Origin of the sequence: Sulfitobacter sp. F26204, assembly GCF_026410305.1 — a bacterium.
Taxonomy (GTDB): domain Bacteria; phylum Pseudomonadota; class Alphaproteobacteria; order Rhodobacterales; family Rhodobacteraceae; genus Sulfitobacter.
Genome location: NZ_JAPMLQ010000002.1, coordinates 111,411 through 222,559 on the forward strand (window position 1 = coordinate 111,411; position 111,149 = coordinate 222,559).

119 protein-coding genes (1 of these 119 only partly in view) are annotated in these 111,149 nt (G+C 56.4%); 65 read left to right on the forward strand and 54 right to left on the reverse strand.

What is annotated here, in order from left to right; genetic code table 11:
* Positions 1-359, forward strand: the 3' portion of a protein-coding gene (locus tag OS190_RS04400; protein WP_267157455.1) for a hypothetical protein. 247 nt of this gene lie to the left of the window's left edge; the window shows 359 of its 606 coding nt (coding positions 248-606); the start codon falls outside the window, past its left edge; it ends in the stop codon at positions 357-359.
* Positions 360-372: 13 nt separating this feature from the next.
* On the opposite strand, the gene OS190_RS04405 is transcribed toward OS190_RS04400, so the two are convergent.
* The gene (locus tag OS190_RS04405; RefSeq protein WP_267157456.1) at positions 373-699 is read right to left on the reverse strand and encodes an AzlD domain-containing protein; all 327 of its coding nucleotides are present in this window, start codon (positions 697-699) and stop codon (positions 373-375) included.
* Positions 696-1,415, reverse strand: a complete 720-nt coding sequence (locus tag OS190_RS04410) for an AzlC family ABC transporter permease (RefSeq protein WP_267157457.1) — start codon at positions 1,413-1,415, stop codon at positions 696-698. Before OS190_RS04410 ends, OS190_RS04405 begins: the two co-directional genes overlap by 4 nt.
* A gap of 46 nt (positions 1,416-1,461) precedes the next feature.
* Here OS190_RS04410 and OS190_RS04415 point away from each other — a divergent pair, with 46 nt between their 5' ends.
* From OS190_RS04415 to OS190_RS04430, 4 genes are read left to right on the forward strand one after another with little or no spacing between them, the layout of a single operon-like run.
* Complete coding sequence (locus OS190_RS04415) at positions 1,462-2,349, forward strand: formate dehydrogenase accessory sulfurtransferase FdhD (protein WP_267158293.1); 888 nt, start codon at positions 1,462-1,464, stop codon at positions 2,347-2,349.
* A complete protein-coding gene (gene mobA / locus OS190_RS04420; protein WP_267157458.1) occupies positions 2,346-2,948 on the forward strand; it encodes a molybdenum cofactor guanylyltransferase MobA in 603 nt (200 codons plus the stop codon). The genes OS190_RS04415 and mobA overlap by 4 nt, the downstream gene beginning before the upstream one ends.
* Positions 2,945-3,436, forward strand: coding sequence for a molybdopterin-guanine dinucleotide biosynthesis protein B (gene mobB, locus OS190_RS04425; protein WP_267157459.1), 492 nt, complete (start codon positions 2,945-2,947; stop codon positions 3,434-3,436). Before mobA ends, mobB begins: the two co-directional genes overlap by 4 nt.
* Complete coding sequence (locus OS190_RS04430) at positions 3,433-5,493, forward strand: molybdenum cofactor synthesis domain-containing protein (RefSeq protein ID WP_267157460.1); 2,061 nt, start codon at positions 3,433-3,435, stop codon at positions 5,491-5,493. Before mobB ends, OS190_RS04430 begins: the two co-directional genes overlap by 4 nt.
* A 3-nt stretch (positions 5,494-5,496) precedes the next feature.
* On the opposite strand, the gene OS190_RS04435 is transcribed toward OS190_RS04430, so the two are convergent.
* From OS190_RS04435 to OS190_RS04445, 3 genes are all read right to left on the reverse strand, one after another.
* On the reverse strand, positions 5,497-6,573 hold the full coding sequence (locus tag OS190_RS04435; protein ID WP_267157461.1) for a hypothetical protein: 1,077 nt from the start codon (positions 6,571-6,573) through the stop codon (positions 5,497-5,499).
* Positions 6,574-6,599: 26 nt separating this feature from the next.
* Entirely contained in the window at positions 6,600-7,070 is a 471-nt protein-coding gene (gene greA / locus OS190_RS04440) for a transcription elongation factor GreA (protein WP_267157462.1), read from the reverse strand.
* A gap of 139 nt (positions 7,071-7,209) precedes the next feature.
* Positions 7,210-7,590 (reverse strand): VOC family protein, encoded by a 381-nt coding sequence (locus tag OS190_RS04445; RefSeq protein WP_267157463.1) that lies wholly within the window; start codon positions 7,588-7,590, stop codon positions 7,210-7,212.
* A gap of 88 nt (positions 7,591-7,678) precedes the next feature.
* Between OS190_RS04445 and soxR the strand changes: the two genes are divergently transcribed.
* From soxR to OS190_RS04465, 4 genes are all read left to right on the forward strand, one after another.
* Positions 7,679-8,134 carry a redox-sensitive transcriptional activator SoxR gene (gene soxR / locus OS190_RS04450; RefSeq protein WP_267157464.1) on the forward strand — a complete coding sequence of 152 codons (456 nt, stop codon included), beginning with the start codon at positions 7,679-7,681 and terminating at the stop codon, positions 8,132-8,134.
* A gap of 151 nt (positions 8,135-8,285) precedes the next feature.
* Positions 8,286-9,932 carry an electron transfer flavoprotein-ubiquinone oxidoreductase gene (locus OS190_RS04455; protein WP_267157465.1) on the forward strand — a complete coding sequence of 549 codons (1,647 nt, stop codon included), beginning with the start codon at positions 8,286-8,288 and terminating at the stop codon, positions 9,930-9,932.
* Positions 9,933-10,088: 156 nt separating this feature from the next.
* Positions 10,089-11,804 (forward strand): tetratricopeptide repeat protein, encoded by a 1,716-nt coding sequence (locus tag OS190_RS04460; protein ID WP_267157466.1) that lies wholly within the window; start codon positions 10,089-10,091, stop codon positions 11,802-11,804.
* Positions 11,794-12,600, forward strand: coding sequence for a 4-(cytidine 5'-diphospho)-2-C-methyl-D-erythritol kinase (locus OS190_RS04465; protein WP_267157467.1), 807 nt, complete (start codon positions 11,794-11,796; stop codon positions 12,598-12,600). Before OS190_RS04460 ends, OS190_RS04465 begins: the two co-directional genes overlap by 11 nt.
* On the opposite strand, the gene OS190_RS04470 is transcribed toward OS190_RS04465, so the two are convergent.
* Positions 12,593-13,591: a polyprenyl synthetase family protein gene (locus OS190_RS04470; RefSeq protein WP_267157468.1), complete on the reverse strand. Its 999-nt coding sequence runs from the start codon at positions 13,589-13,591 to the stop codon at positions 12,593-12,595. The genes OS190_RS04465 and OS190_RS04470 overlap by 8 nt on opposite strands.
* 69 nt (positions 13,592-13,660) lie before the next feature.
* Between OS190_RS04470 and OS190_RS04475 the strand changes: the two genes are divergently transcribed.
* The 3 genes from OS190_RS04475 (at position 13,661) to OS190_RS04485 (ending at position 14,899) form a co-directional block, all read left to right on the forward strand.
* Positions 13,661-13,876 (forward strand): putative signal transducing protein, encoded by a 216-nt coding sequence (locus tag OS190_RS04475; protein WP_267158294.1) that lies wholly within the window; start codon positions 13,661-13,663, stop codon positions 13,874-13,876.
* Positions 13,877-13,896: 20 nt separating this feature from the next.
* Positions 13,897-14,625 (forward strand): tRNA1(Val) (adenine(37)-N6)-methyltransferase, encoded by a 729-nt coding sequence (locus tag OS190_RS04480; RefSeq protein ID WP_267157469.1) that lies wholly within the window; start codon positions 13,897-13,899, stop codon positions 14,623-14,625.
* A 109-nt stretch (positions 14,626-14,734) separates the two neighbouring features.
* Complete coding sequence (locus OS190_RS04485) at positions 14,735-14,899, forward strand: YdcH family protein (RefSeq protein WP_267157470.1); 165 nt, start codon at positions 14,735-14,737, stop codon at positions 14,897-14,899.
* Between the two features lie 34 nt (positions 14,900-14,933).
* On the opposite strand, the gene yddG is transcribed toward OS190_RS04485, so the two are convergent.
* The 5 genes from yddG to OS190_RS04510 all read right to left on the reverse strand — a co-directional run bounded on the left by yddG (position 14,934) and on the right by OS190_RS04510 (position 19,439).
* Entirely contained in the window at positions 14,934-15,794 is an 861-nt protein-coding gene (yddG, locus tag OS190_RS04490; protein ID WP_267157471.1) for an aromatic amino acid exporter YddG, read from the reverse strand.
* Positions 15,795-16,111: 317 nt separating this feature from the next.
* Positions 16,112-16,255, reverse strand: coding sequence for a hypothetical protein (locus OS190_RS04495; RefSeq protein WP_267157472.1), 144 nt, complete (start codon positions 16,253-16,255; stop codon positions 16,112-16,114).
* A 179-nt stretch (positions 16,256-16,434) separates the two neighbouring features.
* Positions 16,435-17,157, reverse strand: coding sequence for an acetoacetyl-CoA reductase (phbB, locus tag OS190_RS04500; RefSeq protein WP_267157473.1), 723 nt, complete (start codon positions 17,155-17,157; stop codon positions 16,435-16,437).
* A 74-nt stretch (positions 17,158-17,231) separates the two neighbouring features.
* On the reverse strand, positions 17,232-18,407 hold the full coding sequence (locus OS190_RS04505) for an acetyl-CoA C-acetyltransferase (RefSeq protein ID WP_267157474.1): 1,176 nt from the start codon (positions 18,405-18,407) through the stop codon (positions 17,232-17,234).
* Positions 18,408-18,599: 192 nt separating this feature from the next.
* The gene (locus OS190_RS04510; RefSeq protein WP_267157475.1) at positions 18,600-19,439 is read right to left on the reverse strand and encodes an EAL domain-containing protein; all 840 of its coding nucleotides are present in this window, start codon (positions 19,437-19,439) and stop codon (positions 18,600-18,602) included.
* A gap of 116 nt (positions 19,440-19,555) precedes the next feature.
* On the opposite strand from OS190_RS04510, the gene OS190_RS04515 reads away from it, so the two are divergent.
* A complete protein-coding gene (locus OS190_RS04515; RefSeq protein ID WP_267157476.1) occupies positions 19,556-20,131 on the forward strand; it encodes a DNA-3-methyladenine glycosylase I in 576 nt (191 codons plus the stop codon).
* 15 nt (positions 20,132-20,146) lie between these two features.
* Here the strand turns inward: OS190_RS04515 and OS190_RS04520 are convergent, their stop codons facing one another.
* Positions 20,147-20,572, reverse strand: coding sequence for a YbaN family protein (locus tag OS190_RS04520; protein ID WP_267157477.1), 426 nt, complete (start codon positions 20,570-20,572; stop codon positions 20,147-20,149).
* A gap of 252 nt (positions 20,573-20,824) precedes the next feature.
* Here OS190_RS04520 and rpsD point away from each other — a divergent pair, with 252 nt between their 5' ends.
* The 4 genes from rpsD (at position 20,825) to OS190_RS04540 (ending at position 24,374) form a co-directional block, all read left to right on the forward strand.
* Positions 20,825-21,445, forward strand: a complete 621-nt coding sequence (gene rpsD, locus OS190_RS04525; RefSeq protein WP_267157478.1) for a 30S ribosomal protein S4 — start codon at positions 20,825-20,827, stop codon at positions 21,443-21,445.
* Positions 21,446-21,572: 127 nt separating this feature from the next.
* A complete protein-coding gene (gene hisC, locus OS190_RS04530) occupies positions 21,573-22,673 on the forward strand; it encodes a histidinol-phosphate transaminase (RefSeq protein ID WP_267157479.1) in 1,101 nt (366 codons plus the stop codon).
* A complete protein-coding gene (locus OS190_RS04535; protein WP_267157480.1) occupies positions 22,657-23,580 on the forward strand; it encodes a prephenate/arogenate dehydrogenase family protein in 924 nt (307 codons plus the stop codon). The genes hisC and OS190_RS04535 overlap by 17 nt, the downstream gene beginning before the upstream one ends.
* A complete protein-coding gene (locus OS190_RS04540) occupies positions 23,580-24,374 on the forward strand; it encodes an extensin-like domain-containing protein (RefSeq protein ID WP_416237380.1) in 795 nt (264 codons plus the stop codon). The genes OS190_RS04535 and OS190_RS04540 overlap by 1 nt, the downstream gene beginning before the upstream one ends.
* On the opposite strand, the gene OS190_RS04545 is transcribed toward OS190_RS04540, so the two are convergent.
* Positions 24,375-25,355, reverse strand: a complete 981-nt coding sequence (locus tag OS190_RS04545) for a DUF2125 domain-containing protein (RefSeq protein WP_267157482.1) — start codon at positions 25,353-25,355, stop codon at positions 24,375-24,377.
* Between the two features lie 88 nt (positions 25,356-25,443).
* Here OS190_RS04545 and OS190_RS04550 point away from each other — a divergent pair, with 88 nt between their 5' ends.
* From OS190_RS04550 to OS190_RS04560, 3 genes are all read left to right on the forward strand, one after another.
* Positions 25,444-25,974, forward strand: coding sequence for a gamma-glutamylcyclotransferase (locus OS190_RS04550; protein WP_267157483.1), 531 nt, complete (start codon positions 25,444-25,446; stop codon positions 25,972-25,974).
* A 75-nt stretch (positions 25,975-26,049) separates the two neighbouring features.
* A complete protein-coding gene (locus OS190_RS04555; protein ID WP_267157484.1) occupies positions 26,050-27,264 on the forward strand; it encodes a biopolymer transporter ExbB in 1,215 nt (404 codons plus the stop codon).
* Positions 27,265-29,358, forward strand: a complete 2,094-nt coding sequence (locus OS190_RS04560; RefSeq protein ID WP_267157485.1) for a peptidoglycan -binding protein — start codon at positions 27,265-27,267, stop codon at positions 29,356-29,358.
* Positions 29,359-29,370: 12 nt separating this feature from the next.
* On the opposite strand, the gene OS190_RS04565 is transcribed toward OS190_RS04560, so the two are convergent.
* From OS190_RS04565 to gloB, 3 genes are all read right to left on the reverse strand, one after another.
* Entirely contained in the window at positions 29,371-30,342 is a 972-nt protein-coding gene (locus OS190_RS04565) for a peptidoglycan DD-metalloendopeptidase family protein (protein ID WP_267157486.1), read from the reverse strand.
* Complete coding sequence (clpA, locus tag OS190_RS04570) at positions 30,339-32,660, reverse strand: ATP-dependent Clp protease ATP-binding subunit ClpA (protein WP_267157487.1); 2,322 nt, start codon at positions 32,658-32,660, stop codon at positions 30,339-30,341. The genes OS190_RS04565 and clpA overlap by 4 nt, the downstream gene beginning before the upstream one ends.
* Positions 32,661-32,833: 173 nt before the next feature.
* Complete coding sequence (gene gloB / locus OS190_RS04575) at positions 32,834-33,601, reverse strand: hydroxyacylglutathione hydrolase (protein WP_267157488.1); 768 nt, start codon at positions 33,599-33,601, stop codon at positions 32,834-32,836.
* Between the two features lie 60 nt (positions 33,602-33,661).
* On the opposite strand from gloB, the gene OS190_RS04580 reads away from it, so the two are divergent.
* Entirely contained in the window at positions 33,662-34,411 is a 750-nt protein-coding gene (locus OS190_RS04580) for a methyltransferase domain-containing protein (RefSeq protein WP_267157489.1), read from the forward strand.
* Positions 34,412-34,437: 26 nt separating this feature from the next.
* Here OS190_RS04580 and OS190_RS04585 read toward each other — a convergent pair whose 3' ends face one another.
* Positions 34,438-34,896 carry a tRNA (cytidine(34)-2'-O)-methyltransferase gene (locus OS190_RS04585; protein ID WP_416237371.1) on the reverse strand — a complete coding sequence of 153 codons (459 nt, stop codon included), beginning with the start codon at positions 34,894-34,896 and terminating at the stop codon, positions 34,438-34,440.
* A gap of 220 nt (positions 34,897-35,116) precedes the next feature.
* Positions 35,117-36,361, reverse strand: a complete 1,245-nt coding sequence (locus tag OS190_RS04590) for a hypothetical protein (protein WP_267157491.1) — start codon at positions 36,359-36,361, stop codon at positions 35,117-35,119.
* A gap of 362 nt (positions 36,362-36,723) precedes the next feature.
* On the opposite strand from OS190_RS04590, the gene OS190_RS04595 reads away from it, so the two are divergent.
* The 8 genes from OS190_RS04595 (at position 36,724) to OS190_RS04630 (ending at position 43,702) form a co-directional block, all read left to right on the forward strand.
* Positions 36,724-37,284: a F0F1 ATP synthase subunit delta gene (locus OS190_RS04595; RefSeq protein WP_267157492.1), complete on the forward strand. Its 561-nt coding sequence runs from the start codon at positions 36,724-36,726 to the stop codon at positions 37,282-37,284.
* Positions 37,285-38,823 (forward strand): F0F1 ATP synthase subunit alpha, encoded by a 1,539-nt coding sequence (gene atpA / locus OS190_RS04600; RefSeq protein ID WP_267157493.1) that lies wholly within the window; start codon positions 37,285-37,287, stop codon positions 38,821-38,823.
* A gap of 14 nt (positions 38,824-38,837) precedes the next feature.
* The gene (locus OS190_RS04605) at positions 38,838-39,716 is read left to right on the forward strand and encodes a F0F1 ATP synthase subunit gamma (RefSeq protein WP_267157494.1); all 879 of its coding nucleotides are present in this window, start codon (positions 38,838-38,840) and stop codon (positions 39,714-39,716) included.
* Between the two features lie 19 nt (positions 39,717-39,735).
* Positions 39,736-41,160, forward strand: coding sequence for a F0F1 ATP synthase subunit beta (gene atpD / locus OS190_RS04610; protein ID WP_267157495.1), 1,425 nt, complete (start codon positions 39,736-39,738; stop codon positions 41,158-41,160).
* A 14-nt stretch (positions 41,161-41,174) separates the two neighbouring features.
* Positions 41,175-41,603 carry a F0F1 ATP synthase subunit epsilon gene (locus OS190_RS04615; RefSeq protein WP_267157496.1) on the forward strand — a complete coding sequence of 143 codons (429 nt, stop codon included), beginning with the start codon at positions 41,175-41,177 and terminating at the stop codon, positions 41,601-41,603.
* A gap of 194 nt (positions 41,604-41,797) precedes the next feature.
* Positions 41,798-42,790, forward strand: coding sequence for an NAD(P)H-dependent flavin oxidoreductase (locus OS190_RS04620; protein WP_267157497.1), 993 nt, complete (start codon positions 41,798-41,800; stop codon positions 42,788-42,790).
* Between the two features lie 121 nt (positions 42,791-42,911).
* Positions 42,912-43,271 (forward strand): hypothetical protein, encoded by a 360-nt coding sequence (locus OS190_RS04625; RefSeq protein ID WP_267157498.1) that lies wholly within the window; start codon positions 42,912-42,914, stop codon positions 43,269-43,271.
* Positions 43,272-43,351: 80 nt separating this feature from the next.
* Positions 43,352-43,702, forward strand: coding sequence for an H-type lectin domain-containing protein (locus tag OS190_RS04630; protein ID WP_267157499.1), 351 nt, complete (start codon positions 43,352-43,354; stop codon positions 43,700-43,702).
* A 3-nt stretch (positions 43,703-43,705) separates the two neighbouring features.
* On the opposite strand, the gene OS190_RS04635 is transcribed toward OS190_RS04630, so the two are convergent.
* Positions 43,706-44,725, reverse strand: a complete 1,020-nt coding sequence (locus OS190_RS04635; RefSeq protein ID WP_267157500.1) for a ribose-phosphate pyrophosphokinase — start codon at positions 44,723-44,725, stop codon at positions 43,706-43,708.
* Between the two features lie 92 nt (positions 44,726-44,817).
* Between OS190_RS04635 and OS190_RS04640 the strand changes: the two genes are divergently transcribed.
* Both OS190_RS04640 and OS190_RS04645 read left to right on the forward strand, forming a co-directional pair.
* A complete protein-coding gene (locus tag OS190_RS04640; RefSeq protein ID WP_267157501.1) occupies positions 44,818-45,414 on the forward strand; it encodes a 2-hydroxychromene-2-carboxylate isomerase in 597 nt (198 codons plus the stop codon).
* 29 nt (positions 45,415-45,443) lie between these two features.
* A complete protein-coding gene (locus OS190_RS04645) occupies positions 45,444-46,214 on the forward strand; it encodes an alpha/beta fold hydrolase (protein WP_267157502.1) in 771 nt (256 codons plus the stop codon).
* 95 nt (positions 46,215-46,309) lie between these two features.
* Here the strand turns inward: OS190_RS04645 and OS190_RS04650 are convergent, their stop codons facing one another.
* From OS190_RS04650 to OS190_RS04680, 7 genes are all read right to left on the reverse strand, one after another.
* Positions 46,310-47,344, reverse strand: a complete 1,035-nt coding sequence (locus OS190_RS04650) for a threonine aldolase family protein (protein ID WP_267157503.1) — start codon at positions 47,342-47,344, stop codon at positions 46,310-46,312.
* Complete coding sequence (locus OS190_RS04655) at positions 47,344-47,814, reverse strand: YcgN family cysteine cluster protein (RefSeq protein ID WP_267157504.1); 471 nt, start codon at positions 47,812-47,814, stop codon at positions 47,344-47,346. The genes OS190_RS04650 and OS190_RS04655 overlap by 1 nt, the downstream gene beginning before the upstream one ends.
* The gene (locus OS190_RS04660) at positions 47,811-48,743 is read right to left on the reverse strand and encodes a bifunctional riboflavin kinase/FAD synthetase (RefSeq protein WP_267157505.1); all 933 of its coding nucleotides are present in this window, start codon (positions 48,741-48,743) and stop codon (positions 47,811-47,813) included. Before OS190_RS04660 ends, OS190_RS04655 begins: the two co-directional genes overlap by 4 nt.
* Positions 48,744-48,799: 56 nt before the next feature.
* On the reverse strand, positions 48,800-49,243 hold the full coding sequence (locus OS190_RS04665; RefSeq protein ID WP_267158295.1) for a MaoC family dehydratase: 444 nt from the start codon (positions 49,241-49,243) through the stop codon (positions 48,800-48,802).
* Positions 49,244-49,330: 87 nt separating this feature from the next.
* The gene (locus tag OS190_RS04670) at positions 49,331-50,203 is read right to left on the reverse strand and encodes a TIGR01459 family HAD-type hydrolase (protein ID WP_267157506.1); all 873 of its coding nucleotides are present in this window, start codon (positions 50,201-50,203) and stop codon (positions 49,331-49,333) included.
* Between the two features lie 101 nt (positions 50,204-50,304).
* Entirely contained in the window at positions 50,305-51,225 is a 921-nt protein-coding gene (locus tag OS190_RS04675; RefSeq protein WP_267157507.1) for a manganese-dependent inorganic pyrophosphatase, read from the reverse strand.
* Between the two features lie 62 nt (positions 51,226-51,287).
* A complete protein-coding gene (locus tag OS190_RS04680) occupies positions 51,288-51,653 on the reverse strand; it encodes an MmcQ/YjbR family DNA-binding protein (protein ID WP_267157508.1) in 366 nt (121 codons plus the stop codon).
* Between the two features lie 53 nt (positions 51,654-51,706).
* On the opposite strand from OS190_RS04680, the gene OS190_RS04685 reads away from it, so the two are divergent.
* From OS190_RS04685 to OS190_RS04710, 6 genes are all read left to right on the forward strand, one after another.
* Complete coding sequence (locus tag OS190_RS04685) at positions 51,707-52,387, forward strand: DUF2161 domain-containing phosphodiesterase (protein ID WP_267157509.1); 681 nt, start codon at positions 51,707-51,709, stop codon at positions 52,385-52,387.
* Positions 52,388-52,723: 336 nt separating this feature from the next.
* On the forward strand, positions 52,724-53,011 hold the full coding sequence (gene groES / locus OS190_RS04690) for a co-chaperone GroES (RefSeq protein WP_267157510.1): 288 nt from the start codon (positions 52,724-52,726) through the stop codon (positions 53,009-53,011).
* Between the two features lie 71 nt (positions 53,012-53,082).
* On the forward strand, positions 53,083-54,732 hold the full coding sequence (gene groL / locus OS190_RS04695; protein ID WP_267157511.1) for a chaperonin GroEL: 1,650 nt from the start codon (positions 53,083-53,085) through the stop codon (positions 54,730-54,732).
* Positions 54,733-54,903: 171 nt separating this feature from the next.
* Positions 54,904-55,638 (forward strand): sensor histidine kinase, encoded by a 735-nt coding sequence (locus OS190_RS04700; protein ID WP_267157512.1) that lies wholly within the window; start codon positions 54,904-54,906, stop codon positions 55,636-55,638.
* Positions 55,639-55,743: 105 nt separating this feature from the next.
* Positions 55,744-56,409: a response regulator gene (locus OS190_RS04705; protein WP_267157513.1), complete on the forward strand. Its 666-nt coding sequence runs from the start codon at positions 55,744-55,746 to the stop codon at positions 56,407-56,409.
* 77 nt (positions 56,410-56,486) lie between these two features.
* Positions 56,487-57,335, forward strand: coding sequence for a DMT family transporter (locus tag OS190_RS04710; RefSeq protein ID WP_267157514.1), 849 nt, complete (start codon positions 56,487-56,489; stop codon positions 57,333-57,335).
* Here the strand turns inward: OS190_RS04710 and OS190_RS04715 are convergent.
* Entirely contained in the window at positions 57,301-57,753 is a 453-nt protein-coding gene (locus OS190_RS04715; protein ID WP_267157515.1) for an NUDIX domain-containing protein, read from the reverse strand. The two genes, OS190_RS04710 and OS190_RS04715, sit on opposite strands and share 35 nt — an antisense overlap.
* Before the next feature lie 70 nt (positions 57,754-57,823).
* On the opposite strand from OS190_RS04715, the gene OS190_RS04720 reads away from it, so the two are divergent.
* Both OS190_RS04720 and OS190_RS04725 read left to right on the forward strand, forming a co-directional pair.
* Entirely contained in the window at positions 57,824-58,615 is a 792-nt protein-coding gene (locus OS190_RS04720; RefSeq protein ID WP_267157516.1) for an alpha/beta hydrolase, read from the forward strand.
* Positions 58,602-59,744, forward strand: coding sequence for an alpha-D-ribose 1-methylphosphonate 5-triphosphate diphosphatase (locus tag OS190_RS04725; RefSeq protein ID WP_267157517.1), 1,143 nt, complete (start codon positions 58,602-58,604; stop codon positions 59,742-59,744). The genes OS190_RS04720 and OS190_RS04725 overlap by 14 nt, the downstream gene beginning before the upstream one ends.
* On the opposite strand, the gene OS190_RS04730 is transcribed toward OS190_RS04725, so the two are convergent.
* The 3 genes from OS190_RS04730 to OS190_RS04740 form a co-directional block, all read right to left on the reverse strand.
* Entirely contained in the window at positions 59,734-60,801 is a 1,068-nt protein-coding gene (locus tag OS190_RS04730; protein WP_267157518.1) for a 5-(carboxyamino)imidazole ribonucleotide synthase, read from the reverse strand. The two genes, OS190_RS04725 and OS190_RS04730, sit on opposite strands and share 11 nt — an antisense overlap.
* A complete protein-coding gene (purE, locus tag OS190_RS04735) occupies positions 60,794-61,282 on the reverse strand; it encodes a 5-(carboxyamino)imidazole ribonucleotide mutase (RefSeq protein WP_267157519.1) in 489 nt (162 codons plus the stop codon). Before purE ends, OS190_RS04730 begins: the two co-directional genes overlap by 8 nt.
* Positions 61,283-61,369: 87 nt before the next feature.
* Positions 61,370-61,594: a YdcH family protein gene (locus tag OS190_RS04740; protein ID WP_267157520.1), complete on the reverse strand. Its 225-nt coding sequence runs from the start codon at positions 61,592-61,594 to the stop codon at positions 61,370-61,372.
* 159 nt (positions 61,595-61,753) lie between these two features.
* On the opposite strand from OS190_RS04740, the gene OS190_RS04745 reads away from it, so the two are divergent.
* The 3 genes from OS190_RS04745 to OS190_RS04755 all read left to right on the forward strand — a co-directional run bounded on the left by OS190_RS04745 (position 61,754) and on the right by OS190_RS04755 (position 63,346).
* A complete protein-coding gene (locus OS190_RS04745; protein ID WP_267157521.1) occupies positions 61,754-62,167 on the forward strand; it encodes an Hsp20 family protein in 414 nt (137 codons plus the stop codon).
* 4 nt (positions 62,168-62,171) lie between these two features.
* Positions 62,172-62,390, forward strand: a complete 219-nt coding sequence (locus tag OS190_RS04750) for a DUF1150 family protein (protein WP_267157522.1) — start codon at positions 62,172-62,174, stop codon at positions 62,388-62,390.
* An 80-nt stretch (positions 62,391-62,470) separates the two neighbouring features.
* Positions 62,471-63,346 carry a PhzF family phenazine biosynthesis protein gene (locus tag OS190_RS04755; RefSeq protein ID WP_267157523.1) on the forward strand — a complete coding sequence of 292 codons (876 nt, stop codon included), beginning with the start codon at positions 62,471-62,473 and terminating at the stop codon, positions 63,344-63,346.
* 60 nt (positions 63,347-63,406) lie between these two features.
* Here the strand turns inward: OS190_RS04755 and OS190_RS04760 are convergent, their stop codons facing one another.
* The 3 genes from OS190_RS04760 to trxB all read right to left on the reverse strand — a co-directional run bounded on the left by OS190_RS04760 (position 63,407) and on the right by trxB (position 67,981).
* Positions 63,407-65,122: a bifunctional sulfate adenylyltransferase/adenylylsulfate kinase gene (locus tag OS190_RS04760; protein WP_267157524.1), complete on the reverse strand. Its 1,716-nt coding sequence runs from the start codon at positions 65,120-65,122 to the stop codon at positions 63,407-63,409.
* A 130-nt stretch (positions 65,123-65,252) separates the two neighbouring features.
* Positions 65,253-66,944 carry an adenylate/guanylate cyclase domain-containing protein gene (locus tag OS190_RS04765; protein ID WP_267157525.1) on the reverse strand — a complete coding sequence of 564 codons (1,692 nt, stop codon included), beginning with the start codon at positions 66,942-66,944 and terminating at the stop codon, positions 65,253-65,255.
* A gap of 68 nt (positions 66,945-67,012) precedes the next feature.
* Positions 67,013-67,981: a thioredoxin-disulfide reductase gene (gene trxB, locus OS190_RS04770; protein WP_267157526.1), complete on the reverse strand. Its 969-nt coding sequence runs from the start codon at positions 67,979-67,981 to the stop codon at positions 67,013-67,015.
* A 212-nt stretch (positions 67,982-68,193) separates the two neighbouring features.
* On the opposite strand from trxB, the gene OS190_RS04775 reads away from it, so the two are divergent.
* Positions 68,194-68,694 carry an Lrp/AsnC family transcriptional regulator gene (locus OS190_RS04775; RefSeq protein WP_267157527.1) on the forward strand — a complete coding sequence of 167 codons (501 nt, stop codon included), beginning with the start codon at positions 68,194-68,196 and terminating at the stop codon, positions 68,692-68,694.
* 48 nt (positions 68,695-68,742) lie between these two features.
* On the opposite strand, the gene OS190_RS04780 is transcribed toward OS190_RS04775, so the two are convergent.
* From OS190_RS04780 to lgt, 5 genes are all read right to left on the reverse strand, one after another.
* A complete protein-coding gene (locus OS190_RS04780; RefSeq protein WP_267157528.1) occupies positions 68,743-69,528 on the reverse strand; it encodes a Hint domain-containing protein in 786 nt (261 codons plus the stop codon).
* A 361-nt stretch (positions 69,529-69,889) separates the two neighbouring features.
* Positions 69,890-70,033 carry a hypothetical protein gene (locus tag OS190_RS04785; protein WP_267157529.1) on the reverse strand — a complete coding sequence of 48 codons (144 nt, stop codon included), beginning with the start codon at positions 70,031-70,033 and terminating at the stop codon, positions 69,890-69,892.
* Between the two features lie 285 nt (positions 70,034-70,318).
* A complete protein-coding gene (gene pgeF, locus OS190_RS04790; RefSeq protein WP_267157530.1) occupies positions 70,319-71,074 on the reverse strand; it encodes a peptidoglycan editing factor PgeF in 756 nt (251 codons plus the stop codon).
* On the reverse strand, positions 71,071-72,132 hold the full coding sequence (locus OS190_RS04795; RefSeq protein WP_267157531.1) for a class I SAM-dependent methyltransferase: 1,062 nt from the start codon (positions 72,130-72,132) through the stop codon (positions 71,071-71,073). Before OS190_RS04795 ends, pgeF begins: the two co-directional genes overlap by 4 nt.
* Positions 72,129-73,013 carry a prolipoprotein diacylglyceryl transferase gene (gene lgt / locus OS190_RS04800; protein WP_267157532.1) on the reverse strand — a complete coding sequence of 295 codons (885 nt, stop codon included), beginning with the start codon at positions 73,011-73,013 and terminating at the stop codon, positions 72,129-72,131. The genes OS190_RS04795 and lgt overlap by 4 nt, the downstream gene beginning before the upstream one ends.
* Positions 73,014-73,106: 93 nt before the next feature.
* On the opposite strand from lgt, the gene OS190_RS04805 reads away from it, so the two are divergent.
* The 4 genes from OS190_RS04805 (at position 73,107) to OS190_RS04820 (ending at position 75,368) form a co-directional block, all read left to right on the forward strand.
* Entirely contained in the window at positions 73,107-73,352 is a 246-nt protein-coding gene (locus OS190_RS04805; protein WP_267157533.1) for an accessory factor UbiK family protein, read from the forward strand.
* Positions 73,353-73,678: 326 nt separating this feature from the next.
* Positions 73,679-74,179 carry a type III secretion system chaperone family protein gene (locus tag OS190_RS04810; protein WP_267157534.1) on the forward strand — a complete coding sequence of 167 codons (501 nt, stop codon included), beginning with the start codon at positions 73,679-73,681 and terminating at the stop codon, positions 74,177-74,179.
* Positions 74,180-74,209: 30 nt separating this feature from the next.
* Positions 74,210-75,025, forward strand: a complete 816-nt coding sequence (proC, locus tag OS190_RS04815; protein ID WP_267158296.1) for a pyrroline-5-carboxylate reductase — start codon at positions 74,210-74,212, stop codon at positions 75,023-75,025.
* Positions 75,018-75,368 carry a tRNA-binding protein gene (locus OS190_RS04820; protein WP_267157535.1) on the forward strand — a complete coding sequence of 117 codons (351 nt, stop codon included), beginning with the start codon at positions 75,018-75,020 and terminating at the stop codon, positions 75,366-75,368. The genes proC and OS190_RS04820 overlap by 8 nt, the downstream gene beginning before the upstream one ends.
* Positions 75,369-75,371: 3 nt before the next feature.
* Here OS190_RS04820 and OS190_RS04825 read toward each other — a convergent pair whose 3' ends face one another.
* Entirely contained in the window at positions 75,372-75,920 is a 549-nt protein-coding gene (locus OS190_RS04825) for a PAAR-like domain-containing protein (RefSeq protein WP_267157536.1), read from the reverse strand.
* A 92-nt stretch (positions 75,921-76,012) separates the two neighbouring features.
* Positions 76,013-76,597 (reverse strand): thymidine kinase, encoded by a 585-nt coding sequence (locus tag OS190_RS04830; RefSeq protein ID WP_267157537.1) that lies wholly within the window; start codon positions 76,595-76,597, stop codon positions 76,013-76,015.
* Positions 76,598-76,879: 282 nt separating this feature from the next.
* Between OS190_RS04830 and OS190_RS04835 the strand changes: the two genes are divergently transcribed.
* Positions 76,880-77,338 (forward strand): hypothetical protein, encoded by a 459-nt coding sequence (locus tag OS190_RS04835; RefSeq protein ID WP_267157538.1) that lies wholly within the window; start codon positions 76,880-76,882, stop codon positions 77,336-77,338.
* 19 nt (positions 77,339-77,357) lie between these two features.
* The gene (gene arsH, locus OS190_RS04840) at positions 77,358-78,050 is read left to right on the forward strand and encodes an arsenical resistance protein ArsH (RefSeq protein WP_416237381.1); all 693 of its coding nucleotides are present in this window, start codon (positions 77,358-77,360) and stop codon (positions 78,048-78,050) included.
* Here the strand turns inward: arsH and OS190_RS04845 are convergent, their stop codons facing one another.
* From OS190_RS04845 to OS190_RS04855, 3 genes are all read right to left on the reverse strand, one after another.
* A complete protein-coding gene (locus OS190_RS04845; protein ID WP_267157540.1) occupies positions 78,051-79,175 on the reverse strand; it encodes a beta-ketoacyl-ACP synthase III in 1,125 nt (374 codons plus the stop codon).
* A 322-nt stretch (positions 79,176-79,497) separates the two neighbouring features.
* On the reverse strand, positions 79,498-82,857 hold the full coding sequence (gene carB, locus OS190_RS04850) for a carbamoyl-phosphate synthase large subunit (RefSeq protein ID WP_267157541.1): 3,360 nt from the start codon (positions 82,855-82,857) through the stop codon (positions 79,498-79,500).
* A gap of 123 nt (positions 82,858-82,980) precedes the next feature.
* Positions 82,981-83,745 carry an alpha/beta fold hydrolase gene (locus OS190_RS04855; RefSeq protein WP_267157542.1) on the reverse strand — a complete coding sequence of 255 codons (765 nt, stop codon included), beginning with the start codon at positions 83,743-83,745 and terminating at the stop codon, positions 82,981-82,983.
* A gap of 52 nt (positions 83,746-83,797) precedes the next feature.
* Between OS190_RS04855 and OS190_RS04860 the strand changes: the two genes are divergently transcribed.
* Both OS190_RS04860 and OS190_RS04865 read left to right on the forward strand, forming a co-directional pair.
* Positions 83,798-84,172: a hypothetical protein gene (locus tag OS190_RS04860; RefSeq protein WP_267157543.1), complete on the forward strand. Its 375-nt coding sequence runs from the start codon at positions 83,798-83,800 to the stop codon at positions 84,170-84,172.
* A gap of 12 nt (positions 84,173-84,184) precedes the next feature.
* Entirely contained in the window at positions 84,185-84,553 is a 369-nt protein-coding gene (locus OS190_RS04865; protein ID WP_267157544.1) for a VOC family protein, read from the forward strand.
* Positions 84,554-84,566: 13 nt separating this feature from the next.
* Here OS190_RS04865 and OS190_RS04870 read toward each other — a convergent pair whose 3' ends face one another.
* Positions 84,567-84,968 (reverse strand): (R)-mandelonitrile lyase, encoded by a 402-nt coding sequence (locus tag OS190_RS04870; RefSeq protein ID WP_267157545.1) that lies wholly within the window; start codon positions 84,966-84,968, stop codon positions 84,567-84,569.
* 74 nt (positions 84,969-85,042) lie between these two features.
* Here OS190_RS04870 and OS190_RS04875 point away from each other — a divergent pair, with 74 nt between their 5' ends.
* Positions 85,043-85,819 carry an SDR family NAD(P)-dependent oxidoreductase gene (locus OS190_RS04875; protein ID WP_267157546.1) on the forward strand — a complete coding sequence of 259 codons (777 nt, stop codon included), beginning with the start codon at positions 85,043-85,045 and terminating at the stop codon, positions 85,817-85,819.
* Between the two features lie 119 nt (positions 85,820-85,938).
* Positions 85,939-86,745: a crotonase/enoyl-CoA hydratase family protein gene (locus tag OS190_RS04880; protein ID WP_267157547.1), complete on the forward strand. Its 807-nt coding sequence runs from the start codon at positions 85,939-85,941 to the stop codon at positions 86,743-86,745.
* Positions 86,746-86,866: 121 nt separating this feature from the next.
* On the opposite strand, the gene glyA is transcribed toward OS190_RS04880, so the two are convergent.
* A complete protein-coding gene (gene glyA / locus OS190_RS04885; protein WP_267157548.1) occupies positions 86,867-88,144 on the reverse strand; it encodes a serine hydroxymethyltransferase in 1,278 nt (425 codons plus the stop codon).
* Between the two features lie 182 nt (positions 88,145-88,326).
* Here glyA and OS190_RS04890 point away from each other — a divergent pair, with 182 nt between their 5' ends.
* Complete coding sequence (locus OS190_RS04890) at positions 88,327-89,082, forward strand: NAD kinase (RefSeq protein WP_267157549.1); 756 nt, start codon at positions 88,327-88,329, stop codon at positions 89,080-89,082.
* 17 nt (positions 89,083-89,099) lie between these two features.
* Here the strand turns inward: OS190_RS04890 and OS190_RS04895 are convergent, their stop codons facing one another.
* A complete protein-coding gene (locus OS190_RS04895) occupies positions 89,100-90,989 on the reverse strand; it encodes a propionyl-CoA synthetase (protein ID WP_267157550.1) in 1,890 nt (629 codons plus the stop codon).
* Between the two features lie 211 nt (positions 90,990-91,200).
* Between OS190_RS04895 and OS190_RS04900 the strand changes: the two genes are divergently transcribed.
* On the forward strand, positions 91,201-91,971 hold the full coding sequence (locus OS190_RS04900; protein ID WP_267157551.1) for a MipA/OmpV family protein: 771 nt from the start codon (positions 91,201-91,203) through the stop codon (positions 91,969-91,971).
* A 16-nt stretch (positions 91,972-91,987) separates the two neighbouring features.
* Here OS190_RS04900 and OS190_RS04905 read toward each other — a convergent pair whose 3' ends face one another.
* Complete coding sequence (locus OS190_RS04905) at positions 91,988-94,261, reverse strand: NADP-dependent malic enzyme (RefSeq protein WP_267157552.1); 2,274 nt, start codon at positions 94,259-94,261, stop codon at positions 91,988-91,990.
* Between the two features lie 210 nt (positions 94,262-94,471).
* Here OS190_RS04905 and OS190_RS04910 point away from each other — a divergent pair, with 210 nt between their 5' ends.
* The 5 genes from OS190_RS04910 to OS190_RS04930 all read left to right on the forward strand — a co-directional run bounded on the left by OS190_RS04910 (position 94,472) and on the right by OS190_RS04930 (position 99,617).
* The gene (locus OS190_RS04910) at positions 94,472-94,867 is read left to right on the forward strand and encodes a cytidine deaminase (protein ID WP_267157553.1); all 396 of its coding nucleotides are present in this window, start codon (positions 94,472-94,474) and stop codon (positions 94,865-94,867) included.
* Between the two features lie 3 nt (positions 94,868-94,870).
* Positions 94,871-96,175, forward strand: a complete 1,305-nt coding sequence (locus OS190_RS04915) for a thymidine phosphorylase (RefSeq protein ID WP_267157554.1) — start codon at positions 94,871-94,873, stop codon at positions 96,173-96,175.
* Complete coding sequence (locus OS190_RS04920; RefSeq protein ID WP_267157555.1) at positions 96,175-97,380, forward strand: phosphopentomutase; 1,206 nt, start codon at positions 96,175-96,177, stop codon at positions 97,378-97,380. Before OS190_RS04915 ends, OS190_RS04920 begins: the two co-directional genes overlap by 1 nt.
* Before the next feature lie 78 nt (positions 97,381-97,458).
* Positions 97,459-98,100: a uracil phosphoribosyltransferase gene (gene upp / locus OS190_RS04925; protein WP_267157556.1), complete on the forward strand. Its 642-nt coding sequence runs from the start codon at positions 97,459-97,461 to the stop codon at positions 98,098-98,100.
* Positions 98,101-98,192: 92 nt separating this feature from the next.
* The gene (locus OS190_RS04930; protein ID WP_267157557.1) at positions 98,193-99,617 is read left to right on the forward strand and encodes an SPOR domain-containing protein; all 1,425 of its coding nucleotides are present in this window, start codon (positions 98,193-98,195) and stop codon (positions 99,615-99,617) included.
* A gap of 6 nt (positions 99,618-99,623) precedes the next feature.
* Here the strand turns inward: OS190_RS04930 and OS190_RS04935 are convergent, their stop codons facing one another.
* From OS190_RS04935 to OS190_RS04945, 3 genes are all read right to left on the reverse strand, one after another.
* Entirely contained in the window at positions 99,624-100,343 is a 720-nt protein-coding gene (locus OS190_RS04935) for an SGNH/GDSL hydrolase family protein (protein ID WP_267157558.1), read from the reverse strand.
* A gap of 3 nt (positions 100,344-100,346) precedes the next feature.
* On the reverse strand, positions 100,347-101,360 hold the full coding sequence (locus tag OS190_RS04940; protein ID WP_267157559.1) for a hypothetical protein: 1,014 nt from the start codon (positions 101,358-101,360) through the stop codon (positions 100,347-100,349).
* Between the two features lie 215 nt (positions 101,361-101,575).
* Positions 101,576-103,213 (reverse strand): long-chain-fatty-acid--CoA ligase, encoded by a 1,638-nt coding sequence (locus OS190_RS04945; protein ID WP_267157560.1) that lies wholly within the window; start codon positions 103,211-103,213, stop codon positions 101,576-101,578.
* A gap of 96 nt (positions 103,214-103,309) precedes the next feature.
* On the opposite strand from OS190_RS04945, the gene OS190_RS04950 reads away from it, so the two are divergent.
* The 5 genes from OS190_RS04950 (at position 103,310) to OS190_RS04970 (ending at position 106,296) form a co-directional block, all read left to right on the forward strand.
* Positions 103,310-104,221 (forward strand): DMT family transporter, encoded by a 912-nt coding sequence (locus OS190_RS04950; RefSeq protein ID WP_267157561.1) that lies wholly within the window; start codon positions 103,310-103,312, stop codon positions 104,219-104,221.
* A complete protein-coding gene (locus OS190_RS04955; RefSeq protein ID WP_267157562.1) occupies positions 104,218-104,865 on the forward strand; it encodes a sulfotransferase family 2 domain-containing protein in 648 nt (215 codons plus the stop codon). The genes OS190_RS04950 and OS190_RS04955 overlap by 4 nt, the downstream gene beginning before the upstream one ends.
* Before the next feature lie 34 nt (positions 104,866-104,899).
* Positions 104,900-105,754 (forward strand): Hint domain-containing protein, encoded by an 855-nt coding sequence (locus tag OS190_RS04960; protein ID WP_267157563.1) that lies wholly within the window; start codon positions 104,900-104,902, stop codon positions 105,752-105,754.
* Between the two features lie 139 nt (positions 105,755-105,893).
* The gene (locus OS190_RS04965; protein ID WP_267158332.1) at positions 105,894-106,088 is read left to right on the forward strand and encodes a hypothetical protein; all 195 of its coding nucleotides are present in this window, start codon (positions 105,894-105,896) and stop codon (positions 106,086-106,088) included.
* On the forward strand, positions 106,078-106,296 hold the full coding sequence (locus OS190_RS04970; protein ID WP_267157564.1) for a DUF6500 family protein: 219 nt from the start codon (positions 106,078-106,080) through the stop codon (positions 106,294-106,296). The genes OS190_RS04965 and OS190_RS04970 overlap by 11 nt, the downstream gene beginning before the upstream one ends.
* Positions 106,297-106,685: 389 nt before the next feature.
* On the opposite strand, the gene OS190_RS04975 is transcribed toward OS190_RS04970, so the two are convergent.
* Genes OS190_RS04975 through OS190_RS04990 form a run of 4 tightly spaced genes read right to left on the reverse strand, consistent with a single transcriptional unit; the run spans position 106,686 to position 111,096 of the window.
* Positions 106,686-108,887, reverse strand: coding sequence for a 3-hydroxyacyl-CoA dehydrogenase NAD-binding domain-containing protein (locus OS190_RS04975; RefSeq protein ID WP_267157565.1), 2,202 nt, complete (start codon positions 108,885-108,887; stop codon positions 106,686-106,688).
* 21 nt (positions 108,888-108,908) lie between these two features.
* Positions 108,909-109,205 carry an acetyl-CoA acetyltransferase gene (locus tag OS190_RS04980; protein WP_267157566.1) on the reverse strand — a complete coding sequence of 99 codons (297 nt, stop codon included), beginning with the start codon at positions 109,203-109,205 and terminating at the stop codon, positions 108,909-108,911.
* Positions 109,205-110,416, reverse strand: a complete 1,212-nt coding sequence (locus OS190_RS04985) for an acetyl-CoA C-acetyltransferase (RefSeq protein WP_267157567.1) — start codon at positions 110,414-110,416, stop codon at positions 109,205-109,207. Before OS190_RS04985 ends, OS190_RS04980 begins: the two co-directional genes overlap by 1 nt.
* Before the next feature lie 41 nt (positions 110,417-110,457).
* Positions 110,458-111,096, reverse strand: a complete 639-nt coding sequence (locus OS190_RS04990) for a glutathione S-transferase family protein (RefSeq protein ID WP_267157568.1) — start codon at positions 111,094-111,096, stop codon at positions 110,458-110,460.
* Between the last annotated feature and the right edge of the window lie 53 nt (positions 111,097-111,149).

The window sequence follows — 111,149 nt, forward strand, 5'->3', positions numbered from 1 at the left end:
TGGAACGTGGTGACGTTCTTTATGGTATCACCCCGGGTTGGTTGCAGGCTTACAAATCGGCCCATGCCCGCTCGACCTTTCATGTGGTGTCACAGGAAATTCCGGTGACCGCAGTGCAAGCGGAACAGGCATTGCGTCTGGTTCAGGCGAACGGTTCCGTGCCCGGTGCCTTTTGTACGAATGCAACCACGGCCATTCTGTCGCAGATCAATGGGTTTCCTCCCATCAGCAGCACGTTTTATCCGACCAAGCTGATGGCGCAGATTGAAGCCCTGCCAAATGTGACCACGACCAAATTATTTGAAGATGATCCTGACGATCTGAAGGGTGCGGTGCGCGATTTGGCCAAAACCCAATAGGCCGGTTGAAAAGCTATCCCAGCAGATAAAGCATCCCGTATAGGGTGACCGCCCCGGCACCCATCGCGGCCAGCACGTTCTTGGTCATCACCCCCATCGTCAGCGCTACCGCAGCAGCGGCAAGGCGTGCGGGGTCAGGATCGCCGCCAGTCGCAGTTGGCCACAACACCTTGGGTGCGACCAGTGCAGGCAGGACCGCCACGGCCGTATAGCGCAAATGTCGTATCAGCCATGCCGGCATGGCTCTGTCGCCGACAAAGCCAGTAAAGGAAAACCGCAACAGAAAACTGCCTACGGCGAGCCCGATAATGACGATCCAAAGGCTGGTTTTGTCGATCATGCCGTGCCCGTCCGACCTTGTTCCAATTGCTTTTCAAGGGCGGCACCGGCCAACATTCCCGCAAGCCCGCCGATCATGATCCCCAGGGAATATGGAACACCCGCCGCCAGTAAGCTGACGACAACTGCAACAAGGGCGGCGACAACATGTGGCAGGGTGCGAAACATCGGCGCAATCATGGCCAGGAAAGTAATGGGAATTGCGAAATCCAGTGCCCAACTGTCAGGTACTTTCGTGCCCAGCACGGCTCCCACAACCGTAAAGATGTACCACAGGGGGGCCACAGGCGTGACCGCACCCAGGAAATAAGCAACCTTTTGGGAAACGGTCATTTCCGGGCGCTTTTCAAATTCCGCAATCGCCACAACATAGGATTGATCAACGGTCAAATAGGCCGCCAGCGCCCGCTGCCACAGGGGGGCGGATCCGATATGGGGGGTAAGGGATGCGGAATACATTGCCATGCGCAGGTTGACTGCCAAGGCCGACGCGAGAATGATTGCAGTTGGCGCTTCTTCTTGCAGCAATTGAATGGCGGTCAATTGCGCGGCACCCGCGATCACCGCAAATGAAAAAATCAGTGAATCCAGAACGCTAAGACCTGCTTCGGTTGCAAGAAGGCCAAACAGGGACGCAAACGGAACGATCACCAGAACAAACGGTGCCCCGGCGGCAATGCCTTTGACATAGGCGGACTTGACGGTGGTAATGGTCATGCGTAGCCCCTAGGTTAATTCCATGCGTAGCGTCAACCAGTGAGGGATTCAATTGGCTCAAGATTCTGATGCATTTAATTATCTGATCGCACCGGATCCGACCGCCCCCCGTTTGACACGTGCCGTAGGTGGCACGGACCAGAAAGGGGCAAAAACCACCATTCGCGTTGTCGAAGAACGACCTCTGACGATCTTTCTGAATGCGCAGGAAATCGTGACCGTGATGACCATCGGGGACTATCCCGAATATCTGGCGTTGGGATTTTTGCGCAATCAGGGCATGTTGCAGGATGGCGAGGACATCAGCGGTGTCGATTATGATGATGAGCTTGAAACCGTCGTCGTGCGCACCGCGCGGGCAACAAACTATGAAGCCAAGATGCAGCGCAAGACACGCACCAGCGGATGCGCGGTTGGCACGGTATTTGGCGACATGATGGAGGGGTTGGAAGATCTGTGCTTGCCACAGACGCCGGTGCGTACCTCTTGGCTGTATTCCCTGTCCTCAACGATCAACCGTACGCCATCGCTCTATTTGGAAGCAGGGGCGATTCACGGTACGGTTCTATGCTCGGGCAACCAGCCACTGGTTTATATGGAAGATGTTGGACGCCATAATGCAGTCGACAAGATAGCGGGCTGGATGCTGTCAGAAAAGATCGAGGCCGAGGACAAGATCTTATATACAACCGGCCGTCTTACATCCGAGATGGTGATCAAGACGGCGATGATGGGGATCCCGGTGCTTGTGTCACGTTCCGGGTTTACGGCATGGGGAGTTGAAATCGCACAGGCGGTCGGCCTGACCCTGATTGGTCGGATGAAAGGCAGACGTTTCGTTTGCCTGAGCGGTGAGGAACGGTTGATCCGCGATGCGGACCCTGCTGCCATCGCCGAAGAACCCAGGCGCGTTGGGCGCAAGGCTGCGCGATGAGGCAGCCGGTTGGTGTAATCCTTGCCGGTGGGCAGGCAACCCGTATGGGCGGCGGTGACAAGGGGCTGCTGTTTTTGGGGGGGCAAACACTGCTGCGCCGTGTGATTGACCGGCTTGAACCACAGGTTGCGGGACTTGCGCTGAATGCCAATGGGGATCCGGCGCGATTTGCGCCATTCGGATTGCCGGTGCTGGCTGATCCGATCGACGGATTTGCCGGACCGCTGGCCGGGGTTCTCGCCGGTATGGACTGGGCAGCCGCCCAGGGGGCTGAAACGCTGGTCACGGCGGCGGCGGACACGCCTTTCTTTCCCTGTGATCTGGTACCACAGCTTTTGCTGAACGGCGAAAGCATGACCCATCCTCTGGTGTTAGCCGCCACACCAGATGTCAAACGTGGACGCGCCCGTCATCCGACTTTCGGCCTGTGGCCTGTTGCATTGCGCGAAGACCTGCGCGCGGCGCTTAACGATGGATTGCGCAAGGTCGTTCAATGGAGCGAAAGACACGGCGGACGCGAGGCGTTTTTCCCTCAGGAAGAGGCCTTTTTTAACATCAACCGGCCCGAAGATCTGACACTTGCCGAGGCGATGTTATGAAACTTTACGGCATCGTTGGTTGGAAAAATGCCGGCAAGACCGGCCTGATGGAACGGCTGGTGACCGACATCACGGGGCGTGGCTTAAGCGTTTCCACGGTGAAGCACGCACATCATTCATTTGACGTGGATCACCCCGGCAAGGATAGTTTTCGCCACCGTCAGGCAGGCGCAACCGAGGTGATGCTGGCCTCGCGGAACCGATTTGCCTTGATGCACGAATTGCGTGACGCGGCAGAGCCGATCTTGCCAGATCTGTTGTCGCGCCTCAGCGCCGTTGATCTGGTTTTGATCGAAGGCTACAAACGCGACCCCCATCCCAAGATCGAGGCGCATCGCACCGTCACCGGAAATGCGCTGATCGCACCGGATGATCCGACAATTCGCGCTGTAGCAAGCGATGCATTGCTTGAACTTGAGCGACCGGTATTTGATTTGAACGACACTGTTGGAATTGCTGATTTCATTCTGGCCGAGGTTGGATTGTGACACTGTTTGACACCATCGTCATGGTGGATTGGTCCAGTGGCAATGATACCGGTCCGAGCCCGCGCAAGGATGCAATCTGGGTAGGTGTCAGCCGGAACGGACAGACAGAAGAGCCGGTCTATTTACGTAACCGCCAATTGGCCGAAAAATGGCTGGTTTCGCTTCTCACCCAGGAACAATCCAGTGGGCGGCGGGTCCTGGTGGGGTTTGATTTTCCCTTTGGGTATCCGGCAGGCTTTGCCAAGGCCCTGACTGGGTCATCAGATCCTTTGATGATTTGGGACTGGTTTGAAGAACGTATTGTCGATACGCCCAAAGGCAACAACCGATTTGATCTGGCGGGAAAGGTGAACTTGGGGCTGGGCGACGGCAAGGGCCCGTTCTGGTTCAATGGGTTGCGGCGCGAAATAGTGGGTTTGCCGCGAACAAAGACAGGATACGTAAATCCGTTTCCCGACAGACGAAAGGCCGAAGAACTGGCCAAGGGAACGTTTACCTGTTGGCAAATGGGCGGCGCTGGCGCGGTGGCTGGGCAGGTCATGTCTGGGTTACCGGTTCTGGCGCGGCTGAGGCGGCAATTCGACGTTGCGGTTTGGCCGTTTCAAACTTTGGACAAGGCCGTCACCTTTGTCGAGATCTGGCCTTCGTTGACTGTTGGTCCCGCGCCCGACGGATGGATCAAGGATGCCTGGCAGGTCACTGAAACTACCAAACAGATTGCCGCGCTCAGTTCGGATCGCTTGGCGGTGATGCTTGCAGTTGATGCTCCCGAAGAGGGTTGGATTTTCGGGTTGGGCTTTGAAGCTGAACTGACAGCGCCCCCCTTGCGAAATGATTGTTTTGCCCTTCCGCAAGGGGTGCATTGGACACCTGTGAACGAGGCTTTGACCTTGTTGCAGGAGCGTCTGACACCGGTTGCAAAGATTGAGACCGCGCGGGCGGAAACAGGTTTAGGGCGTATTGCCGCTGCGGCGATTGTCGCCAATCGTGCAAATCCGCCGCTGCCCAATACCGCCGTTGATGGGTATGGGTTTGCGGGTGGGCGAGGTCGCGGTGCGCATAGCCTGCCACTGCTACGGGGTCGGGCCGCGGCAGGTGATGCCCCCGGTGTGGTGCCGGACGGTCATGCCATTCGTGTTCTGACGGGTGCCGCGCTGCCGGAAGGTGTAGATACCGTGGTGTTGCAGGAAGACGTGGTTCACGTGGCGGGTGAAATACGTTTCTCGGGCCCGGTCAAGACAGGCGCGAATACGCGTCAGGCGGGCGAGGATGTCATTCAGGGTCAAACCATTGTCGAGCCGGGGCGGCGCCTTACCGCCGCTGATCTCGCAATCATGGCAGCAACGGGGCTGCGCGATATTGAACTGCGCAAACCGCTGAAAGTTGGCATCCTGTCGACGGGTGACGAATTGGTCGATGCCGGTGAAGATGCCGTTGCAGGGCAAATCTATGATGCAAACCGCCCGATGTTGGCGGCGCTCGTCACTGCCTTTGGACACGAACCGGTGGATTTGGGCAGGGTACCGGATGACCGTGGGGTGTTACGCCGACGACTGAATGCAGCATGCGCATCTGTCGATGCATTTTTGACCAGTGGCGGCGCATCGGCAGGGGATGAAGACCATGTTTCCGCTCTTTTGCAGGAAGTGGGCGCTTTGTCTCTATGGCGCATCGCGATCAAACCGGGCCGACCCTTGGCCTTGGGTATCTGGCAAGGTGTACCGGTTTTCGGATTGCCAGGAAATCCGGTAGCTGCGATGATTTGTACATTGATCTTTGCGCGGCCCGCGATGGAGATCCTCGCCGGAGGAAGATGGTCAGAGCCACAGGGCTTCCAGGTTCCGGCCGGCTTTTCCAAGTCCAAGAAAGCAGGACGCCGCGAATACCTGCGGGCGCGCATGCGAGATGGCAAGGTAGAGGTCTTTGCCTCAGAAGGATCGGGCCGTATCAGCGGGCTGGCCTGGGCAGAGGGTCTGGTGGAATTGCCTGAACCTGCCGGCGACATCAAAATCGGGGATCTGGTGCGGTATATTCCCTACAGGAGCTTTGGGCTGTGACCCTCAGTCAAAGGTCCCGGCACATCGACCCAGCAACATGAACGCCCGTGAGGTGCGCGTGTCGGCCATCGCCGAAATCTCGCCGTCCGACGCGTTCTTCTCAAACTCGGCAAAGGTCTTGTCAAAGCGGCGCAGGAAATGATGCGCTGCATCGCGAAAAATCGGGTCCTGTTTCATACGGGCGTTGGTCAATGCAAGGGAAGATCGGTCGCGGATGCCGCCAAGCGGTGCAATCGCACGGCCACGGGTTCCCTGGGCAAAATGGCGCCATACCTCGGGGCGGGCGCGATCAGGGCGCAGATCATCCATGTAGATCCCGTCCTGGCTCATCAGGGTCAGAACATCCTGCGCAGCCTGCACCAGTTGCGAGGTCGAACGATCCTTGAGGGCACGGCGCAGCGCGGCAAAGCCGACTTCGTCTTCTGCGGTCTCGGGGAAATTCAGGGCGCGGATGAAATCTTCGTTTGATAACAAGGGGGCCATATCAATCGCCTGGGTGCCCAATTCCAAAGCCGCCTGATCGTCTGTGCCGATGATTTCAGGTTTGACCACAGGTCGCGCCGTTTCGTCGCGGCGCGATTGAAACGTGGCCAGGGCAGTTTCGGTCTTGCGTGCGGCGGCGGCAATTTCGTCCAATTTGCGGGCCACCGATGGTTCGGTGCGCATGTGGTTGCCTTGTTGTTGAGACAGATATGCTTGGCGAATCGCATCAATAGCCGATTGCAAACGCTGGCTTTCCTCACGCATCACCCGGCTGGCCTTTGCCGCTGTTGCCGCTACCCAGATCATCGCGACGGGCATGAAAACCGCCAACATTGTCATCAGGAAACGCAGGCTTTGCGCCCCGTCTTCCGATGTGCCTTCTTCGCGCAGGACCAGAAAAAAGAATGCTGCGCCCAACAGCCATACACCGCTAAGGATCAGTGCAATGATCTCGATCGAGGTGATCGTTTCCGGGCGCGGCTTATCATAGATTCCCAAGGAGGTAGGCCGTGCAGAGACGCCCGTTACCTTGACGGTGGCAGCTTGTTGCGGCTCTTGGCTGGGATCGTTTGCGCCGCTTTGTGTTGTGTCAGTCATCCGCGCATTCCTGTGCAGGTCCTCGATCAGGCATAGACGATCTTGAGCACCTCATAAGATTTGACGCCACCTGGTGTGCGAACCTCGACGCTGTCGCCCTCTTCCTTGCCGATTAAGGCACGAGCAATGGGTGATTTGATATTCAGCAATCCTTCTTCGATCTTGGCCTCGTATTCACCAACGATCTGATAGGTTTTTTCCTCGTCAGTGTCTTCGTCCACCAATGTCACCCGCGCACCAAACTTGATCGCGCCTGACAGTTTCGCTGGATCAATTACATCCGCCAGCGAAATCGCCCCTTCCAATTCTTTGACACGGCCTTCGATAAAGGACTGTTTTTCCTTGGCGGAATGGTATTCAGCATTTTCGGACAGGTCGCCATGTTCGCGCGCTTCGGCAATTGCCTTGATAATGGCAGGGCGCTCGACGGTTTTCAGCTGTTTTAGCTCCGTCTCTAGGGCGGTGTGCCCTGCGCGGGTCATTGGAATCTTTTCCATGGGCGTTTGTCCACGTCATGAGGGCCGCACACCATCCCTAGGGGGTGAGCGGCCGTTAAAAGGTCAGGTCGCACAGTACCTGACCCAAACTGATGTGGAATTGCAAGGCCCATCCGACGAGATAGGCGGCTGCTTGTGGTTAGTCGTATTGCACGACTTCGTATTCAATACCGTCGCCATCGTGAAAATAGAACCGCCGACCCGGTTCGTAATCACCGTGATTGCTGGTCTTGAAACCATGTGCTTTGATGGCGGCTTCGGTCTTGTCCAGGTCGTCCACAACAACGGCAAGGTGGTTGAGGCCACCAACCACATCATAGCTGGATGCACCCGAGGTGGTTGCCTTGTTCGGACTGTAGATTGCCAGGTAACGATCTTTGTCACCGACATGAATTGTGTAACCACCGTTTATCGCGGCACCTTCCCAACGGATGTGCCAGTCAAACAGTTTTGTCATCCAAGCAGCGGTTGCATGGGGGTCAGAGACAGTAAAATTCGCATGCTCAAGTGTCGCAGTCATCAGAGTGTTTCCTTTTCATTTCGGTCTTTCGCATATCCTGTCTAATTGTTAAACTTAACTTTAGGTCAAGGTATTTCTGAGGATATTCATGGCGCGATATGACGGACTTTCGATCGGGGCCTTGGCCAAGCGTACGGGCTTGGCGGTTTCGGCCATCCGGTACTATGAGGCACAGGGTCTGATTAGACCGTGGCGTAACGCAGGCGGGCAACGGCGGTTTGAACGCGCGGATTTGCGCAGGCTCAGTTTTGTGATGATCGCGCAACAATTCGGTTTCACACTGCCGCAGATCAAGGAACAGTTGGACCAGTTGCCCGGGGGCGCTGCACCCACGCGCGCAGATTGGGCCAAGATCAGCGAAGGTTTCCGCGACGTGCTTGATGCACGGATCGATGCAATGACCAAGATGCGCGACAATCTTGATGGCTGTATTGGCTGCGGCTGCCTGAGCCTTGAGGCCTGTGCACTTTACAATCCCACCGACAAGGCGGCGAAAAAAGGGGCGGGGCCGCGCTATCTTATGGGGGACACGCCGGCCGACTAGGAGGCGTTCCAGGCAAATACATTGAAGAAATCACGCCAATTCTGGCTGGAAAGGTGCCCCGAAGCCGATTTTACGCATCGTCCGGATTGCATTGAAACCTTGCGTGGTTTAGCCAAATCCAAACCGTTTTAGCCCAAAGGATTGCCCAGCTATGGCCGAGATTGAACGCGAAGCAATGGAATATGATGTTGTCATCGTCGGTGCGGGGCCCGCAGGCCTGTCTGCGGCGATCCGCCTCAAGCAGCTTGATGCGGACTGCAACGTGGTGGTTCTTGAGAAGGGCTCGGAGGTCGGTGCCCACATCCTGTCCGGGGCGGTACTGGACCCTTGCGGCATTGACGCCCTGATCCCTGATTGGAAAGCCAAAGGGGCACCGATCAAGGTAGAGGTCAAAGAGGATAACTTTTATATGTTGGGGGAGGCCGGTCGGGTTCGTGTTCCCAATTTCCCGATGCCGCCACTGATGAACAATCACGGCAACTACATTGTGTCGATGGGCAATGTCTGTCGCTGGATGGCAGAACAGGCCGAAGAACTGGGCGTTGAAATATTCCCCGGCATGGCGTGTTCTGAACTTGTCTATGGTGACAAGGGCGAGGTCAAAGGAGTTGTTGCAGGTGAATTTGGCAAGAATCCGGATGGCACCCAAGGCGACGGCTATGAGCCGGGCATGGAATTGCATGGGAAATATGTATTTCTGTCCGAGGGTGTGCGTGGATCATTGTCCAAACAGGTAATTGACAAATACGACCTGGCCAAAGGCAAGGAAGTCCAGAAATACGGCCTGGGCATGAAAGAAATTTGGGAAATCGACCCGTCCAAGCACAAAGAAGGTACAGTAACCCATACGATGGGATGGCCTCTCGAGAAAAAGGCAGGTGGTGGCTCCTTTATCTACCATCTTGAAAACAATCAGGTCTATGTGGGCTTTGTGGTCCACCTGGGCTATAAGAACCCGCATCTCTTTCCCTATATGGAATTCCAGCAGTTCAAACATCACCCCATGGTTGCCGAACTGTTGAAAGGGGGCAAACGCGTGGCCTATGGCGCGCGGGCGATCACCGAAGGCGGTTATCAATCAATGCCCAAGATGGTGGCACCCGGTGTGGCGCTGCTGGGTTGTTCCGTTGGGATGGTGAACCTGCCGCGCATCAAAGGCAATCACAATGCAATGCTGTCTGGCAAAGCAGCGGCGGAAGCGGCCTATGCCGCCATTCAAGCAGGCCGTTCCGGCGATGAGTTGCCTGAGTACGAGGCAGAGGTGCGCGACGGTGCCATTGGCAAGGATTTGAAAAAGGTACGTAATGTCAAACCTTTGTGGTCAAAATACGGGCTGACTGCTTCCCTCGCGATTGGCGGTTTTGACATGTGGTGCAACACCCTTGGTTTTTCGTTGCTGGGCACCATGGGCCACGGTAAATCGGATGCCGAAGCGACTGAGCCTGCGGCAAATCACAAAATGATCGAATATCCGAAACCCGACGGTAAATTGTCATTCGACCGTCTGACCAATGTTGCGTTTTCCTTTACAAACCACGAAGAGAACCAACCGGCGCATCTTACGTTGAAGGACACATCGGTGCCGGTCGATGTGAATCTCCCCAAATTTGCAGGCCCGTCGGCACGCTATTGCCCTGCAGGCGTTTACGAATTTGTGGGTGAGGGTGCAGACACGAAGTTCCAGATTAACTTTCAGAACTGCGTGCATTGCAAAACCTGCGACATCAAGGACCCGACCCAGAACATTGTCTGGACAACACCTCAGGGTGGCGACGGACCGAACTATCCGAATATGTGAAAACGACCGATCACATTCACTGATGGGAAGGCGGGGGTATTCCCCGCCTTTTTTATGGGTGTTTCCGCTCACAGATCTGTCATGTGGTGCCCCCACCATTGCGCTTGATTTCAGACCTGATAGCCTTTGGCCCAAATCAAATGAGGCAGTTGAAACATGTTCAAGAATGTCCTTACCGGCACTGCGGCCCTGATCTTGAGCGTCGCATGTATTCCTCAGGCCAACGCTCAATCCGTCGCAGGTGCCTATCTCGCCGGCCGCAACGCTGCCGTGCGCTCCGACTATAGTGCCGCAGCACGCTACTATGCCGAAGCGTTGAGCCGCGACAGCACGAACATCGAACTTATGGAAAGCACCGTGCTCGCCTATTTATCTTTGGGGCAGATCGAGAAAGCGGTGCCTTTGGCCCGTGTGCTGGAGCAAAAGAACGAAACCTCCCAAGTCGCCCGCATGGTGATCACGGCGGACCTGGCGCAAAACGAAAACTACAAGGCCTTACTGGCGCGAGAAAGCGATAGCGAGGGCATCGGCCCATGGGTGGATGGTCTGGTAAAAGCCTGGGCACATATGGGAGAGGGTGATGTCACCTCGGCCTTGTCTGCCTTTGATGCCTTGAGCAAAGAAGCAGGGATGCAAGGCTTTGTCATGTACCACAAAGCTCTGGCGCTTGCCTCTGTCGGCGATTTTGAAGGTGCCGAAGCGATCTTTGGTGCCGCGGCAGCGGGTGCAGCAGGACAGACCAGACGCGGTGTCATGGCGCATGCCGTGGTACTTGCGCAGCTTGAGCGACACGAGGAAGCGTTGACTGTGCTGCGAACGAGCTTTGGTGAGTCGACAGACCCCGAGCTGGATCAAATGATTGCGGCGCTGGAGGCGAAAACAGCTTTGCCCTTCGAACTTGTCCGCGATGCCAAGTCCGGCATTGCCGAGGTGTTCTTTACTTTCGCTGCTGTGTTGAAAAGCGAAACTGCGGGCGATTACTATGTCTTGCTCTATTCCCGCGTCGCGCGGTACTTGCGACCGTCACATGTGGATGCGCTGCTGTTGACAGCGGGGTTGCTGGAAAACCTTGGCCAGAACCAGTTGGCGATCGAGGAATACAAGGCCGTCCCGGCCGATGATCCTGCATTCCATGTTGCTGAGTTGGGGCGCGCCGATGCCTTGCGTCGTTCGGGCAAAGAAGATCAGGCGATTGAGGTTCTTGAACAATTGACGCGCAGTCATGGCGATCTTCCCGTCGTTTATTCTACTCTGGGCGATGTATTGCGGGGACAGGGCGATTTCCCTGCAGCCATTGCTGCATATGACAAAGCGATCGACAAGGTCGGCCAAACAGCCCGGCTGCGATGGGTGCTCTTTTATTCGCGTGGCATCGCGCACGAGCGTTCGGGGGATGAAGCGGCATCAGAAGCCGATTTCCGCGCCGCTCTGGCGATCAACCCCGAACAGCCACAGGTGTTGAATTATCTGGGCTATTCGATGGTGGAACAGAACCGCAATCTTGATGAAGCTCTGGACATGATAGAGCGCGCCGTCGCCGCATCCCCTGAATCAGGTTATATCGTCGATTCACTGGGCTGGGTTCTGTACCGTCTGAACCGGTACGACGAAGCTGTTGAGCACATGGAACGTGCCGTCGAATTGTTACCTGTTGACCCGGTGGTGAATGATCATCTGGGCGATGTCTATTGGGCCGTGGGACGGCATCGCGAGGCTGAATTCCAATGGAGCCGCGCATTGTCTTTCATCGACAAAGAAGACACGGACGGCGAAGCCGAGCCAAAGCGTATTCGACGCAAACTGGAAGTCGGGCTGGACGGTGTTTTGGTCGAAGAAGGCGCACCCCCTTTGAAAGCCAGCAATGACATCTGAGGTCTTTGCACCGGCCAAGGTAAATCTGACCCTGCATGTGACAGGCCAACGCCAGGATGGGTATCATCTAATCGATTCCATTGTGGCTTTTGCAGATGTCGGGGATCGCTTGTGGATTACGCCCGCACCGAAAACCTCAATTAAAGTGACCGGACCCTTTGCACAGGGTGTGCCTGTGGATGCAGGCAATCTGGTTTGGGCGGCGATGCAACTGGCGGGTAAAACGGCGCACATCGCAATTGAGAAAAACCTGCCGCATGGTGGTGGCATCGGTGGTGGCTCCTCTGACGCGGCGGCCATCCTGCGTCACTACGGCGTGAGGGAGAGGGCCGCATCACTGGGAGCGGATGTGCCGGTTTGCCTCGCCGCGTCAGCACAACGCATGCGTGGCATCGGAAATGATCTGTGTCTCATGTCTTCCTTGCCACCGGTCTATGCGGTTTTGGTCAATCCGGGGATTCATGTCGCTACAGCTGATGTTTTCAAGGCACTGCAGATCAGGGACAATCCACCGATGCCTCAGGATATACCTGCTTTTGAGACAAGCGTTGGTTTTATCGAATGGTTAAGACAGCAACGAAATGACCTGAAACCGGCGGCAATTGTGATCGCGCCCGAAATCGCCGGGGTTTTGGCGCAAATGGAGCAATGTCGCCAGATCGCGCTTGCCCGCATGTCAGGGTCGGGCTCAACCTGCTTTGGTTTATGCCAATCCAGAGAGGACGCAGTTGCTTCGGAAATACTTCTTGCGGAACGTCATCCCGATTGGTGGATACGTGCTTGTCGGCTTAGTTGATGCGGCTCACGACATAATCTGCAAGATCCAGCAGCATATCTTTGACCTCATGCGCCGGTAACGGTGCGAGGGCCCCTTTGGCCTTGTCAGCCCAGGTCAATGCATCTGCTTGGGTTGCTGCCAAGGCACCATGTTTGTTCATTAACATCAAAGCATGATCAAGGTCGTTCGTTTCCTGCCGTCCCTTTTCAATGGTGCGCTCCCAAAACGCACGTTCTTCGGCGTCCGCTTTTGCCACCGCCTTGATCATCGGCAGGGTCAGTTTGCGTTCTCGAAAATCATCGCCGACATTCTTGCCGGTTGCACCGGTTTGCCCTTGAAAATCCAACAGGTCATCGACGATCTGAAAGGCGATCCCCAAGGCATCGCCATAGTCGAACAGGGCTTGCACCTGCGCGTCTGGTGCATCGGCGATTACACCGCCTACCTCGGTCGCAGCCGAAAATAATGCTGCTGTCTTGCCGCGCACCACTTGCAGATAGGTGTTTTCATCCGTAGCCAGATTTTGCGCAGCAGTAAGTTGTAATACCTCTCCTTCCGCGATCGTTGCGGCGGCATTTGACAAAATTCTCATCACCCGCATGGATCCCGGTTCGGTCATCAACTGGAAAGAACGCGCAAACAGATAGTCCCCCACCAGCACCGAAGATTGGTTGTCCCAAAGCAGGTTGGCGGTGGGTCGCCCGCGCCGTTGTGCACTTTCGTCCACAACATCATCATGTAACAGGGTTGCCGTATGAATAAATTCAACCGTTGCAGCCAGATGGATATGATAGGGACCGGCATAGCCACACAAACGGGCCGCCGCCAACGTAAGCATCGGACGCAGACGTTTTCCGCCCGCCTCAACAAGATGTGCGGTCACTTCGGGGATGCGCGGTGCGTGTTTGGATGCCATCCGCTCGCGGATAAGTGACCCGACTTGCGCCAAATCATCTCTCAAATAGGCTGCAATCCGGTCATGCGGTTTCGCAATTGTATCAGTGTTCATCACGAGGATCCCATTTATCACCCCTCAATGAGGCTCGACAATCTGGCCGAACTGGCCCACACCTTTGATATGAAGGAACTTTTACGCACATCAGACATGACCGTCATCGCCTTTGCCCAAGCTCTTCTTCGGGGGGAGGATATAGCCTGCTTCGAGATGGACGTAAACATGAGCGTCCTCGAAGGCGGCATCGGAATTTTCCCACGTCGACTGATGGTGCATCCTGATGATCATGCAGCGGCACAAAAGGTTCTGCTGGACAACGATATTCCTCTGGGCTTGTGAGTGGTTCAGTCGATCCCACTGTGACCAAAGACGCCTTTCTCGGCGGCAAAGTGCATTTGTATCAGCCCCGGCACGGCTACCGGGCTGGCGTGGATGCGGTTCTTTTAAGCGCCTGCGTTCACGCGAAAAACGGCCAACGCGTGCTGGAATTGGGGTGCGGTGCCGGGGCTGCGATTCTTTGTCTTGGGGCCCGTATTCCAGGTCTGCGTCTGACAGGTGTCGAGCGAGATCCAACCTATGCGGCACTTGCCACCCGCAACGGAGGCAATGCGCTGGAGGTGATCGAGGCGGACTTATCTGCATTGCCGTTTTCCTTGCGTCAAAAACAATTCGACCATGTTTTGGCGAATCCGCCTTATTACGATCGCGAGGCCTCTGTCTCGTCTGGAAACGCGGCTCGTGAGGCGGCGCATGGGGCGCAAACGCCCCTGGCAATCTGGGTCAAAACCGCCGCGAAACGATTGGCTCCCAAGGGATACGCTCATTTCATCCATCTTGCAGAGCGACTGCCCGACATCCTTGCCGCCCTTCCCAACGGAATGGGCAGCGTCGAGGTCTTGCCGCTGGCCGCACGGGCGGGGCGGGCACCAGACAGAATCATCCTGAAGGCGCGTAAAAACGGCCGTGCTGCATTTAAGTTACATGCCCCTTTGATTCTGCACCAAGGCGATCGCCACACGCATGACGCAGATAGTTACGTTCCATTAGTGAAATCAATCCTGCGCGACGGGGCTGCGCTGCAGTTTTGAGTAATGTTAAGCGCTTCTTTACCGAAGACCGCGGTTTGCTGCGCGGCGGCGTGACAGAGTTGCCAAACTGTGATTCACTAAAGTCCTAAATCCATCAATGGAGGAATATATGTCTCTTAATGCACATCTGGAAACCCTCAAGCGCAAACATCAGGAAATGAGTGATGCGGTCGAACTAGCCCAGCGCGCACCGGGAATCGATGATCTGGAGGTTGCTACGATGAAAAAAGAGAAACTGAGGTTGAAAGAGGAAATCACACGACTCTCGAGCTGAGTTAATTCCTGACCCGGTCTGGTTCAGGTCGCGTCTATTTGAGACTTGCGCGTGCGGCAACCAATGCCCCACCCGCAATCAACAGCGCCGCCCAAAGTAACGTGTAACTTGGGGCGGCCACCCCCACCAGAACCAGAACAAGTGTTGACAAAAGAGGGGCCGCATAAGAGCTGGTGCCCAGAAGCTGGATGTCACCTTGTTTCACACCAATATCCCAAACAAAGAATGCCAATCCCACAGGGCCGAGCCCCAACCCAAGGATCGACGCCCAGCCTAGATAGGTAGCGGGCCAGACGGTCTCTTCAAATGCCAGATGCAAGGGCAGCGATAGTGCAGAGGTTGCAAGGCAGAAAATGGCGACAGTTGCTGTGGGCGCAGTACCGACCAAGCGGGACAAGACGGAATACCCCGACCAGGTGAGCGCGCAAAGAAATGCAAGCGCGTAACCCATCACGTAGGCAAAGGAAAAACCGTTGTCATTGCCCATGATGATCAATCCGGCACCTGTAAAACCGATTGCTGCGCCGATCAGGTGACCAACCTTCAGGCGCTCTCCTGGAAGCAAGCCGGAAAATATCACGATCAAAAGGGGCCATAAATAGGCGATTAACCCTGCCTGCGCAGGTGGTGCCAGTCGCAGTGCCGAAAAATAGAGCGCGTGATAGCCAAACAACCCTAATGTGCCAAACACATAAACCTTGAACGGAACAGTACGAAGGGCAGGCAAGGTGCCGGTTCCGGCTGCCCAGATCAGCCCGACTGTCCCGCCCATTGCAAAGCACAAGGTGTTCAGCAACAGCGGCGGAACCGGGGCGGAGCCAACCGTAAAAAGCGCCAGAAAGGCCCAGAGCAGCACAGCAACAAAACCAATAGCGGTCGCACGGTGGCGTGTCATAGGGCCTCTCCAATATGGTCATCGCTTCTGAGATATGAGCGGTTTTCTTGTTGTCCCACAGGCTGCGGTGTTTGGATGCACTAATCTGAGGCCGTTTTTCGGACCATTCGTGACATAAAAATCGAAACCGTGCAGCGATTTTTAGCGTGGCGTCTTTTAGCGAGGCGTCTTATGGGGTCATCAACGGCCTCTCCACCATATCCATGTTCATAAAAGCGGTGTCCCAACAGGACACCGATTCCCGCAGACACCGCATGATCTACCTTATACATCCGTAGACCTGTAGGAATTAGCAGGGTCATCCCAGCGTGAGTTGATCAATTTGTCCAATCGGACGGCAGGGCCAGAAAACCGATGGATTGGTCGTGATGATAACCGCTTGAGCCAGATTTTCCGGTATCAACTATCCAGCGGCCAGTTAGGGCCGCATCACCCTTGCCATCTGTCTTTTTAAATGGCACGGAAATACCCCTTGTCTGGGACATTACGATATCAGATCGCGACGTTGCTGTTGGCCGGCGCAAGGTCCGCCCGCTACCATGACGCTGCATCAGCAGGTCGATTTCAGGGTGGTCTTGAATTAATTCAAAAAAATCAAAGGGCGGCCCGGTAGGCCGCCCTTTGTCAAACAGTCAGTGCTTTATGAGAAATACTGAGCGCCGTTTGCCGAAATTGTCGAACCGTTGATAAAGCCAGCATCATCCGACACCAGAAACTTGACGGCACGGGCGATCTCTTCCGGTTCGCCCAAACGACCTGCAGGAATCTGTGCGATGATGCTTTCGCGCACTTTTTCCGGGACGGCCATGACCATGTCGGTGCCGATGTATCCAGGGCAAATCGCATTGGCCGTGATATTGGCGCGTGCGCCTTCCTGGGCGAGCGATTTCACAATGCCCAGATCACCGGCTTTTGTTGCGGCATAGTTAACCTGAGCGAATTGTCCTTTTTGACCATTGATCGATGAGATCACCACAATACGGCCAAACTTGCGTTCGCGCATGCCCGGCCAGATCGGGTGAATGGTGTTGAAGACGCCGGTGAGATTTGTATCGATGACTTCTTTCCATTGCTCTGGTGTCATCTTGTGGAATGGGGCGTCACGTGTGATGCCCGCATTCGCGACAACCACTTCCACCGGGCCCAGATCCGCTTCGACCTGTGCGATGCCGGCTTTGGAGGAGTCATAATCTGCGACGTTCCACTTGTAGGTTTTGATGTCAGTTTCGGCGGTAAAGGCTGCTGCTGCTTCATCATTGCCTGCATAGGTAGCGGCAACAGTATATCCTGCTGCTTTGAGTTCTTTGGAAATGGCTGCGCCGATGCCTCGGCTGCCTCCGGTTACAAGTGCGACGCGAGACATAAGCTTCCTCCTGTAGGCAATGTTATTGCGATTCTAAACGTGGGTACGCAATTATATTGCGCACCCAGTCTGTTTTAGGGCCGCTCGAGGCACATGGCAACACCCATACCGCCACCGATGCAAAGAGTTGCCAGACCTTTTTTCGCTCCGCGACGCTTCATTTCGAACAAAAGGGTGTTCAGAATGCGGGCACCGGAAGCCCCGATTGGATGCCCGATGGCGATGGCACCACCGTTGACGTTCACGATTGCCGGATCCCAGCCCATATCCTTGTTTACTGCGCATGCCTGCGCGGCAAAGGCTTCGTTGGCTTCGACCAGATCAAGGTCTTCTGCTTTCCACCCGGCTTTTTCCAGGGCTTTGCGCGAAGCATAGATCGGACCAACCCCCATGATAGACGGGTCAAGGCCGGCAGTTGCATAGGATGCAATACGTGCCAGCGGCTCGATCCCGCGCTTTTCGGCTTCTTCTGCAGACATCAAAAGGGCACCGGCTGCGCCATCGTTCAGGCCGGATGCGTTTGCTGCCGTTACCGATCCGTCTTTGGTAAAGGCAGGGCGCAGTTTCTGCATGGCTTCCATTGTTGCGCCGTGACGAATGTATTCATCGGAATCGACGATCGTATCTCCCTTGCGGCCCGACACGGTGAAAGCGGTGATTTCGTCCACGAATTTACCGGCCTTTTGTGCGGCTTCCGCCTTGTTCTGGGATGCGACGGCAAACTCGTCCTGCTGCTCGCGGGTGATTTGCCATTTATCTGCTACATTCTCGGCGGTTTGACCCATGTGATAACCATTGAAAGCGTCCCACAGACCGTCCTTGATCATCGTGTCGATCAGTTTCATGTCGCCCATTTTCTGGCCGGCCCGCACGTTCTGGGCGTGGGCGGACATTGACATGTTTTCCTGACCACCAGCAGCCACGATCGACGCATCCCCAAGTTGGATATGCTGCGCGCCAAGCGCAATGGCACGCAGGCCGGAACCACACACCTGATTGATCGACCAAGCTGCGGATTCCTGTGGCAGTCCTGCGTTAATATGGGCCTGGCGGGCCGGGTTCTGGCCCTGTGCAGCCGTCAGAACCTGACCAAGAATGGTCTCGGAAACGTCTGATGCCTCTACACCAGCACGTGCAACAAGTTCTTTCAAAACAGCAGCGCCCAGATCATGGGCGGGGGTTGTGGCAAACGACCCTCCAAAGCTGCCGACAGCAGTACGTGCAGCGGATGCGATGACGACGTTGGTCATAAAGATGTATTCCTCTTTCAATTGGCAGGGGAAGTTGTTGTCGTCCGCACAGGAATGTACAGGTCGACTCCTCTGCCTTCTACAAGTGGTCATACATTATGCGCGACTTTGCAGCAACAAAGTTGGGTAAGGCCTACGCCTGATCAGAACATCAGGATTGATGCGCCTGGCCTTCGGAAATTCGCCAGCGGATTACCCTGCCCGTGCTTTGTTTGACCGCAGCCAATCGGGTTGAATGGTCGGCGCACCAAAGTGATAGCCTTGCAGGCAATCCACCCCCATCTGCGTCAAAAGCGCGGCATCAGCACTGTTTTCGACCGACTCAGCCACTGTCAGCATGTCGAACTGTTGCGCAATCGAAATCAGGGCGGCAGTGATCACACGGTTGTCGGGATTGTGCTTGACGTTGCGAATGAACTGGCCGTCAATCTTGAGGATGTCAAAAAAGAAGTCCTTGAAATATCTGATGGCAGTATAGCCCGCTCCGAAATCATCCAGGGCAAAGCACACGCCATGCGGTTGCAGTTCATCCATGAAATCAACAACCAATTCCGGCACCAGCATTGCGGAACTCTCAGTAATCTCAAGGATCAAGCGATCACCAACCGTCGCGTCCTGGCGTAGATGCCGGTGCAGCAATTTGTTCCATGCACCGTAACCGATTGAGCGGGCGGACATGTTGATTGACAGGCGCAAATTCGGATTTGCCTGCAGGGCCTGCAAACCCATGCGCAGGGCAAGCACATCAATCTCGCGCCCCAATTCGGTTGTTTCAATCGTTGGCATGAAATTGCGTGCCGGAATCACGCGGCCGGTGGCATCAAGGACCCGGATCAATCCTTCGTAAAAGCCGACCTTGGTTTGGTCACTGGCACGCATCACTGGCTGGTAAGCGAGCAAGGTCTGTTTATGGGCAATCGCTTCGCTCACCATATCCAGTGTGCTTTGATCGCGTTGCGTAACAGCATAGTTCAAGGGGTTGTCGGCACCCGCAGGAACATCAGCAAAACGGCGTTTGGAACGGCTGACCACGGCACTTCCTTCTCTGGTACAGAGGTCAACATGACGGCATAAGTGATAAGAGCGGGTTAAACTGTTGATTTGGATAAAAGTGAAATGAACCTGGGAACAGGTGCTACGGAGTGGGTATGGAACGTTGCGGCTGGGCGGGATCAGAGCAGATTTACAAGGATTATCATGACACTGAGTGGGGCGTGCCGGAATATGACAGCCGCGCCCTGTGGGAAAAGCTGATTTTGGACGGATTTCAGGCGGGGCTGAGCTGGATCACGATCCTTAAAAAACGTGACAATTTTCGCGAAGCCTTTGAAGGGTTTAATCCGAATGTGATTGCGCAATGGGGCAAAGATGACGTGCAGCGGTTGCTTGGCAATGCCGGCATCATCCGCCACCGCGGCAAGATCGAAGCGACGATCACCAACGCCCGCGCCTGGCAAAGAGTCGAACAGCGTGTGGGTTTTGACCGGTTCATGTGGGATTATGTCGGCGGTAAACCGCTTCAGAATGCATGGCCGACGCTGGCGGATGTGCCGCCCAGAACGGCCCTGTCCGAACAAATATCAAAGGACCTAAAGAAAGAGGGTTTCAAGTTTTGCGGCCCTACTATTGTCTATGCCTGGATGGAGGCCTGTGGACTCGTGAATGATCATTTGGTGACCTGCCCGCAACGCGCTGAATGCGCTCGGATGGCACGGCAAATTTGACCTTGGATAGCGTCGTTAGTTGTTGTCCTTGGTGTCGCCCGTTGGATTTGGTGTCGGATTGCTTGGGCGGCTCAGGATGTAGGTCGCGGCCCCCAGAAGGCAGATGAATTGAATAGTCAGGACGATGGTTTTGACACCCATCGTGATGCTGATCAGGAGGGCAAATATCATCATGCCCACTGCCACGATCTTGTAGCGTGGCGCGATTGCCCCGTTCTCGCGCCAATCTGAAATGATCGGGCCAAAGAACGCGTGGTTCTCCAACTTCGCCGCCAAACGGGGGGAGCTTTTGGCGAAACAGAAGGCGGCGAGAATGACCAAAGGTGTCGTTGGCAGGATCGGCAAGACGGCGCCAATGATACCCAGGGCCAGCGAAAGCCCACCAGCCATCAACCAGAGCGGCTTTCCCAGCGTGGATGCAGTGTGGCGTATTCTTTTCATTGGCTTGTTCTTTGCATAAGGCTGCGCGCAAGGGAACATGCGTTTTCGACGCAAACGCAACTGACGTGCATCGGCCAGTTTCATTTCCTTCAGTGAAGTACCTGGGGTGAATCTCCATTGACTCCGCCACAATGCCCCGTATAAGCGCGCATTCATTGGTGTTGGTGGCCCTCGCAAGAGGATGCCTGTCGGGGTTCGCCCAGAGGACAACGCCCTTTACCGCCCGCGTGGGCCACTAAAAGGAGAACAGCCGTGACAAAACGCACCGCTGCCAAGCATAAAATTGATCGCCGTATGGGCGAAAACATCTGGGGCCGTCCAAAGTCACCAGTAAACCGCCGCGATTATGGCCCTGGCCAGCATGGTCAGCGCCGCAAGGGCAAGCTTTCCGATTTCGGTATCCAGTTGCGCGCCAAGCAGAAGCTCAAGGGCTACTACGGCGACCTGACCGAAAAACAGTTCCGCCGCATCTACAGCGAAGCTGAACGTGTCAAGGGTGATACAGGTGAAAACCTGATCGGTCTGCTGGAGCGTCGCCTGGACGCGGTTGTTTATCGCGCCAAGTTCGTGGCAACTGTATTTGCCGCGCGTCAGTTCGTGAATCATGGCCATGTCAAGGTGAACGGCCGCAAGGTAAATATCCCGTCTTACCGCGTAAAGGAAGGTGACGTCATCGAAGTGCGTGACCGTTCCAAGCAGATGGTCGCCTTGCTCGAAGCCACTCAACTGGCCGAGCGTGACGTGCCTGATTATATCGACGCGGATCATTCCAAGATGACAGCAACCTTCACGCGCACACCTGCGCTGGGCGATGTCCCTTATCCAGTGATGATGGAACCCAACCTCGTCGTGGAATTCTACGCGAAGAACTAAGTTTCTTCAGAAATTCCGACCCAATCAAGGGCTGCGACGGGAAACCGCCGCAGCCTTTTGCTTTTGTGGCTGGTGGTGGTTAGGTCACGTCGCTAAAACACGGTAAAATCGAAGACAGGACGCGAAGATGACACAGATCTCCCCGCAACCGGGTATAATGGACATCACACTCTATCAAGGTGGCGCAGCAAATGTGCCAGGGCTTGAAAACGTGGTCAAACTGTCCTCGAACGAAAACCCTTTGGGGCCTTGCGACGCTGCGGCCGAGGCGTTTCGCCGCGCGTCCTATAGCCTGCACCGCTATCCGTCTTCCGATCATGCACCGCTGCGCAGGGCGATAGGCGAGGTGCTGGACCTTGACCCAGATCGTATCATCTGCGGTGCCGGATCGGATGAGATCATCGCCTTCCTCTGTCAGGCCTATGCAGGACCAGATACCGAGGTGGTCCATACCGAACACGGGTTTGGCATGTACCGGATCAACGCGCTGGCGGCAGGTGCGACACCGGTCGAAGTGAAGGAACGCGAACGCGTAACAGATGTCGATGCCTTGCTGGCCGCCTGCACCGAAAAAACCCGTCTGGTGTTCATGGCCAATCCGAACAATCCGACCGGCACGATGATTGGTACCGCAGAGGTGGCCCGTCTGGCTGCTGGACTGCCTCAGGGCGCATTGCTGGTGCTTGATGGTGCATATGCGGAATATGTCGAAGGCTATGATGGCGGAGCGGCGCTTGTCGACTCGCGTGACAATGTGGTGATGACGCGGACTTTCTCGAAAATCCACGGTCTTGGCGGATTGCGCATCGGCTGGGGCTATGGTCCGAAACATGTGATCGACGTACTGAACAGGGTCCGCGGACCTTTCAACGTGTCTCAGGCTGCGTTGAATGCCGCCGAGGCCGCGATCCGTGATACGGCATATCTTGCCCATTGCAGAGTCGAAAATGCGCGCTGGCGCGGGTGGATGGCCGATGCGCTCGCAGAAATCGGTGTGCCATCGGACGTGTCCTGTACCAATTTTGTGCTTGCCCGCTTTGCCAGTGCGCAAGAGGCAAGTGACTGCAATGATCACTTGACGGCGCAGGGGTTGTTGGTGCGCCCTGTTGGCAGTTACAAACTTCCCCAGTGCCTGCGCATAACTGTCGGGGACGAGGCAAGCTGTCGTCGTGTCGTTCATGTCATTCGCCAGTTCAAGGAGGGACCGGCAGATGACACAAATCTATGACCGCGTTGCGCTTGTTGGCCTGGGGTTGATCGCATCTTCGATGTTTTGGGCGATCAAACGTGGCGGCCTTGTCGGTGAGGTCTCCGGATATGCTCGTTCGCCAGAAACACGCAGGAAAGCTCGCGAAATTGGCCTGTGTGACCGCGTTTGCGAAACCGTAACCGAAGCAGTGAAAGACGCTGATCTGGTCATCCTGTGTGTTCCGGTAGGTGTCATGGGCGCAGTCGCCGCTGAGATTGCACCGGCGTTAAAAGCGGGCGCCACCGTCAGTGATGTGGGTTCGGTCAAGGCGGATGTCATTGCGCAGGTCGGGCATGAGTTGCCGTCAAACGTACATTTTGTGCCTGCGCACCCGCTTGCCGGTACTGAGCATTCCGGCCCGGAATCCGGCTTTGCCGAACTCTTTGATAACCGTTGGACCTTGATCGTCCCGGTTGAAGGTTCGGACCCTGCCGCCATCTCGAAACTGCGCCAGCTTTGGGAGGGTATGGGGGCCAATGTCGATGAAATGGACGCGGAACACCACGATTTGGTGTTGGCCGTGACCAGCCATGCACCCCACTTGATTGCCTATACCATGGTTGGTGTGGCCGATGACCTGCGCCGCGTTACTGACAGCGAAGTAATAAAATATTCTGCGGCGGGTTTTCGCGATTTCACCCGTATTGCCGCCTCGGATCCGACCATGTGGCGCGACGTCTTTCTGTCGAACAAGGACGCCACACTTGAGATTCTGGGGCGGTTTACCGAAGAGTTGTTTGCATTGCAAAAGGCGATACGCGACGGCGACGGTGACCACCTGCACAGCTATTTCACCCGCACGCGGGCCATTCGGCGCGGCATTATCGAGGCAGGTCAGGATACAGCAGCTGCAAACTTCGGGCGAGGTGGCGCGGCGCCGAAGTGATTCGACCACTCACATTCGCGGTCTTTCTGGCCACTGCACAGGGCGCTCTCGCGGCCGATCCCGCGGTATCCCTGCGACCGGTACCAAGGGGCGGGCAGGTGGCAGAACAACCCGTGACACTGGAACCATCTGGTGCCATCGCCCAGCCTGCTCAAAGTGCCCCGCAAAAAGCCGCTAAAAACAAGGGCGGCCTGTTCTCATCACTGCGTCCCTTGTTTCGTACTAACGCGGTCGCCCGCAGGGGTCGTGCTCAAAGGCAGTTGTTGGCCAAGGGTGCCGTTTGCGGCGATGTCGCCATCCAGGGCGAGCGTTTGGGACGCGTGACCGGAAAATTGCGCGGATGTGTGATCGAGGATGCGGTGCGTGTGCGATCGGTATCCGGCATTGGCCTGAGCCAGAAATCCGTAATGGATTGTGGCACCGCATCTGCGCTCAAGACCTGGTTGGAAGGATCGGCCAAGCCGGCCCTGGCCAAGCAGGGAGGCGGATTGCGCAGCATTCGTGTGGCCGCACATTACGCTTGCCGATCGCGCAATAATCAAAAAGGGGCCAAGCTGTCGGAGCATGGCAAGGGCCGCGCCATCGACATTTCGGCATTTCGTCTGGCAAACGGGAAAGAGATCACCGTCCTGAAAGGATGGAACGCCGGACGCTATTCCAAGGCGATGCGGCGCATGCACAAAGGCGCTTGCGGACCGTTCGGCACGGTGCTGGGACCTCATGCCAATCGTTTCCATCTGGACCATTTCCATTTTGATACAGCCCGCTACCGCTCAGGGCATTATTGCAAATAACTAACGCAAAATCAGGCGCGGGGCGGGTCCCAAGGGGATGGACTCCAGAAACATGTCTCCCTGTACAAACCTGAAATCCATGTCCAGCGTCGCCGGATCACCCCCGAGGTTGGCCATTGCATTCAACATGACCTCTGCCTGGGCCCCCATATTCTGCGAGATCAGGCCACTGCGCGTGACCAGATCAAATAGATCCCGCCAGTTTTCGACCAGAATACTGATCTGTCCGTCGGGAACGCCCTGTTCGTCAACACGAAGATTCCCTTGCAAACTCACCCGCACAGACCCCCATTCGGCCTTGGCCTGTTCAATCTGTATCTCTTGCAATCGCGGGCGGTGGGTTTCCACCGTGAAACGATCAATCGGGCGATCAAGAACGGCGGTACCCTCTGCAAGGAAAACCTCAAACCCCAATGGCCAATCAAAAGGAAGACCAAGCGCAGTGCGGATCATCCCACCGGGAACCAGATGGCTCGCATCGAGCGTAAAACGATAGGTGCGTGGCGAGTTCAGTTGCATCACATCGGCGCTGAAATACTGACCCTGCATCAGATTGCCCTGTGGCAGATCCACTGTCCATGGGCCACTGCTGGCGCTCAGTTGTTCCAATTGAAGTCTGGTGCCGGGATGCAGGCCAATGGCAGCTTGTCCTTCTGTGGTGCGCAAGGTGAATGTGATACCCTTGTTGGTAAACTGCACGGGGGATCGGGGCAGAAAAACGGTGACATCGGCAGGCCAATAGGAAGGCGCATTGATCCGCAAGCTCTGTGTCGTTCCGGCAAGGCCAGAGGACGGGTTGGCAATGGCGATACCTTCAATCTCCACCTCAAACTTTGCGGGGAAACCGCGGGTCTTGAGTGATTGAATCTCGGCTTGCCAACCTTCGGCGCGGCGGTCTTGCATCCATTGGGTTATGTTCCCGGACAGGGCATTGGCGGCCAGTAGCCACCAAGCCCCCCAGACCACGGCGAGTATCGTCATACTCAAAACCAGCTTATGCACCCTCAAGACCCCTTTATCTCATCGCTGAGATGGGGTTTACCGATGATGGGAAAAAAGGACCAGCGTGATGGCAATGTGGGTATTTGGGTATGGGTCTCTCTTGTGGAACCCCGGATTTGAAATCGCCGAAAGCGTGGTCGCGCGGTTGCCCGGATACGCGCGATCGTTCTGCATGCGTTCGATCCATCATCGCGGCACGGAACAACAACCGGGTTTGGTGCTGGCCCTTGACGAAAAACCACAACACGCATGTACGGGCATGGCCCTGCGCGTGTGTGACGGGTGCGAAGACGAAACATTGGCCTATTTGCGTGAGCGCGAGTTGATCTCTTCTGCATATATCGAGAAAATCCTCGATGTTACCCTCGCGGATGGCCGTCAGATTCAAGCCGTCGTCTATGTGATTGACGAAAACCATGATCAATATTGCGGTGGCCTGCCCTTGGAAGAACAGGCCCAGATCATCGCAAATGCGATTGGCAATCGTGGGCCGAATACTGAATATCTATATAATACGGCTGATCATTTGCGCACTGTCGGGTTACAGGATGCGGAACTGGATTGGCTGCATACCCGTGTCAAAGCGATTGCAGGATAAAACCTTGGTAAACTGTGGCGTTTTCAGTGTAATCTTTGCTCAGAGCAGACAAATCGGGTCAGGAGTAACGGCCTAATGGCGCAAATAGAGCGCACAGAAAGACCTCAGTTTTCCCAACCGGTACGTCAGATTTCCCTGATGTTGATCGTGTTGGGTCTGACAGGTTTCGGCGCGTTTCTGGCGTTGCCGTCGGTGTATCCGATATTTGCGGCCAACCCCTATTTGAATGGCGTGATCATCCTGGTGTTTTTCATCGGTGTTCTGGCCTGCTTCTACCAGGTATTCCAACTTATCGGTTCGGTGCGCTGGATCGAGAATTTTGCCTCTGACACACCGGACCCTGAAACAGTGGCCCCGCAATTGTTGGCCCCGCTTGCATCGCTTTTGCGCACGCGCGGCGCGCGGATGCAGGTTTCTGCGACCTCGACGCGCTCCATACTGGATTCCGTTTCAACACGGATCGACGAAGCCCGCGAAATCACACGATACATCGTCAATATGTTGATTTTCCTTGGCCTTTTAGGGACTTTCTATGGGCTGGCCACAACAGTTCCTGCCGTGGTCGACACAATCCGAAGCCTTGCCCCTGCCGAGGGCGAAGATGGCGTCGACGTCTTTGGTAAACTGATGACCGGTCTCGAGGCGCAATTGGGTGGCATGGGCGTGGCCTTTGGCTCATCCTTGCTTGGGCTTGCCGGTTCATTGGTTGTCGGTTTGCTTGAATTGTTCGCAGGTCACGGTCAGAACCGCTTTTATCAGGAACTTGAAGACTGGCTCAGTTCGATCACCCGCGTCGGCTTCAGCGCAGGCGAAGATGCGACCGGGGAACAGGCGGCCATGGCGGGTGTTCTTGATCATATGTCCGAACAGATGATCGAACAGATGGAAGGGTTGCGCGGGTTGTTCGCGCAATCCGAAACAGGACGGTCCGTTGTGGATGAAAAGCTCGGCAAACTTGCTGATGCAGTGGATCGTATGACCGAACGCATGGAAAAGGACGATACCGCAACTTCTGCGCTTGATCGGATCGCGGAGGGGCAGGAGCGCCTGATTACCACGCTTGAAGCCCATAGCAGCGATGGTATGGACGCAGAAAGCCGAATGCGCCTGCGCTCGATAGATGTGCAGATGTTGCGGATTCTGGAAGAAATATCTGCAGGGCGTCAGGAAACGATGGCCGAACTGCGCCAGGATATCTCCCTGTTGGCCAAGGCATTGTCCGGCCCCCGTCCCATCGTCCCCCTGCGCCGAAACCGAACCCCAGAAAATCCGGGTGGAGGGGAGCGCTAAATGGCTCTTTCCCGCCGTACAGGCACGCGGTTCCAAAGCTCGATCTGGCCTGGTTTTGTGGATGCAATGACAGGTCTGTTGCTGGTTCTGATGTTTGTCCTGACGATCTTTATGGTTGTTCAGTTTGTCCTGACAGAAAGAATTACCGGCCAGGAAACCGAGTTGAATACACTGTCCGAAGAGGTCGAGGCGCTTGCCCGCGCTCTTGGGATGGAAGAAACCGACAATGCCCGGCTTGAGGCCCGGCTGGGTGCATTGAACGCCTCTTTGCAGTCTGTTCAAAACCAGGCCTCCGAACAGGAGGCGCTGATCGCCAGATTGACCGCACAACGCGACAGTCAGGCAGCGGAAATCGAAGCAGCTACCGGCAAAATCACAGCATTTGAAGCGCAGGTCGCAGGATTGTTGGCCTCACGGGAACGCGATGCTGCAGCCATCTCGCAACTTGAGTCCCGGGAGGCAGAACTTGTCAGCGATCAAGCGGCATTGAACCTTGCACTTGCGTCAGCGCGGACGGAAATAGATGCCCAGCAAGAGGCAGCACGACTGGACGCAGCGCGGCGTGAAGCACTGAATGCGCTTGTCGAAGACTTGCGGGCTGAGAATGCGCAGATTGAAACCCAGGTTGCCACGCTTCAGGGGCAAATCGAAACAAGTGCAGAGGCGCTGAATGCGAAAGAAGCCGCACGTCTGGCCGAAGCCGCCGCAGCCGAGGCATTGCGTGCCCGTTTGGCAGATGCCGATACCGAACTGACCGCGATGACCCTGGCGCTGGAAGCGCAGCGCAAAGAAGCTGAAGAGACATTGACGCTGCTGGCCGCAGCCCGTGCCGTTCAGGGCGATCTGGACGCCGAACTTGCCAGGGCCTTGATACAACTGGAAACAGCAGAACAGGCAATGCAGAGCGGCACCATAGCGAAGAACGATCTCAGAGAGGCAAATGCAGAGATTGTGCGGCTCCAATCGGAACTACAGGCGCAACGGACAGCCGCTGAGGTGGCGGCGCAAACCGGTGCAGAGGTACAAGGTTCGCTGGTTGCTGCCCAACAGGAACTCACCCAACTGCGATCAGAACTCGCGGCTCAACGCGCCGCTGCAGAAACGGCCGCACTCACAAAATCCGAAGTCCAGGATTCGTTAGCGGGGGCACAGCAGAAATTGGCCGAACTCCGCGCAGAAGTTGCAACACAAGAAGCCGCCGTCGCTGATTTGGCCGCCGACCGCGAGACACTTCGCGCGCGTCTGGCCGCTGCTGTCGCCGCACGGCTTGCAGCCCAAACCCAGGTGGAAGACCAGAGCACGCAGGCAGACACTCAAAAGGCGCTTCTCGCCGCGGCCCGCTCTGCATTAAGCGAGGAAAAAGCCACCAGTGCAAAAGCACAACGTCAAACCGAATTGTTGAACCAGCAGGTCGCCGCTTTGCGCATGCAATTGGGAAACCTGCAATCCCTTCTGGATGAGGCAGAAGCACGTGATCTAGCCAACCAGGTTGAACTGCAATCCTTGGGGTCGGATTTGAATACCGCACTGGCACGTGTAGCGGCCGAGCAAAGCCGTCGGGCGAAACTGGAAGCGGCAGAACGGGCCCGGCTAGAGGCCGAGGCAAAGATCCTGAAAGCTGAAACCAAGGATCTTGAACAATACAGATCAGAGTTTTTTGGCCGGTTGCGCGATGTTCTGGGCAAACAGGAAGGTGTACGGATCGAAGGCGACCGTTTTGTGTTTTCCTCAGAGGTATTGTTTCCCCCCGGTGGCGCGGTTCTGTCGCTCGAAGGTCGAGGTGAAATTGCCAAGGTCGCCGACATCCTGCGCTCTGTCGCTGGGGACATCCCCGAGGGGATCGACTGGGTTATTCGGGTCGACGGGCATACCGACAATGTACCGCTCTCCGGTGTTGGAGAATTTGCCGACAATTGGGAGTTGAGCCAGGCGCGGGCGTTGTCCGTGGTCAAATATATGATCAATTTTTTGGGTATCCCGCCGGACCGGTTGGCTGCAAACGGATTTGGTCAATATCAACCGGTTGCTTTGGGGGATAGTGACGCCGCACGGGCGCAGAACCGGCGGATTGAACTGAAATTCACCGAAAAATAGCCCGAGAATAGACTATTCGATGGAAATCTCGGTTTCCTGTCTGCTGATCTCGACACCGTTGCGCAGCAAGGTCGCCGTGCCGGTATAGGTGCCTGCCGGCCAGTCCTCATGACGGCGCAGACGTTTCCCGACAGCACGAAATGCCTGTGCATGTCTGCGTTTCAACCGGCGCTCTTCGGTCAGGACCACGCCGCTGGGGCCCTTGATCTCTAACCGGACAACGTCATCCTTTTGCGTGCCAAAACTGAACCCGTAGACAACAAGCGCAGGAGCGGTCACCGACAGCGTCGTGGCCGCGGCAATGCCGGCTTTGACATCCGCATATTCCGGCAGGCTGTCGTTCAACCCGACATCGACAATGCCGCCGGGTTGGTAGGGCGGTGTTTCAGCCCAGAGACTGCTGTCGCCGGGGCTGTCACAGGTAAGCCTGCCGTCAGGATCAAAAGGATCTACCGGCTTACCCCCCTTGCGCACCGACAGATGCAGGTGCGGAAATTCCGCGCGGCCCGATAGGCCGATCTGACCCAGGATGTCGCCCGCCTTGACGCTCTGGTCGTTGCGAATGTTGATCGATCCCTGTTTCATGTGGCAATATTGGGTTTCCCACCCGCCAGGATGCACCAGCACCACGCCGTTGCCGCATTCCTTGCCTTCCATCGCGGCGGCTGTTTCCTTGCTGTATCCTGTGTCCGGCATGCCATCGCGAAAGCCACGTACGCGTCCGTCCGCAGCGGCCAGGACATTAACACCCGCTTCCATAGCCATGCGCGTGGGCAAGGCAAAATCCGTTCCTTTGTGGCCATCATAGCTAAGTGCGGCACAGTGGAAATCGCGAAAACCCTCACCGGGGTCGCGGTCCATGAATTGCTGGATATAGCAGCTGTCGCCCAGAACACAGTCAACGGGGAAGTGCAGGGTCAACCCCTCTGCCATGGCGGTGCAGGCAAAGGGGAAAGACAGGGCCAGCAGGCCCTGCCTGATCATTCGGCTGTCAAAAGCGGTGGCTTGTCACCTGACAACTGGCGCTTTTCATGATCAAGGATGGTCAGGTCAAGCTCGCCTTTCTTGACGCCAACTTTGACAACACCACCCTTGGCCAGCTTGCCGAACAAGAGTTCTTCAGCAAGCGGTTTCTTGATGTGTTCCTGAATGACACGCCCCAGGGGTCGTGCACCCATTTTGTCGTCATATCCTTTGTCAGCCAGCCACTCAGCAGCCTTCTTGGAAAGCTCAAAGGTGACGTTTCGGTCCATCAACTGCGCCTCGAGCTGTAGCACGAATTTTTCGACTACTTGCAGGATCACTTCTTTTGGCAGCGCAGCGAAAGAGATGACAGCATCCAATCGGTTACGGAATTCCGGCGTGAACGTGCGTTCGATCGCCGCTGTATCCTCGCCCGTGCGGCGGTCGCGGCCGAAACCGACGGCTTCTTTCGCCTGTTCAGAGGCCCCCGCATTGGAGGTCATGATGATCACCACATTGCGGAAGTCCACCGTGCGTCCATTGTGATCGGTCAGTTTGCCGTGGTCCATCACCTGTAGCAGGATATTGTAGACATCTGGATGGGCCTTTTCCATTTCGTCCAGCAAGAGCACACAATGCGGATGCTGATCGACACCATCGGTCAGCATGCCACCCTGGTCAAAACCAACATAGCCCGGAGGCGCACCAATCAGTCGGGAAACCGCGTGTTTTTCCATATACTCGGACATGTCAAACCGCAAAAGTTCCACACCCAGTGTATCCGCCAATTGTTTGGCGACTTCGGTCTTGCCCACACCGGTTGGCCCGGCGAACAAATAGTTGCCGATGGGTTTTTCTGGTTCGCGCAGGCCGGCGCGGGCCAGTTTGATTGCCGAAGACAATGCCTCGATCGCCTTGTCCTGGCCAAAGACCACCCGTTTCAACGATGCTTCAAGATCTTTCAGGACGACAACGTCATCCTTGCTGACAGTCTTGGGTGGGATGCGGGCGATTTTGGCTACAACGCCTTCAATCTCCTTGATGCCGATTGTCTTGCGTCGTTTGGAGGCGATGACAAGATGCTGGGCAGCGCCGGCTTCATCGATCACGTCAATAGCAGAATCGGGCAGCTTGCGGTCGTTGATATAGCGCGCGGCCAGTTCCACAGATGTCTTGATGGCATCCGATGTGTATTTGACGGAATGGTGATCTTCGAAATAGGGCTTCAGTCCCTTGAGAATTTTCACCGCATCTTCGACCGAGGGTTCATTCACGTCGATTTTCTGGAAACGCCGCGCAAGGGCGCGGTCCTTTTCGAAATGCTGGCGGAATTCCTTGTAGGTGGTTGATCCCATGGTGCGCAGTTTGCCACCAGCGAGCGCGGGTTTCAGCAGGTTTGAGGCGTCCATAGCGCCGCCTGATGTTGCCCCGGCACCGATAACAGTGTGGATTTCGTCGATGAACAGCACTGCGTCGTCGTGGTCTTCCAATTCGGTTACAACCGCCTTGAGGCGTTCCTCAAAATCACCGCGATAGCGGGTGCCAGCCAGCAATGCGCCCATGTCGAGCGAGAAGATGGTCGTGTTCTCAAGCACCTCCGGCGTTTCACCTGCCACAATCTTGCGGGCCAGACCTTCGGCAATTGCTGTCTTGCCTACGCCGGGATCACCCACCAAAAGCGGGTTGTTCTTGCGTCTGCGGCACAGCACCTGAATGCATCTTTCGACTTCGTCGTCCCGTCCAATCAGGGGGTCGATGCCCCCCTCACGCGATTTGGCGTTCAGATCGATGCAATATTTTTCAAGCGCGGTCTCTTTCTTTTCGCCCTCGGTAACCCCCTGGGTTTCCTCTTCGTGCTCCGGTGCACCGGCGACGGGACGTGCTTCGCCATAGGCGGGGTCTTTGGCGACACCATGCGCGATGTAATTGACCGCATCATAGCGCGTCATTTCCTGTTCCTGCAGAAAATAGGCCGCGTTGCTTTCACGCTCGGCAAAGATCGCGACCAATACATTCGCGCCCGTCACTTCCGTGCGGCCCGAGGATTGTACATGGATCGCGGCGCGTTGGATCACCCGCTGGAACGCGGCTGTTGGCACGGCTTCGGACCCGTCAATGTCTGTGACAAGATTGCTAAGATCCTCGTCGACAAACTCAACCAATGTTCCGCGCAACTCGTCCACATCCACAGAACAGGCTTTCATGACCTGTGCTGCATCCGGTTCATCAATCAGCGACAAAAGCAGATGTTCCAAGGTTGCGAATTCATGTCGCCTTGCATTGGCAAGGGCCAATGCAGAATGGATCGCCTGCTCAAGTGTATTTGAGAATGAAGGCACCTGCGTGCTCCTTATCCTGTGGGCCGGTGGGGAACCTGCGGGATAACAGGGCCTCTATCCGACCATGGCCTCTTAGTATTAGAGTTTGGTTGATCGTGGCTGCTCTTCAAGCATTTTCTTGAAAAAACCGATCACAAATCTCTCATCCGTGGTATTTTGCTCATGTGAGGTTATCAAAAATCGTCTTTTCGTTTGCGGATTTCCGTGAAAACTTCTGCGTCCGAGGCGGTTTGCATCCTTAACGTCGCGCGGAGCCCCGGATCGGCAGGGCGCAGAAAAGGATTGGTATCTAGTTCGGTCCGAAGTGTTGAGGGCACCGTGGGTATCCCCTTGGCGCGGGCTTCGTCAATGTCGTTGGCCCTTGATATAAGAGCGGCGTTGCCCGGATCAACCGTCAGAGCAAATTTGGCATTGGAGGCGGTGTATTCATGACCGGAACATATCAATGTTTCGGGGGGCAGGGTCATCAGTTTTTGCATCGATGTCCACATCTGTTCCGGGGTTCCTTCAAACAGCCGCCCACAGCCTAGCGCCATAAGACTGTCAGCGGTAAAACACGCACCAGCGCCCGCAACATAAAAGGCAATATGGCCAAGAGTATGACCAGACACGTCGAAAATCTGGGCCTTTAACCCGCCCAGTGTGACGGTATCTCCCTCGGAAACTGCCAGATCCAGGTCGGGCAGCCGGTGTGCATCTGCCTTGGCTCCGACAACCTTTGCGGGATGATCGGATAACAAATCCGCCAATCCGTCGACGTGATCCCAGTGGTGATGGGTCAGCCAAACCTGAGTCAGCCTCCAACCTCTTTTTGCCAGTTCCGCCTTGATCGGGGCAGCATCGGGCACATCAATCACCGCCACTTCACCCGTATCGCCGTCGCGCAGCAAGAAGGCGTAATTGTCGGACAGGCAGGGTATGGTGACCAGATCAAAGGGCATGGCGGAATTCTCATCTGTTGCTATGTTTGGCCAGACTGACACCGTAGAGGCTGACCTGCAATGCACCTTGATGTGCAAGATCTGCGCAATTTCTATTACCGTAGCGCGCTCGGCCGTGCGGCGCAGAAAAGCCTGCGCGACAGGATGCTAGAACTTTGGCCAGAAGCAAAGGGGCAAACTGTTGTCGGTTTCGGCTTTGCCGCACCCTTGTTGCGCCCCTACCTGAAAGAGGCCAAGCGCGTGCTGACCTTGATGCCGGGGCCACAGGGGGTAATGCCCTGGCCGGCGGGACTTCCGAATACCTCCGTGCTGACCGAGGAAACGCTGTGGCCGATCGAAACCGGGCGTGTGGACAAACTTGTTCTGCTGCACGGACTTGAAACCTGCGAACGCCCTTCGGATCTGCTTGAAGAATGTTGGCGGGTTTTGGGTCCTGGTGGCAAAGCCCTGTTCATCGTGCCGAACCGCGCGGGGCTTTGGGCGCGACGCGACAAGACGCCCTTTGGATACGGCAGGCCCTATTCGCCCAGTCAATTGGACATGCAGTTGAAGAAACACCAGTTCTTGCCGGAACGGCAACTGGGCGCTTTGTTCCAGTTTCCGTCACAACATCGGATCTGGATGAAATCCGCAGGGTTGTTTGAACGGGTCGGGCGGCGTGTGCCCGCCATTGTTGCCGGCGGTGCCTTTATGGTCGAGGCGACCAAGCTGGTCTACCCGCCCAAGGCGACCCGTGTGCCGGAGCGAAAGCGGGTCAATGTGTTAAAGGGCTTGGCGGAACCCGCTGTGGGGCGGCGTTTACAACCTTGAACGCCATTCTCTTGGCCGATACACGCTCAACCGCCCAGTTGCGGTCGCATCGCCTGGTAAATGACGGCAGTGGCGACGTTTGCCAGATTGAGAGACCGGACAAGAGGGTTGCGCATCGGCAAGCTGAACACACGATCCTGCATGCCTTCCAGTATTGTCATCGGCAAGCCGGCGGATTCACAGCCGAAAACCAGATAGGCATCGGGTTTGTAGGTCGGATCGTACACTGTCTGATCACCGTGCTCTTCAAAGAAATACAGGCTGTCACGAGGAGGTTTGCGATCCTCCAGGAAATCCTCCCAGGTGTCGAATTCAGTTAGGTGCACATGTTTCCAGTAGTCGGTTCCGGCACGTCGCACCGATTTTTCATCAAGTGAAAATCCGTAAGGCTTGATCAGGATCAATTCCAGGTTCAAGGCAACACAAGTGCGCCCGATGGCACCTGTGTTGAACGGAATTTCCGGGGTGACCAATACCAGTTTCATGTGCGGATCAGACATCGGGGGATCAGGCTTTCTATGGCGCAGGCGCAATAGGGCCGCCCATGGCCCCTGTTAACCCGATCGAGGGGCATACCACAACGTCAAGCGGTCCTTTTGGAATAGCGATGGGCAGGACGGGATAGGTCGGGGAGTTGCTGCGAGCAAGCGGTCTGCGTTGCCAAACGACAGCGCAGACCATGTCCCATGGACCAGCCAGGGCCAATCAGCCGCCGAAAAACGAACCGAAGCTAAAAGGTGAAGCGAAGGCGTCGTTTTCGGAACCGTCTTCGTCATCAGGTACGACATAGCCTGCGTCGTTTGTAGGTTCACCTTCGGACGTCCAGTCTATGTTGCTGGTGATGTTTGGATTGTCATTGACGAAGTTGGTGATCAGTAGTTCATAAGCACCTTCTTCGACGCTGCCCTCGTTAAGAACAACGGAATCTTCTCCAAGGTAGATTTCAGCGACGATAATACCATCCTGGATCTGGCCATTGTCTGTCTCCTTGAAGGCATCAATCGCACTTTGCGATATAGCGGTCAGGTTCGAGGGCGTGTGGATGATGTATACGGTTTTGCTCGATGAATTGTCTCCGTCTGCGCGGTCTTCGCTTTCTTCGGTGATCATGTGCAGATTGCCCGGTATTTCTCCGTTGAACTCAAAATGCAGCGTATCAGCCGGATTGCTGAGGTCGATTTTTGAGAAATGAACGCCGATCTGGTCGAAATCAATGTTCAAGATAATGTCGGTGGACCCGCTGAACTCCTTGTTCTCAGTGATTGATGTGCGTTGGGCGCCGGCGCTGTCGGTTTCAACCACGGTATCGGATACGATTTCGCCTTCAGGCCCTTGAATATCGCTGTTCAGGCTCGCGATTACTGCTGTGGTATCTTCGCTGTAATTAATCTGAAACGTATGTTCATAGTCGAAATTAACAGCAATCGCATTGGGACCATCAGTGGGTTCAACGGTAAAGGCAGGCTCGCCCGTCGTTTCGCTATTGGCATTCTCGGTCATTACCAGCGTATCGTCGGTTTCATTGTCACCGGCATCGGTAACTGTCACAAGGTTTACCGGTTCGCGGGCTTCCATAGCCGCAATGGCGCGTTGTTCTGCCAAGACCAATGGATCACGGTATTCCTCGCCCATGGGAGGCCGGACCACTTCGGTCTCTGCCGCGGTTTCGTCTTCTTCTGCAGGTGTTTCCGCATCCGATTCTTGATCAAGGTCGCCGGTCACATTTTCTACAGGGTGCCCAGGGTCAGTTTCGCCGGCATCAACAGGGTCGTCGATCGGGGGGGGGAGATCATCGGTTGCGCTGCCGGGGGCGTTAGGGTTCCCATGGGTGATCTCATAGTCGTCCTGACCTTGATCAGCCTGATCCATATCAGTGACATCGTCATCACCACCCGCAGCCATTGCGACGAAACCGATCGACAAAAGCGACAAAAAACCTATTGCAAACATCCTGTTCGTCCTTACTTGCTCGACTTGCGCCACATCGGGGCTGTTTGAATCTAATTGATCCTTTTTGACGGGGGACTTTGGCGGCAATAGGGCGAAAGACGGCGACAGCGCGGCAAATTTCGTATTATTGTTTCACTAGAACTTGCAATCGCGCCACAATTGTCCAATGTGAAAAGGATTGTTCTGGGGGCGGTAAATTTCTTTTCAGCGGGGCGGATCGTCGCACGTTACAGTGTTGCGGCCTTTGAACCGCTCTGCTACATCGCCCCTGATTTAGACGTCTTGATCCGATTCAAGCCGCGCCAACTATCCGGTGACGCGACCTGTTCGCATATCCGGTTTGACAGATTGAGAGGATGGACGTGTCCGAAACAGCTTCGATTTCCACAGGCATCGCGCAGCGTTACGCATCTGCCGTGTTTGACCTGGCCAAAGCAGGCAAGACGGTCAAAGCCATTGAAACCGACCTTGATGCCCTATCGGGTGCCCTGAACGAAAGTGAAGACTTTCGCAATTTGATCCACTCGCCGATCTACACACGCGATGAGCAGGGCGTGGCCATCGCGGCGATCGCCAAAAAGATGAAAATTTCCAAGACAATGGCCAATACGCTGGCGCTGATGGCGTCCAAGCGCCGCCTGTTTGTCCTGCCGCAGCTGGTCAAGACCCTGCGTGAGGCCATTGCAGAAGACAAAGGCGAAGTCACCGCCGAGGTGACATCTGCCAAGGCGCTTACCAAGGCGCAGTCCGACAAGCTTGCCAAGTCGCTCACGGCGTCCACGGGCAAAACCGTAACACTTCAATCGTCTGTTGATGAATCTCTCATCGGCGGACTTATCGTCAAAGTGGGCTCCAAGATGATCGACACGTCGATTCGCGCGAAGCTCAATTCCCTCCAGAATGTAATGAAAGAGGTCGGATAAATGGGTATCCAAGCTGCAGAAATTTCTGCAATCCTAAAGGACCAGATCAAGAACTTTGGTCAAGAAGCAGAAGTCGCCGAAGTCGGCCGCGTTCTTTCCGTCGGTGACGGTATCGCGCGTGTTTACGGTCTGGACAATGTCCAGGCCGGTGAAATGGTCGAATTCCCCGGCGGTATTCAGGGGATGGCCCTGAACCTCGAATCCGACAACGTCGGTGTGGTTATCTTCGGTAACGATCGTGACATCAAAGAGGGTGACACGGTCAAGCGCACCAACTCCATCGTGGACGTGCCAATCGGTAACGGTTTGCTGGGGCGTGTTGTGGATGGTCTGGGTAATCCGATTGACGGCAAGGGCCCGATCGAAGCAACAGAGCGCGGCATCGCCGACGTCAAGGCACCAGGTATCATTCCACGGAAGTCCGTGCACGAGCCGATGGCCACAGGTCTCAAATCCGTTGACGCGATGATCCCGATTGGCCGTGGTCAACGCGAATTGATCATTGGTGACCGTCAGACCGGTAAAACGGCTGTTGCTCTGGATGCGATGCTGAACCAGGCACAGGTCAACGCCGCCGCAGAAGGTGACGAAAGCAAAAAGATGTACTGTGTGTACGTCGCGATCGGCCAGAAGCGTTCGACTGTTGCGCAGCTGGTCAAGAAACTTGAAGAAGCCGGTGCAATGGAATATTGCATCGTTGTGGCCGCCACCGCGTCCGAGCCTGCACCGATGCAGTTCCTCGCGCCCTATGCCGCAACAGCCATGGCGGAATTCTTCCGCGACAATGGCCGCCACGCTTTGATCATCTATGATGACCTTTCCAAGCAGGCCGTGTCCTATCGTCAGATGTCCCTGCTTCTGCGTCGCCCACCAGGCCGCGAAGCCTATCCCGGTGACGTTTTCTATCTTCACTCCCGTCTGCTTGAGCGTTCCGCGAAGCTGGGCGATGACGCAGGCAACGGTTCATTGACCGCTTTGCCGATTATCGAAACACAGGGTGGCGACGTTTCCGCATTTATTCCGACAAACGTGATTTCGATCACCGACGGTCAGATCTTTCTTGAAACCGAATTGTTCTATCAGGGCATTCGTCCCGCTGTTAACACCGGCCTGTCGGTTTCTCGTGTGGGTTCATCTGCCCAGACCAAAGCGATGTCCTCGGTCGCGGGTCCGGTCAAACTGTCTCTCGCCCAGTACCGTGAAATGGCCGCATTCGCGCAGTTCGGGTCCGACCTTGATGCCGCGACACAGCAGTTGCTGAACCGTGGTGCCCGTCTGACCGAACTGATGAAGCAGCCACAATATGCGCCGCTGTCCAACTCAGAAATTGTCTGCGTCATCTATGCAGGCACCAAAGGCTACCTCGACAAGCTGCCCGTCGCCGAAGTCGGCCGCTGGGAACAGGGCTTGCTGGCACATCTGCGCGGCAAACACGCCGACCTGCTCAAGGACATCACCGACAACGATCGCAAGGTGAAAGACGAGCTGGAAGACAAAATCAAAGCAGCGCTCGATTCATACGCCGCTGACTTCGCTTAAGGAGAGAGAAGCCAATGGCAAATCTCAAAGTCCTTAAAAACCGGATCGCGAGCGTTAAATCGACGCGCAAGATCACGAAAGCCATGCAGATGGTTGCCGCGGCGAAACTTCGCCGCGCGCAGGAAGCTGCCGAAATGTCGCGCCCCTACACTGAGCGTTTTAACGCTGTGATGGCGGGGCTGGCGGCATCGGTTGGCGGGTCTGACTCTGCTCCCAAGCTGCTCAGCGGTACAGGATCAGACAAGGTTCACCTGTTGATCGTTATGACGTCAGAGCGCGGCCTCTGCGGCGGTTTCAACACGAATATCGTGAAGAAAGCCAAGGTTCATGCCCAGGAACTGCTTGCTGCCGGTAAAGAGGTGAAAATCCTGACTGTCGGCAAAAAGGGCCGTGATCAGCTCAAGCGTGACTATGCAGATCATCTGGTCGGCCATGTCGACATGACCGAGGTCAAACGGTTGAGCTATGCAGATGCACAGGGTATCGCCAAGGACGTTCTTGGCCGTTTTGACAATGGCGAATTCGACGTCGCGACCCTGTTCTACGCAGATTTCGTCAATGTGGTCAGCCAGATCCCGCAGGCCCAGCAGATCATTCCTGCGAAGTTTGAGGAAACCGGCGAGGATACGGGCGTTACAACACTGTTCGATTATGAACCCTCAGAAGAAGCAATCCTTGCAGATTTGCTGCCCCGCGGTGTCGCTACGGCGATCTTCTCGGGACTTCTGGAAAATGCGGCGTCCGAACAGGGTGCACGCATGTCAGCGATGGATAACGCCACACGCAATGCGGGCGAGATGATCGATAACCTGACAATCGAATACAACCGTTCCCGTCAGGCCGTCATCACGAACGAGCTGATCGAAATCATTTCCGGCGCGGAAGCGCTGTAAGCAAAACCGGAGAAACGACATGGCACAAGCAGTCGGCAAAATTACTCAGGTCATCGGCGCCGTCGTTGACGTGCAGTTCGAAGATAACCTGCCAGAGATCCTCAACGCTCTGAACACAGACAACAACGGCAACAAGCTGGTTCTCGAAGTGGCCCAGCACCTTGGCGAAAACACTGTCCGCACCATTGCGATGGACGCGACCGAAGGTCTCGTGCGCGGCGCGAAAGTAACCGACACGGGTGCACCCATTCAGGTGCCGGTCGGCAAGGCCACATTGGGTCGCATCCTGAACGTCACCGGCGACCCGGTTGATGAAAAGGGCGCTGTTGAAACCAAGGAAACGCGCGGTATCCACGGTGAAGCACCGGCATTTGCCGAGCAGTCCACCGAGACCGAAATCCTGACCACTGGCATCAAGGTGATCGACCTGTTGGCCCCTTACACCAAGGGTGGTAAAATTGGTCTGTTCGGCGGTGCGGGCGTTGGCAAAACCGTTCTGATCATGGAATTGATCAACAACATCGCCAAGGTGCACTCCGGTGTGTCCGTGTTTGCGGGTGTGGGGGAGCGTACCCGTGAAGGGAACGACCTTTACCACGAAATGATCGAATCCGGGGTTATCGTTCCTGACAATCTGGTCGATTCCAAAATTGCGCTGGTCTACGGCCAGATGAACGAACCTCCCGGTGCGCGTATGCGTGTTGCCCTGTCCGGCCTGACACTGGCCGAACAGTTCCGCGACGAATCCGGTTCTGACGTTTTGTTCTTTGTGGACAACATCTTCCGCTTTACCCAGGCCGGTTCCGAAGTTTCGGCCCTTTTGGGTCGTATTCCTTCCGCGGTTGGATACCAGCCAACACTTGCAACTGACATGGGTGCGATGCAGGAGCGTATTTCTTCTACGAAAAACGGTTCGATCACTTCCGTTCAGGCCGTTTACGTGCCTGCGGATGACTTGACCGACCCCGCACCCGCAACATCATTCGCTCACCTCGATGCGACAACCGTTCTCGACCGTGCGATCTCGGAAAAAGGCATCTATCCGGCTGTGGACCCGCTTGGTTCCACATCCCGCCTGCTTGACCCGCAGATCATCGGTGAAGAGCACTACAAGGTTGCCACCGACGTGCAGCAGGTGCTTCAGCGCTACAAGTCGCTTCAGGACATCATCGCGATTCTCGGTATGGACGAACTCTCCGAGGACGACAAACTGGCCGTGGCCCGTGCGCGCAAGATCGAGCGTTTCCTGTCCCAGCCGTTTGACGTGGCCAAGGTGTTCACAGGCTCTGACGGTGTTCAGGTGCCATTGGAAGACACGATTGCTTCGTTCAAAGCGGTTGTTGCCGGTGAATATGACCACCTGCCCGAAGGTGCCTTCTATATGGTTGGCGGCATCGATGACGTAAAGGCGAAAGCCGAAAAGATGGCAGCAGACGCAGCCTAAGGGAGACGTGAGCAATGGCGGACACGATGCAATTCGATCTGGTATCGCCTGAACGGCGGTTGGCCTCTTTGCAGGTCACATCCGTCCAGATTCCCGGTGCTGACGGTGATTTGACGGCGATGGAGGGGCACGCCCCCACCATCACCACCCTGCGCCCAGGTGTACTGAGTGTTGAATGCCCAGAAGGGCCGGAGCAATTTGTGGTCACCGGCGGTTTCGCCGAAATCAGAGCAGACGGCGTTTCGGTTCTGGCAGAACGTGCGGTCGCCAAGGGTGACATGACCCAAGAGCACCTCGACGAGATGATGGAAGAAGCCAGAAACATGTATTCAAAGGCAAAAGAAGCCTTTGAAAACGAGCCCGGCCCCGTGGATGACGCAGCCAAGCTGCTGTCGGACATGGTTGCCATGGGCGATCACATGGGCCTGACTGCCAAGCAGTAAAAGGCGTTCTTTCCAAAACGAAAAAGGCCTCGCTCTTGCGGGGCCTTTTTTCTGAAATGACCCTGGATGAGGCTGCTCAGGCCCTCATCCCGTTGCTATTTGTTCTAATGCGTCAAACAAGGGTTCTGCCAGCGCTCTTGACATGAACAGGCCGTCGCGCCCAGCATGCCTCCTGTAGCCACTGGAGATTAGTTTTGCGCAGCGCCCTCTGTAAGCTTTTGAACATCGAAAAACCAATTCTCTCTGCCCCGATGGGCGGTGCGGCGGGGCCTGATCTGGTTGCGGCGGTCTGCAACGCCGGTGGGTTTGGTGTTATTCCTCTCTGGGGAAAACCCATTGACGAAGTTAAAGCTACAATCGCTCGGGTGCAGAGGCTAACACCTCGCAATTTTGCGGTGAACCTGAATATGTCATTTCCCTACGAAGAGCATCTCGCAGCCTGCATTGAGGCGGGCGTGTTTGGGGTTTCCCTGTTCTGGGGGTTGGAGCCGGCAGCGATAAAAACCGCCAAGACTGCGGGTCTCGTCGTGATGGTCAGTGTGGGAAGTGCCGCTGAAGCAAGCATAGCAGAAGAGGCGGGCGCCGATATCATTGTCGCGCAAGGCTGGGAAGCAGGGGGACACGTCTGGGGGCGGGTGGCAACGATGGCGCTTGTTCCGGCTGTTGTTGATGCCGTCAAGGTGCCTGTTGTCGCCGCAGGTGGCATCGCAGATGGACGCGGCATGGCCGCAGCCCTGATGCTGGGTGCCTCGGGTGTTTGGGTTGGAACCCGTTTTCTGGCAAGTGACGAAGCGACCGTGCATGACACCTATCAGCGCAGCATCCTTGCTGCGAGTGAAGATCAAACAGGTTGGTATGAGGAACTCTATGATGTGGCATGGCCCGACGCCCCGCACCGTACCTTGTTGAATTCAACCTCGCAAAGCTGGCTGGATGCAGGCAGCCCGGCGATCGGCACGAGACCCAATGAGAATGAAGTTATCGGAAGGAGCCCAACAGGTGAATCCGTGATGCGGTACCAAAGTTATACGCCGCTGCCCGGTACAACAGGTGATATTGAGGCAATGTCGCTCTGGGCGGGGCAGGGGGTGTCGCTGGTACGTAAAACCATGCCCGCAGCAGAGATCGTCGAGGAAATTCATCAGGAAGCGCTGAGGGCGCTCCGTTCCATCCGGACAGACTTATAGATCCCAAGACTTGAGTTGAGCCGCCGAGGTTTTCCAGATTCCGGCGCCTCCCCGCCTTCGTCAAGCCATCGTTTTCGCTACATGCTGGCGCTCCATTCTCATGACTCTGAAGGTTGGAGCGATGAAAAAAATACTGTTTGCAACCTTTTGCATGTTCCCCGGTCCTGTCGGGTCCCAACCCTATAGCGAAAGCATGGCCGACTGCGCGTCGCTTTTCCAAAATGCGGCGCAATGGGTCAAAACGGACGAAAGTGCTGACAAGCTGATGCTTGCTGCAACTCAATGGGCCGAGGCCGCAATGGCCCAAGCCAATAGTGAAGGCCTTGCTGTTACCGCCCATGCGATCTGGGAAAAAATCGACAACAAGACTGAAAAATGGGAGGCCAAGGGCGCGCGCGTTTTCTTTTCGCAGGAGTTTCGCGACTGGACTCAGTATTGCCGGAAATTTGCCAAGGATCGTGGGATCAGGATCCATCGTTGACACGATAGCCCCTTTGACCCCTGCGAAGTCTTCGTTATCCTGTCCCCCAATCAACTCAGACACTTCAGGCACCGCATTTCATGAAAAAACTTAGAAGCCACACCGTCGGTATTGATAGCGGGGATGTTATCCTGTTCACGGACTACGAAGATGGCGGTGAAATGTGGACAGGGCGTGGCCAGCGTGAACGCCGCCGCCATATCAAGTTCAGCGAAAAGTACAAGGCACCGCCAACGGTACAACTTTCGCCGTCATTATGGGATCTGGACGCAACCACCATCATGCGTGCCGACATCGAGGCGGAATCCGTCACGAAATCGGGTTTTGATATGGTGTTCCGCACGTGGGGCGATACCCGCATTGCCCGTATCCGCATTGCTTGGATGGCAATTGGTGAGATGTCGGAACTGGATGATTGGGATGTGATCTAACCCTTAGTCCAGCGTATACATTCCGTCATAGATAGGCCCCAGGGTCTCTGCTTCGAACAGCGATGATACTGATGTGCCGTTCCAGATGTTCAAAATTGCCTGTGCAAATATCGGTGCCGTCGGGACAATACGAATGTTCGCCGCTTTCTTGATTTCGTTGGTGGGCTGGATGCTGTCTGTGATGACCAGTGATTTCATCACGGAATTGGTGATACGTTCGACGGCTGGGCCGGACATGACGCCGTGACTGATATAGGAGTGAACCTCTTTAGCACCATTTTCCAACAGCACTTCGGCGGCCTTGCACAGCGTGCCCGCCGTGTCGCAAATGTCATCGACAATCAGACAGGTTTTGCCTGTCACGTCACCAATCACCGTCATTTCTGCGATCTCGCCGGGCTTTTCGCGGCGCTTATCTACAATCGCGAGAGGAGAGTTGATCCGCTTGGCCAGTTCCCTTGCCCGTGCCACACCACCCACGTCTGGCGACACGACCATCAAGTCGCTCATTTGGTCCTTGAATTCATGTTTGATGTCGAGCGCGAAGACCGGAGAGGCATAAAGGTTGTCGACCGGTATATCGAAAAACCCCTGAATTTGAGCTGCATGCAGGTCCATCGTGAGAACACGTTCGATACCTGTCCCCACCAGCATGTTTGCGACCATCTTGGCCGTGATCGGCGTGCGGGCCTTGGTGCGGCGGTCCTGTCTCGCATATCCGAAATAGGGCAGGACGGCGGTGACCCTCGCGGCGGATGACCTGCGCAGTGCATCGGCCATGATCAGCAGTTCCATCAGATTGTCATTGGCAGGGTTCGAAGTGGACTGGATGATAAACATATCCTCGCCCCGCACATTTTCGAACACCTCGACGAAAATCTCGCCGTCATTGAACCGTTCCACCCGTGTATCAACCAACCCGACGTTGACGCCACGATGTAGTGACATGCGCCTTGCAATCGCTTTGGCCAGAGGCAAGTTGGCATTACCCGAGATGATTTTCGGTTCAGATGTGCGTGGCATAGATGCTCCGTGGCAGCGGGATATGACAGATTCGTTACATTGAACCTCGCTTAACACGCGTCTACCTTGCGGCAAACCTTAGGGAGGTCCAAATGACCCAAATCGATTATTTTTTCGCGACACTATCGCCTTATTGCTACCTCGCTGACCAGCGCCTCGAAGCGGTGGCCGCCAAACATGGGGCAAGCATCAATTACAAACCCTTTGATATTGTCGCTGCCTTTGGCCGTACCGGCGGCACACCACCCAAGGACCGCCACATCAGCCGGATTGAATACAGGGAAATTGATCTGCTGAGACAGGCCAGAAAGCGGGGTATGCCTTTTAACCTCAAACCTGCCCATTGGCCGACCAATGGCGCACCCGCCGCCTATGCCTTTATCGCGGCGCAAAATGCCGGAGGTGGTGATCTGGGCAAGTTGGCACATGCGATTTTCCGCACTGTCTGGGCAGAAGAAAAGAATATTGCAGAGGATGCCGTCGTACGGGCCTGTCTGATTGAGGCAGGGTTTGATCCGGATTTGGCTGACAGTGGCTTGCTGGCAGGGGCCGACACCTACGCCCGTAATTTGGAAGAGGCTGTCGAGCGTGGCGTCTTTGGTGCGCCTTTCTTTATCATCGATGACCAACGCTTCTGGGGGCAGGATCGGATCGATGATGTCGACGCCTACCTTGCGGGGACTCTTTGAGGGGGCAGGCGGGCTTTGCCCCCAGCGTCATGATCCTTGGCAATGGCGCGCGTCGGACCTTGGCGCTGCATTGCACGATGGGATTTGGTGGAGCTTGGGCAGGCTTGTCCAAAGCATTGCCTGAACTGACCTTTATCGCACCTGACATGCCCAGCCATGGGTCCAGCGTAGATTGGGACGAAGCCAGTGATTTTGGCGAAACCGTATTTCAGGCCTCTGTCGCGGCAATGGATGACGGGCCAATGGATGTGATTGGGCATTCCTTTGGGGCTATGATCGCCTTGCGGATGGCGGTTGAATACCCTGAGAAGATACGCAGTTTGACCATGATCGAACCCGTTTTCATGGCCATTGCCAAGTTGGATGCACCAGAGTCGCTCAACAGCCATGACACTGAGGCACAACCGTTTCGTGACGCAATTGATGCAGGGCACTACGAAGCAGCGGCACGTTCTTTCAATCGTATGTGGAGTGATGAAGACACGGTATGGGACGCATTGTCAGAACGCACCCGCACCGCCATGGCTCGTGCCATTCATGTGGTGCCCAATACCTACGGGCTGCTGTATGACGATACCGCCGGGTTGTTGAATGAAGGTGTGCTGGAGGCCTGTCGCATTCCAACCCTCATCATGCGCGGGGCACTTTCCTATGACGCGATTACGGTGACGAACAATGGTCTCGCGACGCGGATGCCGAACGCACAGCAAGCGGTGATTGACGGCGCGGGGCACATGGCCCCGATCACACATCCGGCCGAAGTCGCCGCGGCACTGGCCCCGCATCTCGCAGGTAGCTAAACACAAGTTTAGCGCGCCGACGGGATGCAAGGGTTGGCCCGGTCTATGACTGGCGGGGTGCCTCCGGTGCGTACGAAATGGCAGGTTCGAAATGTTCAGAAATGGCTGAGAAACGTATCGATCTGACTGCGTTCAAGGGACCAGTCGCAAACCAGCCGCGCCGCGATCACTTCATCTTCCGGCCCATCGAGAGGGCCGTCCCACAGGTAATAGCGCGCCCCTGCTTCATGAAGCTTTTGATGCAGGACACGCGGCCAGCGGGCAAATATCATATTGGCCTGCGGCTCATGCAAGAACCCGGCACCGGCCTTGCCCAATCCTTCCGCAAGATAGGCAGCATTCTTGTTGGCTTGGACGGCGATTTCCGCAAAAGTATCATCGCTCAGATAGCCCGCCATTTGGGCCGATAGAAAGCGGTGCTTTGAAAACAGATGCGCCCCTCGTTTGCGTCGCAATTCGAATTCCCAGGCTTTGGAAGGATCAAAGAAAACAACAGCTTCGACACCCATACACCCGTTTTTTGTGCCCCCGAAGCTCAGCACATCGACGCCCGATTTCCACGACATCTCTGCCGCTGTGCAATCCAGTGCCACCATCGCATTGGCAAATCGCGCACCGTCCAGATGCACAGGCAGGCTATGCGCCTTGGCCACTGCAGTAAGAGCCTGGATTTCGGCCAGTGAATGTACCGACCCTCGTTCCGTCACTTGTGTGATCGAAACAGCGCCGGGTTGTGCCGCATGTACATTGCCAACGACTTGCCCCTTGATTGCGGCATCCAGGGCGCTCGGGGTCATCTTGTCGTCTGTGTCGATCAGGGTCAGCTTTGCACCGCTTGCATAAAACTCTGGTGCGTTGCACTCATCCTCTTGAATATGCGCCACTTTTGAACAAAAGGTCGTCTGCCAGGGTTGCGTATAACAGGCCAGTGCCAAGGCATTGGCGGCGGTGCCCGTGGCAACCAGAAATACCTCGGCCTGCGGCGCTTCGAACAGTGCGCGGATGCGTTCACGGACTTCGTCCATGATGGTGTCATTGCCATAGGGCATTTGGTGAGCAGTGTTTGCTGCAATGACCCGTTCCATCACTTTGGGATGCACGGGGCCTGCATTGTCAGAAGCAAAAAACATCAGATTGGTTCCTCGATGATATGATCCTCCCATTCTTCGAACGGGGTGTCGAATTCTGATACGGTGCGTCCCCGCATTGATATGCCCGCCCGGTGGACAGAATCGGGTGTGCCACTGATCAGGGGGTGCCAGTCGGGCAGGGATTTCCCCTGCCATAACAAGCGATAAGCGCAGGTTTGCGGCATCCAGTAGGCATGTGTGTCAAGGTTGTCGGGCCTGAGCACAATGCAATCGGGGACAAACTTATGCCGGTTTTCGTAATGCGAACACAGACAGGTGGCATCGTCCAGCAGGCGGCATGCGACGCGGGTCAGGGCAACCTCTTCGGTGTCCTCGTCCTCAAGTTTGTTCAGGCAACATTTGCCGCAGCCGTCGCAAAGCGCTTCCCACTCGGTGGGTGTCATTTTGCTGAGCGGTTTCTTTTCCCAAAACCGCGGGGTCAGGCCAGTGCGGGTGATCTGGTCGCTCATAATGCGGCCAAAACTGCACGAGCTTGCATTGAATCAGCATCCATTTGGGTGATGAGCGCATCGATGCTGTCGAATTTTTCCTCGCCGCGCAGATGTTCAACCAATGCAACTGACAGGGGCGCGCCGTATAAATCACCTTTGAAGTCAAAGACGAAGGTTTCGATATTGGCTTTGTTTTCACCAAACATCGGGCGTACGCCAAGGCTGGAAACACCATGATATTTGCCTTTGTGCGGGCCTTCCAGCACATCGACCAATACAGCGTACACGCCAAAAGCGGGCTGGTGTAGACCGTCAATCGACATGTTCGCCGTCGGATAGCCCAACTCGCGCCCGCGCTGTTCACCTGAAATGACGGGGCCGTCGATCCGGTGCCAATGTCCCAGCATATCAGCGGCTTTGCGGGTCTCACCAGAAGTGAGGGCCGCGCGGATTGCCGTCGACGACACGGTTTGGCTGCCCTTTGCCATCAGGGGCGCTATGGTCACGCCGAAACCGTAGATTTCTCCAAAGCGGAAAAGATCCTCTGCCTTTCCAGCGCGGCCTTTTCCAAAACAGAAGTCTGCACCGACCACCACATGATGCAGGCCCAGACCTTCCTTGATCACGTCACGCGCAAATTCTTCGGGGCTGAGCGAGGCCAGACCATTATTGAAACCCAACTCGTACAGTCGTTCAACACCGACCTTTTGCAGTTGGTGGCTGCGCGCAGCAGAGGACATGAGGCGGAAGGGTGGGGCATCAGGCGCAAAATACTCACGCGGATGCGGTTCAAAGGTGACAACACCCAAGGGCGCTTCTGGCAAGGCTTCGCGCGCAATATTGATGACCGACAAGTGCCCTTGATGCACGCCGTCAAAGTTGCCAATCGCAGCGGTTGCGCCGCGATCTGAGTCACTTACAAACTGATAGTCTCGGATAATCCGCATGTGCCTTGCGTAGCGGCCTCGACCGACAGAGACAAGAACCTAACGGGTAAATGATGTCAGTCTGCCACTCGCGAGGGAGCCAAAACGGTGGCTTCGCCGGACAGGACCTTTTTGTCGTCGACCGAACAATGACAAGACATCTTGACGCGCCGCTTTACCGGGTCGATGTCGGTCACGGTCACCTCGGCATAGACCAGGTCACCCGGACGCACGGGGGCGAGAAATTTCAGCGTTTGCCCGGTATAGATGGTGCCATGTCCGGGAAGCTGTTCGCCAATCACCGCAGAGATCAGGCCGGCGGTCAGCATGCCATGGGCAACGCGCCCTCTAAAGATGCTGTCACGGGCATATTCATCGTTCATATGCACCGGGTTGTGATCGGTTGACACCTTTGCAAACATCTCGATGTCTTCATCCGTCACAACCTTGCGCAGGTTGCGCATCATGCCAATTTCGATGTCTTCGATATAGATCGTGCCGCGCAGAAGATTATCCAATATTTCTCACCCTCAAGCAATAATCTGCCACATGACGCGGCATTCTTGTAACTTAATTGCTTTGATATTACCGAAGATCAAGGACTAAAATTATCGTAAAAACCCGATGGTATAGGTTGGCGATGACATTTCCTTTGTCAGGTAGGCACTTAAGGCATCAGGGTCAGGTTGGATGTCTGTTTTTGTTTCTAATGCAGCCAAACCGCCAGAGATGAACAGAGAATCGAGGTCTTCGCCCATTGCACCCTTGATGTCGGTCAAAACGCCATCTCCGATACAGAGAATCCGGTCATCCGAGACAGGGCTGCCCAAAGCGGAAAGTCTGCGGCGCGCCAGATCGTATATTGGTGGATGGGGTTTCCCGAAATAAAGGCTCTCGCCGCCCATTTCTGTATAAAGCTGTGCCAGAGCACCGGCACACCATTCGCGTGTCTCTCCGCGATCGACGACAATGTCGGGATTGGCGCAGAGCAGTTTCAAGCCTTTTTGCTTTGCATAGAGGAATTGTGGGCGCATCTCATCCGGGTGGGCCAAAGGATTCACGGGTCCGGTGCAGACGATTCCTTCGGCTTCCTCCAGGGGGACCTGGGTGATGGTCACCGGATCCTCAAGTAACGCAAGAGGTTCAAAAAAGTTCTGGTCATGGGGCTGGCCGACAAACCAAACCTTTTCACCGACGGTACCACGGAACATTGCCGAGCGGGCAGAATCACCAGAGGTCGCGATGGCGTCCCAACTGTCTGCGGCGACGCCGAAGCGGTCTAACTGTTTGGCAACGCTGTCAAAAGGGCGGGGGGCGTTGGTGACGAGGACGACCTTGCCGCCCGATTTTCGATAGGTTTGCAGCGCGGCAACTGCGTCGGGCAGGGCAGCCACGCCATTATGCACACAGCCCCAAAGATCGACAAAAAGCGCGTCATATTGGGCGGAAATTTCGGCGAGGGTTTCGACGATTCTGGTCATAAGGAGGCCTTTGTTCTGAGGACTGAGGAGCGTCGAAACCGGGGGCACCGGGTGTACACCTCCCCTACACCCCCCATGCACCCTTTCGGTGCATCATATACTCACATCTTGAGGTTCGGAATGATCTGCTTTTTACGGCTCATGATGCCGGGCAAGACCACGTGATCGCCTGAAACTGTCGCGCCAAAGCTTTTTTCGGCGATGGTTTTTACTGTGTCGTTGGGGATCAGCATCGTCGCTTCTTCCTTAAGAATATCTACGATGAACAATAATACCTCTGCGGCTCCGTCTTCGGATGCGACCACGGGCATCGCAGCCATCAAGGCATCCTTGCGGGCCAATAATGGGGCGGGGGAGGTGGTTTCAAGTACGGAGACCCGCAGTCCGGTGCCGTTCAGATCCATTTCCTTGCTGTCCATGCGCAGAAGTTCTGCGTCAGAAAATGCGGAAACGTCGGATTTGGCAGCGAACATATCCGAAGCAAAGGCGGTCATATCGACGCCCAGATCCGCAGCCAAAGCAGTGGCGACGGCGCGGTCTTCTTCCGTCGTGGTGGGGCTGCGGAATTCCAGCGTATCGGACAGAATGCAGGAAAGCGCAGCACCTTTGATTTCTTTGGGAGCCTTTGCCCAATCTTCGCCTGCGATCTGAACCATGATGGTGGCAGTACAGGCCAAAGGCTTGATGACCATATGAATCGGGCCCTTGGTCTCAAGTCCACCCACAAGGCGGTGGTGGTCAATGATGGCCTTGATGTCGCAGTTATTGATATTGGCAGGAAGTTCGGCGGGATTGTTTGTGTCGACGATGACAACGGATGTGCCGGCACCAACTTCTGTGATGATTTCAGGTTTGGGAAGGTTCCAGTGTTCCAGCATGAACAGTGCTTCGGTGTTTGGTTCACCCAGAAGGACGGGTTTGGCATCTACGCCCATGATTTCGTTAAGGTACCAAGACCAGATAATTGGGCTGCCGGTACTGTCGGTGTCAGGGGATTTGTGGCCAAATACGAGCGTGGTCATGAGGCGTCCTTGCTTGGTGGAGTGTGGATTTGAGGGTCTTATAGGAGCGCACCCCCCCATTGTCACGACCTTGCATCAAGGCCCAGTTCGACTCGTTTTTTACGTGTAAGTCCAGCCACCACCATGTCGAACGACGCACGGATGTGATCGCGCAGGCTTTCGTCGGACAGGCCGGGCGCGGCATAGTTCTGTATCCACTTCAAACCGCGAGAGGCAAGATAGGGGGCAGGGCGCAGACCGGGACTGTCGGAAAGCACCTCAAAGGCAAGATCGCTGGTTTTGAAAGTCACGGCGTTGCCGCCGGCACCCATCCCAATAACGGCGAACATCTTGCCCCCGACCTTGTAAACATCAGAGTTTCCCCACTGAACAACATGGGTGGCCTGAGGCAAGGAAGCACAGAAGCGTTTTAATTCATCACGGGTCATTGACTGTAGTCTAGTGGGTTGGAGTGGGATCGCAAATAGGGCAGATTAGGCCCATGACAAAGCCACGTGAAACCGACCTCTATCCGCCGATAAAAGCCTTTCTCGAAGATCAGGGGTATGTGGTCAAATCCGAGGTCGGCGCAGCGGATGTTGTCGCCGTGCGGGCAGAAGAACCGCCCGTGGTGGTAGAGTTGAAATTGGGGTTCTCGCTTGCCTTGTTTCATCAATGTGTGGCGCGGTTGAAGGTGACGGATGATGTCTATCTTGCTGTGGCGCGCAGTCCGGGCAGACGGTTTGCCAAATCGCTGAAAGAAAACACCGCTCTGGCGCGGCGGTTGGGATTGGGCGTCATCACCGTGCGGCTGAAAGATGCCTTGGTCGAGGTACATTGTGACCCGGGGCCCTATGCGCCACGTAAATCTGTAAAACGGCAAAACAATTTGCTGCGGGAATTCGCCCGCAGGCAGGGGGATCCGAACGACGGGGGACAGACGCGGGCAGGATTGGTAACGGCCTATCGTCAGGATGCGTTGAAGCTTGCGGTTTATTTGTTTGAGGCCGGCGCCAGCAAAGGCGCGGACGTGGCAAGTGAAACCGGGATCGCCCTTGCAACACGTGTGATGCGGGACAATTATTACGGCTGGTTTGAAAAGATCGACAAGGGCGTTTACGGGCTGAGCCCTGCAGGGGCTGACGCGGTGAATACAACGCCGCGGGTCTTGGGCACGGATTGAGCAGGGCGGATAGCCGGACATCTTTTCAGTACCGATCATAACCGGCCCAAAATCGATTCGTCTCCTCTTTTACCCTTGATAATTCTACAACTTGGCGGCCGTGATCTTTTAATGGAGACGCGAAGGTGACCCTAAGCGTCAAAATCATCATAAAACGTTTGGATTTTTAGTGACAAAAAGAGCGCATATTTTTTCACATACGATTGGTTGACAGCACGTCGCCGCATGCCTAGCTATGCGTCGTTATCACTCGACATGATTGAGTGCTAACGCCTGATCGGCCCAGGAACGGGCGACAGGCTGGGAGAAACCTTTGAGCCTTAAGGAGCTACAAAGATGGCATTGAAACCGCTTCACGACCGCGTGCTGGTAAAGCGCACAGAAAGCGAAGAGAAAACAGCCGGCGGATTGATTATTCCTGATTCAGCCAAAGAAAAGCCTTCCGAGGGCGAAGTTGTATCTGTGGGCGAAGGCGCTCGCAAAGACAGCGGCGAGTTGATCGCACCAGCAGTGAAAGCTGGCGACAAGATTCTGTTCGGCAAATGGTCCGGCACAGAAGTCACCGTAGACGGTGAAGAAATGCTGATGATGAAAGAGAGCGACATCATGGGGATCATCACCTGAGATCAGGGGATGGCGGGGTAGGCCCCGCCCTGTGGTTCGACGCTTAATTCTGAAATAAATGGAGAAGACAAATGGCAGCTAAGGACGTCAAATTTGACACCGATGCCCGCAACAAAATGCTCAAGGGTGTGAACACTCTGGCAAACGCGGTGAAAGTCACCCTCGGCCCCAAAGGCCGCAACGTGGTTCTGGACAAATCGTTCGGTGCCCCACGCATCACCAAAGACGGTGTTTCCGTGGCCAAAGAGATCGAACTGGAAGACAAGTTCGAGAACATGGGCGCACAGATGGTCAAGGAAGTTGCTTCCCGTACCAATGACGAAGCAGGCGACGGTACAACAACCGCAACCGTTCTGGCGCAGGCCATCGTCAAAGAGGGCATGAAGTCTGTTGCGGCAGGCATGAACCCGATGGATCTGAAGCGCGGCATCGACATGGCGACGCTGACTGTTGTTGAGGCCATCCGCGCCGCGGCACGTCCGGTTTCCGACAGCGATGAAGTTGCACAGGTTGGTACGATCTCTGCAAACGGTGAAAAAGAAATCGGCCGTCAGATCGCGGATGCGATGCAGAAGGTTGGCAATGAGGGTGTGATCACCGTTGAAGAGAACAAAGGTCTGGAAACAGAGACCGATGTTGTTGAAGGCATGCAGTTCGACCGCGGTTACCTGTCCCCTTACTTTGTCACCAACTCTGACAAGATGACTGTTGAGCTGGAAGACGCGATTATTCTGCTGCACGAGAAGAAGCTGTCTTCCTTGCAGCCAATGGTTCCACTGTTGGAGCAGGTCATCCAGTCGCAGAAGCCTTTGCTGATCATCGCAGAAGATGTTGAAGGCGAAGCGCTTGCAACGCTGGTTGTGAACAAACTGCGCGGCGGTTTGAAAATTGCAGCGGTTAAAGCGCCAGGTTTCGGCGATCGTCGTAAAGCGATGCTGCAGGACCTTGCCATTCTGACCGGCGGTCAGGTGATCTCCGAAGATCTCGGCATGAAGCTTGAGTCCGTTACAATGGACATGCTGGGTTCCGCCAAAAAGGTGTCGATCACCAAGGACGAGACCACAGTTGTTGATGGCGCTGGCGAGAAGGCCGAGATCGAGGCACGTGTGGCCCAGATCCGCAACCAGATCGAAGAAACCACATCAGACTACGACAAGGAAAAGCTGCAGGAGCGTGTTGCGAAACTCGCCGGTGGTGTTGCCGTGATCCGCGTTGGCGGCATGTCCGAAGTGGAAGTCAAAGAGCGCAAAGACCGCGTTGACGATGCACTGAACGCGACGCGCGCTGCTGTGCAAGAAGGCATCGTTGTTGGCGGTGGTGTTGCCCTGGTTCAGGCAGGCAAGAAGCTTGAAGGTCTGACAGGCGAGAACAGCGATCAGAACGTCGGTATCTCCATCGTGCGCAAGGCACTGGAAGCACCGCTGCGTCAGATCGCCGAGAACGCCGGTGTTGACGGTGCGGTTGTTGCGGGCAAAATCCGCGAGAGCAACGATTTGACCTATGGTTTCAACGCGCAGACCGAAGAATATGGCGACATGTTCAAGTTCGGCGTGATCGACCCTGCCAAAGTTGTGCGTACAGCGCTTCAGGATGCGGCATCTGTTGCTTCCCTGCTGATCACAACCGAAGCCATGGTTGCTGACAAACCTTCCAAGGAAGGTGCAGGCGGCGGCATGGGCGGCGGCATGCCCGACATGGGCGGCATGGGCGGCATGATGTAAGGTTCGCCCTATATCTATCCTGCCAGTCGGCAAGATACGCAAAAGGCCCGTTCGCGGGCCTTTTGTTGTTTTGGGCCTGCGCATCCATCAGGCAGGCTACGGGAACGGATGTTAACACTCCATCAAGGGGCGGAGTGCTAGGCTGTCACAACCTGAGCGTGGTGAGAGTGAATGAAAACCGAAGCTGTCCAATCCCTTCCTGTCCCTGAAAAACAATCCGGTTCATCGCAGGACATTGAGGATTTTATTTATCTGATAAGTCATGATGTGCGGGCGTCGGTCCGTGCGTTGTTGGAGTTGCCTCATTGGATTGCCGAGGATCTGGAAGAATCGGGAGTGCCGATTGACGCGTCGGTCGCCGCCTCGATCGAGTTGATGAACCGTCACACTGGTCGCTTGGACCGCATGCTGGTCGACTTGCTGACTTTCTCGCGGATCGGTCGCATGCAGGAAGTGCGTGAAGTTGATCTGTCCAATGTGCTGGATCAGGTGCTGGAAGAGATACAGGTTTTGCCGGGGTTTACCGTGATCCGCAATCTGGACTGCGCTACAGTTGTTATTGGAGAGCGGGATGTGCTGACGCTGTTTAGTGCATTGATTCGCAACACCATGAAACATCACGATAAAAAGTCGGGACAGATTGTCGTATGCAGCGCAATCGAAGGGGAGGAGGTTGTGCTTTCGGTGGCGGATGATGGTCCGGGCATTGCGCCGGAATATCGTGAAAATGTTTTTGGCGCGATGCGGACCCTGCGTCCGCGCGACGAGGTGGAGGGCAGTGGTATGGGCCTCGCCAATGTACGAAAGATCGCCACATTATATGGCGGGTCGGTTCGCATCAAGGATTCACCCTATGGACGCGGAAGCCTTGTTGAGGTGCGGTTGCGTCAGGAACCTGTTTCGTGACCGTTCGATTTGTAGACAATCAGATTTGAAGAATGTGCGGCGTTAAGGTTCTGTCAGGCTTTATCCGCAATTCTTTCCCCGAGTGAAAAATTCCAGGATCCTGCCATGTTGAGTTCTGAAGAAACCATGTCGTCTGTGCCCGGTGCCTTCCAGACACCGAGAGGTATGCGTGCCCTGTTACTGGATGACAGCAATTTCGACCGGGCGCGCATTCGCCGGATGAGCGACAAAACAGACCTTGCGATCAAGCTGGACGAGGTGGAAAGCATTGAAGCGCTGGACGCGGCAGTGGCCAGAGAAAATTATGACCTGATCCTGATTGATTACCGCCTGCCTGTTGGCGACGGTATGGAAGCACTGGATCATGTTTTGAAAAACGAGCTGAACAAAGATGCAGGCAAGATCATGATCACAGGTGACGGTGCGCGCCAGACGGCGATTCAGGCAATGCGCAGCGGCTATCATGATTTTTTGACCAAAGAGGAGATGAATGCCGAAGATTTGCGTAGTGCGATGATCAATGCTGTTACCCTTGCACGCCGGCAGCAGTTTTTGACCAGACAAGCGGTACAGCAGCGCGAAGCCATACAACAAGGCCTGATTGCGGCTTTGCAAGACAGCGACGTGCAGAATAGCGTGATTTCCCTGGTGCGTCGTAATCTGAATCTGGATGGATTCCGCTTGAGCGAAATGATGGGCCGGTTTGATGCGGCCGAGGCGGAAAAATTATTGGCTGTCTTGCATGATGAAGACGACTTTATCTTTCATTGACCCATCTTGGGTTGGGCTGTTTGACTAGGCTGCCCCCTTTCGCTTGGCGCGGTGGATATGAACAGCTATGCCTATGTATGCGCCTCGTTTTTGGAATCCTCTTTACCATGATTGCCTTTGCGGCAAATTCGATCCTGACACGAATGGCGATAGAGGGTGGATTTATTGACCCTTCGGGTTTTGCTGTTGTGCGTGTGGTATCAGGCGCGCTGGTCCTTGGTATGGTTGTTTCCCTGCGCGGTGGCGGTCTTCCGCTGTTGCGTCGTGACCGGATTTCGGGAGCTTTGAGCCTTGCTGCCTATTTGGTGGGATTTTCACTTGCTTATCTCACGCTCGATGCGGGGTTGGGGGCCCTCATTCTTTTTGGTGTTGTACAGATTACCATGTTCGCAGATGGCGCGTTGCGTGGGACAGCCCCGACGCAACGACAATTGGCGGGGGGGGCGGTTGCCTTTTGCGGACTGCTGATCGCGCTTTGGCCCGGGCCTGGCGGGGCCGCAGATCCGGTCGGCGCAATCTTGATGATTATTGCCGGACTAGGCTGGGCCGCATATAGCATTCTAGGTCGAAGCGCCAAAGATCCGCTGGCATCAACCGGTGCAAATTTCCTGCTTTGTGTGCCCATCCTTCTGATTTTGCTTGCAGGGACCGGGCCGACCTTCAGCGCGACAGGGCTGGCGTTGGGAATCATCTGCGGGGGGCTGACTTCCGGGCTTGGCTATGCACTTTGGTATGCGGTGCTGCCAAAACTCGAAAGTGCCACGGCGGCCACTGTACAGCTCAGCGTGCCAGTGATTGCAATCCTTGCGGGGGCCGCATTATTGGGTGAAACCATTGGGGCGGTTGTCATTGTCGCGACATTTCTGGTGGTCGGGGGCATTGGCTTTGCCGTTACCGGACAAGCGGTTCGAGGGGATCGTAGCTGAGACCAGGATCGCCAAAGGCAACCTGAAGCAGACTGTCGGGTTTGTAGCGCCGCGTTGCCAGCTCGGCTTGTGTCAGCCAATGCCATTCGTTCACGATTCTTTCGACATCCCGCCAATTGGGGTCAATGCTGGCGGTACCCTTCAAGGTGCAACGAAAGTAGACATCCACTTGATGAAACCTGCTGGCGGGGTCGTGAAATTCGTTTACCAAACAAGGGTCTCCCACAGTAACATGCAGTCCGGTTTCTTCAAAAACCTCACGGCACAGGTTGTCGGGCAGGGATGAACCCGGTTCAACCCCTCCTCCGGGTGCACAAAGCAGGTCACTCTGCCCATTGGGGTAGGCATTTACCATCAGCAAGCGCGCCTCATGCAAGATGAGGCCACGAACAGCCAATCGAGGAGAATTTGGGCGCATCCCGGCCCTTTCTGCAAAAGATGTACGACTGGCATTTCCCAGCGGATGAATTCAGTTTATCTGATCGGCTATGACCCGCCAATTGTTTCTCCTTTTTGCCGTTATTGGCCTGAGTGCTTGCCAGAACAGTTCTGCACAGGCGCGATGTGTCGTTTTGTTACACGGGTTGGCACGCACTGAGTCCTCTTTTGCGCTGATGGAAGCTGCGCTTGAAACCGAAGGCTACCGGATCGTGAGACCCGGTTACCCTTCAACCGAAGCACCGATCGAGGTGCTCACCCGACAGACGGTACCGGATGCTGTCGCCGCCTGTGGCACACCGAAGGTAGATTTCGTGACCCATTCCATGGGCGGAATCTTGGTGCGGCAATGGGTGGCCCAAGAAGGCAACGCACGCGTTGGACGGGTTGTAATGTTGGGACCACCAAATCAGGGCAGTGAAGTGGTGGATGAACTGGGCGATATTGCTGCATTCGACTGGATCAATGGTCCGGCAGGTCGGCAGATGGGCACGGGACCAGAGTCTTTGCCGAGAAAACTTCCGCCTGTAACCTTTGACCTTGGGGTGATCGCCGGATCGCAATCCCTGAATCCCTATTTTTCGACCTTGTTGCCCGGCCCTGATGACGGCAAGGTTTCCGTCGCTTCAACTCGCGTCGCTGGCATGAAAGATCACATCGTATTGCCTGTGACCCATACCTTCATGATGAACAGCCCCAGGGTGATTGCGCAAACGATGGAGTTTATGCGCACCGGAGCATTTGACCAGAGCATCACCTGGTTCGAAGGGGTATTGGAAGCGGTGGGTTGCTCTGAAGGGGAGTGCATTACCGGCTCGGAGGAGGGGAATGCCAAACCTTGATTTGACGGGAGCGCGTGTTCTGTATCCCGACGGCCTTAGCCAGACGCCCTTGTCTTTTGCGGAAGGGCTGATTGTTGATGCGCCGGTAGGACGTGCGGTTGATCTGACGGGTTATCTTGTGTTGCCGGGGATTGTTGATCTGCATGGCGACGGGTTTGAACGTCATCTTGCACAGCGGCGCGGCGCGATGAAACAGCTCGACGCGGGCTTGATCGCCTGTGAGGCCGAGCTTGCGGCAAACGGGATTACCACGGCTGTTCTTGCGCAGTTTGTCAGTTGGGAAGGAGGGATGCGTGGGCTGGAGTTTGCCGAGCGTGTCTTTGCTACCATTCGCGATGCAAAACAGGCATTGGTGACGGATTTGCAGGCCCAGCTCAGGTTCGAGACCCATCTGCTTGAGTTGTACGACGATCTTCCGCAAAGGCTGACTGACTGGGGCATCAGCTATATGGTGTTCAATGACCACCTTCCACATGACCGGTTGGACGCGGGAAAGTTGCCGCGCCGGTTGAATGGTCAGGCGCTCAAGGCGCGGCGCAGCCCGGAAAAACACCATGCCTACATGAAGGAGTTACACGGTCTGAGCGCGGAAGTCCCTGCTGCGCTGGACATGCTTTGCCCGCGTTTGGCGACTGCAGGTGTTCGTATGGGAAGCCATGATGATGCAACGGCCGAAGACCGCGCGATCTGGCGCGCGCGCGGGGTGCAGGTGGCCGAATTTCCTGAAACCTTGGAAGCGGCAGAGGCAGCGCATGCTGCGGGTGATCCCGTGCTGATGGGGGCACCCAATGTGGTGCGGGGCGGATCGCACAATGGCAACCTGTCGGCGGTTGATCTTCTGGTCATGGGGTATTGTGATGCATTGGCATCAGATTATCATTACCCCTCGCCCCGGCGGGCGGCGTTAATGCTGGCGGATGCAGGTATATTCGATCTTGCTGGTGCATGGGCGCTGATTTCGTCGGGGCCTGCAGCGGTTTTGGGATTGTCGGACCGGGGCAGCCTGACCACGGGCAAACGCGCGGATTTTGTCGTTCTTGATGCGCTGACGCGGCGCGTTGCCGCGACCTTTGCCCAGGGCCGGGTATCCTATATGAACGGTGCCATCGCGGAGCGATTTATCGCATGATGCGGTTCACATGGCCCATTTTGCGACCTGCCTTGGTTTCAGCCTTGCCGTAGAGATGCAGGGCGGTGTCCTTTTCACGGGCAAGTGCCGGAATGCGGTCCATGTCCGCGCCAATCAGGTTTTCCATCACCACATCTGCGTAGCGTGATCCATCTCCGAGGGGCCAGCCGGTGATTGCACGAATGTGTTGTTCAAACTGATCCACCGTGCAGCCGTTTTGTGTCCAATGGCCTGAGTTATGCACACGCGGGGCGATTTCATTGACGATAAATCCCTGTGGCGTGACAAAGAGTTCCACGCCCATCACGCCGACATAATCCAGTGCGTTCAATATCTTGGCCGCGATCAATACGGCATCCGTGCGCTGACTGCTGCTGAGGGCTGCAGGGACGGTCGTGGTGCGCAAGATGCCATCGCGGTGGACATTTTCACCGGGATCAAAACAGGCGACCTCCCCGGATGGGCTACGTGCACCGATGATGGAAACCTCGTGTGAAAAATCGACAAATCCTTCAAGCACGGCGGGCGCGCCCTTCATATCTGCAAATGCAGATTCGGCATTTTCGGGGGCGCTTAATCGTGCCTGTCCCTTGCCGTCATAGCCAAACCGGCGAGTTTTCAGGATGGAAGGGGTTCCAATCTCGGTCACGGCTTGTGTCATTGCTGCGGCGTCGGGGACATCCGCAAAGGGGGCCACCGTCAGCCCGAGGTTTCGCAGGAACTCCTTTTCTGTAAGGCGATCCTGGGAGATACGCAGCGCTTCGCGTCCGGGGCGGATCGGGACCAACGATTCGATCAGGTCAAGGGCGGCGGTAGGGACATTTTCGAATTCGAAGGTCACCACTTCACAAGCGCTGGCAAAAGCGCGCAGGGCATTTGCATCTTCATAAGGGGCCATTGTTACAGCATCTGCAACATGAGCGGCAGGCGGATGGGCACCGGGTTCGAAAATATGTGTCTTGAACCCCAATCGCGCAGCGGCAACAGACAACATACGGCCCAGTTGGCCGCCGCCTAGAATGCCGATCGTGCTGCCCGGAACAAGTGGTTCAGTCATCTGCCGGCTCCTCGGGAATCGAGGCACTGAGTGCGGCGCGCCACTTGTCGAGCCTGTCAGCAACATTTGCATCCCGCAATGCCAAGATGGACGCGGCCATCAGGCCTGCATTTGCCGCGCCCGGGGCACCGATGGCCATTGTTGCCACCGGAAAACCCTTTGGCATTTGCAAAATGGAATAAAGGCTATCAACCCCTGACAATGCTTTGGTCTGTACCGGCACACCGATCACCGGAATGCGGGTTTTGGACGCCATCATGCCGGGTAAATGTGCCGCACCGCCCGCACCTGCAATGATCACTTGCAAACCTCGATCCACAGATGTTTTCCCGTATTCCCACAAACGATCCGGCGTGCGATGGGCTGAAACGATGCGTGTCTCGTAGGAAATGTTGAGTTCATCAAGGACGTCTGCGGCCTCACGCATCGTGGCCCAATCGGATTGCGAGCCCATGATGATGCCTACGGGAGGTGTGGTCATGTGAAATACGCCTTTGATCTGCGGAATTGAGCGGGCACTATAGCCAGACTGCGTCGGGGGGCAATGCAATGCTGTGTTGGATTGACCTCAGGCGATGATGTCTGGGGTGAGCCGGTCTTCGATCATGGAGATCAGGTCTTTTAGCCGCAGTTTGCGTTTTTTCAAACGCTGCAAAGTGAGCTGGTCGGCGGTGGTGCGCTCTGTCAGGGCGGTAATCGCCTCGTCCAGATCACGGTGCTCGCGGCGAAAAACCTCAAGTTCGACACGCAAAACGTCATCCGTTTTCATCGAAAGATCGGTGGGCGCATTCATATCTTGATGATTCCATTGATATTGAACTTGTAATATAGGTGTTCACCTTGCTTGCGCATAGCCCTTGTGCACGGCGCTGGCTGTGCCCATATTCATATCAACGGTTGCCACGAACGGGGCCGCACATGACTGTCGCTTGAGAATATAAGGACGTGTCGCATGACGAAAATGACGATAGCATCTTATCCCCATATGTTGGGATTTGAACAGCTGGAGCGGGTGCTGGAACGCAGCGCAAAATCCGGCAATGAAGGATACCCACCCTTCAACATCGAACAAACCTGCGATTTCAGTTATCGCATCACACTGGCGGTTGCCGGCTTCGCCGAAGAAGACCTTGCGATCACTGTCGAAGATCGGCAGTTGGTTATCCGGGGGCGACAGGCCGAAGAAACTCAGGGCCGTATTTTCTTGCACCGCGGCATCGCTGCGCGACAGTTCCAACGTTCATTTGTCCTGGCTGATGGCGTGGAAGTGGGTGAGGCGCAGATGGAAAATGGTCTGCTTCATGTGGACCTGACCCGCGCCAAACCGGAAACAGTTGTGCAAACGATCAAGATCAAGAAGGGATAAGGCGATGGAAAATACCGAGGCACGTTCAACAGACCGCACCGTCTATGTCAAAACAATTGCTGTTATAGATCTGCCACGCGAAGTGCGCGATCAGGCAGCAGGGCTTGAACAGCTATATGCTGTTCATGATTCCCAGGGACAGCAGCTTGCCCTTGTTGGCGATCGAAAACTGGCGTTCCTTTTGGCGCGCGAACATGATTATGCGCCCGTGATGGTGCATTGATCTGGCGCCTGGCGGACAGTTGACTAAAGTTGGAGTGGTCGCACGTGGTGCGACCCTTTTTCATGGCAAGAGATGAGATTATGACGTTTGAATTTGATTGGGTGGATGCATTTACGGACAAACCTTTTGGCGGGAACGGATGTTCGGTCGTGCATGACGGGGCGGTTTTGTCCGATGACACCTGTCTCGCTTATGTACGCGAAACGTCATTGGTTGAATGCACTTTTACCGGTCCGTCCAAGGTCGCTGATCTCAGGGTGAAATATTATCTTGCCAGTCGTGAAATCCCCTTTGCCGGGCATCCGACCATTGCGACGGTGGCGGCGCTCAAACATCGGGGCAAGATTGGCGACGGGCCGCTTACGCTGGAAACCGGGGCGGGTATTGTTGCGGTGGAGGTGGCAGGAGATGACATCACTATGACACAGCAGGCGCCGGAGTTCGGTCAGAACGTGCCTGCAGAAATCGTAGCAGCGGTGGGAGGAATTTCGCGCGATCTGATCATCGCACCGCCGCAGATCGTTTCGACAGGATTGCCGTTTTGTATCACCGTTCTCAAGGATCGTGCCGCGATAGAGGCTTTGCGCCTGGATGCGACGGCTTTCGCGGCCTATTGCACAGAGCTTGGCCTGCCCTCTACTGACGTGATGGAGCCGTATTGGATCACGCTCCAGGGAGCGAGCGCCAAGGGCGATACCTATGCGCGTTTGCTTTTGGCACCGCCCAGTGCACCAGAAGACCCCTACACCGGATCTGCCACGGGGGCGGCGGCATCCTATCTTTGGGCACAGGGATTGCTGGATTCGCCGAAGTATATTGCGGAACAGGGGCATGGCATGGGCCGCCCCGGTCAGGCACGGGTCGAGGTATTGGGACCACGCGAGGCCATCTCTGGCGTCAAGGTGACAGGGCGCGGCGTGGTGGTGATGTCTGGGACAGCGTTTCTGCCAAGATGAAAAAAGCGCGGCCTGATGAAAAGGCCGCGCTTGATTCGAACTGTTGATCAATGACAGGAGTTATCCTGAAATCAGACCCATGCTTTCCAGCTTCAAGAGCACCTGATGGGCGCAGTTGTCCACATCCACATTTTCGGTCTCGACGCGCAATTCAGGGTTTTCCGGCACATCGTAAGGATCTGAGATCCCTGTAAATTCCTTGATCTTGCCTTCGCGCGCCAGTTTGTAGAGTCCCTTGCGGTCGCGGCGTTCGCATTCTTCGATGCTGGTCGCGACATGGATTTCGACAAATGCCCCAAAATTTTCCACATCTTCACGCACCGCACGGCGGGTGGTGGCATAGGGGGCGATGGGTGCGCAGATGGCGATGCCGCCGTTCTTGGTGATCTCACTCGCGACATAGCCGATACGCCGGATGTTGAGGTCGCGGTGTTCCTTGCTGAAGCCCAGTTCGGAGGACAGGTTCTTGCGCACGATGTCGCCGTCCAGCAGCGTCACAGGACGCCCCCCCATTTCCATCAGCTTGACCATCAGAGCATTCGCAATGGTGGATTTCCCGGAGCCGGAGAAACCGGTGAAGAACACGGTAAAGCCCTGCTTGTTGCGCGGTGGGCGCGTGCGGCGCAGTTCCTGCACCACCTCGGGGAATGAGAACCATTCAGGGATTTCCAAACCTTCCTGCAAGCGACGGCGCAATTCGGTGCCGGAGATGTTCAGGATCGTGACATCATCCTTGTCGTGAATCTCATCTGCGGGTTCGTATTGGGCGCGTTCCTGTACATAGACCATGTGTTTGAAATCGACCATTTCGATGCCCATTTCCTCTTGATGGGTGCGAAACAGATCCTGCGCATCATAGGGGCCATAGAAATCTTCACCGGCAGAGTTCTTGCCGGGGCCTGCGTGGTCACGGCCGACAATGAAATGGGTGCAGCCGTGGTTCTTGCGGATCAGCCCATGCCAAACCGCCTCGCGAGGGCCGGCCATGCGCATGGCAAGATTGAGCAATGACATTGACGTGGTCGCGGCGGGATACTGGTCCAGCACAGCCTCGTAACAGCGTACGCGAGTGAAATGATCCACATCGCCGGGCTTGGTCATGCCGACAACGGGGTGAATCAAGAGGTTGGCCTGTGCTTCGCGCGCGGCACGGAACGTCAGTTCCTGATGAGCGCGGTGCAAGGGATTGCGGGTCTGGAAGGCCACAACCTTGCGCCAGCCTACCTTGCGGAAATAGGCGCGTAGTTCGTTCGGCGTGTCGCGGCGGGCACGGAAGTCATAATGCACTGGCTGCTGAATGCCTGTCACGGGACCGCCGAGATAGACGTCGCCGGCGGTGTGGTGCAGATAGTTCACTGCGGGGTGAGCGGTGTCATCGGCACCAAACACCTTGGTTGCTTCATGCGACTTGTCTGGCGTCCAGCGGTCGGTGACGGTCATTGTTGCGAGGATCACACCTTCCTGATCCCGCAGGGCGATGTCTTGGCCGATTTCAAGCTTGGCTGCGAAATCTTCGGTGACATCCAGATTGATTGGCATGGGCCAGAGCGTGCCATCCGCCATGCGCATGTTATCGACAACGCTATTGTAATCCGCTTCGCTCATGAAACCCTTGAGCGGGTTGAAACCACCGTTCATCAACAGTTCCAAATCACAAATCTGGCGCGGAGTCAGGTCGTGACTGATCAGGTCAGCCGCCTCTACCTTCATCTTCTGCGCGGAGTCGTAGGATACATATAGCTCCGGAATTGGAGCGAGATTTGTCAACATGCTCATAATTATTCTCGTTTTACCTCATGCCCGGAGACCCGGTTGCCCGCGCTATGCCGTCAGATTACGGCAAAAGTCTAGCAGCGCTTGGGCGAAAGTAGCAAAAATTATATTGGAAGATGCAGGTTTGTCGGTTTTACACGGGTTGGTTTTGGCGAAACGACGCCAAAAGCGTCGCCAGATTGCTGGCCTCTTGCAGGGGCCACGCCATCAGGGGCGTAGTGAGCCCGCGCAATTCAAGTGCCTTCAATTGATTCTCGGGGACTTCATATCCCGCAGCGCGCAGCAGTGGTGCAGAGATCAAGGCCTGCACCTTGTGATCCTTGGTGACCCCTTCGATGCGCGAGGCCGTATTGACCGTATCCCCGATCAAAGTGCGCGGTGCTTGGCCCGCCGCGCCGATTTCGCCAAGCACCACATCACCCAGATGCGCCCCGATGCCAATCGCCACGGGGCTTTGCCCTTCGCTGACCAATGTCCGGTTGAAGCTGGCAAGCGCTTTTGCAATGCCTTCGATCGCCAGCAAGGCCGCCTGCGCCGAGCTTTCCGTATCCGAGGTTTCGAAGACAGCAAGAAACCCGTCGCCTAGATATTTGTCGACCGTGCCGCCCTGGGCATTTATTGCGGGTACGATGGCGTCAAAAAACCGGTTCAGCAGGAAGACGACATCATAAGGCAATTGCCCTGTTGTTCGCGCCGTAAAACCGCGCATGTCAAGGAACAGCAAGGCGAGTTCCTTTTCTTCGCCCTGTACTGCATGGCCGCGATGTTTGCGTTTCCCGTCTGGTTGAAAGACACGAAAAACGCTTGTGGGGGCAGTCGGTTTGATTTGACAGGCCAGCCTTGTGTTGGGCTCTGCACCAACGGCAGCAAGGCTGGAAGCTTCGGCTTCACTTGGTGGGGGCAAGGCTTCGAGGCCGTCTTCGATCACCACACGACATGTTGTGCATCGTCCGCGCCCGCCGCAGAGCGAGGCATGGGGAATGCCACGCAGACGCGACATTTCAAGCAGGGTCAGACCGCAGGGTGCATTGATTTGCAGACCGCTGGAATATCGGATTGTGACAGAGCGTTTTCGCGTAAGGATATATTTGAGCAGGTAGACGATTGCGATCGCCACCAAAACCGCGGCAAAAACCCAGCGCAATTGCACTGTGAGCGTGTAAAGTTCGGCAAAGGTTTCCCGGTCTGGAAAATTGAACCTTTCGATCATCGACTCGCGTTGAACCGGGTCGCTGAATTGTGCCCTGACGCGCCGTCCTTCGATCAGGAAGCCAGCCAAGGCAAAGGCCGGCACCAAGGTCGCAAGTCCAATCATTACAGGCAGGGCGCGACGCCACCATGCTTGGCTACGCAACCAGAAATGCAAACCAGTACAGCCATGTGCCCAGACCACCAACAGCAGCAGGGTTTGTTTCCAGCCGTCCGCGGTGTTGTACAACAACAGCATGATATAGCCCATTTCGTCATTGACGCCATGGATCTCATGGGCGGTGCGGGTATGGATCAGATGGGCCACCAGCAAAAGCGGGATGGTAATGCCCAATACAATCTGCATCGCCTCCCAGAACGGCATGCGCAAAGTGCCGCGCTGGGCCAGTTTGGTCAGCGCAAGTACCATATGCACCGAAAAGGCCCCGTAAAGCAGGATGGTCCCCGCGATGCTGCGGGTCACGATCTGACGCCAGTCTTGCGCTGCGTCCATCCAGACAGGCGAGAGCATGCCAAGTCCGATGTTCAGGAAATGCGTTAGTGCATAGGTAAACAGAACCAGCCCGCTGGCAATGCGCAGACGTGCAGGCCAGGTGCCGCGCCATAGATCACTCATTTCCTCTCCCTTGCTGCCGCTTGACTGTGAGGGGCACTGCCCCTTGCGTCAAGCGCCCGGCTGCGGGATCACTCGGCCGCCTGGACTTCTACTTCGGCCCCGACTTCGGCGATGAACCGTTCCGCCTCAAGTGCGGCCATGCAACCCATCCCGGCACTGGTGACCGCCTGGCGATATTTGTGATCGGTTAGATCACCGGCGGCAAATACACCCGGAATCGAGGTTTCGGTGCTGTCGGGTTTGGTGACGACATAGCCGCCCATATGTGTTTCCAGCGTATCCTTGACCAATTCGTTGGCAGGTGCGTGTCCTATGGCAACAAAGACGCCTTTGCAGGGAATGTCTGTAATATCGCCTGTCTGGGTGCTTTTGACCTTGATGCCTTCGACACCCAATGGGCTGTCGGTGCCGTAAACCTCGGTCAATTCGTGGAACCACAACGGTTCAATTTTGGGGTTCTTCATCAAGCGATCGATCAGGATCTTTTCGGCGCGCAATTCATCGCGCCGGTGAATCAGTGTCACCTTTGAGGCGAAGTTGGTCAGGAACAGCGCCTCTTCAACAGCGGTATTGCCCCCGCCGATTACGACAATTTCCTGCCCACGATAGAAGAACCCGTCGCAGGTGGCGCAGGCCGAAACGCCAAAGCCTTTGAATTTTTCTTCGGTTTCGAGGCCCAACCATTTGGCGCGGGCACCGGTCGCGAGGATCACAGCGTCGGCAATGTATGTCGTGCCGCTGTCGCCCTTGGCATGGAAGGGACGTGAAGACAGATCCAGGTCGGTGATGATGTCACCGATGATCTCGGTGCCCATGGCCTTGGCGTGTGCTTCCATACGGACCATCAGGTCGGGCCCCTGCACCTCTGTATCTCCCGGCCAGTTTTCGACTTCGGTCGTGGTGGTCAATTGACCGCCGGGTTCGATGCCCTGAACCAGAATCGGGTTCAACATGGCACGGCTGGCATAGACGCCGGCCGTATATCCCGCAGGGCCGGAGCCGATAATCAGAACCTTGGTTTTGCGTGTGTCGGCCATCTGGCACCCCCGAAGACTGTGTATCGTAATTATTTCGACTTGATCGATATAGCGGCGCTGTGCGGCTTCTTAAACCCCTTACAGAGCAGCGTTCATCAAGCCGTGAACGCAACAGCAAAAGAGTGTTCAGAAAGAAAATTGCGCACTTGCGATACATTATTGCGCCTGTTAGCGCCGCTGGTATAACAATCGCGAATTGAAAGGGGTGTTCGATGGCGGGTACGCGGCTTGATCCAATAGACCGGAAAATTCTGGCTGAGCTTCAGGCAGACGGACGGATGACGAACGTCGAGTTGGCCAAACGTGTTGGTATTTCTGCGCCGCCTTGTTTGCGCCGGGTGCGCACGCTTGAGGAACAGGGCTTTATCCTTGGCTATCATGCAGAGGTGGATGCACGGGAATTGGGGTTTGAAGTACAGGTTTTTGCGATGGTTGGCCTTGCCAGTCAGGCGGAGGCTGATCTGAGTGCTTTTGAGGAAAAGTGTCGTAACTGGCCCTTGGTGCGTGAGTGCCACATGCTGAATGGCGAGGTGGATTTCATTCTGAAGTGCGTCGCGCCAGATCTGTCCTCGTTCCAGAGCTTCCTTACCGGTGCGCTTTTGACAACGCCGAATGTGGAAAGCGTCAAGACCTCGTTGGTGATCCGGGGTGCGAAAGACGAACCCGGCGTGCCGTTTGATGTATTGGAAGAACGGTTGCAAGTCGCCCCCTGACGCATGCGTCAGAGGGGATGTGTCAGGCGCGTGAACAGAGCAACATGGTTACATCGTGTCGGCAGTTGCCTGAATTTCAGGCGCACGCGGATGCGCAAGCGGGCCAAAATCCGTGATGTGACTGATCTGTGGGAACATGCCCAAGAACCGGTCCCGCAGGGAATGTGACACGCTATGAGTAGCCTTTGCACCGGGATGGAAGGTTTCCATCTCGACACCGCCGGCACGGATTGCGGCATGACGATCCAGACAGATGTGAAACAGGCGAACGGGGGTTGGAGGGACCACTTCGATCACGTTGACGCCATCCAGGAATTCGCGAACAGGCGTCAGCATCCGTTTTTCACCCGCCTCTGCCCGCAAGTGATGCGGCGTGTGCAGGATACGGGCGGCGGGACCGACCGTCAGAAATGAACTGGGTCGACCCTGACCGAATGTATCGGCCATGATACGGATCAAAGGCATGCGCCGTCCGGCGTCGGCGGGCACAAAGCTGCTGGAACCAACCCAGATCAATTTCGCAGGTTCGCCCGTCGAGGTGTTGATCATGTCACCGGGTTGCAGGTCTTCGACCGCGACATCCCCATGGACCGTGGCAATCAATGTGCCCCGTGCAAACGCGGAAAACGCACTTTCGAAAAGGGGAATGGCGGGTGCCTTGTCCTGGCCGATGTAGAGAGAGCCATCAGCACGAAGCGCCGCAACTTCAAAACTGCGCGTCGGCATTTTGGTTGCAGGCAGGATGCCACGGGCGGAAGGGGCGGAGGGTGCAAAACCAGGCAGGGCAGAAGCATTCGAGGACGGGCGTTGGCCCAAAGCAGCAGTCAATGTCATGCGATCACCTTTGTTAGGTTGGTCACATCCGTGTCGGCCCCCACCGACAGCACGGAAATAACGGTTTGTCATTTCGATGAGTCATAAATCGCCTGAATTGAGGTCCATTGTCAAAGTTTGAACAACATTGGAGCCGAATTTGGAGCTAATTTGCGCCGCTTTTGCCTTTCTGTTTCCTTATTTTGGTCCTGACTTGCCACAATTGGCGCAAAAGAAAGGCTCCGGTTGCGAATCAACGCAGCCGAAGCCTTTGACTTGAATGTGGAACCAGGGGGAGTTTTCCCCACGGAGGATTTGGAGAGGCTGATAGGAAGGCCTGCGAGAGGCGGTAACAAATTTCGTAATTGTTACCGGTCAGATGTCAGGCTGATTTACGCTCTTGTTTGTCGTCATTGCGTTTGGCGATGAATGCGGCACGGCGGGCACCGCGTGTCCATGGCATGACGGTGTCTTCCTTGGCTGCGGCTGCGACGATGCCTTTGATGAAGCGTGTGTTCGTTTTCATGACTCTGTTCCTCGGTTTTATGTGCGGGCTTGGTTGCCCTTTGCTTGAGGATGAATATGACGGGCCAATTGGGCCGCTTTTTGGCGAGGCTCGGTTTTTTTGGAAAAAGATCACCGGCTGCGGTACCGATTTGTGACCTGCTTGCCCCATTTGTCATGTCCCCTTGTTTTTATGACAAAGCAGACATTCTGATCATCAATAAGGCTGAAATTTCCGGATTGTTTCCAGAATCGAAGTGGAAAATCGGGCTAGAGCGGGGCAGGGCTTGCCCCATTTGTGTCAAATTCAAAGGGTGATCGCAGAAATGAGACGCCCGTAGTCAGCCTCTTTTGCGTGGGTGGTGCGGCGGTAGGAATAGAATCGGTCCGGGTCGGCATAGGTGCAATGACGGGTCCATTCGGCGTTGCCCACCCCTGCTGCGCGCAAACGGGCAAGGCCGAAGCCCGGCAGATCAAACAACATCCGGTCACCGTTCCCCTGGATGAAGAACCGGTCAAATCCGCGCTCCATTGCGATGAAGTCTTCGAAGAACTCAGGCCCAACCTCATAGGCGGCCTGGCTGATGCAGGGGCCGATCACGGCAGAAATATTGTCACGTGTTGCACCAAGCTGCTCCATCGCCTCAACCGTGGCGTCCAATACACCATCAAGCGCACCGCGCCAGCCGGCATGGGCCGCACCGATTACGCCAGCGGTGGGATCTGCGAACAAAACCGGCTGGCAATCCGCAGAAAGAACCGACAAGGCGAAGCCCGGCTTGTTTGTAACAAGTGCATCGGCCTGGGGTTTTTCGGTCAGGGGCTCGGTGACATTTATGACTGTTGCAGAATGTATCTGATGAACACCGACCAGATGATCCTGGTTCACGCCCATTGCCTGTGCAACGCGGTCGCGGTTTATGCGTACGATGTCGGTCTGGTCGCTGCTGCCGTGCCCACAGTTAAGCCCGGCAAAGACACCTGAAGAAGCACCACCGCGTCGCGTAAAGAAACCGTGGCGGATGGGGGCAAGGCTGTTGCTGGTGAGTATCTCTAGTGTCACGGGTCCACTCCGGGCGGGGGGGCACCGCCCTGAGGGTACAGCGCCATTACCTGAAACAGATTTCCCATTTCCGCACTGTGCGTCAACCGCCTATGCGCGGCGACATGGGATTCCAAGGCCGCCCCTGTCAGATTGGAGGCAAGAACTTGGGCCCGTTGGGTGATGCCGAGGCGTTCAAGAAAAGTCCCCTGTGCTGTTGGTTGAGTATGGGTGCAAGCGTTTGCGGCCTCTGCCAACGCCTGAAAATCCACATGTGCTGTCAGATCTGCGTCGCCTGGGGTCTCCAATGGCGACACTTTCTTGTGAGCGCGCAGGGCTTGCAGCGTGTCGCCGATCAGGTGCCAGCCACCGTAATCAATGATCAGCGCAGTTCCGCCCTGGGCTGTTATGCGTGCGGCCATCTCTTCGACGATCGGCGCTGCAGCAGCGCAGGTTTCGACCAGATCACCGTCTTGGGTATCCGCGAGTCGGTATGCCAAGGCGGGTTGCGGTTGCGCCGGGGCCAGGCCAAAGCTCAGCCCCCCGGCGTCCAATCCGACCTGCCGTTCGCGCCATTGCGTGCCATCACGCAGGAACTGGCGGATGGGCAGCGCATCGAAGAATTCATTGGCGATCAGAAAGAGCGGCTGTTCCGCGAGTTCTTGAATTGTGTCGATCCAGCTGACATCGACGCTTTTCAGCGTTTTTTGCTGCACCTCGCGCAGTGTTGGGGAGGCCTCGATCAAAGTGACCTGTGCGGCCTCGATAAACCCCGGCACCTGGCGACAGGCCCGCAGCGCATCGGCCATCAATGTACCGCGGCCGGGGCCCAGTTCGGCCAGTGTAAAGGGCTTGGGCGCTCCTTGATCCAGCCATGTCTGCGCAAGGCAGAGGCCCAGCAGTTCTCCAAACATCTGGCTGATCTCGGGGGCTGTGACGAAATCGCCCGAGGTGCCAAAAGGATCACGGGTTGTGTAATAGCCCAAGGTTGGATGCAGCAGGCAGGTGGCCATATATTCGTCGATGCGCATCGGGCCCTGGGCGCGAATACGTGCAATGATCTGGTCACGCAGGCTCATGGGTTTCTGCGGGCACGTAGAATAAAGAAGGCCCCGATCAGGATCATCGGCAGGCAAAGCAGTTGGCCCATCGTCAGGCCGTAGCCGCCTGATTGCAGCGCCAGGCCGAGCGGATTCCCGTCCGAGACAAACTGCGCGTCGGGCTGGCGTACGAATTCGACGGCGAAGCGCGCTGCGCCATAGCCTGCGAGGAATGTACCCATTACCAGACCTTCGGATTTGAAGGCACCGCGTCGCCATGCCATCCAGATCAGAATACCGCCAAGCACAAGCCCTTCGAGCAGTGCCTCATATAATTGCGAGGGGTGGCGGGCGCAGACGCCTGTAACTTCGGGACAATATTGCGCGGCTTGTGTGGGAAAGGCCACGCCCCACGGCAGGTTTGTCGGACGGCCCCAGAGTTCGGCGTTGATGAAATTGGCGATACGTCCCAGAAACAACCCCGGCGCAAGCCCCAGCGCGACAAGATCGCCGACAGATAATGTGTTGAGTTTATATCGTTTGGTATAGAAGAACGCGGCCAGGATCACACCGATGGCACCGCCGTGAAACGACATGCCGCCTTCCCATAGTTGCAAAATGCGCAGGGGGTTGGCGACATAATAGCTGAATTGATAAAAAAGCACATATCCCAACCGTCCGCCAAGGATCACGCCCAGTATTACCCAGAACAAAAGGTCTTCGATCTGGCCAGGGGTCATGACGGGGCGGTCATTGCGCCACAGTCGCGGGGCACGTGCAGCAGCGACAACAAGTCGCCAACCCAGCAATATGCCCACGATATAGGCCAGCGCATACCAGCGCAGCGCAAATTCGGTGCCGAAAATCGAGATTGTGAAAATCTCGGGCGAGATGTCGGGAAATGGGAGCATTGCGTTCATGGCGGTGATTGAGACGGGTTGCCGGGGGAAGTCAACCTTGCCTGATCCTGACCTAGCCCCCATATAGAGTTCAAGTGCAAACCGGAGGCCCAAATGCAGACCCGTAACAAGTTCTTTGACGACATGTCCCAGATGATGACCAACGCAATGGGCGTGGCCCAAGGGGCGAAAAGTGAAGCTGAAAATGCCCTGAAAGGGATGATGGACCGATGGCTGGCTGATCGCGACTTTGTGACCCGCGAGGAATTCGACGCGGTGCGTGGCATGGCCCAGAAGGCACGCGAAGAAAACGAAACACTCAAGGCGCGTTTGGATGTCTTGGAAGCAAAGAAGGGCTGAAACGCCACTTCTATCACGCTGCCGATATAGATGATCAAAGGGCACCCGTATTTGACAGGGTGCCCTTTGCCTTGATGGGCGAATGTCGATCCATGCCGAAAGCGGCCTTGCAGACCTTTCGCAAGTTGCACAGTTGTCGCATTCATCCACAACATATTGCAGTTATCCCCTACGAATTGTGGTTATCCCCAGAAAAAGGGTTGCCAGAAGGCGATCTTTGCCTCCACCATATATGGTATGGATCGTCGGGGTGCCCACGGTCTATTGTGCAGGCGTCCAAATTTAGGGTCCTTCCCGATCTTGGACATTATAAAAGAGGTGTCAAAATGGCCCTGACCGAGCAGTACCTGGAAGAAGATATTCATCCCATCGACATCGTCGAAAACCTGGCGGCGCATCACGATTGGGATTTCGACCGGATTTCCGATGAACAGATCGCCATGGCGGTTGAAGGACAATGGCGAACCTATCAGATCACTTTGGCATGGTCGCCCTTCGACGAAACCCTGCGCCTGATTTGTACATTTGAAATGGATCCACCTGCCGAAAAACTTCCCGGTTTGTACGAATTACTGAACTGCGTGAACGATCAGATTTGGGCAGGTGCCTTTACCTATTGGGCCGAACAGAAATTGATGGTTTATCGCTATGGGCTTGTCTGTACGGGGGGGCAGGATGCCAGTGCCAATCAGATCGACACCATGATCAAGGCGGCCGTGGCCTCGGCAGAGCGCTACTATCCGGCGATGCAACTGCAGATATGGGGTGATCAGTCGCCCAAGGAGGCGCTGCAGGTCGCCATTGCAGAGGCCTACGGGCGAGCGTAACACTTCCCCTCAAGATAAAGGGGGAAGATGATGAAAGACAGTCGTATCGCCAAAGATGGCCTTGTGCTTTTGGGCTGTGGCAAGATGGGATCGGCCATGCTGGAAGGCTGGTTGGCGCGGGGGTTGCCTGCGACATCGGTCTGGGTGATTGATCCGTTTCCTTCGGACTGGGTTCAGGCACAGGGCGTCCATGTGAATGCCGATTTGCCCGATACGCCGGCAATCGTATTGGTCGCGGTGAAACCGCAGATGATGGCAGATGCCCTGCCGACCCTTCAGAAAATGGGCAATGGTGAAACGCTGTTTGTCAGCGTCGCGGCAGGCACTCCCATAGGTTATTTCGAGAAGACCCTTGGCACAGAAACGCCAGTGGTGCGGGCGATGCCGAATACCCCTGCGGCGATTTCGCAGGGCATTACGGCAATTGTTGCGAATGATGCGGCGGGCGCGCGCGGTCTGGACGAGGCTGAGGTGTTGTTGCGCGCGGTTGGACAGGTTGTGCGTTTGTCAGACGAAACGCAGATTGATGCCGTAACAGGTGTGAGCGGTTCTGGTCCTGCCTATGTCTTTCACATGATTGAAACCATGGCAGCCGCTGGTGAAGCTGAGGGACTGCCAGCAGAGCTGGCGCTGCAACTGGCCAAAGCAACGGTTGCGGGGGCGGGCGCCCTGGCAATGCAGGCCGAGGAAACCCCTGCGCAACTCCGGGTGAATGTAACATCACCCAATGGCACAACCCAGGCCGCGCTTGAGGTTTTGATGGATCAGAAGCAAGGCTTTCCTGCCCTATTGGGCCGTGCGGTAAAGGCAGCAGCGAATCGTTCGAGAGAACTCGCCAATGGATGAAACCGGTTCCGACATCACATTCGACGATTTTATGAAGGTCGATATTCGCGTTGGCACCGTGTTGCGTGCCGAAGCATTCCCCGAAGCGCGCAAACCCGCGATAAAACTCTGGATCGATTTCGGGCCTGAGATTGGCGAACGCAAGACATCAGCTCAGATCACAGTGCATTATACGCCTGAAACCCTGATTGGCCGTCAGGTCATGGCGGTGGTCAATTTCCCGCCACGCCAGATCGGGCCGTTCATGTCGGAAGTGTTGGTATTGGGCACATCAGACGATGCCGGGGCGATTGTCCTGCTGTCGCCGGACCATTCCGTCCCGGATGGCGGGCGCATGCATTGACCGTTAGTACAGGTTCTTGTGGGCAAGATCACTAAAGCGATGCACGTTTTTGCCCTCGGCTTTGACATCGGCAGACCAACTGGTGAAATGGAGCTTGCCGAGGCGTTTCGCGGTGACCAGCCCCTTCATCGTGACGGCTTCATCCCCGTTTGAGGATTTCACGTCGGGTTTGAGAAGCTTGATCTGCTGATCAATCACCTTGTCGAGCTTGCGATAGGTCTTTTCCAGTTTCTTATGAATCTTTTGCGTGGTCTTAACCGCCCCCTTCGCCTCTTTGTCAAGTTTGGAGAAAGTTGGATAGGGAATTGGCACGGGACTGGTTGGAGAGGGTGTTTTACTGGGATCGGGAACCGCCGTAAACATCTTGTGATATGCCTTGTGGGATTTCACCATCGCGGCTTCCAATTGTTTCGTGGCGACGGTCATTTCCTTGGTCACACCCTCCAGCGCTTTGGTGTCGACGGAGGTTTCCTTGGATTTTATCACCGCATCCTGAAGCGGTTTCAGGAAGTGCAGTCTGCTCTTTTGCGGTTTTTTCGGTGCCATATCCATGCTGTGCCCCTTGTCACCTGAGAAAAGCATATCGCGAAAGCCGCATTCAGGCAAAGAAATCTGGTGGTTCAAGACAGGCGCAGGAAGGGGCGTTAACCGGCGTCGCCCACAGCCGCGCGCCAATGACGCCGGCACAACGAAACATAGGTTTCATTGCCGCCAATCTGCACCTGCGCCCCGTCTTTCAGGGCGTGGCCTCCTGAATCCATGCGCACGACCATGGTGGCTTTTTTCCCGCAGTGACAGATCGTGCGGACCTCGCGCATTTCGTCAGCCAGGGCAAGCAGGGTGGCCGATCCGGGAAACAGTTGCCCGCGAAAATCAACGCGCAGTCCGAAACACATGACCGGCACATGCAGATCGTCCACAGCCCGGGCCAGTTGCCAGACCTGATCCGCTTCGAGAAATTGCGCTTCGTCCACAAAAACACAAGCGCAGGGTCCAGTTTCAAATCGTTGTTTCAACTTTGCAAACAGATCTTCGCCCGGTGCATAGGTTTCTGCCTCTTCGCCGATACCGATACGCGAGGCGATGCGCCCTTCACCGGCGCGTCCGTCAAACTGTGCAGTCAGCAAGTATGGGGTCATGCCGCGTTCAACGTAATTGTGCGCGGCTTGCAGAAGCACAGTGGATTTGCCTGCGTTCATGGTGGAGTAATGGAAGTAGAGTTTTGCCATGCACGCCTGTTACGCATATGACGCGGCGCGATCAAGCGGGTGGCCCGCAAAACAGCCCATGCACCACTCGTTACCGGGGCGCTGTGCGGAGCGGACCTGGCAAGAGGGTGCATGAACCTACTTTTTCCGCGACTGGTAAGCCGGGATACTCATGAAGTCCCGTCAACGTGCCGGGATGATTTCTAAATGACATTTACCGCCCGACCGATTAATGGGAAAAGCCAAAGGGCTTTCCCCTGAAGTGCGGCCGGGGGGAGGGAAGTGACGTTTGAGGAACGAGACATGTCCAATATTGGCAGCTATTTGAAGAAACACACTGAAGCCTTGGTCAAAGACGTGGGCATTGAACCTGCCTGCGGGGTGACCGGCAAGTCGAAGGCGACTTTAGGGCGCTACTATTCAGACAATGAAGAACACTCCGACCGTTTCATACCTATCGATGCCGTGGCCCAGCTTGAGCAGGTTTCAAGCTATCCGCATGTCACGGCAGCCTTGTCCGAACTCAAGGGGATCGGCCTGAACTTTGATGACCGGCGCAGCAATTCGGGGCGCAAGGGTGGCGTGAATTCGGATGTGATTGCCCTTGCCCAGCGATTCGCGATGTTGATGGCCGAGTATCAGGAATCGATGGAAGACGGAAAGATCAGCGTGAACGAGGCGAAACGTTTGTTAAAGGAAACAACGCTGCTGCAGCAGGTACTGGTTGATATGAAGCTGAACCTTGAGGAAGAAAGTGCATAAGGCGGTCCCGTCGCTTCGGATTGATCAGCTTCCCGAAATCGACATTGGTGCACTGAAATCGCTGGATGATCCGGGCCACAAGCCGCGCATTCTTTTGCTGTATGGGTCCCTGCGTGAGAACAGCTATTCGCGTAAGGCCGCCGAAGAATCCGCGCGCATCCTGGAGCATCTGGGCTGTGAGACCCGGTTGTTTGATCCAACTGGCCTGCCCCTGCCTGATAGCGTTGGTCCGGACCACCCCAAAGTGGCCGAACTGCGTGAACTGGTCGTCTGGTCCGAAGGCATGGTCTGGTCCAGTCCGGAACGTCATGGTGCGATGACCGGCATCATGAAATGCCAAATCGACTGGCTACCGCTGTCGTTGCAAGGCGGGATCCGGCCAACACAGGGCAAGACGCTTGCCGTGATGCAGGTTTCGGGCGGGTCGCAATCGTTTAACGCGGTCAATCAGATGCGGGTTTTGGGCCGATGGATGCGTATGGTAACGATCCCGAACCAGTCAAGCATTCCGAAAGCCTGGCTTGAGTTTGATGACCAGGGGCGTCTGCCGGATGGGCCGTTTTATGCACGTATCGTTGATGTGATGGAGGAATTGGTCAAATTCACATGGTTGGTACGTGGCCGAAAAGACTATCTGGTGGATCGATATTCAGAACGTGTTGAAAGTGCAGCGGAAGTCCACAAGCGCGTTTCCCGGAAAAACGCCAAGTGATTACCCGCGTTTCTGGAGAATGACGGAACCCACCGAATAGCCGGCACCAAAGGAACAGATAAGGCCGGTATCGCCATCCTGGAAGTCCTTGGAATATTTGGAAAAGGCGATGATGGATCCGGCGGAAGAGGTATTGGCATAGTCTTGCAGGACGTTGGGTTGCTCGTCCGGTTCTGGCGTCCGGCCCAGCACCTTGCGGCCAATGAAATCGTTCATGGACTTGTTGGCTTGATGCAGCCAAATCCGTTTCAGATCGTCAGCTTGAACACCGTTGTCCTGCATATGCCCTGCGATGTGATCGGCGACCATTGGCAGCACTTCCTTGAACACTTTGCGGCCGTTCTGCATGAATTGCATATCGCGCCGGTCTGCCACGCCATCAGGGCGGGAACGGCGCAGGAAACCGTTGTTGTTGCGAATGTTGTTAGAGAACTCCGTGGCACAACGGGTTGATTTGATTTCGAAATAGGTGCCGTTTGTATCTTCGGCACGTTCGAGCAGCGTGGCCGTGGCGACATCACCGAAAATGAAGTGACAGTCACGGTCTCGCCATTCCAGATGGGCCGAACAGATTTCGGGATTGACCACGAGTGCGGACCGGATCGAACCGCTGCGGATCATGTCGGCCGCAGCCTGTATGCCGAAGGTGGCAGAGGAACAAGCGACGTTCATGTCAAAGGCGAAGCCATTGATCCCTAGCAATTGCTGGATTTCGATGGCGACGGCGGGATAGGCCCGTTCAAGATTGGAAGCGGCGCAGATCACGGCGTCAACGTCAGCGGCGGTCTTGCCCGCCTGTGCCAGCGCCTTTCGCGCAGCATCGAGCCCCATTTCAGCCATAAGACCGGGTTCGTCGTCGTCACGCTGGCGCAGCAGCGGATGCATGATGTTTGGGTCGAGGATGCCGGTCTTATCAATGACATGGCGCTGATTTATGCCGCTAGCCTTGAAAATGAATTCTTCGGAAGAATGGGCCTTGGCTGCAAGTTCGCCTGCTGCAATCGCGTCCGCATTCTTGGTATTGTAAAGGTCGACATAGGCATTGAAGCTCTTGACCAATTCGGCGTTGGTAATGATGTTTTGCGGTGTAAAGACGCCAGTACCGGTGATTGCGGGTGTGAACATGGAGCTTCCCTTACTCGTTAACAGTATCCTCACCGGCCTTGTCGCTTGGTATGACCCGGCAGGAGGAGTGGCACCGGTGAAGTGTCACACGTCGTGCAGGAGAGGTACAGCGTGCGTGCCTCGGCTGGTTTTTGCAAGTTTAACTATTTTCAAGTGTCTCGCCATCAGATTCCTTGGAAGTGCCGGAATTCTGACGGCAAGATGCAAGTCCTCAAGGAATTTCCCGCAGTCAAACAGACTTGATGTGTCAGCCGTCGGGGAGGCCCTGTGTTGCCGGACGGCTTTGCCCCGGTAATGGACAGGTGTGTTTCGCCACTGCGATTTACCCCTGCAACGCCTTGACCCCGATCTCATCCTCCGCCTGCGCCTTGATCGCCAGGGCGGCAGCGTAGGCACCTGCTGCGGTTGTAAAATAGGGGATCTTGTCGAACAGCGCGATAGAGCGGATGGATTTGCTGTCTTCGACCGCCTGTGTGCCTTCGGTGGTGTTGAGAACCAGATGCACGGCACCGTCTTTCATCATATCGGTGATGTCAGGGCGGCCTTCATAGACCTTGTTCACCGTTTCGCAGGGAATGTCGTGAGAGGCGAGCCAGCTGGCCGTGCCACGCGTCGCAACGATGGTGAAATCCTGTTCGCGCAGAATATGCGCCGCCTCAAGCATTTCCTTGGTCTTGTCCATGTCCTTGATGGACATGAAGGCAGTGCCCGTCCGTGGCAGCATTGTGCCTGCGCCCATTTGCGCCTTGAGAAAGGCACGAGGAAAATCACGGTCCCAGCCCATGACTTCGCCGGTGGAGCGCATTTCGGGGCCGAGCAGAGTGTCGACGCCGGGAAAGCGGGCGAAGGGAAGGACCGCCTCTTTCACCGAGAACCAAGGCATGTTCGGGTCGGCCAGTGTCATTGGGTCGCCCAGAGGCAGCGTGTCGGAATAGGCGGATTGTTCGGGGTAGGGCGCACGTAGCGGGAAGTTGCTGAGCGGTTCACCGGCCATGATGCGGGCGGCGATGGATGCAATTGCACTGTCGGTCGCCTTTGCAACAAAGGGCACGGTACGCGAGGCGCGGGGGTTTACTTCGATCAGATAGACTTCATCGTCCTTGATGGCGAACTGGATGTTCATCAGACCGACGACATTAAGCGCCAGAGCGAGGGCACGGGTTTGTATTGTGACCTTGTCAATGATGCTCTGGTCGAGAGAATAAGGCGGCAAAGAACAGGCAGAGTCGCCAGAATGAACGCCTGCTTCTTCGATATGTTGCATGATGCCGGCAACGTGGACATCCTTGCCATCGCAAAGCGCGTCCACATCCAGTTCGACAGCACCAGAGAGATAGCTGTCCAACAGGACCGGGCTGTCGCCGGAAACGACAACGGCGCTTGAGATATAGCGTTCGAGCGAGGCCATATCGCGCACGATTTCCATCGCGCGACCGCCTAGTACATAGGACGGGCGGATCACAAGTGGAAAGCCGATGTCTTTGGCAATCTCAAGGGCTTGAGCGTCGGTGCTTGCGATGCCGTTGTGGGGTTGTTTGAGGCCGAGTTGCTGGACAAGTTGCTGGAAACGCTCACGATCTTCGGCGAGGTCGATGGCATCGGGGGATGTGCCGAGAATCGGTATGCCCGCCTGTTCGAGTGCATTGGCCAGTTTGAGCGGGGTCTGCCCGCCGAACTGGACGATGACACCGTGCAATGTACCGTTTTCTTGTTCGACGCGCAGAATCTCCATGACGTGTTCAAAAGTCAGCGGTTCGAAATAGAGGCGGTCGGAGGTGTCATAGTCTGTGGATACGGTTTCCGGGTTGCAATTGACCATGATGGTTTCATAGCCCGCATCGGTCAGCGCGTAGCAGGCATGGCAACAGCAATAGTCAAATTCGATCCCCTGGCCGATACGGTTGGGGCCACCGCCAAGGATAACGACCTTTTTGCGGTTCGAGGGGCGCGCTTCGCATTCCACCTCACCCATCATCGGGGCTTCGTAGGTGGAATACATATAGGGGGTTTGGGCCTCGAATTCGGCGGCGCAGGTGTCGATGCGTTTGAAGACTGCAGTTACGCCAAGGCCATGGCGTGCGCTGCGAATGTCGTCTTCTGTCCGCTGGGTGAGTTTGCCCAGCCGGGCATCGGTGAAGCCCATCATCTTGAGATGGCGCAGACCGGTCTCATCGGTGGGAAGTCCAGTTTGCCGCAGGTTTTCTTCGGTGTCGATGATTTCGCGGATGCGTTCCAGGAACCAGGGATCGTACATGGTATGGGCATGAATTTCATCATTTGACATGCCGTGACGCATCGCCTGGGCAATGTTGAGGATACGGTCGGGCGTTTGTTTGGAAATGGCCTTGATGACGGCGGCTTTGTTCTCGGGCGCATCTTGGGGTGCATCGAAGTTGAAACCGCTGATGTCGATTTCGTCAAATCCGGTCAAACCGGATTCCATGCTTGCGAGTGCCTTTTGAAAAGATTCGTGAAAGGTGCGGCCAACGGACATGGCTTCGCCAACTGACTTCATCGCCGTTGTCAGATTGGGCTCGGAGCCGGGGAATTTCTCAAAAGCGAATTTCGGGATTTTGGTGACGACATAGTCGATGGTCGGCTCAAAGCTGGCAGGGGTGACACCGGTGATGTCGTTGTCAAGTTCGTCGAGGGTGAAACCGACAGCGAGTTTTGCGGCGATCTTGGCGATCGGGAAACCTGTCGCCTTGGATGCCAGGGCCGAGGAACGCGAAACACGGGGGTTCATCTCGATCACGACCATGCGTCCATCCACCGGGTTTACGGCCCATTGAACGTTGGAGCCGCCGGTTTCCACTCCGATTTCACGCAGTACGGCGATGGAGTGGTTGCGCATGATCTGGTATTCTTTGTCGGTCAGGGTCAGCGCCGGCGCGACGGTGATGGAATCGCCCGTATGCACCCCCATCGGGTCGACGTTTTCAATGGCGCAAACGATGATGGCATTGTCGGCACTGTCGCGCACGACTTCCATTTCGAATTCTTTCCAGCCCAGCAAGGATTCGTCGATCAGGATCTGGCCAACCGGAGAAGCATCCATGCCGGAGCGGCAGAAGAATTCGTAATCCGCGCGATTATAGGCCACGCCGCCCCCGGTGCCGCCCATGGTAAAGGCGGGACGGATGATCGCAGGCAGCCCGATCTCTTCGAGCGATTCCAGTGCGAGTGCGACACCGGCGGCAAGGTCTTTCTTGCCGTCCGCCCCAATGGGGGCGGTGCAGATGGTGGCCTTGGGGTTTTCGATGCCCAGCCGGTCCATGGCGTCGCGAAACAGTTTCCGGTCTTCGGCCATTTCAATGGCTTCGCGCTTTGCCCCGATCATTTCGACGTTGAACTTGGCCAGAACCCCCATTTCCTCGAGGGCGAGAGACGTGTTCAGGCCGGTCTGCCCGCCCATCGTCGGAAGCAAGGCATCGGGACGTTCTTTCTCGATGATCTTGGCAACGATTTCAGGGGTAATGGGTTCAATATAGGTTGCATCCGCAAGCCCGGGGTCGGTCATGATCGTGGCGGGGTTGGAGTTGACAAGAATGACGCGGTAGCCCTCTTCTTTCAGAGCTTTGCAGGCCTGAGCGCCGGAGTAGTCGAACTCGCAAGCCTGTCCGATGACAATCGGGCCTGCGCCAATGATCATGATCGATTGGATGTCGGTACGCTTTGGCATCGTAGGCCCCCATGAATGCAAATTATCCGCGTTATAAGGATGGGGCGTTCGGGTGCAAGGGGTGGATTGGGGCTCTGCCCCAAACCCCGCGGTATATTGGGCCAAAAAGAGAAGCAGGCCGACTCAGCTGTCGAGAAAAACGCGCAGGGATGCTTCGAATTCGCGGGGTTTCTCGGCATGGAGCCAATGCGCGGCACCGGGGATCCTTGCAAAACGGGCCTTGGGAAACAAGGCCTTGATCCGCGGGCGATGCGCCGGGGTGACATAGTCGGAAGCCCCGCCGGACAGGAAAAGGGTGGGCCCGTCAAAGGGGCCGTCAAGCGTCGTTGGCCAGCCCATGATCTTGTCCATCTCTGCTTCGAGCACGTCGAGGTTCAGACGCCACCGCTTGTTTGGAATATCGAGTGACTGGGTAAAGAAACTTTGCAAGGCGGGTTCAATCCCTGCCATGGCAAGCTGTGATTCTGCGTCGGAGCGGCGGGTGAGACCGGCAAGGTCAACGGTACGCATTGCATCGATCATGCCTTGCTGGCTATGGCCGTAGGTGACGGGAGCTATGTCGGCGACGATCAATTTGCGGATCAGGTGCGGCTGGGTCAGGGCAAGGGCCATGGCAGCTTTGCCACCCATGGAGTGGCCACAAAGGTCGACGGGGCCGCCGACATATGTGATGAGTTCGGCAAGGTCGGCAGCCATGTCGGGATAGCTTTGTGTCTTTTCACGCGGACTGGTGCCATGATTGCGCAGGTCAGGTGTGAGAACACGGCGGGTGTCGGACAGGCGTTTGGCGATGACACCCCAATTGCGCCCGGAACCATAGAGACCATGGGCGATGATCAGGGGAGGCGTGTCGGGCGCCGGGGCACCATATTCGGAGTAGTTGAGCATGTAACAGACGTAGCGCCATTGCGGGCGCTGTGCCAGTAGGTTTAGATGGGGTATGATGGAGAGCAAGGATATTGCAGAAAAGATCGCGGCGGTTCAGGAACTGTTGACGCTGAAATTTGGCATCAAATTGCAACCGCTGGACAAGATGTTGAAACGGGCGGGGCGGCGACTGCCCCGACGGATGCAAGCCAAGGCGAAGGTGTTGACGGGGGCACAACAGTCGGCGGGAAATCCACGGCTGGTACGGCAGATGGATGGCACCGTCGTAGACCAGGCCTTTGTTGAGTTGAGCACCTATTTGAAAGGCATTGATGTGGCCGACCGGCGCAGGGGGCGTTTGTTGGGTCTGGCCGGCATTCTGGTATTCAACCTTTTGTTTGTGATTGGGGCCTTTGTTCTTTGGATGTGGTGGCGCGGGTATGTTTAGTTTGGAGTCGTCATGGTGACGGTGCGGCGCATTGTAGCGGATATCGGGGTCGAAAATCCTGCCGAGGTGGCCGGTTTTTATCGCAGGTTGTTTGATCTGGATGTGCTGATGGATCAGGGGTGGATTGTAACGCTGGGCACAGCCGAGAAAGCCAGAGTGCAGGTTGCTTTTCTATCCGAAGGGGGGGCCGGGGCACCGGTACCGGATCTGTCGATCGAAGTGGATGACCCAGACGAAGTCTATCAGCGGGCGCAGACGTCGGGGTGTGAAATCGTCTATCCCCTGACGGATGAACCCTGGCAGGTGCGGCGGTTTTTCCTGCGTGATCCGGCAGGCAGGGTGATCAATGTACTGGCGCATTTGCAGGATCAGGACAGGTGAACCGGAGGCCAGTTCATTTGCTGGCGTGATATTCGGTGTGGGTCACATGATCGAGCCAATCCGCAGCAGAGCCATCGACGGTTTCTTGCAAGGCAATGTGGGTCATGGCGCAATCAGGCGCAGCACCGTGCCAGTGTTTTTCGCCGGGTTCGAACCAGATGACATCGCCAGGCTGGATGCGCTGGATCGGTTCGCCTGCCTTTTGTGCGAGGCCGGACCCGGCAGTAACGATCAGCGTCTGGCCCAGAGGATGTCTATGCCACGCAGTGCGGGCACCCGGTTCAAAGGTGACTGAAACCGCATTCAGACGTGCTGGGGCCGGGGCGTTGATCAATGGGTCCATGCGCACAGTGCCGGTGAAATACTGTGGGTTCGGTTTGGTCGAGGGGCGAGAGCCTGCGCGGTGGATGATCATTGACGTTGCTTTCTGTGAGGGGTTGTATTTTTACTGCAGACTACATCACTTGGTGGAAACCAAAAGGGGGCGAGATGGGCAATACCGCATTGATTACCGGTGCATCGGCAGGCATCGGGCAGGCATTTGCGCGTTTACATGCAGGGCGAGGCGGCGATGTCATTCTGACCGCACGGCGGCGGGAATCCTTGGAGACGCTGAAAGCCGAACTGACACAGGCCCATGGTGTGCAAGCGTGGGTATTTCCCCTGGATCTGGGGGCTGAGGGCGCTGCGCAGTCGCTTTATTCACAGATCAAGGCAGCAGGGCTGCAGGTAGATGTATTGATCAATAATGCAGGGTTTGGCGGGCAGGGAAAACATCTGCAGCGGCCTTTGCAGGCGGAAACAGACATGATTGATCTAAACGTCAGTGCGCTGGTGTCGCTGACCCATTTGGTTGCGCAGGATATGGTAGCGCGGGGGCAGGGGCGTATTTTGAACGTTGGGTCAACGGCGGGCTTCATGCCGGGGCCAAATCAGGCGATCTACTTTGCCACCAAGGCCTTTGTGAAGTCCTACACCGAAGCCTTGGCACAGGAAATCAAAGGTACGGGTGTGACGGCGACCCTACTGGCACCGGGGTATGTGGAGACGGAATTCGCAAAACGCGCGGATCTTGTCGGGACCAATCTGGTGAAGGGAGGTGGCAAGTCGCCGGCTTCCGTGGCCGAACATGGCTATGATGCGATGATGGCGGGCAAGCTGGTGACGGTGAATGAGCCGTTGTTGGGTTTTGCGGTAAACTGGTTGATCCCGCTGTTGCCGCGCAGGGTTGTGTTGGCGATGGTGGAGAAAATGCAGGCGAAATAGCCTTGACCGCGCTTGCGCGGCGTTGCCCCCTTGCGCCAGGGGATGCGGTTGGTTAGCAAAAATCAAACAAATCGCGCTGCTTTTCTTCGGCGCTGAAACAGCAACCAGAAGGATTTGCCTTGACCATCCAGATTGATATTTCCCGCTATAACAACCTTGCGATCGAGGCATTGGAAGATGGTGTTTGGGTGGTCACGTTGAACCGCCCCCAAAAGCGCAATGCGCTGGATCTTGATACCATCGAAGAATTGGTTGCGTTCTTTTCTGTGGCTCCGCGTGCCGGTGTTCGAGCGGTTGTGCTGGCCGGGGCAGGTGATCATTTCTGCGCAGGCCTGGACCTCATTGAACATCATGACGAAGACCGCAGCCCGGCTGACTTCATGCACGTCTGTTTGCGTTGGCATGAGGCCTTCAACAAGATGGAATATGGTGGGGTGCCCATCATTGCGGCATTGCAGGGGGCCGTGGTTGGCGGGGGGCTGGAACTGGCCAGTGCTGCGCATGTCCGGGTGATGGACAAGACCGCCTATTTTGCCTTGCCCGAAGGACAACGGGGATTGTTTACCGGTGGCGGTGCCACGATCCGTGTCACCGATCTGGTGGGCAAAGCACGAATGATCGACATGATGCTCACGGGGCGTGTCTATCAGGGACAAGAGGCAATGGATGTCGGGTTGGTGCAATATGCCGTTGAAGGGTCCAGCCTTGATGCTGCATTGGAGCTGGCCCGCAAAGCCGCGCAAAACCTGCCGCTTTCGAATTTTGCGATCTGTTCGGCCGTCAGCCATATGCAGAACATGTCGGCAATGGATGCGGCCTATGCCGAAGCCGTGGTGGCGGGCGTGGTGAACACGCAGCCCGACGCCCGAGCGCGGTTGGCTGCCTTTGCAGACAAGAGCGCGGCGAGGGTACGCCCCAAAGACTGATTTAGAGCGACGATTAATAAAGGCCCCGTGCAATATGCCGGGGCCTTTTGCGATTTCTGGGTTCGTTGGCGCGGACCGTTGCCTGATCTAGAGGGCCGGTTCTGGTTGCCTGCCCCTGACGCTATAGGTTCGGATAGAGGGGGAAGCGGGCGCACAAGGCCTCGACTTCGCTACGCACCTTGGCTTCGACCTCGGCGTTGCCCTCTTCGCCGTTGGCGGCCAATCCGTCGACCACTTCGGTGATCCAATCAGCGATCTGACGGAATTCGGATTCGCCAAAACCGCGGGTCGTCCCTGCGGGGGAGCCGAGGCGGATGCCCGAGGTCACCGTTGGCTTTTCGGGATCAAAGGGAACGCCATTCTTGTTGCAGGTGATATGGGCGCGGCCCAAGGCCTTGTCGGTTGCATTGCCCTTAACGCCTTTGGGACGCAGGTCAACCAGTACGACATGGGTGTCGGTGCCGTGGGTGACCGTATCGAGGCCACCTTTGATCAGTTGGTCAGACAGAGCCTGCGCATTCTTGATCACCTGCTGGATATAGGTCTTGAATTCAGGACGCAGAGCTTCGCCAAAGGCCACGGCTTTGGCTGCGATGACGTGCATCAGCGGGCCGCCCTGAATACCGGGGAAGATGGCGGAGTTGAACTTTTTCGCCAGCGCCTCGTCATTGGTGAGGATCATGCCACCGCGCGGGCCGCGCAGGGTTTTGTGGGTTGTCGTAGTTGCGACATGCGCATGCGGGAAGGGGGAAGGGTGTTCGCCCGCCGCGACCAGACCCGCAAAATGCGCCATGTCCACGTGCAGATATGCGCCCACGGAATCAGCGATTTCGCGCATTTTGGCGAAGTCGATCTGGCGCGGAATGGCAGAACCGCCGGCGATGATCATCTTGGGCTTATGTTCGGTGGCAAGTTCCTGCACCTGGTCATAGTCCAGCAGATTGTCCTGTTTGCGCACACCGTATTGCACGGCGTTGAACCATTTGCCCGACTGGTTGGGTTTGGCCCCGTGGGTCAGGTGACCACCGGCGTCCAGCGACATGCCAAGGATCGTATCGCCCGGCGTCAACAGCGCCTGAAACACGCCCTGGTTGGCCTGGGAACCCGAATTGGGCTGTACGTTTGCAAAGTCACAGGCAAACAATTTGCAGGCCCGTTCGATTGCGAGATTTTCGGCAACGTCAACATAATCGCAACCGCCATAATAGCGCCGACCCGGATAGCCTTCGGCGTATTTGTTTGTCATTATCGAACCCTGTGCTTCGAGCACTGCGGCAGAAACGATATTCTCGGAAGCGATCAATTCGATCTCGTTGCGTTGGCGGCCAAGCTCGCCTGTGATTGACGCTTCTACGTCAGGGTCCGTATCGGCAAGCGTAGCGGTAAAGAAATCTTTCATGGTGCATGTCCTTTTAGCCCGAGAGTTGGCGTTTCGTAACGGAAGCAGTGTCAATCTGGAAGACTCGAAAGCGTCTCAAGGCAAGATATGTGCGACCGCACTGGCCCCGAGCGGAATTTTGTGTTTGGTTTGAGGGAATTTGCGGCGCATTGGAAACCCATGACCATGTCTGGACACTCTTTATGAAGATTGCATTTGCGGCCAGCCGGGCTGCTGTCGCACAGACTGCGCGGGCGGCGTTGATCGGGCGCTATGATGATGTTCCGCTAGAAGAGGCCGACGTGATTGTAGCGCTGGGCGGTGACGGTTTCATGCTTCAAACCCTGCATGATACGCAGCATTTGGATGCTCCCGTATATGGCATGAACCGGGGCACGATCGGGTTCTTGATGAACATCTACGGCGAAAGCGATCTGGTTGAGCGGTTGCAGGCAGCAGAACGCGAGGTAATCAATCCGCTTAGCATGACAGCAACCCACGTTGACGGGTCCACCTCACGGGCGCTGGCGTTGAATGAGGTTGCCTTGTTGCGGGCGGGTCCGCAGGCAGCGAAGTTGCAGATTACCGTCGACGGACGCTTGCGGATGCAGGAACTCGTGTGCGACGGGGCGCTGGTGGCGACACCTGCCGGATCGACGGCCTATAACTATTCGGCGCATGGGCCTATTCTGCCGATCGGGTCCGATGTTCTGGCCTTGACGGCGATGGCGGCCTTCAGACCCCGCAGGTGGCGCGGTGCCCTTTTGCCCAAGAAAGCGAGGGTGCGCTTTGATGTGCTTGAGCCTGAAAAACGGCCGGTGATGGCGGATGCGGATGGCAACAGCCACCGTGATGTTGTGTCGGTCGAGATCGTGTCAGACCCCGAGATCGAACATGCCATTCTGTTTGATCCCGGCCACGGATTGGAAGAGCGGCTGATCTCGGAGCAGTTTACCTAAGCCCCGTGCCCAGGGAATTACCCGGCATAGCCTATACCCTGCAAAGCTGTTTTGATTTCGTCCAGAACGGCGGGATCATCAATGGTGGCGGGCATCTTGTATGGTGCGCTATCGGCGATCTTGACCATTGTCGCGCGCAGGATCTTGCCTGATCGCGTCTTGGGCAGACGGTCCACAACCAGCGCCATCTTGAAGGCGGCGACGGGGCCTATCTGGTCGCGGATGCGTTTCACACATTCGGTTGTTATCTCGTCATGGGGGCGGTCAACACCTTTGGAAAGGCAGACAAATCCCATGGGAACCTGTCCTTTGAGAGGGTCGCTGACACCGATCACCGCGCATTCGGCAACGTCGGGGTGGCCTGCAAGGGCTTCTTCCATGGCACCAGTCGACAGGCGATGGCCCGCGACATTGATCACATCATCCGTGCGCGCCATGATATAAAGGTAGCCGTCTTCGTCCATCATGCCGGCGTCACCGGTCTCATAGTAACCCGGAAAGGTGGTGAGATAGGATTTCTGGAAGCGGTCCGTGGCATTCCAAAGCGTCGGCAAGGTGCCTGGCGGCAAGGGAAGTTTGATGGCTATCGCGCCAAGTTCACCAGGTTTTTGCGGGTGTCCAGTTTCGTCAAGGATGTGCACGTCATAGCCAGGCATGGGCACAGTGGGCGAGCCTATCTTGACCGGCAGCGCCTCAAGACCAGCTGGATTGCCGACAATGGTATAGCCGGTTTCTGTTTGCCACCAATGGTCATAGACGGGTTTGCCCAGTTTTTCCTGTGCCCATTCAATGGTGTCAGGATCGGCGCGTTCGCCCGCGAGGTAAAGCGCGCGCAGGCCAGAGAGATCGTATTTTTTGATAAATTCGCCCTTCGGATCCTCGCGTTTGACAGCGCGGATCGCAGTGGGGGCAGTAAAGAAGCTGCGCACATTATGTTGTTGGATGACGCGCCAGAATGTGCCGGCGTCCGGCGTGCCGACTGGTTTGCCTTCGAATACAACGGTGGTGTTGCCCGCGACCAGCGGACCATAACAGATATAGGAATGACCAACGACCCAGCCGACATCGGAGGCCGCCCAGAAGACATCGCCCGGATCGACGTTATAGATGTTTTTCATCGTCCAGTTCAGGGCAACCAGATGCCCGCCTGTGGCACGCACGACACCTTTGGGCGCACCGGTCGTGCCGGAGGTGTAAAGGATATATGCAGGAAAGTTACCCTCGACCGGAATACAAGCGGTGGGACGGGACTTTGCTACTGCATCCTGCCAGTTGATGTCACGCTCTGGGATCAGGTCGCATTGATGTTCTTCGCGTTGATAGATCACGCAAAAGTCAGGTTTATGCGCGGATTGTTTGATGGCGTTGTCGAGCAGGGGTTTATATTCGACGACACGCCCAGGTTCCAGCCCGCAAGAGGCCGCGAGGATGGCCTTGGGTTTGCAATCTTCGATGCGCACGGCCAGTTCATTGGCGGCAAATCCACCAAAAACCACGCAATGGATCGCGCCCAGACGCGCACAGGCCAACATGGCTTCAAGCGCCTGCGGGATCATGGGCATGTAGATGATGACAGTGTCGCCTTTATCAACACCGTTCGCGGCCAGAACACCGGCAAGCAGGGAGACACGGTTTTGCAGTTGCGAAAAGGTTATTTTCTCCAGGCTGTCGGTGATGGGGCTGTCATGGATGATGGCAACCTGATTGCCGCGCCCCTGTTCAACGTGACGATCCACGGCATTGTAACAGCCGTTCACCATGCCATCGGCGTACCATTCATACAGGTTATTGCCATGATCCGAGAGCGCTTTGGTCGGTGCAACTGTCCAGTCGATCGACTTCGCCTGATCGAGCCAATAGGCCTCTGGGTTATTTTTGCAGCGTTCGTATGTTTCGCGATATCCCATGGTTTTTCCTCCCCAGTTTCCCATTGTTAGGCAGCAGGCGCAGCGGGAGCAAGACAGCAGGGCCTAATCGGGAGCGAAATGGAGGGAATGTCGCAGGCAGGCGGCTTGATTTTCGCACCAGAATTGAACGAGGAGGCCAAGTTCCCACTGGTAACTATTTGATAAGCTGTTATCCCGGCAAGAGGAACTGCCGTTTCCGGGGAAGTGAATCATGAGTCTGCGTCTTCTGTCAGCTGTTGCTGTTGTATCGACCTTTGCCGCTGTGGCGCCTTTGGCTGCGCAGGAACGGTCGTTGAATTTCGGGCTCGGATTCGGGCTTTCCGTGGACCGTTCTTTTTTCGGTGCGGACAGTTACAAGGTTTCTGCTTCGCCCAGATTTACATTCGGCAACCTTACATGGGGTCGCTTGGACCTTGGCGACAGCATAGGTGAAGTGCCGAAGAATGGCCTGTCGCTTGGCGGTGCCTTTCGGATCGTCGGGTCACGTGATGCAGAAGATAACCCTAAACTTGCCGGTCTTGATGATATTGATACCGCGGTCGAACTTGGCCTCAACCTGAACTTTCAACAGACGCATTGGCGCGCTTTTGGTGAGATACGCCAAGGGTTTGGCGGCCACGAAGGTGTTGCGGGCACACTGGGTGCCGACGTGATTTTCCGGCCTACGGATCGCTGGACAGTGACCGCCGGACCGCGGCTGTATCTGGGGGACAGCAAATACGCCGGCACCTATTACGGTGTGACCGTTGTCGAAGCCGCAAATTCGAATTTCTCAGCATATGATGCCGATGGCGGTGCATTGGGTGCGGGAATCGAAATCGGTGCCACCTATCGGATTGACGATCGCTGGTCGTTTGAAGGGTCGCTGGCCTATGAGAAACTGTTGAATGATGCGGCTGATAGCCCGATCACCCAGGTTGGCTCTGATGACAATCTGAGTTTGCGGATCGGACTAAGTCGCGCCTTTACTCTTAACTTTTGATTCAAATCGTTTCGACCTACCCGTAATGGGCGACGGGGGTGCCGGCAATGGCACCGACGTTCAGCAATCCACGGGCGGTGATTGACGGCGAAACGATGTGAGCCTTGTTGCCCATGCCCATCAGGATTGGCCCAACTTCGAGTCCGCCGCCCTTCATTTTCAAGATGTTACGTACGCCGGAGGCTGCATCTGCATGTGCAAAGACCAGCACATTGGCAGGCCCCTGCATGCGATTGCTGGGCATCAGGCGTTCGCGCAGTTCAGGATCAAGCGCAGTGTCGATGTTCATTTCTCCTTCGTAACAGAAGTCAGCCTTTTCCGCGTCGAGCAATCGGATTGCCGCGCGCAGGCGTCCGCCCGTGCCCTCACCCTGATTCCCGAACTGGGATTGTGAACAAAAAGCGATACGTGGTTCGATGCCGAAACGACGCACATGACGGGCGGCACCACGGGCGATCCCCGCGATCTGTTCGGGATTCGGATGCAGGTGCACCTGTGTATCTGCAATAAACAACGGCCCGTCCTCCAGAATCATCATGCTGAGCGCGCCATCAGGGCGCAGACCGTCACGTCCGAGAATTTCATCCACAAAGTTCAGATGCCAGCGGAATTCGCCAAATGTGCCACAAATCAAACTGTCTGCTTCACCACGATGCACCATGACTGAGCCGATGGCCGTGCTGTTGGTACGCATGATCGCCTTGGCAATATCGGGGCTAACGCCGCGGCGGCACATCAGGCCGTGATAGGTTTCCCAGTAATCGCGGTAGCGTGGATCGTTTTCCGGGTTCACCAGATCGACGTTTTCACCAATCCGCAAGGTGAGACCTGCCTGTTCGATCCGGCGTTGGATGACCTCGGGGCGGCCGATGAGGATTGGTGTTTCGACCGTTTCTTCAATGATCGCCTGTGCGGCGCGCAGGACCCTTTCATCTTCGCCTTCGGCAAAGACGATCTTGCGCGGAGAGGTGCGGGCAGCTTCGAATACCGGACGCATGAGCAAGGCAGATTTGAAAACCGACCCGTCTAGTTTCTGGCGATATGCATCGAGATCCTCAAGCGGGCGTGTCGCCACCCCGGTTGCCATGGCAGCCTTTGCCACTGCCGAGGAAACCACGCCGATCAGGCGTGGATCGAAGGGCTTGGGAATGAGGTAATCCGCCCCGAATGTAAGCTGTTCACCCTGATAGGCGGCGGCGGCTTCGGCACTGGTAGTCGTACGCGCCAATTCAGCGATACCCGCGATACAGGCGAGTTGCATTTCATCGTTGATGGTCGTTGCCCCCACATCCAGCGCGCCACGGAAAATAAAAGGAAAACACAACACGTTGTTGACCTGATTGGGAAAATCAGACCGGCCTGTTGCGATGATCGCATCCGGCGCAACCTCGCGCGCCAGGTCGGGCAGGATTTCGGGCGTGGGATTGGCCAGCGCAAAGATGATCGGGCGTTTGCCCATTTTCTTGACCATTTCCTGACTTAGAACACCGGGGCCTGACAAACCCAAGAACAGGTCGGCATCGGGGATGACATCATCAAGCGTGCGCATCTCTGTTTGCTGCGCGAATTCCGATTTGATCGGATTCATGTCGATCTCACGGCCCTCATAAACCAATCCGTGTACGTCACAAAGCCAGACATTCTTTCGTTGCACACCAAGTTTGAGAAGCATGTTCAAACAGGCGATGCCAGCAGCGCCGCCGCCGGTCGATACGATCTTGATGTCTTTGAATTTTTTGCCCGTGACATGCAGGGCATTGGTGACGGCCGCCCCCACTACAATGGCGGTGCCGTGCTGATCGTCATGAAAAACCGGTATGTTCATGCGTTCGCGGCAAAGTCGTTCAACGGTAAAACAATCGGGTGCTTTGATGTCTTCCAGGTTGATCGCGCCGAAGCTGGGTTCAAGTGCACAGACGATGTCGGCCAGCTTTTCCGGGTCGGTCTGGTCTACTTCGATGTCGAAGCAGTCGATGTTGGCAAATTTCTTGAACAGGACGGCTTTGCCTTCCATCACCGGCTTGGACGCCAGTGCGCCGATATTGCCAAGCCCCAATACTGCAGTGCCATTCGTCACAACGGCGACCAGATTTGCACGAGAGGTGTAGAGTGCTGCATTGGCGGGATCGGCCTTGATTTCAAGGCAAGCCTCGGCGACGCCGGGAGAATAGGCGCGGGCAAGGTCGCGGCCATTGGCCAGCGGTTTGGTTGCCCGGATCTCAAGTTTTCCGGGTTTGGGAAAGGCGTGATAATCCAGTGCTGCCTGGCGTAGATTCGGCGTGTCGGTCATTCTCTTCGGCCTCCCATGAATATATAGTTTAGCGTTAAACTACTTTTTCCAGCCTGTCAGCTGCATTGCGCTGCACATCTATTGTGCTGCCCTCTGGTGCTGGTGTTCCTGTAGGCTAATTGGAAAAGGTGCGAAGGGGAAGGTGGCGTGTTTTTGCCCCTCGAAACTTGTCCGAGCATTACCTATAGTTCTGCGACCAAGGGGGCATTGATGGCAGGCGATTTAAGACAAAGAGCGATGGATGTGCGGACGCAGGCCTATGCGCCCTATTCCAAGTTCAAGGTGGGGGCTGCGCTGCGCGGCGCGAACGGTGAGGTCTATGTTGGTTGCAATGTAGAGAACGCGGCATATCCGCAAGGCACCTGTGCCGAAGCGGGTGCAATCGCTGCCATGGTTGCGGCGGGAGAAACAGTGATCAAGGAAGTGTATGTAATTGCCGGTAGTGCGATACCGGTGCCGCCATGTGGCGGTTGCCGGCAAAAGCTGGCAGAGTTTAGCGCAGGAGATGTGCCTGTCACGATGGCCACTGTGAATGGAACCGAACAGCACACAACCTTGTCAAAACTTTTGCCGGGGGCATTCGATGCCGGCTTTTTGGAAGGATAACGGATGAACGCGCGGGCCATTCTGGCAAAGCTGCGACACAAGCAAACGCCAACGCGCGATGAACTGGCCTGGATCGCTCAGGGGCTGGCCGATGGCCGGGTCAGCGATGCCCAGGCAGGTGCATTTGCAATGGGCGTCTGCCTGAATGGTCTGTCGGACGTGGGGCGTGTCGCGCTGACCCTGGCAATGCGCGATTCGGGGCGGGTGCTGTCGTGGAATCTGGACGGTCCGGTGCTCGATAAACATTCAACGGGTGGTGTGGGCGATTGTGTGAGTCTGCTGCTGGCGCCGGCGCTGGCGGCCTGCGGGGCCTATGTGCCAATGATCTCGGGACGGGGTTTGGGGCACACCGGCGGCACGCTGGACAAGCTCGAGGCGATCCCGGGCGTGAACACGCAGCAGAGCGAAGCGCAGGTGAAAGCAATTGTCGGGCAGGTTGGCTGTGCGATTGTCGGGGCGACGGCGGATATTGCGCCAGCGGATCGCCGACTTTATGCGATCCGTGATGTGTCATCGACAGTTGATTCACTGGATCTGATCACGGCCTCGATCCTCAGTAAGAAACTTGCGGCGGGCCTGGACGGTTTGGTGCTGGATGTGAAGGTCGGCAGCGGTGCATTCATGAAAACACTGGCCGAAGGCCAGGCATTGGCAGAAGCCCTGACCAAGACCGCGAATGCGGCCAAGTGCCGGACAACGGCCGTGATCAGCGACATGAGCCAGCCATTGGTGCCCAGTCTCGGCAATGCGCTTGAGGTGGCCGAGATCATGCGCCTGCTGACAGGCAAAGGCAAAGGGCCGATCGTTGATGTGGCTGCGGCTCTTGGGGGGGTCTTGCTGGCTAATTCCGGCTTGGCACAGGATGTGCAGGAGGGTGCCGACGCCATCGTGCACGCGATCCGCAAGGGCTATGCCGCAGAAAGGTTTGCGCGGATGTTGTCGGCGCTCGGCGGCCCGGTGAACTTTGTCGAAAGCTGGCAACGGTTCTTGCCCGAGGCGACGGTGATCCGGCAGGTATCGGCCCCCTATGACGGATATATCGCCAGGATCGATGGCGAAGCGCTGGGGTGGGCCGTGGTCGGTCTTGGCGGTGGGCGGGTCAAGGAAGACGACAGGGTGAATCCGGCGGTCGGCCTTTCGGATGTGGCGCGTTTGGGGACGCAGGTGCGGCGTGGCCAGGTTTTGGCGGTGGTGCATGCGGTGCGTTCTGATCAGGCGGATCGTGCGGCGCAGATGGTATTGGAGGCCATCACCCTTTCAGGGTCCCGTCCCAAAGTGCCCGAGCAGATCATCGAAAGAGTGGGCTGATGGCGCGTGCTTTTCTGGTGGTGATGGATTCTGTCGGAATCGGCGGTGCCCCGGATGCGGATCAGTATTTCAACGGTGATTTCCCTGACACAGGTGCCAATACGCTGGGCCATATCGCGCAGGCCTGTGCACAGGGTCAGGCAGAGGATGGCCGATCGGGCCGTTTGAGGGTGCCCAACCTCGAAGCGCTGGGGCTGGGCAAGGCCCTGAACCTGGCAAGCGGACTGGATGCCGTGGGCCTTGACCCCGCGCTCGGCACAGGTGTCGGAGCGGCGACAGAGGTATCCCGGGGCAAGGATACGCCATCCGGGCATTGGGAGTTGGCGGGATTGCCTGTGCCATGGGATTGGCACTATTTTCCCGACGAGCACCCTGCGTTTCCCCCCGAGGTCAGCGCATTTGTCGCCGCAACGGCGGGGACCGCGGACATCCTTGGCAATTGCCACGCTTCTGGCACGACCATCATTGCAGAGCTTGGACAGCAACATGTGCAGTGCGGTTGGCCGATTTGCTATACTTCTGCGGATTCCGTGTTCCAGATTGCGGCGCATGAAGAAAGCTTTGGACTGGATCGGCTGCTGGCACTTTGCGAGGCGGTCGCCCCGCGTTTACACGAGATGAAAGTAGGCCGGGTGATCGCGCGCCCCTTTGTTGGCGCGCAAGGCGCCTTTGAGCGTACGGGAAACCGGCGCGATTATGCAATCACCCCGCCAGGGCGGGTGTTGACCAACTGGGTGCAGGATGCGGGCCGCAGGGTTTATGCCGTAGGAAAGATCGGCGATATTTTCTCGATGCAGGGCATTGATGAGGTCCGCAAAGGCGATGATGCGCAGCTGATGGGGCATCTGAACGATTTGCTGGCAGAGGCCGAGGAAGGATCGCTGACCTTTGCCAATTTTGTCGAGTTTGACAGTCTTTATGGCCATCGCCGTGACGTGTCGGGCTATGCAAGGCATCTGGAGTGGTTCGATGCGCAGATCGGCAGGGTCATCGAAGGGTTGCAGCCGGATGATATGTTGCTGTTGACAGCGGACCATGGCAACGACCCGACATGGCCTGGGACGGACCATACGCGAGAGCGGGTACCGGTTCTGGTGACCGGACCAATGACGGCACCTCTGGGATTGATGGGATTCAAGGATGTGGCGCGGCTGGTGGCGCACCATTTGGGCCTGCCTCAGGGTGAGGTGTCGGACGGTATATAAGGCCAAAAAGAGGGAGCGGGTGCTTGCGAACCTGGCTGTTTCGCGCCACAAAAGACGCGGATAGAGGAGCTGCCGCCCATGACTGATCTTGATGACCATCTGACACTTGTTGATCACCCGCTGGTGCAGCACAAACTGACAATCATGCGCGACAAGGAGACCCCGACTGCGGTGTTCAGGCAGTTGCTGCGGGAAATTTCACAATTATTGGCCTATGAGGTGACGCGTGGGTTGCCCATGACCACCAAGCGGATCGAAACGCCGATGCAGGCCATGGATGCGCCGACACTGGATGGCAAAAAGCTGGCGCTGATTTCTATTCTGCGGGCGGGCAACGGGCTGTTGGACGGGGTGCTTGAGCTGATTCCGTCGGCGCGGGTCGGATTTGTCGGGCTGTACCGTGACGAAGAGACCCTGCAACCGGTGCAATATTACTTCAAGGTGCCCGAAGGGCTGGATGACCGTCTGGTGATTGCGGTTGATCCGATGTTGGCGACAGGCAATTCTTCTGTGGCGGCGATCGACCTGTTGAAGAAGGCCGGGGCAACCAATATCCGGTTCCTGTGCCTGCTGGCAGCACCCGAGGGAATCGCCCGGATGAAAGACGCCCATCCAGATGTGCCAATTGTCACGGCCGCTGTTGATGATGCGTTAAATGATGTCGGTTATATCGTGCCGGGGCTGGGTGATGCCGGCGATCGTATGTTCGGAACGAAATAATTGCGCTGTGCAGGGCTGAACCTGTTGTTGAACGCTGGACTTGACCCGCTGACTGAGGCATCTTCAACTACATATTGTGTGGGGGCACGGAAATGAAACTAACGAGAATTCTGGCGATTTTGGCAATGGCAGGCAGCTTTGGGGTTGCGGCCCAGACTGATTTTGTCGCGGCACAGATCCGTGAACAGCAACCTGCCGAGTTTCCGCCCAGCAGCTACAAGGGCAAGCAATACGTCGACAGCCAGGGCTGTGTGTTCATTCGTGCGGGAATCGACGGCAACGTATCCTGGGTGCCGCGTGTTTCGCGGGATCGCAAGACGGTTTGCGGATTCAAGCCGACCAGTGCCGGGCGTGCCGTGGCTGAAGTGCAGAAACCTGCGCAAGAACCGGTTCAGATTACGTTGAACAATGCCCCCGCTGCCGTGGCGAAGCCGGCCCCCGCCGCTGTGCGGGCAGCGCCACGCCGCGCCGCACAGGCCGCCAAACCACGCCGTGCCGCGGCCCCTGTTGTGGTGCGCCAGACTGCGCCGCGCCGCGTGGCGGCACCGAAACCAAAGATTGTGCCGACGGCCCCCCAGATTGTGACGCCCGCCCCGCAAGCGACACGCACCGCTCTGGTACAGGGGCAGGGCGGTTGTCGTGGAGCTTCGGCCATCTCAGCGCAGTATTTGCGCGGCACCGGGGTGCGTTGTGGCCCGCAAAGCCAGCCGATTGTTGGATTGCCGGTCAGACCCGCCGATGCACCGCGGGTCGCCGCGGCCCAGCCAGGCAGCCATGCCCAGCCGCGCGCCGCCGTCCTGCGCAATCATTTCGACACGGGTGCCAGTCAAACCACAGCCAATGTATCGTCACATACGCGGATCGTGCCCAAACATGTGGCCCAGAACCGTGTAAATACGCGTAACGTTCAAGTGCCACGCGGGTATAAGACCGTTTGGGATGATGACCGGTTGAACCCCTATCGGGCCGAACAGGACCTTGCCGGCCGCGCCGATATGTTGCTGGTCTGGACCCAGACCTTGCCACGTCGTCTTATCAACCAGTCAACAGGCCGCGATGTGACGGCTTCTGTGCCGCTGGTCTATCCTTATACATCAATAGCGCAACAGCGTCGGGATTTGGGTGAGGTCAACATCGTTCATCGCAACGGTCAGGTGATGAAACGTATTCTGCGCAATTCTGGTGCCAAACCGGCGACACGCAAGCCGGTCTATTCCTCGCGTTCCACGCCCAGGGCAGCAGCGCCAAAGGTGGTGACAGGCAAGGCGGCGGTGGTAGCAAAGCCTCAACTTGGCAAGCGGTATGTACAGATTGGCATGTTCAGCAACCCAGCCAATGCACAGCGTGCGGCGCAAAATATTGCAGCAATGGGGATGGCGGCACGGATCGGGAAGCACCGCAAGGGGAGCAAGACCTATATGTCGGTGCAAGCAGGGCCGTTCGGTACGGATAATGCCCTGAAAACTGCGATGAACCGGTTGCGCAGCGCCGGGTACAGGGATGCATTTTTCCGGTAAAGCCAACTAGGTTTCCCTATGTATTGGCCAGTCGGAGAGAATCCGGCTGGCCATTTCCTTGGCCCATAGGGTGTAGGTGATCGCAGCAGGATGAAACCCGTCCGATGCCATCATGTCCGGCCGAAGGGGCAGGTCAAACGGCACAAGCGTACAATCGGGGCAGGTGGCGAGCCAGGCCCTGCGATGACGTTCAAGTCTGCGGGCATGCCGACCAAGGATCCAGCGCAAAGGGTGCGGCAATAGCGGAAAATCCCCCATCGGCGGGAGACCGCTGATGTAGATATGCTTGGGGTTATGCAGGGTCCGCAGCCGGTCGATGAGGGTTTTTTGCTGGGTAATCCATTTGCCCGTGCGGGTCAGCCGGGTGACGTCGTTGACGCCAAGGCCGATTACGATCACGTCCAGTGGGCGGCTTGTGCTCTGTGTCAATCGGCTGATTGTGCTGGGGGTTGTTGAGCCGCTCTGCGCATCGAGTTGCCATTCGACAGAGAAATATGCGCCCAGGATTTGCACCAGTTGGCCGCTGAGCGCCCGGGATTGTTGTGCCACGCCGACACCTGCAGCAGAACTGTCGCCGATGATCGCAAGTTTGAGCGGGGGCCCCATACCCGATGTGCCTCGACGTGGACCTGCGGCTTCGGGCAGGTTCTGAGCGCTGCGCCGAACATGCAGGGCCTGGGCGACAAGCAAGGGTGACAGGACCAGCCGCGCAACAATGTCGAGCATCGCCTAGCCGCCGCAGATCTTTTGCAGGCGCAGCCAGTTGGCGTCTGACATCAAGGGTTCTGTCAACTTTCCGTTCATCGGGTCACCCTCTATCAGGACCAGCGTTGTTTCACCGGTGATGTCGCGGGCGTAGGCATAGGGTGTGGACCGCAGAGCAGCCTTGTCGAAACGTGCGACCAGATTGGCGGTGTCGGGATCGACCACAGCCACGGTCATCAGGTGTTCAGCGTAGTCATCCAGTGCGGCGGGGGCCACATTACCCGTGGTCAGAAGCCGGAAGTTTTCACGCAGGCCGACCACTTCGAGCAGATCGCGCAGGGGATCGGAGGCATCACGGCGGGTCTGTTCCGCGACGATATAACCGGCAGCAACGTCGGGCTCTTCGAAATCCTCAACCACGCTGCGGTTGAGCAGGATCATGTCGCCGGGCACATGCAGGCTGTCGCGGGTCATGTTGGGCAGGATCACAACTGCGCCTGCGCCCAGCCGTGTGGCCAGAAGCGCAAGTGCGGCGCGACCCTCGGGGTCGGTGCAGACCGGGCCGGAGACCCGTTCGATACGTTTTAACAAGGCGATTCCGATGGCGTTGCGTTTGACTTTGGGCACTACCTTGAGCGTGTGGTCCTGCAGGGCGTCGGGCAACCAGAACAGCACCAGAGAGGCCACCACGAGGAGCGAGGTGATCATCCCGACCCAGCGCAACCGGCCCGGACGCGGACGAGATTTCTCGATCGCTTTGCGCAGGGTTTCGATGGCTTCGATCATCTCGGCTTCGGTCTCGGGCAATTCGACGGTTTCGCCCGGGTCGCCATCGGGATGAAAGATGGCGGGACGTTGACCCGGATTGGCGCGTTCCACTGCTGCCAGAGACCAATGGGCAAGAGGCTGGTTTTTCATGTCGATGATGACCAGTGTGGCGTCACCAATTGAAACAACCACCTCGCGGCGTTGATCATCAGGCTTGGCCCGCCAGAGGGCGGTTGCTTCGAGCCGTGCATATTTGGTGAGCGCTGTCACGAGAGGGAGTGAGCCTGCCTTTGGTTCTTGTTTTGATGAGAATAACAGAGTGTGGCAGCGGGGCAATGGCAAGCGTTGCAGGGGCTCTGCCCCATCATCAAAGATGATTCCCCGCGGTATTTATGGCCAAAAAGAAGGGCGGGGTCAGGGGAACGGGATTACCTGCAAGCGAGCCTGCGCGGGTGCGAAACTGAAGTGCAGCGGGTGCGTTTCGGTCACGAAACGCCGGGCTTCAGAGAGGCGGCAGTTTTGCGCAGCTCGTATTTCTGGATTTTTCCTGTGGAGGTTTTGGGAAGCTCCTGAAACACCACTTGTTTCGGCGTCTTGAAGCCGGCGAGTGTTTTGCGCGCGAAGGCGATGAGGCCCGCTTCGCTCAGTGTGGCCCCGGGTTTGAGTTCGACAAAGGCACAGGGGATTTCGCCCCATTTGGCGTCCGGTTTCGCGACCACGGCCGCGAGATTGACCGCGTCGTGTCCCATCAACACGCCTTCGACTTCGACGCTTGAGATGTTTTCACCACCGGAGATGATGATGTCTTTGGCGCGGTCGGCAATCTGTATATAACCGTCTGGGTGTTGCACTGCGAGGTCGCCGGAGTGGAAGTAACCGCCCTGAAAGGCTTCTGCTGTCGCGGCGGGGTTCTTGAGATAGCCTTTCATTACGGAATTGCCGCGGATCATGATTTCGCCCTGGGTCTTGCCATCCATGGGGGTCTGATCCAGGCCGGGATCGGTGACGGTGATATGTTCCATCATCGGCATGGCAACACCCTGGCGGGCCTTGATCGCGGCGCGGGCAGATTGGTCAAGCCTGTCCCAGTCCTCGGATTTCCACAAACATTCGGTGACATGGCCGTAGGTTTCAGTCAGGCCATAGACCTGTGTGACATTGAAGCCGAGCATTTCGATCTTTGCGAGGGTTGCAGGGGCCGGCGGGGCACCAGCGGTGAAAACCTCGACCATGTGGTCAAAGGTACGGCGTTCGGATTCAGGGGTGTTGACCAGCATGTTGAGAACTATGGGTGCGCCGCCAAAATGGGTGACACCTTCGTCCGCGATTGCGTTGTAGATATTGGAGGCGGTGATGTCCCGACAACAGACCAGCGTACCGCCGATCAGCGGCATCATCCATGTGTGGTTCCAGCCGTTGCAATGAAACAACGGTACGATCTGCATGAAAACGGGGTGCAGCACCATGCGCCATGAAATGACGGTGCCCATCGTCATGAGGTAGGCTCCGCGATGATGATAAACTACACCCTTGGGTTTGCCGGTGGTGCCCGAGGTGTAATTGAGGGCAAGGCTTTCCCATTCGTCACGGGGCATGTGCCAGGCGTAGGTTTCATCTGCATCAGCCAGCAGTTGTTCGTAGCTGGGGTGCCGGCCGGAGGCGGGATGGTGCGGGTCGGTGACTTCGATGATGCGGGGTGGCCTGCCCTCTATCCTGGCGCAGGCGGATTCAGCCAGATTGATGAATTCGCTGTCAACCAGGACGACCTTGGCTTTGCCATGCTCAAAGATATAGGCAACGGTTGTCACATCCAGACGTATGTTGATGGTGTTCAGCACCGCGCCACAAGCAGGTACGCCAAAATGCGCTTCGGCTTGGGCAGGGGTGTTGTGCAGCAGGGTTGCAACAACGTCGCCGGGGTGCAGACCCATGGCGGCAAGACCCGATGCGAGGCGGGTACACCGGTTGTGATATTGCCTGTAGGTCACGCGATGATCGCCGTAGATCACGGCCGTCCGGTCCGCAAAGACGCGGGCCGCGCGCTGCAGATGTGACAGGGGGGTGAGTGGTACGTAATTGGCAGCACATTTATCCAACCCCGTTTCGTCAGCCATCCAACCCATGTTCTTCCCTCCCAGAAACCGTTTGTCCCAGCGCGAAAGAGTATTGCGGGCAAGCTGCGGTTTTGGAAGGGTGATTTTAACGAAAAGGGGAAAGCGTTGAATAGTCAAAGTATGAAGCCGGGACTTGCGGCGGTCTCGGTTCTGGGGGGGATGGCATCACTGGGGCTGACCGATAACTTTGTCCCTTTCATATCCGAACGGGGGTCGCTGTGGCAGTTCCATTTTCTGCGCTCTCTCATGGGCGTTGCTGTTCTGGGCGTTGTCGCTGCCCTGGGCTATGGGCATTTTCGCATGTTGCGCCCTCTGGCCGTGATCGGGCGGAGTTTCTTTCAGGCTAGTGCGATGTTGATTTATTTCGGGTGCTTATCGGTGTTGCCCATCGGAGTCGTGGTTGCGGGGCTGTTCACTTCGCCCTTGTTCGTTGTGCTGATCTCCATCTTCTTTCAGGGCAAATCCGTCGGGCTTTTCCGCTGGGTGGCGGTTGTCACCGGTTTTGTCGGGGCCTTGATGGTGATCCGGCCGGATCCAGCCGCCCTGGATCCGGTGGCTTTTCTGCCGATCGTTGCCGGGCTGCTATATGCAATCGGTGCGGTGGCAACGCGGGCCTGGTGCGAAGGCGAAAGCACACTGAGCCTGACGGCAGGTTTTTTTGGCATGCTGGGTGTCTTTGGCTTGATCGGGATGTTTCTTGTCAACAGCGAGGCGCCCGAAGGCCATGCGGGGTTTGTCTTGCGTTCCTGGGGGCCGTTGGATGCGCCGATGCTGTTCTGGTTCGCGGTACAGGCGGTTGGCTCATTGATTGGGATTGCGTTGATTTTTCGCGGGTATCAGTTGGGCGAAGCAAGCCATGTGGCGGTGTTTGAATATTCCCTCTTGGTCTTTGCCAGCTTTTGGGCCTGGGTGATGTGGGGGCAGGTGGTGTCCGGCCTCGGGTTGCTTGGCATGGTGTTGATCACCTTGGCGGGGGTTGTCATTGCGCTGCGCAGTACAGCGGAGGCGCGGGGATGATCATCAGCCGGGGGCGCTCTTATATCTTTGTGCATATTCCCAAGACTGGCGGCACCTCTCTGGCGCTTGCGTTGGAAGAACGCGCAATGAAAGACGACATCATGCTGGGCGACACCCCAAAGGCGGTGAAACGGCGGCGGCGGGTGAAAGATATAAAGACCTCGGGGAGGTTGTGGAAACATGCGGGGTTGTCGGACATTGACGGACTGGTTGATGCGCATGAGATTGCCGAGATGTTTACCTTTACACTGGTGCGCAATCCCTGGGACCGGTTGGTCAGCTACTATCACTGGCTGAAAGAACAGACCTTCGACCACCCCGCAGTGCATCTGGCAAAGGCGCAGAGTTTCGAAGGGTTTCTTGCAGATCCGATTACATTGACGACCCAACGCCAGTGGCCGGCTGCCAGCTATATGAGGGATGTGAACGGGGTTGAACGCTGCACCAGCTATATCCGGCTGGAGCATTTTGAGCAGGATTCCGCAGCGCTGATAGCCCATCTGGGGTTTGACCTCGTGATGCCCTGGGAAAACCGGTCACATAGGACAACGGGGTATCGAGACTATTATTCAACGGCCATGCGTGATGCTGTGGCCGAAAGCTGTACGGAAGACATCCTGCGATTCGGATATACTTTTTCCTAGAATCTGGCGCTGTGGCGCAGCAGGCGGCAATGGATTGCCACTTTTTCGCAGTATAATTCTGTTAGAAGCGGGTGAATTGTTGCCGGTTTCTGCAACAATGCCCCAATTGCGCCGCTTTGAAGACCCGTCGTGGTCATGGGAATCATTCCAACTGATTCCAGTAACTGCACATAGCGCCCTGCCACGGCGCATCACCATGGGGATGGATGATATGTTTAACTGGAAGACCAAAGCGAACGGAACGCCAAAGCGTTCAATTGAAATGTCCGGTGCCTATGACGGTGGTCTCAGCGTCCAGACACATGGATTGATGGCGGGCACCAAGGTTGCTTCGAACCTTGGCTGGCGGTCGATTGAAGCGCTGACTGTGGGCGACAGCGTCCTGACCTTTGATAACGGGATGCAGGAGATTACTGAGGTCCGTCGCCAGATATTCTGGATGGATGCGCCAGACACGGCTGCCGCTGCATGGCCGGTCTATGTGCCTGTTGGCGCTTTGGACAACCGAGAAGAGATGATCCTGATGGCAGATCAAGGCGTTGTGGTTGAGAGCGACGGCGCTTCGGATGCTTTTGGTGATCCGTTCGCTATGGTGCCAGCTCATACTCTGGAGGGTGTGCGTGGCATCATACGGGCGGCTCCTGCTGAACAGATCGAATTGATTGCAATCTATTTTGCGCAGCCTCAGGTGATCTATGCCGAAGGCGGTGCCTTGATCCACTGCCCGACAAACACGGTGTCGCTTGATGCGTTTCTGAACGCTGATGCGGATGCCTACGCGATGCTCTCTCCCCGAGATGCGGCGTTTGTAGCAGAATGTCTTGTGGTTGAAGATCAGATGCTGGCCACTGGTGGCTGGTCTGATGGTCAGACAGCGGCACGCTGTTGAACGAACCACCGTGGCCCTCACGCAGGACAACGGTGAATGACATTTCCCCATGGTGCAAGGGGCTGCGTCACTGGCGCGGCCCCTTATTCTTTGACGGGAGGTTGGATGTTGTGTCTGGCTGTTGCGGCGTAAGGGACGAATGGCTAAGCTGACAGTCATGAAACATGTACCCAAAGAAACCACTGATGACGCTCTTATTCAGGAATTCCTGAACAAGGGGGGTAAAATCAGCGTAGGTAAAACCAAACCGGCCAAGGCCGAGTTGGGATTGAGCAACAATCAGTGGAACAACAAGCTGACCAAAGAAGAAAAAGCGGCCCGCGATGGGCCCTAATCTACGTAAAAAGGCTGTCGCTGTCTGCGACGCCAAGATTGCAAAAAAGGGCGAAGGTGTTGGCCTTTCGTTTTACGCATTCTTTGCGAATAAAAACGACGATCCCGACCTTTTGATGGAAGCGGCAGAATGGTGGATCAAGACCCATCAGCTTGATCATTTTGAGAAGGCCGCAAAAATTCGGGAAATGTTAAAAGCCGGTCTTTGACAAAGGGGACCACTGCCCGTCCGACAGCAGCGATGTGTTGCAGAAAAACTGTGCTGGACGGGGCGACAGCGCAAATTCGCGCAGTGGTTTTTCAGTATCGGGCGCGGTGCAGTCAAAGATTGGGTGGCACCGGAATGCGGGGGATTGGATGAATCAAATTCCCGGCCAAGCATCATTTCAACCGTTGGCACGTCTTTTTCCAGCTATGATACTGCTGTGGTCGACGATGAACAGATTGCCAATCTGGCAAAGCAGGTCTTTGCCAAGCCCGGCATCACACCGCGGCAAACCAGCCTTCTGACCAACGGCGGAGGAAACAGGCCTTTCCAACAGTTAAGAGGGGCACAACCGCGCCCCTCTTTCGTTTCGCAAAATGGTTTTGACCCGGTCTAAGCGGCTGCGGCGTCTTTGCCAAAGCGGCCATAGAAGGATTGCCCTTTTGCCGCCATCTCACGTAGCAGGTCGGGGCATTTGAAACGTTCGCCAAATTTTGCCTCAAGCTGGTCGCAACGTTCGGCTGCATATGGTGTGCCGATCATGTCAAGCCATGAGAAAGGTCCGCCGGACCATGGGGCAAAGCCCCAGCCAAGGATTGCACCTACGTCACCTTCGCGAATGTCCATGAGAACCCCCTCTTCCAGGGCGCGCACCGCTTCCAGCACCTGCACAAACATCAGACGGTCCTGCACCTCTTGCAGTTCGGGCTGTTCTTCGGCCAGTGGGTATTTGTCCTGCATGCCTTTCCAGTAGCCCAAACGTTTGCCTTTTTCATCATAGTCGAAATAACCTGCCTTGGTCTTGCGGCCCAGACGTCCCTGTTCTTCCAGCCAGACGATCAGATTATCCGCTTCAGACGCCGGATAGGCATTGCCCATTGCCGCCTTGGTGGCGCGCATAATCTTGGTCGCGAGATCAACAGAGGTCTCGTCGCCCAATTGCACCGGCCCGACGGGAAAGCCCAGCATCTGTGCTGCTTGGTCAATAAACCAAGGGGCGACGCCCTCGGTGATCATGCGGTTCGCTTCACCACCGTAAGGGATGATACAACGGTTGGCGTAGAAGAAACGCGCGTCATTCACCACAATCGGCGTCTTGCGAATCTGGCGTACGTAATCCAGCGATTTCGCGACGGCGCGATCGCCTGTTTCCTTGCCTTTGATGATTTCCACCAGCGCCATGCGTTCAACAGGAGAGAAGAAGTGGATGCCGATGAACTGCTCTGGGCGTGAAGAGGCTTTTGCCAACTCGGTGATCGGCAGCGTCGAGGTGTTGGACGCAAAGATGCAATCTTCCGGGATCACGGCTTCGACCTTCTGGGTCATCTCGGCTTTGACCTTTGGATCTTCAAACACTGCTTCGATGATCAGATCGCAGCCCTTGAGCGCGTCGAGATCGGGCGTGGCATTGATCAACGCGAGTGCTGCTTCCTTTTTCTCAACCGTGCCCTTTTTACGGGCAATGCCTTTGTCGAAATAGGCTTCGGCATAGGCCTTACCCTTGTCCGCGGCTGCTTGGTCGCGGTCGATCAGGACGACCTCGATACCCGCCTGAACAGAGACCAGCGCGATACCCGCACCCATCATGCCAGCACCCAGAACGCCCAGTTTCTTGACCCGTTGATCCGGAACACCTGCGGGGCGCACCGCACCTTTTTCCAGAGCTTCCTTGTTCAGGAAAAGGGACCGGATCATTGCAGAGGAGGAGGGGTTCATCAGGACGGAAGTGAACCATCTTGCTTCGATCTTGAGCGCGGTGTCGAAGGGTACAAGCGCACCTTCATATACCGCAGACAACAGCGCCTTGGCCGCAGGAAATGCGCCTTTGGTCTTCCCGTTGACCATTGCATTGGCACCGACAAAGGTCATGAAACCCGCCGGATGATAGGGGGCACCACCCGGCATCTTATAGCCCTTGGTATCCCATGGCTTGACCAGGTCAGCGTCTTTGGCGTTCAGCACCCATTCTTTTGCCGCCGCAACCGGATCGGCAACCACTTCGTCAATTGTGCCGGCTTTGAGCGCCGCCGCAGGGGCCAGCATTTTGCCTTCGAGGAGCAAAGGAGAGGCTGCCATCGCCCCGAGCTTGAAGGACAGGCGCGTTGTGCCGCCTGCGCCCGGGAAGATGCCGACCATGATTTCAGGCAACCCGATCCGCGCCTTTGGATTGTCGGCACAGAAGATCCGGTGTGTGGCAAGTGGCAGTTCCAGACCGATGCCCGCAGCAGTTCCGGGCAGAGCAGCCGCAATCGGTTTGCCGCCCTTGTTGGTCTTTGGATCCATGCCCGCGCGTTCGATCTTGCGCAGCAAGGCGTGCATTTTCATCGTGCCTTCAAACAGACCTTTGGCCGGGTCGTCACCTGCATCGGCACGCATTTTCGCCAGCAGGTTCAAGTCCATGCCACCGGCAAAGGACCCTTCCTTGCCAGAGGTGATCACGATGCCCTTGATGGCGTCGTCGGCCAATGCCGTGTCAATCAACGTGTCCAGCTGGCCCAGGCCGTCGATGGACATCACGTTCATGGATTTATCGGCCACATCCCAAGTGATCAGGGCCACGCCATCGGCGTCGGTTTTCATTGTGAAATCGGTCATTTGTCTCTCCCGGATTGGGTGTTAACGGTGCGCTTCGTAATCTGCGAATTGGACGAGCAAGGTTTTGATGAGGGAAAGCGTGGTTTCCGGACCTTGATTGCAGTCCTCTTCGCTGAGAAGGATGCGCTTGAATTGATTAAAGTCGCGCCGGTCAATCGGATCCGACGGATCTTTGCGATGTTTGAAAAACAGCGGGGGCGTGGCCTGGAACAGACGCACATAGGCACCGTCATTCTCGACCTTGAGTTCAAGATCGCCCAAACCAAAAGCCGCGGCAGAAGCCGCAACTGCATGGAATGGATGCGGTTCCTCGGTCATCACACGCGCTCGATGATGGTTGCGGCACCCATGCCGGATGCGATGCACAAGGTGGCCAGCCCGACTTCCTTGTCCGCGCGCTCGAGTTCATCCAGCAAGGTGCCGATGATCATTGCGCCGGTGGCTCCAAGCGGGTGGCCCATGGCAATGGAGCCGCCGTTGACGTTGACCTTGTCATGGTCGACATCAAAGGCCTGCATGAAACGCATGACAACAGCGGCAAAAGCCTCGTTGACCTCAAACAGATCAATATCCTTGATGTCCATGCCGTTGTCGGCAAGAATTTTTTCGGTAACCGGAACCGGGCCGGTTAACATGATGGTCGGATCTGTACCGATCTTTGCGGTCGCACGGATCCGCGCGCGCGGCTTCAGCCCGTGTTTCTCGCCGAATTCCTTGTTGCCGATGAGAACGGCAGCTGCGCCATCCACGATGCCAGAGGAATTGCCGGCATGGTGGATATGGTTGATCTTTTCCAAATGTGGGTATTTGAGCATGGCAACCTTGTCAAAGCCGGGCATGACTTCGCCCATGGCCTGAAAGGCAGGGTTCAATGCGCCAAGGCTCTGCATGTCGGTTTGGGGACGCATGTATTCGTCGTGATCCAGAATGGTCAGGCCGTTCTGGTCTTTGATCGTGATTACCGAATTTGCAAAACGGCCCTCTTTCCATGCTTTTTCCGCCCGTTGTTGGGAGGCCACCGCAAGCTGGTCTGCGGCGTCACGGGTAAAGCCGTATTCCGTCGCAATGATGTCTGCCGATATGCCTTGTGGTACGAAATACTGATCCATCGCAATGGAGGGGTCGACAGCAATGGCCGCGCCGTCGCTGCCCATCGCCACGCGGCCCATCATTTCAACACCGCCTGCGATATAGGCCATGCCCGCACCGCCCTTGACCTGGTTCGCCGCTAGGTTCACGGCCTCCATGCCAGAGGCGCAAAAGCGGTTGATTGCCAGACCCGGGATTCGTTCGTCGAGGTCCGAGGCAAGCACGGCCGAGCGCGCAAGACAGCCGCCGTTTTCCATCACTTGCGTGACATTTCCCCAAATGACATCCTCAACCGCATGGCCTTCGAGGTTATTGCGATCCTTCAACGCATTCAGAGTCTGGGCGCTGAGGCGCAGCGAGGTGACCTCATGCAGGGAACCGTCCTTGCGCCCCTTGCCCCGTGGGGTGCGGATGGCGTCGTAGATATAGGCTTCAGTCATTGGTGATCTCCTTGATTAAGCGCGCTCGGCGCTAATGTTGCCTATGCCCGGTCAGCCGGTGATCCGGGCATCAGATCGTAGGGGGCCTTCCAGCCCGGTGTTTCAGAAAGACGCGTCAGCCAGGCGTCGATATTACGCCATTCGCTCCGATCAAACCCGAAGGGTTCGGGGTAAAATAAATAGCCACAGCAGGTCAGATCCGCATTGGTCAGGGTATTTCCGACAATCCAGTCGCGGCCTTCAAGATGGGTATTCAGCACGTCATAGGTGCCTTTCAGGCGAGCAAGGTTAAAGTTGATGACCTCTTTGGGTTGCTTGTCTTCTGGCAGGAAATTCATGAGAAAACGCGTCAGACCTGCCATTGAACTGAGCTTGTGATTGTCCCAAAGCACCCAGCGCAGGATCTCGCGGCGTTCTTGCGCGTTCGCGCCGCCAAAATGTCCCGATTTTTCGGAAATATAGTCCTGGATCACACCGGATTGAGTCAGTTTGACATCACCATCAATCATGACGGGTGCCTCTCCCATTACGTTCAAACCGGTGCGAAATTCGGGAGAGCGTCCCTGACCGGCGAAAAAGTCGATTTTGACCGGCTCCCAGTCCAGTCCCGAAAGTTCCAGTGCCAATGCCGCCTTGTAAGAATGGCCACTTTCGCCAAAGCAGTGCAGTTTTATGGTCATGGGGTGATCCTTTGATATGCGTCGGACTGGGGCAAGCCCCAGATGAGTTTAAT

What these genes read in the sequence shown, in the direction of transcription:
- OS190_RS04445 (WP_267157463.1), bottom strand. Translation starts at nt 7,590, where the DNA reads ATGACTGCGACACTTGAGCATGCGAATTTTACTGTCTCTGACCCCCAT.
- OS190_RS04675 (WP_267157507.1), bottom strand. Translation starts at nt 51,225, where the DNA reads ATGACCACGCTCGTATTTGGCCACAAATCCCCTGACACCGACAGTACC.
- mobB (WP_267157459.1), top strand. Translation starts at nt 2,945, where the DNA reads ATGAAACTTTACGGCATCGTTGGTTGGAAAAATGCCGGCAAGACCGGC.
- yddG (WP_267157471.1), bottom strand. Translation starts at nt 15,794, where the DNA reads ATGACACGCCACCGTGCGACCGCTATTGGTTTTGTTGCTGTGCTGCTC.
- OS190_RS04455 (WP_267157465.1), top strand. Translation starts at nt 8,286, where the DNA reads ATGGCCGAGATTGAACGCGAAGCAATGGAATATGATGTTGTCATCGTC.
- OS190_RS04805 (WP_267157533.1), top strand. Translation starts at nt 73,107, where the DNA reads ATGCAGACCCGTAACAAGTTCTTTGACGACATGTCCCAGATGATGACC.
- OS190_RS04965 (WP_267158332.1), top strand. Translation starts at nt 105,894, where the DNA reads ATGGCTAAGCTGACAGTCATGAAACATGTACCCAAAGAAACCACTGAT.
- OS190_RS04550 (WP_267157483.1), top strand. Translation starts at nt 25,444, where the DNA reads ATGGCAATGTGGGTATTTGGGTATGGGTCTCTCTTGTGGAACCCCGGA.
- trxB (WP_267157526.1), bottom strand. Translation starts at nt 67,981, where the DNA reads ATGGCCGACACACGCAAAACCAAGGTTCTGATTATCGGCTCCGGCCCT.
- OS190_RS04980 (WP_267157566.1), bottom strand. Translation starts at nt 109,205, where the DNA reads ATGACCGAGGAACCGCATCCATTCCATGCAGTTGCGGCTTCTGCCGCG.
- OS190_RS04705 (WP_267157513.1), top strand. Translation starts at nt 55,744, where the DNA reads ATGTTGAGTTCTGAAGAAACCATGTCGTCTGTGCCCGGTGCCTTCCAG.
- OS190_RS04825 (WP_267157536.1), bottom strand. Translation starts at nt 75,920, where the DNA reads ATGGATATGGCACCGAAAAAACCGCAAAAGAGCAGACTGCACTTCCTG.
- OS190_RS04915 (WP_267157554.1), top strand. Translation starts at nt 94,871, where the DNA reads ATGAACGCGCGGGCCATTCTGGCAAAGCTGCGACACAAGCAAACGCCA.
- OS190_RS04635 (WP_267157500.1), bottom strand. Translation starts at nt 44,725, where the DNA reads ATGCCACGCACATCTGAACCGAAAATCATCTCGGGTAATGCCAACTTG.
- OS190_RS04710 (WP_267157514.1), top strand. Translation starts at nt 56,487, where the DNA reads ATGCGCCTCGTTTTTGGAATCCTCTTTACCATGATTGCCTTTGCGGCA.
- OS190_RS04555 (WP_267157484.1), top strand. Translation starts at nt 26,050, where the DNA reads ATGGCGCAAATAGAGCGCACAGAAAGACCTCAGTTTTCCCAACCGGTA.
- greA (WP_267157462.1), bottom strand. Translation starts at nt 7,070, where the DNA reads ATGGAAAAGATTCCAATGACCCGCGCAGGGCACACCGCCCTAGAGACG.
- OS190_RS04700 (WP_267157512.1), top strand. Translation starts at nt 54,904, where the DNA reads ATGAAAACCGAAGCTGTCCAATCCCTTCCTGTCCCTGAAAAACAATCC.
- OS190_RS04720 (WP_267157516.1), top strand. Translation starts at nt 57,824, where the DNA reads ATGACCCGCCAATTGTTTCTCCTTTTTGCCGTTATTGGCCTGAGTGCT.
- OS190_RS04795 (WP_267157531.1), bottom strand. Translation starts at nt 72,132, where the DNA reads ATGAGCCTGCGTGACCAGATCATTGCACGTATTCGCGCCCAGGGCCCG.
- purE (WP_267157519.1), bottom strand. Translation starts at nt 61,282, where the DNA reads ATGACCACACCTCCCGTAGGCATCATCATGGGCTCGCAATCCGATTGG.
- glyA (WP_267157548.1), bottom strand. Translation starts at nt 88,144, where the DNA reads ATGAAAGATTTCTTTACCGCTACGCTTGCCGATACGGACCCTGACGTA.
- OS190_RS04740 (WP_267157520.1), bottom strand. Translation starts at nt 61,594, where the DNA reads ATGAATGCGCCCACCGATCTTTCGATGAAAACGGATGACGTTTTGCGT.
- OS190_RS04935 (WP_267157558.1), bottom strand. Translation starts at nt 100,343, where the DNA reads ATGCTCGACATTGTTGCGCGGCTGGTCCTGTCACCCTTGCTTGTCGCC.
- OS190_RS04715 (WP_267157515.1), bottom strand. Translation starts at nt 57,753, where the DNA reads ATGCGCCCAAATTCTCCTCGATTGGCTGTTCGTGGCCTCATCTTGCAT.
- OS190_RS04835 (WP_267157538.1), top strand. Translation starts at nt 76,880, where the DNA reads ATGTCCAATATTGGCAGCTATTTGAAGAAACACACTGAAGCCTTGGTC.
- OS190_RS04660 (WP_267157505.1), bottom strand. Translation starts at nt 48,743, where the DNA reads ATGCGGATTATCCGAGACTATCAGTTTGTAAGTGACTCAGATCGCGGC.
- OS190_RS04870 (WP_267157545.1), bottom strand. Translation starts at nt 84,968, where the DNA reads ATGATCATCCACCGCGCAGGCTCTCGCCCCTCGACCAAACCGAACCCA.
- OS190_RS04670 (WP_267157506.1), bottom strand. Translation starts at nt 50,203, where the DNA reads ATGACCAGAATCGTCGAAACCCTCGCCGAAATTTCCGCCCAATATGAC.
- OS190_RS04930 (WP_267157557.1), top strand. Translation starts at nt 98,193, where the DNA reads ATGAAACTAACGAGAATTCTGGCGATTTTGGCAATGGCAGGCAGCTTT.
- OS190_RS04405 (WP_267157456.1), bottom strand. Translation starts at nt 699, where the DNA reads ATGATCGACAAAACCAGCCTTTGGATCGTCATTATCGGGCTCGCCGTA.
- soxR (WP_267157464.1), top strand. Translation starts at nt 7,679, where the DNA reads ATGGCGCGATATGACGGACTTTCGATCGGGGCCTTGGCCAAGCGTACG.
- OS190_RS04650 (WP_267157503.1), bottom strand. Translation starts at nt 47,344, where the DNA reads ATGTTTTTTGCTTCTGACAATGCAGGCCCCGTGCATCCCAAAGTGATG.
- OS190_RS04785 (WP_267157529.1), bottom strand. Translation starts at nt 70,033, where the DNA reads ATGAAAACGAACACACGCTTCATCAAAGGCATCGTCGCAGCCGCAGCC.
- OS190_RS04465 (WP_267157467.1), top strand. Translation starts at nt 11,794, where the DNA reads ATGACATCTGAGGTCTTTGCACCGGCCAAGGTAAATCTGACCCTGCAT.
- OS190_RS04970 (WP_267157564.1), top strand. Translation starts at nt 106,078, where the DNA reads ATGGGCCCTAATCTACGTAAAAAGGCTGTCGCTGTCTGCGACGCCAAG.
- OS190_RS04895 (WP_267157550.1), bottom strand. Translation starts at nt 90,989, where the DNA reads ATGGGATATCGCGAAACATACGAACGCTGCAAAAATAACCCAGAGGCC.
- OS190_RS04845 (WP_267157540.1), bottom strand. Translation starts at nt 79,175, where the DNA reads ATGTTCACACCCGCAATCACCGGTACTGGCGTCTTTACACCGCAAAAC.
- OS190_RS04625 (WP_267157498.1), top strand. Translation starts at nt 42,912, where the DNA reads ATGAAAAAAATACTGTTTGCAACCTTTTGCATGTTCCCCGGTCCTGTC.
- carB (WP_267157541.1), bottom strand. Translation starts at nt 82,857, where the DNA reads ATGCCAAAGCGTACCGACATCCAATCGATCATGATCATTGGCGCAGGC.
- OS190_RS04820 (WP_267157535.1), top strand. Translation starts at nt 75,018, where the DNA reads ATGGATGAAACCGGTTCCGACATCACATTCGACGATTTTATGAAGGTC.
- hisC (WP_267157479.1), top strand. Translation starts at nt 21,573, where the DNA reads ATGACACAGATCTCCCCGCAACCGGGTATAATGGACATCACACTCTAT.
- OS190_RS04560 (WP_267157485.1), top strand. Translation starts at nt 27,265, where the DNA reads ATGGCTCTTTCCCGCCGTACAGGCACGCGGTTCCAAAGCTCGATCTGG.
- atpD (WP_267157495.1), top strand. Translation starts at nt 39,736, where the DNA reads ATGGCACAAGCAGTCGGCAAAATTACTCAGGTCATCGGCGCCGTCGTT.
- OS190_RS04730 (WP_267157518.1), bottom strand. Translation starts at nt 60,801, where the DNA reads ATGACTGAACCACTTGTTCCGGGCAGCACGATCGGCATTCTAGGCGGC.
- groES (WP_267157510.1), top strand. Translation starts at nt 52,724, where the DNA reads ATGGCATTGAAACCGCTTCACGACCGCGTGCTGGTAAAGCGCACAGAA.
- OS190_RS04685 (WP_267157509.1), top strand. Translation starts at nt 51,707, where the DNA reads ATGACAAAGCCACGTGAAACCGACCTCTATCCGCCGATAAAAGCCTTT.
- OS190_RS04615 (WP_267157496.1), top strand. Translation starts at nt 41,175, where the DNA reads ATGGCGGACACGATGCAATTCGATCTGGTATCGCCTGAACGGCGGTTG.
- OS190_RS04470 (WP_267157468.1), bottom strand. Translation starts at nt 13,591, where the DNA reads ATGAACACTGATACAATTGCGAAACCGCATGACCGGATTGCAGCCTAT.
- OS190_RS04680 (WP_267157508.1), bottom strand. Translation starts at nt 51,653, where the DNA reads ATGACCCGTGATGAATTAAAACGCTTCTGTGCTTCCTTGCCTCAGGCC.
- mobA (WP_267157458.1), top strand. Translation starts at nt 2,346, where the DNA reads ATGAGGCAGCCGGTTGGTGTAATCCTTGCCGGTGGGCAGGCAACCCGT.
- OS190_RS04640 (WP_267157501.1), top strand. Translation starts at nt 44,818, where the DNA reads ATGACCCAAATCGATTATTTTTTCGCGACACTATCGCCTTATTGCTAC.
- upp (WP_267157556.1), top strand. Translation starts at nt 97,459, where the DNA reads ATGACTGATCTTGATGACCATCTGACACTTGTTGATCACCCGCTGGTG.
- OS190_RS04855 (WP_267157542.1), bottom strand. Translation starts at nt 83,745, where the DNA reads ATGCTCAACTACTCCGAATATGGTGCCCCGGCGCCCGACACGCCTCCC.
- OS190_RS04875 (WP_267157546.1), top strand. Translation starts at nt 85,043, where the DNA reads ATGGGCAATACCGCATTGATTACCGGTGCATCGGCAGGCATCGGGCAG.
- OS190_RS04955 (WP_267157562.1), top strand. Translation starts at nt 104,218, where the DNA reads ATGATCATCAGCCGGGGGCGCTCTTATATCTTTGTGCATATTCCCAAG.
- OS190_RS04745 (WP_267157521.1), top strand. Translation starts at nt 61,754, where the DNA reads ATGACGAAAATGACGATAGCATCTTATCCCCATATGTTGGGATTTGAA.
- OS190_RS04605 (WP_267157494.1), top strand. Translation starts at nt 38,838, where the DNA reads ATGGCAAATCTCAAAGTCCTTAAAAACCGGATCGCGAGCGTTAAATCG.
- OS190_RS04460 (WP_267157466.1), top strand. Translation starts at nt 10,089, where the DNA reads ATGTTCAAGAATGTCCTTACCGGCACTGCGGCCCTGATCTTGAGCGTC.
- OS190_RS04585 (WP_416237371.1), bottom strand. Translation starts at nt 34,896, where the DNA reads ATGAAACTGGTATTGGTCACCCCGGAAATTCCGTTCAACACAGGTGCC.
- OS190_RS04655 (WP_267157504.1), bottom strand. Translation starts at nt 47,814, where the DNA reads ATGAGCGACCAGATCACCCGCACTGGCCTGACCCCGCGGTTTTGGGAA.
- OS190_RS04435 (WP_267157461.1), bottom strand. Translation starts at nt 6,573, where the DNA reads ATGACTGACACAACACAAAGCGGCGCAAACGATCCCAGCCAAGAGCCG.
- OS190_RS04630 (WP_267157499.1), top strand. Translation starts at nt 43,352, where the DNA reads ATGAAAAAACTTAGAAGCCACACCGTCGGTATTGATAGCGGGGATGTT.
- OS190_RS04485 (WP_267157470.1), top strand. Translation starts at nt 14,735, where the DNA reads ATGTCTCTTAATGCACATCTGGAAACCCTCAAGCGCAAACATCAGGAA.
- gloB (WP_267157488.1), bottom strand. Translation starts at nt 33,601, where the DNA reads ATGCCCTTTGATCTGGTCACCATACCCTGCCTGTCCGACAATTACGCC.
- OS190_RS04945 (WP_267157560.1), bottom strand. Translation starts at nt 103,213, where the DNA reads ATGGGTTGGATGGCTGACGAAACGGGGTTGGATAAATGTGCTGCCAAT.
- proC (WP_267158296.1), top strand. Translation starts at nt 74,210, where the DNA reads ATGAAAGACAGTCGTATCGCCAAAGATGGCCTTGTGCTTTTGGGCTGT.
- OS190_RS04865 (WP_267157544.1), top strand. Translation starts at nt 84,185, where the DNA reads ATGGTGACGGTGCGGCGCATTGTAGCGGATATCGGGGTCGAAAATCCT.
- OS190_RS04545 (WP_267157482.1), bottom strand. Translation starts at nt 25,355, where the DNA reads ATGACGATACTCGCCGTGGTCTGGGGGGCTTGGTGGCTACTGGCCGCC.
- OS190_RS04760 (WP_267157524.1), bottom strand. Translation starts at nt 65,122, where the DNA reads ATGAGCATGTTGACAAATCTCGCTCCAATTCCGGAGCTATATGTATCC.
- OS190_RS04910 (WP_267157553.1), top strand. Translation starts at nt 94,472, where the DNA reads ATGGCAGGCGATTTAAGACAAAGAGCGATGGATGTGCGGACGCAGGCC.
- OS190_RS04590 (WP_267157491.1), bottom strand. Translation starts at nt 36,361, where the DNA reads ATGTTTGCAATAGGTTTTTTGTCGCTTTTGTCGATCGGTTTCGTCGCA.
- OS190_RS04565 (WP_267157486.1), bottom strand. Translation starts at nt 30,342, where the DNA reads ATGATCAGGCAGGGCCTGCTGGCCCTGTCTTTCCCCTTTGCCTGCACC.
- phbB (WP_267157473.1), bottom strand. Translation starts at nt 17,157, where the DNA reads ATGTCTCGCGTCGCACTTGTAACCGGAGGCAGCCGAGGCATCGGCGCA.
- OS190_RS04645 (WP_267157502.1), top strand. Translation starts at nt 45,444, where the DNA reads ATGATCCTTGGCAATGGCGCGCGTCGGACCTTGGCGCTGCATTGCACG.
- OS190_RS04985 (WP_267157567.1), bottom strand. Translation starts at nt 110,416, where the DNA reads ATGACTGAAGCCTATATCTACGACGCCATCCGCACCCCACGGGGCAAG.
- OS190_RS04505 (WP_267157474.1), bottom strand. Translation starts at nt 18,407, where the DNA reads ATGACCAACGTCGTCATCGCATCCGCTGCACGTACTGCTGTCGGCAGC.
- OS190_RS04890 (WP_267157549.1), top strand. Translation starts at nt 88,327, where the DNA reads ATGAAGATTGCATTTGCGGCCAGCCGGGCTGCTGTCGCACAGACTGCG.
- OS190_RS04520 (WP_267157477.1), bottom strand. Translation starts at nt 20,572, where the DNA reads ATGAAAAGAATACGCCACACTGCATCCACGCTGGGAAAGCCGCTCTGG.
- groL (WP_267157511.1), top strand. Translation starts at nt 53,083, where the DNA reads ATGGCAGCTAAGGACGTCAAATTTGACACCGATGCCCGCAACAAAATG.
- OS190_RS04860 (WP_267157543.1), top strand. Translation starts at nt 83,798, where the DNA reads ATGATGGAGAGCAAGGATATTGCAGAAAAGATCGCGGCGGTTCAGGAA.
- OS190_RS04750 (WP_267157522.1), top strand. Translation starts at nt 62,172, where the DNA reads ATGGAAAATACCGAGGCACGTTCAACAGACCGCACCGTCTATGTCAAA.
- OS190_RS04775 (WP_267157527.1), top strand. Translation starts at nt 68,194, where the DNA reads ATGGCGGGTACGCGGCTTGATCCAATAGACCGGAAAATTCTGGCTGAG.
- OS190_RS04905 (WP_267157552.1), bottom strand. Translation starts at nt 94,261, where the DNA reads ATGACCGACACGCCGAATCTACGCCAGGCAGCACTGGATTATCACGCC.
- OS190_RS04975 (WP_267157565.1), bottom strand. Translation starts at nt 108,887, where the DNA reads ATGACCGATTTCACAATGAAAACCGACGCCGATGGCGTGGCCCTGATC.
- OS190_RS04810 (WP_267157534.1), top strand. Translation starts at nt 73,679, where the DNA reads ATGGCCCTGACCGAGCAGTACCTGGAAGAAGATATTCATCCCATCGAC.
- OS190_RS04830 (WP_267157537.1), bottom strand. Translation starts at nt 76,597, where the DNA reads ATGGCAAAACTCTACTTCCATTACTCCACCATGAACGCAGGCAAATCC.
- OS190_RS04580 (WP_267157489.1), top strand. Translation starts at nt 33,662, where the DNA reads ATGCACCTTGATGTGCAAGATCTGCGCAATTTCTATTACCGTAGCGCG.
- OS190_RS04990 (WP_267157568.1), bottom strand. Translation starts at nt 111,096, where the DNA reads ATGACCATAAAACTGCACTGCTTTGGCGAAAGTGGCCATTCTTACAAG.
- OS190_RS04780 (WP_267157528.1), bottom strand. Translation starts at nt 69,528, where the DNA reads ATGACATTGACTGCTGCTTTGGGCCAACGCCCGTCCTCGAATGCTTCT.
- OS190_RS04920 (WP_267157555.1), top strand. Translation starts at nt 96,175, where the DNA reads ATGGCGCGTGCTTTTCTGGTGGTGATGGATTCTGTCGGAATCGGCGGT.
- lgt (WP_267157532.1), bottom strand. Translation starts at nt 73,013, where the DNA reads ATGAACGCAATGCTCCCATTTCCCGACATCTCGCCCGAGATTTTCACA.
- OS190_RS04900 (WP_267157551.1), top strand. Translation starts at nt 91,201, where the DNA reads ATGAGTCTGCGTCTTCTGTCAGCTGTTGCTGTTGTATCGACCTTTGCC.
- OS190_RS04765 (WP_267157525.1), bottom strand. Translation starts at nt 66,944, where the DNA reads ATGAGTGATCTATGGCGCGGCACCTGGCCTGCACGTCTGCGCATTGCC.
- OS190_RS04725 (WP_267157517.1), top strand. Translation starts at nt 58,602, where the DNA reads ATGCCAAACCTTGATTTGACGGGAGCGCGTGTTCTGTATCCCGACGGC.
- OS190_RS04535 (WP_267157480.1), top strand. Translation starts at nt 22,657, where the DNA reads ATGACACAAATCTATGACCGCGTTGCGCTTGTTGGCCTGGGGTTGATC.
- atpA (WP_267157493.1), top strand. Translation starts at nt 37,285, where the DNA reads ATGGGTATCCAAGCTGCAGAAATTTCTGCAATCCTAAAGGACCAGATC.
- OS190_RS04515 (WP_267157476.1), top strand. Translation starts at nt 19,556, where the DNA reads ATGGAACGTTGCGGCTGGGCGGGATCAGAGCAGATTTACAAGGATTAT.
- OS190_RS04755 (WP_267157523.1), top strand. Translation starts at nt 62,471, where the DNA reads ATGACGTTTGAATTTGATTGGGTGGATGCATTTACGGACAAACCTTTT.
- OS190_RS04410 (WP_267157457.1), bottom strand. Translation starts at nt 1,415, where the DNA reads ATGACCATTACCACCGTCAAGTCCGCCTATGTCAAAGGCATTGCCGCC.
- OS190_RS04475 (WP_267158294.1), top strand. Translation starts at nt 13,661, where the DNA reads ATGAAGGAACTTTTACGCACATCAGACATGACCGTCATCGCCTTTGCC.